The organism is Pseudoduganella sp. RAF19 (assembly GCF_052114165.1).
Lineage (GTDB): Bacteria > Pseudomonadota > Gammaproteobacteria > Burkholderiales > Burkholderiaceae_D > Rugamonas.
This window is the reverse complement of the sequence record NZ_JBFREF010000002.1, coordinates 1-111689: the sequence shown is the minus strand read 5'-3', so window position 1 is coordinate 111689 and position 111689 is coordinate 1. Positions and strand designations below refer to the sequence as shown.

109 protein-coding genes (1 of these 109 running past the window's edge) are annotated in these 111689 nt (G+C 63.2%); 48 read left to right on the top strand and 61 right to left on the bottom strand.

Annotation, left to right across the window (positions count from 1 at the left end; genetic code table 11):
- A protein-coding gene (locus tag AB4Z19_RS05170) for a putative quinol monooxygenase (protein ID WP_442026189.1) crosses the window boundary here: on the top strand, nt 1-4 show its 3' portion. The gene continues 290 nt to the left of window position 1, outside the view; 4 of the gene's 294 nt are visible here — the last part of the coding sequence; its start codon lies beyond the left edge, outside the window; it ends in the stop codon at nt 2-4.
- Between the two features lie 124 nt (nt 5-128).
- A complete protein-coding gene (locus AB4Z19_RS05165; protein WP_442026188.1) occupies nt 129-1823 on the top strand; it encodes a methyl-accepting chemotaxis protein in 1695 nt (564 codons plus the stop codon).
- Here the strand turns inward: AB4Z19_RS05165 and AB4Z19_RS05160 are convergent.
- The 4 genes from AB4Z19_RS05160 to AB4Z19_RS05145 all read right to left on the bottom strand — a co-directional run bounded on the left by AB4Z19_RS05160 (nt 1820) and on the right by AB4Z19_RS05145 (nt 4900).
- Nucleotides 1820-1933 carry a DUF2474 domain-containing protein gene (locus AB4Z19_RS05160; protein ID WP_442026187.1) on the bottom strand — a complete coding sequence of 38 codons (114 nt, stop codon included), beginning with the start codon at nt 1931-1933 and terminating at the stop codon, nt 1820-1822. The genes AB4Z19_RS05165 and AB4Z19_RS05160 overlap by 4 nt on opposite strands.
- On the bottom strand, nt 1933-2940 hold the full coding sequence (gene cydB / locus AB4Z19_RS05155) for a cytochrome d ubiquinol oxidase subunit II (RefSeq protein ID WP_442034533.1): 1008 nt from the start codon (nt 2938-2940) through the stop codon (nt 1933-1935). Before cydB ends, AB4Z19_RS05160 begins: the two co-directional genes overlap by 1 nt.
- Nucleotides 2941-2942: 2 nt before the next feature.
- A complete protein-coding gene (locus AB4Z19_RS05150) occupies nt 2943-4367 on the bottom strand; it encodes a cytochrome ubiquinol oxidase subunit I (RefSeq protein WP_442026185.1) in 1425 nt (474 codons plus the stop codon).
- Nucleotides 4368-4498: 131 nt separating this feature from the next.
- On the bottom strand, nt 4499-4900 hold the full coding sequence (locus tag AB4Z19_RS05145) for a DoxX family protein (RefSeq protein WP_442034531.1): 402 nt from the start codon (nt 4898-4900) through the stop codon (nt 4499-4501).
- A gap of 219 nt (nt 4901-5119) precedes the next feature.
- Here AB4Z19_RS05145 and AB4Z19_RS05140 point away from each other — a divergent pair, with 219 nt between their 5' ends.
- Together AB4Z19_RS05140 and AB4Z19_RS05135 are read left to right on the top strand one after the other, a co-directional pair.
- Nucleotides 5120-5920: an NF038132 family protein gene (locus tag AB4Z19_RS05140; RefSeq protein WP_442026184.1), complete on the top strand. Its 801-nt coding sequence runs from the start codon at nt 5120-5122 to the stop codon at nt 5918-5920.
- Nucleotides 5921-5970: 50 nt separating this feature from the next.
- Nucleotides 5971-6852 carry a DUF72 domain-containing protein gene (locus AB4Z19_RS05135; protein ID WP_442026183.1) on the top strand — a complete coding sequence of 294 codons (882 nt, stop codon included), beginning with the start codon at nt 5971-5973 and terminating at the stop codon, nt 6850-6852.
- Here AB4Z19_RS05135 and AB4Z19_RS05130 read toward each other — a convergent pair.
- Genes AB4Z19_RS05130 through AB4Z19_RS05110 form a run of 5 tightly spaced genes read right to left on the bottom strand, consistent with a single transcriptional unit; the run spans nt 6829 to nt 13229 of the window.
- Nucleotides 6829-8058 carry a voltage-gated chloride channel family protein gene (locus AB4Z19_RS05130; protein ID WP_442026182.1) on the bottom strand — a complete coding sequence of 410 codons (1230 nt, stop codon included), beginning with the start codon at nt 8056-8058 and terminating at the stop codon, nt 6829-6831. The genes AB4Z19_RS05135 and AB4Z19_RS05130 overlap by 24 nt on opposite strands.
- A gap of 39 nt (nt 8059-8097) precedes the next feature.
- A complete protein-coding gene (locus tag AB4Z19_RS05125; RefSeq protein ID WP_442026181.1) occupies nt 8098-9465 on the bottom strand; it encodes a multicopper oxidase family protein in 1368 nt (455 codons plus the stop codon).
- The gene (locus AB4Z19_RS05120; protein WP_442034530.1) at nt 9462-10814 is read right to left on the bottom strand and encodes a TolC family protein; all 1353 of its coding nucleotides are present in this window, start codon (nt 10812-10814) and stop codon (nt 9462-9464) included. Before AB4Z19_RS05120 ends, AB4Z19_RS05125 begins: the two co-directional genes overlap by 4 nt.
- A 53-nt stretch (nt 10815-10867) precedes the next feature.
- Complete coding sequence (locus tag AB4Z19_RS05115; RefSeq protein WP_442026179.1) at nt 10868-11278, bottom strand: hypothetical protein; 411 nt, start codon at nt 11276-11278, stop codon at nt 10868-10870.
- A gap of 25 nt (nt 11279-11303) precedes the next feature.
- A complete protein-coding gene (locus AB4Z19_RS05110; protein ID WP_442034528.1) occupies nt 11304-13229 on the bottom strand; it encodes a TonB-dependent receptor plug domain-containing protein in 1926 nt (641 codons plus the stop codon).
- Nucleotides 13230-13388: 159 nt separating this feature from the next.
- Here AB4Z19_RS05110 and AB4Z19_RS05105 point away from each other — a divergent pair, with 159 nt between their 5' ends.
- A complete protein-coding gene (locus AB4Z19_RS05105) occupies nt 13389-14240 on the top strand; it encodes an MBL fold metallo-hydrolase (protein WP_442028408.1) in 852 nt (283 codons plus the stop codon).
- Entirely contained in the window at nt 14240-15076 is an 837-nt protein-coding gene (locus AB4Z19_RS05100) for a polysaccharide deacetylase family protein (RefSeq protein ID WP_442028407.1), read from the top strand. Before AB4Z19_RS05105 ends, AB4Z19_RS05100 begins: the two co-directional genes overlap by 1 nt.
- A gap of 30 nt (nt 15077-15106) precedes the next feature.
- On the opposite strand, the gene AB4Z19_RS05095 is transcribed toward AB4Z19_RS05100, so the two are convergent.
- Nucleotides 15107-16543: a M20/M25/M40 family metallo-hydrolase gene (locus tag AB4Z19_RS05095; protein WP_442028405.1), complete on the bottom strand. Its 1437-nt coding sequence runs from the start codon at nt 16541-16543 to the stop codon at nt 15107-15109.
- Nucleotides 16544-16663: 120 nt separating this feature from the next.
- On the opposite strand from AB4Z19_RS05095, the gene AB4Z19_RS05090 reads away from it, so the two are divergent.
- From AB4Z19_RS05090 to AB4Z19_RS05055, 8 genes are all read left to right on the top strand, one after another.
- On the top strand, nt 16664-17197 hold the full coding sequence (locus AB4Z19_RS05090; RefSeq protein WP_442028403.1) for a GNAT family N-acetyltransferase: 534 nt from the start codon (nt 16664-16666) through the stop codon (nt 17195-17197).
- Nucleotides 17198-17329: 132 nt separating this feature from the next.
- Entirely contained in the window at nt 17330-17758 is a 429-nt protein-coding gene (locus AB4Z19_RS05085; protein WP_442024218.1) for a glycine zipper 2TM domain-containing protein, read from the top strand.
- 127 nt (nt 17759-17885) lie between these two features.
- Complete coding sequence (locus AB4Z19_RS05080; RefSeq protein ID WP_442024216.1) at nt 17886-20714, top strand: EAL domain-containing protein; 2829 nt, start codon at nt 17886-17888, stop codon at nt 20712-20714.
- Nucleotides 20715-20759: 45 nt separating this feature from the next.
- Nucleotides 20760-21884: a serine/threonine-protein kinase gene (locus AB4Z19_RS05075; RefSeq protein ID WP_442034526.1), complete on the top strand. Its 1125-nt coding sequence runs from the start codon at nt 20760-20762 to the stop codon at nt 21882-21884.
- Nucleotides 21881-24190 (top strand): FtsW/RodA/SpoVE family cell cycle protein, encoded by a 2310-nt coding sequence (locus AB4Z19_RS05070; protein WP_442034524.1) that lies wholly within the window; start codon nt 21881-21883, stop codon nt 24188-24190. The genes AB4Z19_RS05075 and AB4Z19_RS05070 overlap by 4 nt, the downstream gene beginning before the upstream one ends.
- Before the next feature lie 6 nt (nt 24191-24196).
- Nucleotides 24197-25936, top strand: coding sequence for a hypothetical protein (locus tag AB4Z19_RS05065; protein ID WP_442024210.1), 1740 nt, complete (start codon nt 24197-24199; stop codon nt 25934-25936).
- Between the two features lie 9 nt (nt 25937-25945).
- Nucleotides 25946-26428, top strand: a complete 483-nt coding sequence (locus AB4Z19_RS05060) for an SH3 domain-containing protein (RefSeq protein ID WP_442024208.1) — start codon at nt 25946-25948, stop codon at nt 26426-26428.
- A gap of 148 nt (nt 26429-26576) precedes the next feature.
- Nucleotides 26577-28076 carry an FHA domain-containing protein gene (locus tag AB4Z19_RS05055; protein WP_442024206.1) on the top strand — a complete coding sequence of 500 codons (1500 nt, stop codon included), beginning with the start codon at nt 26577-26579 and terminating at the stop codon, nt 28074-28076.
- On the opposite strand, the gene AB4Z19_RS05050 is transcribed toward AB4Z19_RS05055, so the two are convergent.
- From AB4Z19_RS05050 to AB4Z19_RS05010, 9 genes are all read right to left on the bottom strand, one after another.
- A complete protein-coding gene (locus tag AB4Z19_RS05050) occupies nt 28077-28961 on the bottom strand; it encodes a pirin family protein (RefSeq protein ID WP_442034523.1) in 885 nt (294 codons plus the stop codon).
- Nucleotides 28958-29365 (bottom strand): OsmC family protein, encoded by a 408-nt coding sequence (locus AB4Z19_RS05045; RefSeq protein WP_442024202.1) that lies wholly within the window; start codon nt 29363-29365, stop codon nt 28958-28960. Before AB4Z19_RS05045 ends, AB4Z19_RS05050 begins: the two co-directional genes overlap by 4 nt.
- 54 nt (nt 29366-29419) lie before the next feature.
- Entirely contained in the window at nt 29420-31705 is a 2286-nt protein-coding gene (locus tag AB4Z19_RS05040; RefSeq protein WP_442034521.1) for an SUMF1/EgtB/PvdO family nonheme iron enzyme, read from the bottom strand.
- Nucleotides 31706-31713: 8 nt separating this feature from the next.
- On the bottom strand, nt 31714-33957 hold the full coding sequence (locus AB4Z19_RS05035) for an SPFH domain-containing protein (protein WP_442034519.1): 2244 nt from the start codon (nt 33955-33957) through the stop codon (nt 31714-31716).
- 80 nt (nt 33958-34037) lie between these two features.
- Entirely contained in the window at nt 34038-35015 is a 978-nt protein-coding gene (locus AB4Z19_RS05030; RefSeq protein WP_442034517.1) for a hypothetical protein, read from the bottom strand.
- Nucleotides 35012-36496 carry a hypothetical protein gene (locus AB4Z19_RS05025; protein ID WP_442034515.1) on the bottom strand — a complete coding sequence of 495 codons (1485 nt, stop codon included), beginning with the start codon at nt 36494-36496 and terminating at the stop codon, nt 35012-35014. The genes AB4Z19_RS05030 and AB4Z19_RS05025 overlap by 4 nt, the downstream gene beginning before the upstream one ends.
- A gap of 4 nt (nt 36497-36500) precedes the next feature.
- Nucleotides 36501-37055, bottom strand: a complete 555-nt coding sequence (locus AB4Z19_RS05020; RefSeq protein WP_442024038.1) for a hypothetical protein — start codon at nt 37053-37055, stop codon at nt 36501-36503.
- A 2-nt stretch (nt 37056-37057) separates the two neighbouring features.
- Nucleotides 37058-38191, bottom strand: a complete 1134-nt coding sequence (locus AB4Z19_RS05015) for a hypothetical protein (protein WP_442024034.1) — start codon at nt 38189-38191, stop codon at nt 37058-37060.
- A gap of 111 nt (nt 38192-38302) precedes the next feature.
- Entirely contained in the window at nt 38303-41749 is a 3447-nt protein-coding gene (locus tag AB4Z19_RS05010) for a penicillin-binding transpeptidase domain-containing protein (RefSeq protein ID WP_442024032.1), read from the bottom strand.
- 206 nt (nt 41750-41955) lie between these two features.
- Here AB4Z19_RS05010 and AB4Z19_RS05005 point away from each other — a divergent pair, with 206 nt between their 5' ends.
- Together AB4Z19_RS05005 and AB4Z19_RS05000 are read left to right on the top strand one after the other, a co-directional pair.
- Entirely contained in the window at nt 41956-42195 is a 240-nt protein-coding gene (locus tag AB4Z19_RS05005) for a hypothetical protein (protein ID WP_442024028.1), read from the top strand.
- Nucleotides 42196-42330: 135 nt separating this feature from the next.
- A complete protein-coding gene (locus AB4Z19_RS05000; protein ID WP_442024026.1) occupies nt 42331-42882 on the top strand; it encodes a YXWGXW repeat-containing protein in 552 nt (183 codons plus the stop codon).
- Nucleotides 42883-42935: 53 nt separating this feature from the next.
- Here the strand turns inward: AB4Z19_RS05000 and AB4Z19_RS04995 are convergent, their stop codons facing one another.
- Nucleotides 42936-44831: an alpha/beta fold hydrolase gene (locus tag AB4Z19_RS04995; RefSeq protein ID WP_442024024.1), complete on the bottom strand. Its 1896-nt coding sequence runs from the start codon at nt 44829-44831 to the stop codon at nt 42936-42938.
- A gap of 66 nt (nt 44832-44897) precedes the next feature.
- Between AB4Z19_RS04995 and AB4Z19_RS04990 the strand changes: the two genes are divergently transcribed.
- Nucleotides 44898-45365 (top strand): ribonuclease HI family protein, encoded by a 468-nt coding sequence (locus AB4Z19_RS04990; RefSeq protein WP_442024022.1) that lies wholly within the window; start codon nt 44898-44900, stop codon nt 45363-45365.
- Here the strand turns inward: AB4Z19_RS04990 and AB4Z19_RS04985 are convergent.
- Both AB4Z19_RS04985 and AB4Z19_RS04980 read right to left on the bottom strand, forming a co-directional pair.
- Entirely contained in the window at nt 45362-46978 is a 1617-nt protein-coding gene (locus AB4Z19_RS04985; protein ID WP_442024020.1) for a methyl-accepting chemotaxis protein, read from the bottom strand. The two genes, AB4Z19_RS04990 and AB4Z19_RS04985, sit on opposite strands and share 4 nt — an antisense overlap.
- A gap of 8 nt (nt 46979-46986) precedes the next feature.
- On the bottom strand, nt 46987-47454 hold the full coding sequence (locus tag AB4Z19_RS04980; protein WP_442024018.1) for a chemotaxis protein CheW: 468 nt from the start codon (nt 47452-47454) through the stop codon (nt 46987-46989).
- Nucleotides 47455-47617: 163 nt separating this feature from the next.
- Between AB4Z19_RS04980 and AB4Z19_RS04975 the strand changes: the two genes are divergently transcribed.
- Genes AB4Z19_RS04975 through AB4Z19_RS04960 form a run of 4 tightly spaced genes read left to right on the top strand, consistent with a single transcriptional unit; the run spans nt 47618 to nt 51367 of the window.
- Nucleotides 47618-48265, top strand: a complete 648-nt coding sequence (locus tag AB4Z19_RS04975; RefSeq protein WP_442034513.1) for an HD domain-containing protein — start codon at nt 47618-47620, stop codon at nt 48263-48265.
- Entirely contained in the window at nt 48262-49506 is a 1245-nt protein-coding gene (locus tag AB4Z19_RS04970) for a TCR/Tet family MFS transporter (protein WP_442034511.1), read from the top strand. The genes AB4Z19_RS04975 and AB4Z19_RS04970 overlap by 4 nt, the downstream gene beginning before the upstream one ends.
- Nucleotides 49503-50321, top strand: a complete 819-nt coding sequence (locus tag AB4Z19_RS04965) for a substrate-binding periplasmic protein (protein ID WP_442034509.1) — start codon at nt 49503-49505, stop codon at nt 50319-50321. Before AB4Z19_RS04970 ends, AB4Z19_RS04965 begins: the two co-directional genes overlap by 4 nt.
- Before the next feature lie 11 nt (nt 50322-50332).
- Nucleotides 50333-51367 carry an EamA family transporter gene (locus AB4Z19_RS04960; RefSeq protein ID WP_442029109.1) on the top strand — a complete coding sequence of 345 codons (1035 nt, stop codon included), beginning with the start codon at nt 50333-50335 and terminating at the stop codon, nt 51365-51367.
- Here the strand turns inward: AB4Z19_RS04960 and AB4Z19_RS04955 are convergent.
- Nucleotides 51364-52032 carry an SDR family oxidoreductase gene (locus AB4Z19_RS04955; protein ID WP_442034507.1) on the bottom strand — a complete coding sequence of 223 codons (669 nt, stop codon included), beginning with the start codon at nt 52030-52032 and terminating at the stop codon, nt 51364-51366. The two genes, AB4Z19_RS04960 and AB4Z19_RS04955, sit on opposite strands and share 4 nt — an antisense overlap.
- A gap of 159 nt (nt 52033-52191) precedes the next feature.
- On the opposite strand from AB4Z19_RS04955, the gene AB4Z19_RS04950 reads away from it, so the two are divergent.
- Nucleotides 52192-53136, top strand: a complete 945-nt coding sequence (locus AB4Z19_RS04950) for an AraC family transcriptional regulator (protein ID WP_442027612.1) — start codon at nt 52192-52194, stop codon at nt 53134-53136.
- On the opposite strand, the gene AB4Z19_RS04945 is transcribed toward AB4Z19_RS04950, so the two are convergent.
- Entirely contained in the window at nt 53123-55030 is a 1908-nt protein-coding gene (locus AB4Z19_RS04945; RefSeq protein WP_442034505.1) for a CocE/NonD family hydrolase, read from the bottom strand. The genes AB4Z19_RS04950 and AB4Z19_RS04945 overlap by 14 nt on opposite strands.
- A 133-nt stretch (nt 55031-55163) precedes the next feature.
- Here AB4Z19_RS04945 and AB4Z19_RS04940 point away from each other — a divergent pair, with 133 nt between their 5' ends.
- The 4 genes from AB4Z19_RS04940 (at nt 55164) to AB4Z19_RS04925 (ending at nt 57800) form a co-directional block, all read left to right on the top strand.
- Nucleotides 55164-55532 carry a YXWGXW repeat-containing protein gene (locus AB4Z19_RS04940; RefSeq protein ID WP_442027610.1) on the top strand — a complete coding sequence of 123 codons (369 nt, stop codon included), beginning with the start codon at nt 55164-55166 and terminating at the stop codon, nt 55530-55532.
- A gap of 58 nt (nt 55533-55590) precedes the next feature.
- Nucleotides 55591-56286: a YjjG family noncanonical pyrimidine nucleotidase gene (locus AB4Z19_RS04935; RefSeq protein ID WP_442027608.1), complete on the top strand. Its 696-nt coding sequence runs from the start codon at nt 55591-55593 to the stop codon at nt 56284-56286.
- Between the two features lie 186 nt (nt 56287-56472).
- Entirely contained in the window at nt 56473-57495 is a 1023-nt protein-coding gene (gene trpS / locus AB4Z19_RS04930; RefSeq protein WP_442034503.1) for a tryptophan--tRNA ligase, read from the top strand.
- Entirely contained in the window at nt 57495-57800 is a 306-nt protein-coding gene (locus AB4Z19_RS04925; protein ID WP_442034501.1) for a DUF1294 domain-containing protein, read from the top strand. The genes trpS and AB4Z19_RS04925 overlap by 1 nt, the downstream gene beginning before the upstream one ends.
- Here the strand turns inward: AB4Z19_RS04925 and AB4Z19_RS04920 are convergent.
- Nucleotides 57789-59129, bottom strand: a complete 1341-nt coding sequence (locus AB4Z19_RS04920; protein ID WP_442028657.1) for an erythromycin esterase family protein — start codon at nt 59127-59129, stop codon at nt 57789-57791. The genes AB4Z19_RS04925 and AB4Z19_RS04920 overlap by 12 nt on opposite strands.
- 80 nt (nt 59130-59209) lie before the next feature.
- On the opposite strand from AB4Z19_RS04920, the gene AB4Z19_RS04915 reads away from it, so the two are divergent.
- Nucleotides 59210-60163 (top strand): DMT family transporter, encoded by a 954-nt coding sequence (locus AB4Z19_RS04915; RefSeq protein WP_442034499.1) that lies wholly within the window; start codon nt 59210-59212, stop codon nt 60161-60163.
- On the opposite strand, the gene AB4Z19_RS04910 is transcribed toward AB4Z19_RS04915, so the two are convergent.
- The 4 genes from AB4Z19_RS04910 to AB4Z19_RS04895 all read right to left on the bottom strand — a co-directional run bounded on the left by AB4Z19_RS04910 (nt 60150) and on the right by AB4Z19_RS04895 (nt 63167).
- Nucleotides 60150-60782, bottom strand: a complete 633-nt coding sequence (locus AB4Z19_RS04910) for an FMN-binding negative transcriptional regulator (RefSeq protein WP_442028653.1) — start codon at nt 60780-60782, stop codon at nt 60150-60152. The two genes, AB4Z19_RS04915 and AB4Z19_RS04910, sit on opposite strands and share 14 nt — an antisense overlap.
- Before the next feature lie 82 nt (nt 60783-60864).
- The gene (locus AB4Z19_RS04905) at nt 60865-61479 is read right to left on the bottom strand and encodes an LON peptidase substrate-binding domain-containing protein (RefSeq protein WP_442028652.1); all 615 of its coding nucleotides are present in this window, start codon (nt 61477-61479) and stop codon (nt 60865-60867) included.
- A 39-nt stretch (nt 61480-61518) separates the two neighbouring features.
- Nucleotides 61519-62793, bottom strand: a complete 1275-nt coding sequence (locus AB4Z19_RS04900; protein WP_442034497.1) for an amidohydrolase family protein — start codon at nt 62791-62793, stop codon at nt 61519-61521.
- A gap of 74 nt (nt 62794-62867) precedes the next feature.
- A complete protein-coding gene (locus AB4Z19_RS04895) occupies nt 62868-63167 on the bottom strand; it encodes an H-NS histone family protein (RefSeq protein ID WP_442025546.1) in 300 nt (99 codons plus the stop codon).
- A gap of 248 nt (nt 63168-63415) precedes the next feature.
- Here AB4Z19_RS04895 and AB4Z19_RS04890 point away from each other — a divergent pair, with 248 nt between their 5' ends.
- The 3 genes from AB4Z19_RS04890 to AB4Z19_RS04880 all read left to right on the top strand — a co-directional run bounded on the left by AB4Z19_RS04890 (nt 63416) and on the right by AB4Z19_RS04880 (nt 65153).
- Complete coding sequence (locus AB4Z19_RS04890) at nt 63416-63844, top strand: hypothetical protein (protein ID WP_442025547.1); 429 nt, start codon at nt 63416-63418, stop codon at nt 63842-63844.
- Between the two features lie 110 nt (nt 63845-63954).
- A complete protein-coding gene (gene asd, locus AB4Z19_RS04885) occupies nt 63955-64782 on the top strand; it encodes an archaetidylserine decarboxylase (protein WP_442025559.1) in 828 nt (275 codons plus the stop codon).
- Nucleotides 64783-64838: 56 nt separating this feature from the next.
- A complete protein-coding gene (locus tag AB4Z19_RS04880) occupies nt 64839-65153 on the top strand; it encodes a hypothetical protein (RefSeq protein ID WP_442025548.1) in 315 nt (104 codons plus the stop codon).
- Here AB4Z19_RS04880 and AB4Z19_RS04875 read toward each other — a convergent pair.
- On the bottom strand, nt 65143-66060 hold the full coding sequence (locus AB4Z19_RS04875) for a LysR family transcriptional regulator (RefSeq protein WP_442034495.1): 918 nt from the start codon (nt 66058-66060) through the stop codon (nt 65143-65145). The two genes, AB4Z19_RS04880 and AB4Z19_RS04875, sit on opposite strands and share 11 nt — an antisense overlap.
- A 114-nt stretch (nt 66061-66174) precedes the next feature.
- On the opposite strand from AB4Z19_RS04875, the gene AB4Z19_RS04870 reads away from it, so the two are divergent.
- The 3 genes from AB4Z19_RS04870 to AB4Z19_RS04860 all read left to right on the top strand — a co-directional run bounded on the left by AB4Z19_RS04870 (nt 66175) and on the right by AB4Z19_RS04860 (nt 68211).
- A complete protein-coding gene (locus tag AB4Z19_RS04870) occupies nt 66175-66777 on the top strand; it encodes an FMN-dependent NADH-azoreductase (protein ID WP_442025550.1) in 603 nt (200 codons plus the stop codon).
- Between the two features lie 23 nt (nt 66778-66800).
- Nucleotides 66801-67679, top strand: coding sequence for a pirin family protein (locus AB4Z19_RS04865; protein WP_442025551.1), 879 nt, complete (start codon nt 66801-66803; stop codon nt 67677-67679).
- Between the two features lie 61 nt (nt 67680-67740).
- Nucleotides 67741-68211, top strand: a complete 471-nt coding sequence (locus AB4Z19_RS04860) for a hypothetical protein (protein WP_442025552.1) — start codon at nt 67741-67743, stop codon at nt 68209-68211.
- Here AB4Z19_RS04860 and AB4Z19_RS04855 read toward each other — a convergent pair.
- Nucleotides 68192-68884, bottom strand: a complete 693-nt coding sequence (locus tag AB4Z19_RS04855) for a hypothetical protein (protein ID WP_442025553.1) — start codon at nt 68882-68884, stop codon at nt 68192-68194. The genes AB4Z19_RS04860 and AB4Z19_RS04855 overlap by 20 nt on opposite strands.
- A complete protein-coding gene (locus tag AB4Z19_RS04850) occupies nt 68829-70001 on the bottom strand; it encodes an acyltransferase family protein (RefSeq protein ID WP_442025554.1) in 1173 nt (390 codons plus the stop codon). Before AB4Z19_RS04850 ends, AB4Z19_RS04855 begins: the two co-directional genes overlap by 56 nt.
- 68 nt (nt 70002-70069) lie before the next feature.
- On the opposite strand from AB4Z19_RS04850, the gene AB4Z19_RS04845 reads away from it, so the two are divergent.
- Nucleotides 70070-71032: a succinylglutamate desuccinylase gene (locus AB4Z19_RS04845; protein ID WP_442025555.1), complete on the top strand. Its 963-nt coding sequence runs from the start codon at nt 70070-70072 to the stop codon at nt 71030-71032.
- Between the two features lie 67 nt (nt 71033-71099).
- On the opposite strand, the gene sugE is transcribed toward AB4Z19_RS04845, so the two are convergent.
- Nucleotides 71100-71423 carry a quaternary ammonium compound efflux SMR transporter SugE gene (gene sugE / locus AB4Z19_RS04840; RefSeq protein WP_442025556.1) on the bottom strand — a complete coding sequence of 108 codons (324 nt, stop codon included), beginning with the start codon at nt 71421-71423 and terminating at the stop codon, nt 71100-71102.
- Between the two features lie 126 nt (nt 71424-71549).
- On the opposite strand from sugE, the gene AB4Z19_RS04835 reads away from it, so the two are divergent.
- The 3 genes from AB4Z19_RS04835 to AB4Z19_RS04825 all read left to right on the top strand — a co-directional run bounded on the left by AB4Z19_RS04835 (nt 71550) and on the right by AB4Z19_RS04825 (nt 73363).
- Entirely contained in the window at nt 71550-71909 is a 360-nt protein-coding gene (locus AB4Z19_RS04835; protein ID WP_442025557.1) for a DUF1304 domain-containing protein, read from the top strand.
- Nucleotides 71910-71986: 77 nt separating this feature from the next.
- On the top strand, nt 71987-72292 hold the full coding sequence (locus AB4Z19_RS04830) for an ArsR/SmtB family transcription factor (RefSeq protein WP_442025558.1): 306 nt from the start codon (nt 71987-71989) through the stop codon (nt 72290-72292).
- 12 nt (nt 72293-72304) lie between these two features.
- Nucleotides 72305-73363 carry an alkene reductase gene (locus tag AB4Z19_RS04825; protein WP_442034493.1) on the top strand — a complete coding sequence of 353 codons (1059 nt, stop codon included), beginning with the start codon at nt 72305-72307 and terminating at the stop codon, nt 73361-73363.
- Between the two features lie 58 nt (nt 73364-73421).
- On the opposite strand, the gene AB4Z19_RS04820 is transcribed toward AB4Z19_RS04825, so the two are convergent.
- The 7 genes from AB4Z19_RS04820 to AB4Z19_RS04790 all read right to left on the bottom strand — a co-directional run bounded on the left by AB4Z19_RS04820 (nt 73422) and on the right by AB4Z19_RS04790 (nt 81151).
- Nucleotides 73422-74375, bottom strand: coding sequence for an MBL fold metallo-hydrolase (locus AB4Z19_RS04820; protein ID WP_442034491.1), 954 nt, complete (start codon nt 74373-74375; stop codon nt 73422-73424).
- A 79-nt stretch (nt 74376-74454) separates the two neighbouring features.
- Nucleotides 74455-75813 (bottom strand): acetate kinase, encoded by a 1359-nt coding sequence (locus tag AB4Z19_RS04815; RefSeq protein WP_442034489.1) that lies wholly within the window; start codon nt 75811-75813, stop codon nt 74455-74457.
- Between the two features lie 44 nt (nt 75814-75857).
- Nucleotides 75858-76355: a hypothetical protein gene (locus AB4Z19_RS04810; RefSeq protein ID WP_442025101.1), complete on the bottom strand. Its 498-nt coding sequence runs from the start codon at nt 76353-76355 to the stop codon at nt 75858-75860.
- A gap of 9 nt (nt 76356-76364) precedes the next feature.
- Nucleotides 76365-77066 carry a C39 family peptidase gene (locus AB4Z19_RS04805; protein ID WP_442025099.1) on the bottom strand — a complete coding sequence of 234 codons (702 nt, stop codon included), beginning with the start codon at nt 77064-77066 and terminating at the stop codon, nt 76365-76367.
- Nucleotides 77063-77509, bottom strand: coding sequence for a hypothetical protein (locus tag AB4Z19_RS04800; protein WP_442034487.1), 447 nt, complete (start codon nt 77507-77509; stop codon nt 77063-77065). Before AB4Z19_RS04800 ends, AB4Z19_RS04805 begins: the two co-directional genes overlap by 4 nt.
- Before the next feature lie 56 nt (nt 77510-77565).
- Entirely contained in the window at nt 77566-79482 is a 1917-nt protein-coding gene (locus AB4Z19_RS04795) for a hypothetical protein (RefSeq protein ID WP_442034486.1), read from the bottom strand.
- Between the two features lie 316 nt (nt 79483-79798).
- Complete coding sequence (locus tag AB4Z19_RS04790) at nt 79799-81151, bottom strand: sigma 54-interacting transcriptional regulator (RefSeq protein WP_442034484.1); 1353 nt, start codon at nt 81149-81151, stop codon at nt 79799-79801.
- 207 nt (nt 81152-81358) lie between these two features.
- Here AB4Z19_RS04790 and AB4Z19_RS04785 point away from each other — a divergent pair, with 207 nt between their 5' ends.
- Entirely contained in the window at nt 81359-81979 is a 621-nt protein-coding gene (locus AB4Z19_RS04785; protein ID WP_442034482.1) for a 1-acyl-sn-glycerol-3-phosphate acyltransferase, read from the top strand.
- A gap of 3 nt (nt 81980-81982) precedes the next feature.
- Here AB4Z19_RS04785 and ureB read toward each other — a convergent pair whose 3' ends face one another.
- The 15 genes from ureB to AB4Z19_RS04710 all read right to left on the bottom strand — a co-directional run bounded on the left by ureB (nt 81983) and on the right by AB4Z19_RS04710 (nt 95424).
- A complete protein-coding gene (gene ureB, locus AB4Z19_RS04780) occupies nt 81983-82267 on the bottom strand; it encodes an urease subunit beta (RefSeq protein WP_442025089.1) in 285 nt (94 codons plus the stop codon).
- Nucleotides 82268-82404: 137 nt separating this feature from the next.
- Complete coding sequence (locus AB4Z19_RS04775) at nt 82405-82596, bottom strand: hypothetical protein (RefSeq protein ID WP_442025087.1); 192 nt, start codon at nt 82594-82596, stop codon at nt 82405-82407.
- Nucleotides 82593-83225, bottom strand: coding sequence for an urease accessory protein UreG (gene ureG, locus AB4Z19_RS04770; RefSeq protein WP_442025085.1), 633 nt, complete (start codon nt 83223-83225; stop codon nt 82593-82595). The genes AB4Z19_RS04775 and ureG overlap by 4 nt, the downstream gene beginning before the upstream one ends.
- Before the next feature lie 4 nt (nt 83226-83229).
- Entirely contained in the window at nt 83230-83910 is a 681-nt protein-coding gene (locus AB4Z19_RS04765) for an urease accessory protein UreF (RefSeq protein ID WP_442025105.1), read from the bottom strand.
- The gene (gene ureE / locus AB4Z19_RS04760) at nt 83910-84416 is read right to left on the bottom strand and encodes an urease accessory protein UreE (protein WP_442034480.1); all 507 of its coding nucleotides are present in this window, start codon (nt 84414-84416) and stop codon (nt 83910-83912) included. The genes AB4Z19_RS04765 and ureE overlap by 1 nt, the downstream gene beginning before the upstream one ends.
- A 4-nt stretch (nt 84417-84420) precedes the next feature.
- Nucleotides 84421-86121, bottom strand: a complete 1701-nt coding sequence (gene ureC, locus AB4Z19_RS04755) for an urease subunit alpha (protein ID WP_442034478.1) — start codon at nt 86119-86121, stop codon at nt 84421-84423.
- Nucleotides 86122-86128: 7 nt separating this feature from the next.
- A complete protein-coding gene (locus AB4Z19_RS04750) occupies nt 86129-86440 on the bottom strand; it encodes an urease subunit beta (RefSeq protein ID WP_442028101.1) in 312 nt (103 codons plus the stop codon).
- A 21-nt stretch (nt 86441-86461) separates the two neighbouring features.
- Nucleotides 86462-86764, bottom strand: coding sequence for an urease subunit gamma (locus tag AB4Z19_RS04745; RefSeq protein ID WP_442028103.1), 303 nt, complete (start codon nt 86762-86764; stop codon nt 86462-86464).
- Between the two features lie 8 nt (nt 86765-86772).
- On the bottom strand, nt 86773-87444 hold the full coding sequence (locus AB4Z19_RS04740; RefSeq protein WP_442034476.1) for an urease accessory protein UreD: 672 nt from the start codon (nt 87442-87444) through the stop codon (nt 86773-86775).
- Between the two features lie 4 nt (nt 87445-87448).
- Entirely contained in the window at nt 87449-89194 is a 1746-nt protein-coding gene (locus AB4Z19_RS04735) for a DUF885 domain-containing protein (protein ID WP_442034474.1), read from the bottom strand.
- A gap of 23 nt (nt 89195-89217) precedes the next feature.
- On the bottom strand, nt 89218-91341 hold the full coding sequence (locus AB4Z19_RS04730) for an EAL domain-containing response regulator (protein WP_442034472.1): 2124 nt from the start codon (nt 91339-91341) through the stop codon (nt 89218-89220).
- Nucleotides 91342-91350: 9 nt separating this feature from the next.
- The gene (locus tag AB4Z19_RS04725) at nt 91351-92613 is read right to left on the bottom strand and encodes a sensor histidine kinase (RefSeq protein WP_442027683.1); all 1263 of its coding nucleotides are present in this window, start codon (nt 92611-92613) and stop codon (nt 91351-91353) included.
- A gap of 50 nt (nt 92614-92663) precedes the next feature.
- A complete protein-coding gene (locus tag AB4Z19_RS04720; RefSeq protein ID WP_442027685.1) occupies nt 92664-93185 on the bottom strand; it encodes a sugar O-acetyltransferase in 522 nt (173 codons plus the stop codon).
- Nucleotides 93175-94821, bottom strand: a complete 1647-nt coding sequence (locus tag AB4Z19_RS04715; protein ID WP_442034470.1) for a SulP family inorganic anion transporter — start codon at nt 94819-94821, stop codon at nt 93175-93177. The genes AB4Z19_RS04720 and AB4Z19_RS04715 overlap by 11 nt, the downstream gene beginning before the upstream one ends.
- Before the next feature lie 36 nt (nt 94822-94857).
- Complete coding sequence (locus AB4Z19_RS04710) at nt 94858-95424, bottom strand: TetR/AcrR family transcriptional regulator (protein WP_442034469.1); 567 nt, start codon at nt 95422-95424, stop codon at nt 94858-94860.
- A gap of 126 nt (nt 95425-95550) precedes the next feature.
- Here AB4Z19_RS04710 and AB4Z19_RS04705 point away from each other — a divergent pair, with 126 nt between their 5' ends.
- Complete coding sequence (locus AB4Z19_RS04705; RefSeq protein ID WP_442026990.1) at nt 95551-96684, top strand: thiolase family protein; 1134 nt, start codon at nt 95551-95553, stop codon at nt 96682-96684.
- 86 nt (nt 96685-96770) lie between these two features.
- On the opposite strand, the gene AB4Z19_RS04700 is transcribed toward AB4Z19_RS04705, so the two are convergent.
- On the bottom strand, nt 96771-98258 hold the full coding sequence (locus AB4Z19_RS04700; RefSeq protein ID WP_442026992.1) for a GGDEF domain-containing protein: 1488 nt from the start codon (nt 98256-98258) through the stop codon (nt 96771-96773).
- Between the two features lie 149 nt (nt 98259-98407).
- Between AB4Z19_RS04700 and AB4Z19_RS04695 the strand changes: the two genes are divergently transcribed.
- The gene (locus AB4Z19_RS04695; protein WP_442026994.1) at nt 98408-99388 is read left to right on the top strand and encodes an SDR family oxidoreductase; all 981 of its coding nucleotides are present in this window, start codon (nt 98408-98410) and stop codon (nt 99386-99388) included.
- A 10-nt stretch (nt 99389-99398) separates the two neighbouring features.
- Nucleotides 99399-100436 carry a non-homologous end joining protein Ku gene (ku, locus tag AB4Z19_RS04690; protein ID WP_442026995.1) on the top strand — a complete coding sequence of 346 codons (1038 nt, stop codon included), beginning with the start codon at nt 99399-99401 and terminating at the stop codon, nt 100434-100436.
- Nucleotides 100437-100499: 63 nt separating this feature from the next.
- On the opposite strand, the gene ligD is transcribed toward ku, so the two are convergent.
- Nucleotides 100500-103040: a DNA ligase D gene (ligD, locus tag AB4Z19_RS04685; RefSeq protein ID WP_442034467.1), complete on the bottom strand. Its 2541-nt coding sequence runs from the start codon at nt 103038-103040 to the stop codon at nt 100500-100502.
- Between the two features lie 201 nt (nt 103041-103241).
- Here ligD and AB4Z19_RS04680 point away from each other — a divergent pair, with 201 nt between their 5' ends.
- Both AB4Z19_RS04680 and AB4Z19_RS04675 read left to right on the top strand, forming a co-directional pair.
- Complete coding sequence (locus tag AB4Z19_RS04680; RefSeq protein WP_442029529.1) at nt 103242-103598, top strand: hypothetical protein; 357 nt, start codon at nt 103242-103244, stop codon at nt 103596-103598.
- 41 nt (nt 103599-103639) lie between these two features.
- A complete protein-coding gene (locus AB4Z19_RS04675) occupies nt 103640-103840 on the top strand; it encodes a hypothetical protein (protein WP_442034465.1) in 201 nt (66 codons plus the stop codon).
- A 42-nt stretch (nt 103841-103882) separates the two neighbouring features.
- On the opposite strand, the gene bla is transcribed toward AB4Z19_RS04675, so the two are convergent.
- Entirely contained in the window at nt 103883-104725 is an 843-nt protein-coding gene (bla, locus tag AB4Z19_RS04670) for a subclass B3 metallo-beta-lactamase (RefSeq protein WP_442034463.1), read from the bottom strand.
- A complete protein-coding gene (locus AB4Z19_RS04665; protein ID WP_442029035.1) occupies nt 104722-105390 on the bottom strand; it encodes a polyphenol oxidase family protein in 669 nt (222 codons plus the stop codon). Before AB4Z19_RS04665 ends, bla begins: the two co-directional genes overlap by 4 nt.
- A gap of 256 nt (nt 105391-105646) precedes the next feature.
- Between AB4Z19_RS04665 and AB4Z19_RS04660 the strand changes: the two genes are divergently transcribed.
- Complete coding sequence (locus AB4Z19_RS04660; protein ID WP_442029036.1) at nt 105647-106555, top strand: LysR family transcriptional regulator; 909 nt, start codon at nt 105647-105649, stop codon at nt 106553-106555.
- Nucleotide 106556: 1 nt separating this feature from the next.
- Here the strand turns inward: AB4Z19_RS04660 and AB4Z19_RS04655 are convergent, their stop codons facing one another.
- Both AB4Z19_RS04655 and AB4Z19_RS04650 read right to left on the bottom strand, forming a co-directional pair.
- A complete protein-coding gene (locus tag AB4Z19_RS04655; protein ID WP_442034461.1) occupies nt 106557-107498 on the bottom strand; it encodes a D-2-hydroxyacid dehydrogenase in 942 nt (313 codons plus the stop codon).
- A complete protein-coding gene (locus AB4Z19_RS04650; protein ID WP_442034459.1) occupies nt 107495-108448 on the bottom strand; it encodes a LysR substrate-binding domain-containing protein in 954 nt (317 codons plus the stop codon). Before AB4Z19_RS04650 ends, AB4Z19_RS04655 begins: the two co-directional genes overlap by 4 nt.
- Nucleotides 108449-108582: 134 nt before the next feature.
- Here AB4Z19_RS04650 and AB4Z19_RS04645 point away from each other — a divergent pair, with 134 nt between their 5' ends.
- The 4 genes from AB4Z19_RS04645 to AB4Z19_RS04630 form a co-directional block, all read left to right on the top strand.
- Nucleotides 108583-108789, top strand: coding sequence for a hypothetical protein (locus AB4Z19_RS04645; RefSeq protein ID WP_442029725.1), 207 nt, complete (start codon nt 108583-108585; stop codon nt 108787-108789).
- The gene (locus AB4Z19_RS04640; protein ID WP_442029723.1) at nt 108786-109655 is read left to right on the top strand and encodes an alpha/beta hydrolase; all 870 of its coding nucleotides are present in this window, start codon (nt 108786-108788) and stop codon (nt 109653-109655) included. Before AB4Z19_RS04645 ends, AB4Z19_RS04640 begins: the two co-directional genes overlap by 4 nt.
- A 193-nt stretch (nt 109656-109848) precedes the next feature.
- On the top strand, nt 109849-111096 hold the full coding sequence (locus AB4Z19_RS04635) for an efflux RND transporter periplasmic adaptor subunit (protein WP_442034457.1): 1248 nt from the start codon (nt 109849-109851) through the stop codon (nt 111094-111096).
- A gap of 6 nt (nt 111097-111102) precedes the next feature.
- Nucleotides 111103-111689, top strand: a 587-nt coding sequence (locus AB4Z19_RS04630) for an efflux RND transporter permease subunit (RefSeq protein ID WP_442034455.1), incomplete at its 3' end; no start/stop codon positions are given.

Genomic DNA, 111689 nt, shown 5'->3' with positions numbered 1-111689 from the left:
CTGACAAAAAAAGAAAACACCCGCGTGGCTCTGCCAGCGCGGGTGTGACATTTGGTGAATCTATTTCTACTTTTCGTCATCTAAGCTGGTTGAGCGGCATGACGCCGCGCCCAAGCGAGGAGGATGCGATGCAAGTATCCAATCTAAGAATTGGCACACGGCTTTACATGGGGTTTGGTGGCGTCGTCCTGCTGATGTTTGTGCTGCTGACGGTCGCCTACAACAACTTCTCCAGGCTAGGACAGGCCAATGGCATGAACATCCACACCTACGAGGTGCTGGAAGAAGTCAAAGGAATGCTGTTAAGCCTGGTGAATATCGAGACGGGCGAGCGCGGCTTTGCCCATACCGGCAACGATGCATCGCTGGAGCCCTTGCACAACGGCCGCAAGGAATTCCAGGCGCATTTCGACAGGACCCGGACACTTACCTCCGACAATCCACGCCAGCAGCAACGCTTGCAGCAGCTGGATGCGGCGCATCGCCAATGGCTGGAGACAGCGGTGAACCCGGTCATCGCACTGCGCCGCAACGTCACCAGCGGCAGCGCCACAATGGATAGCGTGGTCGACTTCGAAAAAGCTGGCAAAGGGAAGCTGGGGATGGACGCCATGCGCGTCATCCTGGCGGAAATGGACAAGGAAGAACGCGCCCTGCTCGGCCAGCGCGCCGAAGAAGCCGCGGCGATGAAAACGCGCACCGGTGGCGTCATCATGATCGGCGGCTTGCTGAACACGGTGCTCGCGGCCGCTCTGGCGATCTGGCTGACGCGGAACATCACCAATCCCCTGAACACGGCCGTAGAACTGGCCAAGCGCGTGGCCAAGGGCGACCTGACCGCCAGGGCCGACGCCAGATCCACCGATGAAACAGGCCAGCTGGTCGCGGCACTACGCGACATGACAGGCAACCTGTCGCGTATCGTGGCCCAGGTCCGCAACGGCACGGGCGCCATCGCGGCGGCATCGGATCAGATTGCATCCGGCAATATGGACTTATCCGAACGCACCGAACAGCAAGCCAGCTCGCTGGAAGAGACGGCATCGTCGATGGAAGAACTGACATCGACCGTTCAGCAGAACGCGGATCACGCCCGCCAGGCCAATCACCTCGCCACTTCCGCTTCCGAAGTGGCCCAGAAAGGCGGCGCCGTGGTGTCGGAGGTGGTACAGACCATGGGCTCGATCAACGAATGCTCACGCAAGATCGTGGACATCATCAGTGTGATCGATGGCATCGCCTTCCAGACCAATATCCTGGCGCTGAATGCGGCAGTGGAGGCCGCGCGCGCCGGCGAACAGGGACGCGGCTTCGCCGTGGTGGCCAACGAAGTGCGCACCCTGGCGCACCGCTCCGCCAATGCGGCCAGGGAAATCAAGGCACTGATCGGCGACTCGGTGGAGAAAGTCGAAATCGGCAGCAAGCTGGTGGACCAGGCTGGCGTGACGATGGCCGAGATGCTGGTGAGCGTCAAGCAGGTTTCGGAAATCATTGCCGAAATTGCGGATGCCAGCCAGGAGCAGCGCGACGGCATCGAGCAGGTCAACCAGGCCATTGTGCAGATGGATCAGACGACGCAGCAGAATTCCGCGCTGGTCGAAGAGGCCGCAGCGGCGGCCAGCGCGATGAAGGAGCAGGCCAGCGAGCTTGACCAGCTGGTGTCGACATTCCGACTGGACCCGTCGCTGACGGGCGGCGCCACCGCGCCACGCCGCGCCGCCAGCGTAAGCCAGCTGCCGTCCAAACGGCCCGCACCCAGGGCGGTCCCGATCATGCCGCCAGCTGCCCTGGCGAAAGCAGCCAACGACTGGGAAGAGTTCTAAGCGCTCAGCCCCGCAGCCCGCATGGCGAGCCGCATGAGGAACGCAACGACACCAAGGGCGGCGACGCTGGCCGCCCAGATCAGCACCATCCAGCCAAGGCGCTTCCACATCAGTGATACCCCTCGCCCAAGCGCACCTTGCCGCGGAAAACATAGTACGACCAGATGGTGTACATCAGGATGATCGGGATGATCAGCAGCGCGCCAATCAGCGCAAAGCCCTGGCTCTGGGTTGGCGCCGCCGCGGCCCAGATCGAAATATTCGGCGGCACGATGTTCGGCCACACGCTGATTCCCAGGCCGCTATAGCCGAGGAAGACCAGTGCCAGCGTGTAAAGGAAGGGGCTGACGTGATGGCGCCTTGCCACGGAGCGCCACAGCAGCAGCGCACTGGCCGCGACCAGCAGCGGCACCGGTGCGAACCACAGCATATTCGGGAAGCTGAACCAGCGCTCAGCGATGCGCGAGTCGATCAAAGGCGTCCAGATACTGATGATGGCGATGGCGGCCAGCAGGCCCCACACCAGCAAGCGCGTGATGCGGTAAGCATGGGCTTGCAGTTCGCCTTCTGTTTTCATGATCAGCCATGTGCTGCCTAACAGGCCATAGCCAACCAGCAGCCCCACACCGGTGAACAGGGAAAACGGCGATAGCCAGTCCATCGGACCGCCGGCAAAGCGTCCGTCAACGATATTGAAGCCCCGGATGTAGGCGCCAAGCGCCACGCCCTGCGCGAAGGTGGCGAGGGCCGAGCCGCCGATGAAGGCCTTGTCCCAGAAGTGGCGCTCATGTTCCAGTGCCTTGAAGCGGAACTCGAAGGCCACGCCGCGAAAAATCAGTCCGATCAGCATGAAGATCAGCGGCAGGTAGAGCGCACTCAGGATCACCGCGTAGGCCAGCGGGAATGCCGCCAGCAGGCCGGCGCCGCCCAGCACCAGCCAGGTTTCATTGCCGTCCCACACCGGCGCCACCGTGTTCATGATCACGTCACGCTCTTCCTTCTGCTTGAAGAAGGGGAACAGCAAGCCGATGCCGAGGTCGAAGCCGTCCATCACGATATACATCATGATGCCGAACAGGATGATGACGGCCCAGATGATTGACAAGTCAACGCCCATGATCACTCCCCGTCCGCATCATCACGATCCGACTTCTTCGCCACCGACAGCGGCCGCGCCGGTGTGCGCCCCTGCCCCGGTCCGCCCAGTTCTTCCATCTGGCCTTCGCTCATGACGGGACCCTTTCTGATCAGGCGCAGCAAATAGGCGATACCTGTTCCGAATACCGCAAAGTAGACCACCACGAACATGATCAGGGTCAGGGTCAGTTCCGGCGCGCCATGCGGCGATACCGCATCCGCCGTACGCATCACCTTATAAACTACCCACGGCTGGCGCCCTACTTCGGTGGTCATCCAGCCCGCCAGCAAGGCGACCAGGCCGGCCGGCCCCATGTACAGGGCAAAGTGCAGGAAGGGCCGGCTCGTCTCCATCCGGCCGCGCCAGCGCAGCCAGACGCTGATCACGCCCAGCAGAATCATCAGCAGTCCCAACCCCACCATCAGGCGGAAGGACCAGAACAGGATCGGCGAATTGGGGCGGTCTTCTTTGGGGAATTCCTTCAAACCGGCAAAGGTCCCGTTCAGGCTATGCGTGAGAATCAGGCTGCCCATGCGCGGGACTTCGATTTTCCATTTCGTCTCTTCGCGCTCCATATCGGGCATGCCGAATAGGATCAGGGGCACGCCTTCCTTGCCCTCGTTCTGCCAGTGCCCCTCCATTGCAGCGATCTTGGCGGGCTGGTGCTCCAGCGTGTTCAGACCGTGCATGTCCCCGATCACGGCCTGAATCGGCGCCACAATGACCAGCATCCACATCGCCATCGACAGCATTTTGCGGATCGCTGGATTGTCCTTCCTGTGCAGCAGCAACCAGCCTGCCGAACCGCCCACCATCAGCGCAGTGGCCAGGAAGGCCGCCACACTCATGTGCGCCAGCCGGTAGGGAAAGGAAGGATTGAAGATGACGGCCAGCCAGTCCACCGGCACCACGCGGCGGCCGATGATTTCGTAGCCTTGCGGCGTTTGCATCCAGCTGTTGGACGCCAGAATCCAGGTGGCGGAAATCAGCGTACCAAGGGCCACCATGCCCGTCGCCACAAAGTGCAAGGCCGGTCCCACGCGGTTCCAGCCGAACAGCATCACGCCAAGAAAGCCCGCCTCAAGGAAGAAGGCCGTCAGCACTTCGTAGGCCAGCAACGGCCCCGTGACGCCGCCGGCGAAGGCCGAAAAGCCGCTCCAGTTGGTGCCGAACTCGTAGGCCATCACCAGCCCGGACACCACGCCCATGCCGAAGTTGACGGCAAATATCTTCAGCCAGAAGTGATAGAGGTCGCGATAGAGTTCACGTCCCGTTTTCAGCCAGCACGCCTCCAGCACCAGCAGATAGCTGGCCAGGCCGATCGTAATCGCCGGGAAAATGATGTGAAAGGATATGGTGAATCCGAACTGGATTCTTGCCAGCTCAAGCGCGGTCAGGCCAAACATCTAGCTCTCCGAAAAGGTTGGAGGAACGACGATGATTCTACTCAGCCAATGCAGAAAGAAACAGGCGCAGTTCTTCGTCAAATGAGCATATCAGTTTCGCTCAAATCGATCTGAAGGATGCACATCGGCGGCTAGTTCCACTTGCCGCCGCTGCCACCAAGGCTATATCTGCCCGCGCCGAGCAGTGCGATGGTGATCGCCGACGCCAGGTACATGCCCTGCAGTTCCAGCGCCCAACCACCCTGCTTGCCGACTTCGAACAACTGGCCCATATGCACCAGGCCAATGGCGACCAGCATATTGATGGCAATAACCAGCGCCGCCGCGCGCGTCCACACGCCTGCCAGCACCAGCAGCGGCGCCACGACTTCGCCGATGTAGACCAGATAGCCAAACGCGGAGGGCAAGCCCGCCTTCGCCACCATCCCCGTGATCGGCCCCACCCCGCCCATGATTTTCGACACGCCGTGGAAGAGGATCAAAATCGCCAGCACAACCCGCAGAATGAGCTTGCCAGCATCAGTGGTATTCATGGTTTCTCCTTTTTCTTGTTCACACGCGCCTCCCCTTACTCTACGCTAGTTCTCACCCCAACAGCGCAAGGAGTGAAGAGGCCAGCTCAGCGATGAGCTATCAAAAGTGCGCGCACGATTGACGCAGCCTTTCGCTTTAAAACATACCTCGGCGGAGAATGTTTCAGCCTCACACGAGAGGCATTCACAGAGCGTTCACCAACACTTCGGGGTATAAACATGCACACAGGAATAAAAAGCATTGCACTCGGTACTGGATTGCTCGCATCGCTGTGCTTTACTGCGCACGCTCAGGCCGGCACTTTCGACGCTGGCATACCCGCAGGCTGGACCTGCGTCGGCACTTGCGGCGCATCAGGGGCGAACGGGGTCGTCCCACTCTCACCGGCCGGCGGCAGTAAATATGGCTGGGTTGCAACGACCGACAGCACAGCCGCGGTCGCGCTGCCCAATGTCGGCGGGGAAGGCGATGGAACGCTGGGCTCGACCTTGCGTTCAATCATTTTCTCCGCTACGGCAGGCACCGAACTGGACTTCCGCTTCAACTACACCACGTCCGACGGCGCAGGCTACGCCGACTATGCGTGGGCTCGCCTGCTGGACGGCAACAATAATGAAGTCGCCCTGCTCTTCACCGCGCGGACCAGCGAGAATGGCAACGCCGTCCCCGGCTTCGCCATGCCCGCCCCGATTGCCACGCTGACACCGGCAACGGTGACCATCGACGCCGGCAAGACCAACTGGTCACCGCTGGGCGATGATGCGGACAGCTGCTACGACGTCGGTTGCGGCACCACCGGCTGGGTCAAGTCGCAGTACACCATCGCCAATGCCGGCAACTACAAGCTGGAATTCGGCGTCACCAACTGGAACGACACCGACTACCAGTCCGGACTCGCGTTCGACGCCATCACGCTCGGCGGCGTGCCGCTGCCGGTACCGGAACCCGCCACCTACGCCATGCTGCTCGCCGGCATGACCATCCTCGGCAGCGTCGTCAAACGGCGCAAGCGCGACTAAGCGCCCGCCAGCCATGCGCCGCCTTCGGGCGGCCATGCCTATACTCGGGCATGGGCGACATCCGCATCGGCATCTCAGGCTGGCGCTACGCACCGTGGCGCGGCGTTTTCTATCCGGAAGATCTGGCACAGGCACGCGAACTGGAATTCGCTTCGCGCGTGCTGCCGACCATTGAAATCAACGGTTCCTTCTACGCCTTGCAGCGGCCCGCAAGCTACCAGTCCTGGTACGACGCGACACCGCCGGGCTTTGTCTTTGCGCACAAAGGCAATCGCTACATCACCCACATCCTGCGCCTGCGCTCACCGGAGAAGCCGCTCGCCAATGTCATGGCCTCAGGCGTGCTGCTGTTGCGCGAAAAGCTGGGTCCCTTCCTCTGGCAACTGCCGCCCAGTTTCAAATTCGATGCGGAAGTGATCGAGCAGTTTCTGCGTATGCTGCCGCACGACGCGCAAGCCGCGCTGGAGCTGGCACGCCGGCATGAGCCGCGCATGAATGGCCGCTCCGCGCTGGAGATCGACGGCAACCATCCCATGCGGCATGCGATGGAAATCCGCAACGAGAGCTTCAACGATCCCGCCTTCATCAAACTACTGCGTAAATACAAGGTGGCGCTGGTGGTTGCCGACACTGCGGGCAAATGGCCCGATTACGAAGACATCACAGCGGACTTCCTCTACATCCGCCTGCATGGCGAGAAGGAGCTGTACGCCAGCGGCTATACCGATGAAGCGCTGGACAGTTGGGCGCGTCGCATCGACGCATGGGCAGGCGGCTCTCAAATCGCGCAGGCACGCCTGATCGTAGATGGGCAGCCGCCCAAACGTGCCTCACGCGACGTCTACTGCTACTTCGACAATGACGTCAAAGTGCATGCGCCTTTCGACGCGCATGCACTGGCGGAACGCTTAAGCGCCACGGCGGGTTCGTAGCTGCTCCATACGCTGCGAACGGTAGATGCCAGTGTGGCCGGAGAACAGATACGCGACCACGCAGCCCAGCGCGGCAAACGGCCCGATCTCCGGGCCGAACAATTCGATCGCCATGACCGTCGATGCCAGCGGCGTATTGGCGGCGCCGGCAAAGACGGCGACGAAACCGATACCTGCCAGCGTTGCGAACGGCAGATGCAGCAGCGGCGCCAGCACATTGCCCAGCGTCGCGCCAATATAGAACAGCGGCGTCACTTCGCCGCCTTTGAAGCCAGTACCCAGCGAACCCACCGTGAACACGAACTTGCCGGCCCAGTCCCATACCGGCAGCGGATGCTGGAACGCTTCCACAATCACCGGAATGCCAAGGCCGATATAGCGTTGGCTGCCCATCGCCCACACCGCCAGGGCGACCAGCAAACCGCCAAGCACGGGACGCAGCGGCGCGTAGCTGATACTGCGCTTCACCAGCGCGGTCAGCGCATGTGTCGCCGTGGCGAACAAACGGCCGACAACGCCGAAGGCCATGCCTGCCACAATCACGGCCAGCACGCTCAGAACCGCCACCGGCGGCAATGCACCAACCGAGTAATGCGTGTGATGCACGCCCCAGGCCAGCGTGACCTGATCAGCCACGATGGCCGCGACCATGCAGGGAAAAATCGCGTCGTAGCGCATGCGTCCGACGACCAGCACTTCGAGTCCAAAGATCGCACCGGCCAGCGGCGTGCCGAACACCGATGCGAAACCGGCGCTGATACCCGCCATGAGCAGGATGCTGCGGTCTTCGGATCGCAGCCTGAACACGTGGGTTAACTGATCCGCCAGCGCGCCGCCCATCTGCACCGCCGTGCCTTCGCGGCCGACCGATGCGCCAAACAGATGCGAGATGACGGTGCTGACCAGCACCAGCGGCGCAAGCCGCAGCGGTATGACTTTTTTCGGGTCGTGGATTTCGTCGATCAGCAGGTTATTGCCCGCTTCAACGCTGCTGCCGACATGCAGATACACCCAGCCGACGATGAAGCCGGCAATGGGCAGCAGCCAGACGATCCAGGCATGGCGTTCGCGCCAGTCAGTGGCCAGGTCCAGCGCAACGAGGAATAAAGCGGATGCGCTGCCCGCAAGCGCGGCGACCAGTGCGGCAATCGCACACCACTTGCCAACATAAGGCAGCAGAGAGATTTGTTCGGGGTATTTTCTCATAGGCGGCAGCCAATATAGCATGGCCGCCGCCCCTGCGGATCAGTGATGGTGCTCGTGCGGCTTTCTCACTTCCAGTGGCGGCGCATCGGCCTGCGGCGCCGCTGCGCCTGGCGCTGACGGTGCCGGCGGCAGCTCACCGGTCCATTCGTAGGCAGTGGTGCCTTTCGGCGCCTGATACCAGCCCGGATCGCGGTAGTCGCCGCGCGGCTGCCCCTCCCTCACCTTCAACAGCGTGAACATGCCGCCCATATCGATGTCGCCATGCGGCCCCGTGCCCGTCATCATCGGCAGCGTATTCTCCGGAATCGGCATCTCCATGCCGTCCATCGAGCCGCCTTTATCGCCCATGGTCATATAGCCCGGCACCACCTTCATGATCTTCTCGGCCACGCCCTCATGGTCCACCCCGATCATATTCGGCACGTTGTGGCCCATGGCGTTCATGGTGTGGTGCGATTTGTGGCAATGGAAGGCCCAGTCGCCCGGATTGTCGGCGATGAACTCGATGGCGCGCATCTGGCCGACAGCGACATCGGTAGTGACTTCAGGATGACGCGCGGACGGCGGAATCCAGCCGCCATCGGTGCCAGTCACTTCGAAGCGATGGCCATGCAGATGGATCGGATGGTTGGTCATCGTCAGGTTGCCGGTGCGGATGCGGACGCGGTCGCCCTGCCGCACTACCATCGGATCGATGCCGGGGAAGGCGCGGCTGTTGAAGGTCCACAGATTGAAGTCCAGCATGGTGTTGGTCTTCGGCGCGGCGCTGCCGGGATCGATGTCGTAAGCGTTCAGCAGGAAGCAGAAGTCGCGGTCCACGGCGTGCTGGCGGTAGTCCTTCGGGTGCGTGACCCAGAAGCCCATCATGCCCATTGCCATCTGCACCATCTCGTCCGCGTGCGGGTGATACATGAAGGTACCCGCATGCCTGGCCACGAATTCGTAGACAAAGGTTTTGCCGGGCTGGATGCCGGGCTGGCTGACGCCCGTCACGCCATCCATGCCGCTCGGCAGAATCTGGCCATGCCAGTGGATGCTGGTGTGTTCGGGCAGCTTATTGGTGACGAAGATGCGTACGCGGTCCCCCTCCACCACTTCGATCGTCGGGCCGGGACTTTGTCCGTTGTAGCCCCACAGCTTGGCCGTCATGCCGGGGGCGATCTCGCGCAGCACGGGTTCGGCAACCAGGTGGAATTCCTTTACGCCGTCTTTCATGCGCCACGGCAGGCTCCAGCCGTTCAGCGTAACGACGGGGTTAAACGGACGGCCATTGGGTGGCGGTGGCGGTGGCGTGGTGGCGGCGCCGGACTGCACGGGCGCTTCAGGCAGGCTGGCGGCACCGGCGCGGCTGACGATGCCGGCGCCCAGCAGCGCTGCGCCTGCGAGGAAGGATCGACGGTCACTCATTGTTTTTTCCCTCCCAGGGCTGCGTCAAGATTGGTATCCGCGATCCAGAATTCCTGCAGCGCGGTGATGTAGTTGTTGGCGGCCGTGGCCTGTTCACGCGCTTCGGCCAGCAGTTCGAAGACGCTCATCAGCATGCCGTTGTAGCGCAGCAGCGTCTCCTGCGAAATCTGCTGGCGCAGCGGCATGACGTTGTCGCGGTACTGGCGTGCCAGTTCGTAAGACGTCTTGTAGTCTTCATAGCTTTCACGCGCTTCGCTGCGGGCGTTGCTGACAGTTTCAGCGAGCCGGTTCACGGACTGCATATACGTGGCTTCCGCGCGCGCAACTTTGGCACCGCGCCAGTCGAAGATCGGAATTTCCAGCGTCAGCTCGTAGCCGCGCGCGCCTGGCGTGCCGGTCGCGGTGTTGCGCACCGCACCCAGGTCCAGCACATTGATGAAGCGCGTGGTCTTATTCAGGCCCAGCGAGCGCGCAGTGTGCTCGACATCGAGCCTGGCGGCCTGGATGTCGAGGCGCTCGCTCAGGGCTTGCTGTTCCACGTCTTGCGGTGCGCGCGGTGCATCGGGCAGATCGGGCAGACGCTCGGCCAGTTTGAAGGGCGCGGCGCTCACACCCAGCATGCGTGCCAGCTTTTCACGGGCGGCGTTGGCACGCTTGCCGGCGCGGCGCACTTCGGCCAGTGCTTCCGCGCTGAAGGCCTGCTCGCGCGCTGCATCCAGCTTGCTCCAGTTGCCGGCTTTCTGCATGCGGACCGCCAGTTCGGCGCTGGCGCCAGCCGCCTCCTGCACCTGTTTAGCGGCGTCCAGGGCCTGGGCCGCGCCCACTGCCTCATAGTAAGCGCGCGCCGTCTCCTGCGCCACGTGCACGGCTTCGGCGCTGACCTGCAGCTTCACCTGCTCGAAACGCTGCGCTTCGATACGGCTGGCCAGCGGCAGCGTGATCAGGTTCAGCAGATTGAAGGTCAGCGTGCGCTCGATGCCGACTTCGCCGTCGCCGTGCGTGCGCTTGAAGTCGAAGTTCGGGTTTTGCAGGCGGCTAGCCTGCACCAGGTCCGCTTCGGCGATGCCGAGGTTCCAGTAAGTGGCCTGCAAGCCGCGGTTGTTCAGCAGCGCGATCTGCACTGCCGTTTGCGCAGACAGCGGTTCTGCGAGCATCTGACGCAGCTGTTCATCGAGCGCGCGGCGGTCTTCATCGCTGCGCAGCAGGCGGGTTTCTGCGCCGCTGCGCGTTTTCGTGTTCTGGGCGACGGTATTGAATCCGCCGTCGCCGGAAAAAGTGGCGCAGCCGCTTACCAGCAGGGCCACGGCAGCTGCGGCGGACGGCCGCAACCAGCGTTGGTGGTCGATCATACGATGTTTCCTCGAGATATGGACGAATGCCGGCCGCAATGGCCGGCCCAGGATCATGCGAGGGAATGGCGTGGCGGCCGTTCAGGCGTCGCCAGGTCGACGGTGGCGGGAGCCGCCACCTGATGAGGAATGAGTTTGGAAGTCAGACGCGGGCCGGATTGCGCCAGCGGCAGCGCTGGCGTCAGCGCCGCACCAACGCAGCAGGCGGACATGCCGCCGCAGTGATGCGCAGATGCGCGATCAATTTGCCCGGCATGGTCAGCATGTTGCGAGGCCCCATGTCCGGCGGCGAGCATCGCTGCGTGGTCGTGCCCTGAAGACGGGGCAGCCAGCTGCAAAGACTGCGGCATCGAAGTGGGCAGCGGCTGCGGTGCACACGGCAGCGCGCCTGCCATGGCCAGCCCCTGGAACGGGGTGGCCAGCAGCATCAGCGAGATAACGAAGACGCGCAGCGCAAATTTCATGACTGGCATCTTAACATGGCTTCGCTTAGAAGCGGCTTATCACATTGACATAATAGCCGCGCTCGACGCTGGTGCGGTAAGCGATCTCGGTGAACTCGCCGTGTTCCGGCCCGGCCAGATTGGTGCCGCCGACCGCCACTTCAATGCCAGGCTTGGGACGCCATGCCACGCGCACATCCAACGTGCGGTAGGACGGCACATCCGGTGTGGTCAGCTTGCCGACATGACGGAGCGTCACATCGACATCCAGGTCGTCACGCACCTGCAGCGAGGAACGCAGCAGAAGCGTATGGCGCGGATCGTGACCCTCCTTTTCCACCGATCCCACGTAATCGACCACGCCCGGCTTGAGCCAGAATTTCTGATGCAGTCCGGTCGCGCCGGCGCTCAGCCGCCAGTTCGATGTGGCCTGCCAGCTGGCCCAGGCTTCAACGCCGGAGGTGGCAGCCATCATGCCGTTGGCGAAAACGAGGGAGGTCATGCTGGGCGCCAGTTCGCCCGTGTGCAGCTTGTCGTAGAAAGCGCGGTAGACATTGACCGAGTAATTGAAGCGCTCCGCACTGCGCCGGTAGCCGATTTCATATACCCGCGCCACCTCGGATTCGAAACCGGGGCCACCATCCAGAATTCGCGGCGGCGCTGCCGGAATATAGACATCGCGATCCAGCCGCGCGGGCGCGCGCGCCGTACGCGAGACGGCCGCCCACAGCAGCTGGTCGCCGGCCAGCTTCCAGGCCAGACGTGCATTGGGCAGAAATTCGGTGCCGGTGTAGATATTGCGCTCGGCGCGCGCACCCAGCGTCAGCTTCAGGCTGTCCGTCAGCGCGATCACATCCTGCACATAAAGGCTGGTCCAGCGCAGGCGCTCGTCGGCAGGCAGGAAGGCAATGTAGATGCTGTTCTGCAGCCGGTCCTTGGCCGAGCGGTGCTCCACGCCCACCGACAATTCGTGGCGGCCGATGGGCGCCAGCGCGTACTGGGCCTGTACATCCCAGATGTCGAGCTTCTCGGCAAACGTAGGCGGCACGGTGCGCTGGACGTGGTCGTAGCTAAGCTGCGCACTGATGTTGCCGCCACCCGCCAACTGACGCTTCCAACTGCCCACCAGATTGGCCCCGTTCAGGCTCTCATCCTGCAGATCGAGATCGATTCCGCTGATGGAGATCGTGCCCGGCAGCGGCTGGCCTTTCAAAGCGCGGTAGATGTCGCCCTGCAGGGTCCACTGATCGCCGCCGCGCTCCCAATCGGCGCGGAAGCCGGCCTGCCGCTTGTGCCAGCCGTCGTCGATGCGTTCTCCGGCTGCGTTGTGCGTACCGTCGATGTGGAAGCCCATCACGTAGGCACGCCAGGCGCCCTGCTCCATCTTGCCGCCTGTGCGTGCGGTACCAAAGGAGCTGAGATTGCCGCCTGTGTAGGACAGCACGGTATCCTGCGTGTCTTCAGCCTTCTTGGTAATGATGTTGATGACGCCGTTCACGGCATTGGTGCCCCATTGCGCGCCACCCGGACCGCTGATGACTTCAATGCGTTCGACGAGGCCGAGCGGCAGATCCTGCGCATCCCAGAACACGCCCGAAAACAGTGGCGAATACACGGAGCGGCCATCGATCAGCACCAGCATCTTGTTGCCGTCGCTGTTGGCCTGGCCGCGCGCGCTCACGGTGTGTCCGCTGGCATTGGCCATCGCCACTTGCAGATTGGGCGCCAGCCGCAGCGCATCCACCAGCCGCGTTGCGCCGCTGCGCCTCAAATCGTCGGAAGTGATGATGAAGACCGCCGCCGGCGCATCGGCCAGCCTCTCCTCGCGGCGGGAAACGGAAATGATGCGTACATTGCTCAACTCTTCCAGCGACAAGCCAGCTAGATTGTCCTGGGCTGTTGCGGCGGGGGCCGAGGCTGCTCCCATGGTCGCCATTAGCGCGGCAATGCTTCGCAGAGAATGTCTTTGCATGCGTTCTCCTGATAGCCTCGTATAAAAAGAGTAGCACGAAGATCGCAGCACATCACGCACGGTCCAAAACGGGCACTAGCAACATAAAACGCATATGGCTAGCCCCTCATATCAGCTTTCTTTATAATGGCGCGGCCATTAAAAACCTATCAGCTTGATATGAAGCCTCAGATCCAGGGATTCTTTGACCCCGCCACCTCCACCATCAGCTATGTCGTTTATGAGCGCGACGGCGGTGAATGCGCCGTGATCGACTCGGTGATGGATTTCGACCACAAGTCCGGCCGCACCTCCACGGTATCGGCCGACCGCGTGATCGAGTTCGTCCGCGCCCACAACCTGAAGACCGAATGGCTGCTGGAGACCCACGCCCACGCCGACCACCTGTCCGCCGCGCCGTATTTGCAGGAAAAGATCGGTGGCCGCATCGGCATCGGCGCGGGCATCCGCACCGTGCAGCACGCGTTCTCGCATGTCTTCAACCGCAAGGATGGCGACCTGTCGCGTTTCGGCAGGCTGTTTGAAGCGGATGAGCAATTCAGCATCGGCGGGCTGACTGCGCGCGCCCTGCACGTGCCTGGCCACACGCCGGCCGACATGGCGTATCAGATCGGCGACGCGGTGTTTGTGGGCGATACGCTGTTCATGCCGGACGTAGGCACCGCGCGCTGTGACTTCCCGGGCGGCAGCGCGCACGATCTGTATCAATCGATTCGCCGGCTGCTGGCCATGCCGCCGGAAACGCGCCTGTTCATGTGCCACGACTATCCGCCGGCAGGCCGTGAGGCACGCTGGGAAGTGACCGTGGCCGAACAGCGCGCCACCAATATCCATGTGCGCGACGGCATCAGCGAAGACACCTTCGTCGACATGCGTACGAAGCGCGACGCGACCTTGTCCATGCCGGTGCTGATCCTGCCCGCGATTCAGGTCAACATCAGCGCCGGCCAGCTGCCGGAGGCTGAAGACAACGGCGTGCGCTATCTGAAAATTCCACTGAACGCGATGTGATGAAACATACGATGATCGGCGGGCTGCTTGCCGGCTTGTGCCTGCACGCGGCCAACGCCGCACCTGACAGCGCGCCTGAACGCACGCCCGAAGCGGCGATGGTGCACCACCAGCACCTCAAACGCCTGCACACCAGACTGGAAGTGGACCAGGCCGACCTGGAACGCAGCTGCCGCTACGAGTCCGAGATTTCGACTGCGCCGCCGCCCAACCGCGTGGTGCTGACCTTTGATGACGGCCCGGCGCCCGGCGCAACCGATCTGATTCTTGAAGTCCTGAAGAAGCACGGCATCACGGCCACCTTCTTCATGATCGGCGAGAAGGCCGCCAGATATCCCGAACTGGTGGCGCGCGTGCGCGCTGCCGGGCATCAGGTCATCGCGAACCACTCCTGGAACCACCCGAACTTCCACGACGTCAGCGCCGAGGCGCAGGCCGACGAAGTATTGAAAACGGAATCTCTGGTGGAAGGCAGCGATCCGAAATTATTCCGCTACCCATACGGGAATTCGACTTGCGAAACCAACGCGCTGGTGCACGCGCACGGCTACAAGATCGTCGGCTGGCACATCGATTCCTGCGACTGGGCCTATGACCACACCGGCACCATCGATGCCAAAGAAGCCCTGGCTTGCGGCGTTCCTGCCCAGTACCGCGCCGATTATGTCGGCCATGTGCTCGCCGCCGCGCGTGCGCGCAAGGGCGGCATCATTCTCATGCACGAGATCCATCCCAACACGCTGGCGCATCTCGACACCATCATCGGCCAGTTGCTGGCCGCAGGCTTCAGTTTTACTTCGGTAACCGACCCGCTGTTCGCACCTTCGCTGCGATAAAAAAGGCGGGCTCGCAGCCCGCCTTTCTTTTTACTTGAACTGCTCCGGCGCACGGCCGACGGGTTCGTCCGTGTTGGCCAGATACCAGGCCATGGTGGACAGCACCGCTACGTGGCGCTTCATATTCAGCGGGTCCACCTTGTCGAAGGTGTCCGCCGCAGTGTGGTGGTAGTTGAAGTAAGCGCTGGTGTCGACCAGTGGCTCGAAGCTTGGCACACCATCGGTTTCGATGGAATGCAGGTCACCCGAGCCAATCACATCGCGGCGCATGAAGACGCTGGCGCCGATCGGGTCCAGTGCCTTGCGCAGCGGGGCGAACTGCTTCTCATATTCCGGACGCACGCCGGCCAGAATACCGAAGGTGCGGCCTGCGCCGCCGTCGCTTTCGATCGCCGCAAACTGCTTGGCCATGGTCGCCTTGTTGGCGTCATGGTAGGCCTGGCCGCCACGGCCGCCGTTTTCTTCGTTCATCCAGGCGATCATACGGATGGTGCGATGCGGCTTCAGGCCCAGCTTGTGCAGGGTTTGCAGCACGCCCATGGCGCCGGTTACGCCGGTCGCATCGTCATTGGCGCCAGTGGCCAGATCCCAGGAATCCAGGTGGCCGGACACCACCACCACTTCATCTGCCTTGTCGGTGCCGGGAATGTCGGCGATGACGTTGAAGCTGTCCGCTTCCGGCAGCATTTGCGGGGTAAGAGTCAGGTGGATCCTGATCGGACCGCGCTTGCTCAGGCGCGCCATCAGCATCGAATCTTCCGCCGACACGGCAGCAGCCGGAATGCGATGCGCATCGGTCAGCGCGGTAAAGCCGGTGTGCGGCAGACGGTAATCGGCGCCGCCAACGGAGCGCACCAGCGCTGCCGCCGCGCCCAGTTCGGCCGCCATGCGCGGGCCGTTGGTGCGGTAGTTGGTGCCACGGCCATACGCCGGCCCCGCCAGACCCTTGTCGGCCATGCCCTGGTCGAACGCCACGTCGAACAGCACGATATTGCCCTTGATTTCAGCGGCGCGTGCTTTCATTTCGTCGAAGTCGTGCACCACAACCACGTTGGCAGTCATGCCGGCGGCAGGTGTTGCGCCCGAACCACCCAGCGCGGTCAGCACCACTTTCTGCGTGATGTTGGCAGGACGGCCTTTGTAGTCGACCAGTTCAGCCTTTTCTTCGCCACGCACCCAGTGCGGGACTTTTACCGGCTGCAGCGTCACTTTGGCGCCCATCTGGCGCATGACGCCGGCAACCTGCTCCACCGCAGCGGCGGCGCCGGCCGAGCCGGACAGGCGCGGGCCAACCAGGTCGGTCAGGTCTTCCAGACGCTGGTAGGCCCAGTCGTCCTGCATGGCGGCGTCGCGGATCTTGCCGAGGGTTTCTGCATCGTTGGGCGAAGCGGCGTAGGTATTGCCGATAAGGCCAGCGCCCAGCAGGCAGGTCGCCAGGGCGGTAAGGAGAGGCTTGCGAAGGTTCATTCGATGTCCTGAGAAGATGGTTAATGTTCGCTAGGAACATATAACAATAACGCATTTAACAATGTTGCGCAGTAACATATTGTTTTTGACCCGGCCCCAGGATTGTCCTACCATGGGTTTATGCTAAAAGGACAACTCTGCACGGTCCGCCATCTGCTGAACACGGATCTCAACACTTTTATCGCGCTGGTCAACGATCTGCCCTCGCGCGGCGAGTATTTTTCGCTGTTCTTCAAGTCGCCGGAAGCCATGCGGCGCGAATTCGCACAGAACGGCTTCGTCACCGAAGACAATGAACTCTTCGTGGTGGAAGACCAGATCACCCACCACATCATCGGCGTCATCACCCACTTCAAGACGCGCACGCCCAGCAGCCGCGAGATTGGCTATCGCCTGTTCGACCAGCACCTGTCCGGCATGGGCTACACCAGCGAGGCTCTCGGCCTGTTGTCCGATTACCTGTTCCGCATCAACCCCGTGCACCGCCTGGAAGTGCTGGCGGCGCCGGAAAATATCGGCTCGGTGCGGGTGGCGGAAAAATGCGGCTTCCGCGCCGAAGGCACGCTGCGCCAGGCTTTCTTCGTGAACGGGCATTATCAGGACGTTATCGTTCTCAGCCTGCTGCGCCCCGAATGGGAGCGGCAGCACCTCTAAAAGTGTGACATTTCCTTCCTTGATTGTAAGAATCTGTATTAGTCATGGAGTGCTTGCTTTCCCTTCGCTATAGTGAATACCAATGAGAGACCCAAGGGCCATTCCGGTCCTGGCAAGGAAAGGGGAAATACCATGTTCACTAAACGTTTCGCTGGGCTGGTGCTGATGGGCGCGGCCCTTACCGCATCGACCGCTGCCTTCGCAGCCGGCGATCGTGATTTCAACACCGCTGCCGGCGCTGTGATTGGCGCGGCGATCGGTGGCCACAACGGTGGCACCGGTGGCGCAGTGGTAGGCGGCCTGGTCGGCGCAGCAGTGGGCAACGCCGTCAGCGGCGGCGGCCACGGCTATCGTCGCGGCGGCGGTTATGTAGAGACCCGCGTGTACTCGCAGCCAGCTCCGGTGTACTACGAGCCGGCCCCGGTCTACTACGAGCCGGCTCCTGTGTATGTGCGCCCTGCCCCAGTGTATGTGGAACCCCGCGTGATCGTGCGTGACCGTTACTACGCTCCCGCACCCGTCTATTACTACGGCGGCCATCACCACCACCGCGGCTGGTAATATAGTTTGCCCACCGTATACGCCCGGCCACGCGCCGGGCTTTTTTTTGGTCTACAATTCCCCCAAAAATGTAAAATTTGTTAAATAACTAGCTTGCTGATAGCTGCGCGCAGGCTCTGGGGGATTGATGCGCATTTCGACCAAGCTCACGTCCGTGATCGTGGCGGTCTTTGTGATCGCCGGTACTATCGGTGTGCTGGGCCTTTCGCGCCTGCGCACGCTGGCCCACGAATCCGTCGAATCCGAAGCGGCCAATGTGGCGACCGCCATCGCGACCATGGCCGCTTACGACCCGGCCCATGCCTCTTACCAGGACATCCTCAGTTTCATCTCCGCGCGCGAAGAGCGCGACCTGGAAATCTACGATCGCAACCTGATCAACATTGCGGATGTCGACAAGGAGGACGTCGGCAAACCCATCGAAGCGGGAGCGCGCCGCGATACCGTCACGCGCACCCTGCAAGACGGCGAACCGCGCACCATGACCGAGGCCAGTTCGCCGCACACGCCAGAAATTCGCCAGATTGTTGTGCCGATCTACGACAACAATCAACGCATCATCGCAGCACTGGCCTATGAGTATTCGCCGCTGTACCGGCAACTCGAAGCGGAAGCCGCGCAGGCGCTGGGCGTTGTGGCGGGCGTGGCGGCCATTGGTATCTTGCTGGCCATCGCCAGTGCGCTTTACATGGCGCGCATCATTTCGCGTCCCGTGCAGCAGCTGAGCGCCGCGGCGCTGCGCTTGTCGCAGGGTGAACGCAATGTGACGGTGAACCTTCAAGCGCACGACGAGATCGGCGAGCTGGCACGCAGCTTCAACACCATGAGCAAGGCGCTGCAGGCATCCGAGGCGGATCTGCATTTGCGCGAACGGGCCATGGAGTCCAGCTTCAACGCCATCATGATTGCCAGCCTGGCCAAGCCGGGCTTCCCCATCGAATACGTGAACCAGGCATTCGCGCGCATCACCGGCTATTCGGCGGAGGAAATCACGGGCCAGGGCCTCAACTTTCTCGTCGGCGAGGACAATCACCAGCCGGCCTTCCTCGACATTCGCCTGGCCCTGCGCGACCGGCGCGAAGGCCACGCCGTGCTGCGCAGCTACCGCAAGGACGGCACGCCGTTCTGGAACGAAGTCTATGTGGCGCCGGTGCGCAATGATGCCGGTCCGCCGGAGCACTTTATCGCCATCTTCAACGACATCACCGAAGCCCGTAACGATGCCGACCAGCTGGCCCACCAGTCACAATACGATGCGCTGACCGGACTTGCCAACCGCAGCCTGCTGGTGGACCGCCTGAAACAGGCCATCGTCAACAATCAGCGCCGCCAGGGCCTGACCGTGCTGGCCTTTATCGATCTGGATGATTTCAAACTGGTGAACGATAACCTCGGCCACCAGCAAGGCGACGAGCTGCTGAAGATCGTCGCCACACGCCTGCAAGCCAGCATGCGCGCCGGCGACACCGTGGCGCGCATGAGCGGCGACAAATTCATCCTGCTGATGAACGGCCAATGCCGTGAAGGCGAATTGTCGCTGGAAGCGCACGTCACGGAGCTGGTGCGGCGGGTACTGGACAATATCGTGCAGCCGGTGGCGCTGGCCGGCCAGGACATGCGCATCAGTTGCAGCATCGGCCTGGCCAGTCATCCTCAGGACGGCCAGGACGCCGAAACCCTGCTCAAGAATGCCGAAGCGGCCATGTACGGCGCCAAGGAACAAGGTCGCAACGGCTTCCAGTTCTTCACGGCCGAGTTGCAGGAACGTGCGCGCAGCCAGCTGCAGCTGGGCGCCAGCTTGCGCCAGGCGCTGGAGCGCAACGAGTTCGAACTGCACTACCAGCCGCAGGTCAGTCTGCGCAGCGGCAAGGTGGTCGGCATTGAAGCGCTGCTGCGCTGGCGCCATCCGCAGCAGGGTCTGATTGGGCCGGGACACTTTATCGCCTATGCCGAAGAGAGCGGGCTGATTATTCCGATCGGCGAATGGGTGCTGCAGCAAGCCTGCATCCAGAACAAGTCCTGGCAGGACGAGGGCTTGCCCGCTTTACCGGTGGCGGTCAACGTCTCGCCGCGCCAGTTCGCGCAGCAGGATCTGGAGGCGGCCGTGCGCCGCGCACTGGACAAGTCGGGCCTCGCTGCGCGCTATCTGGAGCTGGAGCTGACCGAGAGCCTGTCGATGGCCGATCCCGAACGCAGCGTGCCGCTGATGGAGAGCATGAAAGCCATCGGCGTCGAAATTTCCATCGACGATTTCGGCACCGGCTATTCGAACATGAGCTATCTGAAGCGCTTCCCGATCGACCGCCTCAAACTGGATATCTCCTTCGTGCGCGATATCACGACCGATCCGGGCAGCCTGGCGATTTCGGACGCCATCATCACCATGTCGCATAGCCTGCACCTGCAAGTGGTGGCGGAAGGCGTGGAAACCGAAGGCCAGCTGGCCCTGCTGGCGGCGCGTGGCTGCGATATCGTCCAGGGCTATTACTTCAGCAAGCCTTTGCCCGCGGAAGACCTGGCGCAGCTGCTGCGCGACGGGAAATGCCTGCCCGCCGGCGAAGAAGGCCGTCCGTCAGTTCTCATCCTCGACGACGACTCGCACTTGCTGGCCTACTTTGAACTATTGCTGACCGCCGAAGGCTATACCGTCTGGCCTACCGAAAGTCCCGATCGCGCTTTCGATCTGCTGGCGCGGCACAGGATCGCGGTGGTGCTGTGCGACCAGCGCATGCCCGAGATGAGCGGCGTCGATTTCCTCAGCCGCGTGCGCCGCATGTATCCGGACACGGTGCGCGTCATGCTCAGCGCCTACGACGATTTCAACGCCACGCGCCAGGCCATCAATATGGGCGCTGTCTACAAATTTGTCGAAAAGCCCGTGCAACCGGATGACCTGCGCGAAGTGGTGGACGAGGCTTACGCCCGCTTCATGGAAGCGCGCTACCAGGAGGCTTGAGCCGCTTTCCCCTGCCCTCCGCTACATCAGTGCGGAGGGCAAGGCATGGACATCATTACACTGGAATTGGGGCACTACCAGCTGCGCGAGCAGATCGCCGGCTCCGCGTATGGCGTGATCTGGCGCGCGACGGGGCCGCATGGCACGGGCGATGTCGCCCTCAAGCTGGTCAACCAGGGGCAGATGTCGCGCGCCCTGCCGGCGCAGCGCGAACGCTGGATCGCCAGCGCACGCTCGGAGATCGCCTTCCTGCAGTCGCTGGAGCCCTGGGACGAGCGCCACATCGTACGCCTGCTCGATAGCGGCTGGCACGAAGGCCTGCCCGTTCTGGCGCTTGAACTGCTGGACGGCGATCTGGCGCGCTATATGTCCGAGCACAAGTCTTTGCCGTTTGCGCAAGTGCTGGAGTGGATCTGCCAGCTCAATCAGGCCTTGGCCAAGGTTCACCAGTACGGCTGGCGCTATCTCGACCTCAAGCCCGCCAATGTTCTGGTTGATGCCCGCCTCGGCGCCGTCAAGCTGGCCGATTTCGGCACCAATCGCCGCCTGGACGCGCTGCACGCCCACACGTATTCCGGCACCGCCAACTGGCAGGCGCCGGAGCAGTTTTTCCCGGCGCCGGGCGGCGGTTACGCAACCGACGTCCAGAGCGATTATTTTGCACTGGGCGCGCTGTTCTACTATCTGGTCAGCGGCGGCACCGCACTGTCCTACTGCACGGCGTGCGGACAGGCCTATCGCGAGCAGCTGGCCGATGGCGCGCAGTCTCTGCTCGCCACACACGGCGGCATCCCACAAACGCTGCAAGCTGACGAAGAAGCCCGCTTCATCCACGGCCTTCCGCCGCGCGCGGCCGATCCCRCGCTGACGCTGCTGCGCGCGCTGCTCGCGCCCATTCCCGCCGAACGCCCGCGCCACGCGCTGCAAATCAGCCGCCAGCTCGCCACATTGCGCGCCGCCCTCGCCGATACTTCGGTATCCGCTCCAGCGGCGCCGGGGGCTGGCGCGCGCGCACGCTCAGCCCACACCGGCGACGCGCCGCACGTCCCAGCCGCAGCGCTTCCGCATCTCACCGCAATCAGCCGGGACGCAAGCCTATGCTCCTCCGCGTCCGCCCCGGCACTGCGCCACTTCGGCCGTCCTTCTGACGGCTGGCGGGTGAGCGCATGAGCCGCGCACGCTCCTTTCTGCTGGCAGCATTGGCCGCGTTGTGCGCATTGCAGGTCTTCGCCCTGCTGCGCACGCCGTCCGCCTGGCTGCCGCAGGAAATCGCCATTCACCTGTCGCCCGGCGAATCGATCGTACTCGGACGCCGCGAGCTGGCCGCGCCACAAGCCGATAACGCGCACATCGAACTCTCGCGTACTTCCCACGGCGACTGGCAATTGCGCTCCCTCTCCACTGGCCGCGCGCCGCTGCTGCAAAGCGACGACCACGACGAAAGCCTCGCCACTGTGCCGGTAGCCAGCCTGCCCGCCTTCCGCATCGGGACTGCTACGTTCGCGCTGACGGCGTCCGACAGCCAGCAAGCCGAATTCCTGCTCGGCGATCAACGCTGGCACTACGACGGCGCCACCCTTTACCGCAACGGCGCCGCCCAGTCATCCTGCCCCGACGCACACTGGACCTCGCGTGCCGTCGCGCTGTGGAACCGCACGGTGCCACGGGCGCTGACCATCGCCCGCCCCTTGCAATTCGGTGGTAATCTCTACTGCGGCAACCGCCTCGGCATCCCCGGCCTGGCGCCTGACAGCGCGGCCATGTCGCGCGCCAACGGCCAGCTGCGCCTGACCGATACCGCGCGCGCCCCGCGCCCGCTCGATGGCGTCCAAACCATCGCCCTCGGCCAGACCCGCTTCACCGTCCACATCGCCCGCGACGCGCTGCTGCTCACGCCCACCCGCCGCGTCGCCCTCTTCGCCACTGCCGACGCCAGGCTACCGCCGCAAGTGTCGTGGACCTGGCAGCAGCACAACCTCTGGCACGCCTGCAGCACCATTGCATCAACCTCCGCCCTCACCGCCTCCGCCATCGCCACGCTGGCCCTCGCTGCACTGGCTCTCGCCGCCTTTGCCATCCGTGTCCCCCGCTTCGCCCGCCCGCGCACGGTTCACAACGACCGCCACAGGACCGCCGCCGCGCGCATTGCGACGGTGATCGCCGCCGTGGCACTGTTCGCGGCCGGGCTCTCCGCGCTGATCGCACAGCGCACCGGCCATCCGCCCGCCATCGCGGCGTCGTTGCTGATTGCCATGCTCTCCCTGTCGCTCTGGATAGCCATTCCCAGCCGCTTGACGCTGGCCACATCCTGCGCCCTGCTGCTCCTGGCAGCCGGCCTCCTCGCACAACTGGAACTCGGCCTCGGCGCGCCGGACACGTCCTGGCTGCGCTACTACCAGAAAACCACTGCGCTGCTGGCCATCGGCTCCGCGGCCGCCGCGCTGTGGCGCCAACTGCCGGCGCGCGCCATCTCGCAGCGCGCCATCGAATACCTGCTGCTCTGCTACGCCACCATCGCGCTGATCGCCCTGGCCGCCCAGGTGCTGTGGGGCGATGAAACCGGCGTGTTCGACCTTCAGCCAGTCGAACTGGCCAAACTCGCGCTGACCGCGCTGACCGCACACTGCCTTGCACTGCGCCTGGGCTGGCGCGAACAGTCCGACAACAGAACCCTGGCCGCGCGCTGGCTGCGCCTGATTGCACCTGCAATGCTCTTCTTCGCGCTGCTGGCCTTCGCCCTGGTGCAAGTGGACGACTACTCGCCGCTGGTGCTGCTGATGCTCTGGACCGGCGTCACCGCCCTCGCCTACGGCCTCGCCGCGCGCAACTGGCGCCTGAGCGCTGCGCTGGCAGCGGTTGCAATCGCGGGCATCGCAGCAGTCGTCATGCTGCGCGACGGCGGCACCGAAGGCCTGGCACGGCTGCCGTCCGCCTTCTACGCCGACCGCTTCCAGGTCTGGCTCGATCCAGCCCACCACCCGCACACCGGCCAGCAACTGCTGCAAGGCGCCAGCGCCATCGCCGAAGGTGGACTCGCCGGCACGGACAGCATGTTCGGCCTGCGCGCCCTCGGCCAGCATGTCGGCAGTGTCACCGCCATCCCCGAGGTGCAGGACGATTTCGCGCCATCCTTCTTCCTGAACCGCCACGGCCTTTTGTCGGCGCTGCTGCTATGGTGCCTGCAAGCCGGCTTCCTGGCCGGCCTGCTGCTGATTGCCGTGCGGGCTGCCCGATCGGCCAGCGCAGCGCGCAACTTCCGCCACGCCTGGAGCGCGCGCTTCCGCTGTTTCGCCTTGTGCGGCGGGGCTGCTTTTGTGTTCGGACATTTCCTGCTGTCGTGGGGAACCAATCTGTCGATTTTCCCGGTGATGGGGCAGCCGATGAGTTTTCTGTCGGCCGGGGGCAGCCATCTGCTGTTTTTCCTGCTCCCCCTGCTAGCGTTCAGTGCCGTCAGCGCGCAATCTTTAGAGGAGTGATGCATCATGCCGATCTACGTCCAACACGAGACACTGGACCGTATTCCGGACGTCTTCAATGCCGAAGCCATCTGGCAGGCGCCGGGTTTTTCCTTGTTTTCGCGCCGTCCCTTGCTGCGCGATCTGCTGGAGCGCTCGCCACGCGAGCAGCGTGGCCGTGCCGCCACCCGCTGCTTTTCCCACATCACCCTGCGCCTGCCGCAGGAAGACGTGGATGACGATTACCACCTGACCCGCGGCAACCGCGCACGCGAGCTGGCTGAAACGCTGGCGGCCCTGCACCAGAAGGACTTCGGCGATCTGCTGGGCAGTGACCAGGTGCGCTATGGCGTGGCTGGCGCCGACGATCTGGCACCGGGAGAGATCCAGGTGTGCTTCGGTCATGCGGTCTATCTGCCTGCTGCTGACGAAAAGGCGCTCTTCAACGTAAGCGCATCACGCGACAGCGCGGTGTGGAAGCCGGTATGCGCCGTGTACCCGAATCAGCGTCTGGCGCTGATCGGCGGTGCGGAAGGCGCCGCCAGTGTAATCGCACCGGGATGGCCGTTTGCCGGCGAGGGCGCGATTTTGCTGGTCAATGACGGGCCGGATAGCGAACCGGTGGTGCAGATGCGGCCCAAGGACGCTTTCGATTGCCAGTTCGATGCGAGCCTCGGCGCGTACGCGATTCGCGCGAAGCACGGAACCGGCGAGCGCCTGCTGCTCAAGATCACTCGCGCGCTTGGCGCACCGCGTCCTGCGCCGCGCCCAGTGTCCACGTCCGGCATCAGCGCGCATGCAGCCAGCGCAGGTGGCGCACGGTTCAGTGCAGACCAGCCGGGAGCATCGTGCAGTACGACGTCCGGCAATCCCGGCGGCGTACCCGCCACGGCAGGGCATCGCGGAGCACTGCGCGGCGCCATGTCCGATAGTGCCGCCGTGCCGCAGCAGGCGGCGAAATCCGGCGCAGGGCCTCGGCCCGCCGTCTGGCAGTCGCGCGCCAGCGCGCCTGTGCCATCCGCGCCATCCGCGCCGCCTGCATACGCCGACGAGTTGACCGCCGTGCCGGTGCCGGCACCTGCGATGCGTCCGCGCATCGGCGAGAGCGACGCGACCTTCGCACCGGGCGCGCTGCAGCGCATGAGCCTTGTCGCGCTGGCCCTGCCACGCTTAAGCCGCTACCGCAGCACAGGCGCCATCGCGCTGGAGATCCCGTTCACATCGGCACTCACCATCGCGCGCACCGCCGGTGCCGAGCGGGCCATCACCTTCGTTGCGACCGAGGACGACGAGCTGTACGCCGTCACCCCGGCAGGCCGCGAACGCATTACCGCTCCCGCGAGTTTCACGCCAACCGGCTCGCGCGCCTTGCGCCTGCAAACGGCGCCGCAGGCGATGGCGGAACGCTACAGCTACCTGCTTTCGTTGGCAGAAGCGTGCAGCCAGCCGCTGATCCCCGGCGCGCGCGCGACGTTCGGCCGAGGCATTGCTCCCACCGCTGCGCTGCGCCCGCTCGACGCGGCCTGGATGCTGGCCAGCACGACAGCCGGCTCGAGCCCCGACCGCATCGGCCTCTCGCGCAATGCCTTCACTTTCGAAGCTGCCGCGGGCGCGCTGTCGGTAAGCCGCTTGTCATCCACACAAGCCCTGTACCACCTGGACGACAAGCTGCAGTTCGTCGCCGCGATAAGCGATGACAAACCGTACACAATCCCCCCGGGCCATCACATCGTGGCGGGCCACTACGTGCTGCGTTTCGACGCCTGAGCCGTGACCATGATCATAACAACTTACCAACTGGCGGCGTATGGCGCGGCACTGGCGATGACGCTGGTGCTGGCGTCCTATCTCACGCCGAAAACCTGGTGGCGCCGCCCGACCGCGCGCGGACTGGTCATCCTGGCCGCAGGCACCTGGGGCATTGGCGCCCTGCTGCTGCACGTCTTCGCCACGCCAGTCGCCGCCAACGACCTGGCCAGCGCCACGCCGGTCAAGCTGCGCGCCACGGCTATGCGGACGGCGGCACCGGCGGATGTCTATCTCGCCACCGCCGGCCAGCCCTTCCGCGTCCACCGTGACCTGAACCTGCGTGCCGACGCCAGCACCAGCGCCGAGCGCCTGGTCGTAGTCCCAGCCGGAGCCCTGGTTACGCCGACCGGCGAACGGCGCGGCGACTGGTGGCAAATCCGCGCCGAAACCGACGGCCGGACACATACCGGATGGGCCAGCAGCCTGTGGCTCCGGCGTACAAATGAGTGACATAAAAATACACTTTTATTATCAAAACGTTGCGTATTTGATGCACCGAGAATAGAGAGGGAAAAAGGGTCCTGATCGGACCACAGCCGGGTTGCCAAGGCTGGGGTAAAGCGCGTAAAGTCTCGCTTATCTTCCGCGCCGCAATCCAATGAACAAGTGTAGTCATCCCGATCATCCGCATTGCACCTTCTGGGTCATGCCAGGGGAAAGCACGTGCACGGGCGGCCACAGTCAACCTGTCGCCGACCCGGCGCCAAACAGCTTCGACATGCTGAACGCCATGCGCAATGCCCGCACTGGTCCGCAACCGACGGCGCAGGCAGGTTATGGCACGGGCGTTCGCGTCCGTCCGCAGCTGCACATCAGCGGCTTCGATCCACGCGCGGCCGGCGGCCGCCAGACGCTGAAGATGGAACTGCGCGGCATGCCGCAGGACTGCGCGCCTCAGCTGGCGATCAAACTTCAATCCGAACTGATTCCGAACGGCGTGGTGCGCCAGCAGTGCGTACGCTCGGTCGACGGCGACTGGCGTCCATTGTTTGTCGAATTTTCATCGCGCGGCATGGAGCACGGCCAGTACCAGATCAATGCCGAGATCCTGAGCCAGGACGCGGGCCAGCCAGCGCGCAAATGGGAATGCACTTTTGTCATCCTGGTGCCACGCGCGGACGCCACGCTCACTGAAATCCACCGCATCTTCCTCAGCACCCACAAGAATGTGCGGGTGATGGCGGACGACGCCTCCATCGCGCGCGTGTCGGCGCAAGGCGGCGACAGCATGGACATCGATGTCACCGCGCGCAACGCGGGCATCGCCCACCTCGACCTGGGCGCGCCGCAGGGCAAGGTGGACCTCGGCTTCTCCACCATCGCGTGGGACGAGGATCTGATCGAAATCGAACTGCCGCGCACCGGCCCGACCCACCCGCACCCGAGCCGCGCTGCAAGCTTCATCAACGCTGCACCGGAAGCCGGCATGCACCGCCACGTGCGCATGTTCGCGGCCGAAGAATGCGTGCTTGGCCGATTCGAGCTGGTTGATCCGGAATCGGACGTGCTGCTCACCCACTACACACCGGATGGGCAGGACACCGCAGGCCTGACGCGCCGCCTGTCCGGCCGCCACGCCGTGATCCGCCGCGGTGCGCAAGGTTTTGAAATCGAAGACGTATCGCGCTATGGCCTGCTGCTGGACGGCGTCTGGCCGGGCAAGCACAAGCCGGTGACGCTGCGCCTCGGCATGAAGATCGAACTGAGCGCCAGCATCAAGGGCATCGTCGTGCTGACCGTGTCCGCCATCATGCCGCATGGCGTGGTCCTGCACCGCGTCGACGAAGGCGCGCGCGCCGAGTGCTTCGTGATCCTGCAGCCGGACACGCATCCCGGCTACCCGATCCCGCGCTTTGCCGCATCGCCTGCCGCTGCCGGGATGCCACTGCTGATGCATCACAACGGCGGCTTCTGGCATCTGGATCAATTGACCGGTAAGGAAACCGCACTGGCGCCAACACCGGTGCAAGAAAAACTGAGCCGCATCCCGCAGCACACCCGCTTCGCCAGCGAGCCTTATCCGGAATGCTGGATCATCCGCACCGGCGCACAAGACCTGCACAGCACCGTCGCCGCGCAGGCCGCATTTACCGCCTGATTACTGCGCCGAAGGCTTCTTCGGCGGCAGCGGAATGAATTCCGTCTCGCCGGGCACTTTCTCGAAACGCTGCGCTTCCCAATCCTCGGCTGCCTTCAGCAGACGCTCCTTGCTGGACGACACGAAGTTCCAGAACAGGTAGCGGTGACCGTCCAGCGGTTCGCCGCCGATAATCATGAATTGCGCGTCGTCCGAAGCCTGCACGCGCTGCGAAGTCGTGGTGTCCAGCAGCGCCATGGTGTGCAGCGCCACCGGCTGGCCATCGACTTCGATCGCGCCACTGATCGGGAAGATCGCCGCTTCCGGCGGCAGGCCCGTCAGGGCCAGCTGCTGGCCCGCGCGCAGCTTTACGTCCAGGTAGAGGGTCTGGCTATAGGTTTGCACCGGCGAGGTCATACCAAAGGCAGAGCCGATCAGTACGCGCACTTCCGCGCCATCGATGGTCTGCGACGGAATCGCGTCGGCGGGTGTGTGGCAGAAGCCAGGCGCGTCCTCTTCATGCGCCTGCGGCAGCGCGGCCCACAGCTGCAGGCCGTGGTTGCGGTATTGCGTGCCCTTCAGGTCTTTGGGGGCGCGCTCGGAGTGCACGATGCCGCGCCCCGCCGTCATCCAGTTGATGGCGCCCGGTTCGATGCGCTGCACGGAGCCGACGCTGTCGCGGTGCTCCATCGCGCCTTCGAACAGATAGGTCACGGTGGCCAGGCCAATATGCGGGTGTGGGCGCACGTCGAAATCCGCGTCCGGCGGCACATCGACGGGCCCGAAGTGGTCGAAGAAGATAAAGGGGCCAACAGCCTGCTTGATGGCGGCGGGCAGGAAGCGGCGCACCATGAAGCCGCCGCCCAGGTCCTTCTCATGGCCTTTGATGATATGAGCGATATTCATTCGGATTGCCCCAGCAGAGTAGTGATTTCAGTGGTTACGGCCGTCATCAGCTTGTGCACGGGGCACTTCTGGGCGACAGCCAGCAATTCTTCGCGCTGCTCGCCGGTCAGCGGGCCGCTCAGCTGCAGGGTCGCGGTCAGGCGGTACACGCCCTTGCGTTCTTCGCTGTCGTCGCGCTCCGTGGTTACCTGCACATCTTCGACCGGAATGTTCTTGCGCTTCGCATACCAGACCACGGTCAGGGCCTTGCAGGCGCTGATAGCGGCGTCATACAGATCGTGAGGATTGGGACCGGCATCGCTGCCGCCTTCAGGCAGTGTGCCGTCCACGGAGACGATGTGATTGCGCACATGAAGAACGTGGCGCATGGGGAGCGACTGGTCGCGAACTACTTTAACGGTCATGATGATTCCTGCATGTTAAAAAGGACATACAGCAATGTACACCTTTGCAGAAAGTCATGCCAGATTTCGCACCACCCTGAAGCCCACCACGTCATTGGCCAGCACCGCCGAATAGCCATTGCGCAGGCCCGAACGCAGATAGCGCGGCTGATAAAGCCAGGCGCCGCCGCGCAGGATGCGGCGCGCGGCGTCGCCGCCCTGCTCCCACGCGCTGCCGTCGGCCGGCGCGCCTTCGTAGTTCTCGTGCACCGCGTCCTGCGTCCATTCCCATACATTGCCGTGCATGTCGAACAGTCCCCAGGGGTTGGGCTGGAAGGTGCCGACCGCCGTCGTGCCGCCTCTGAATTCGCCGCGCACACTATTGTGGTATGTGAAGTTGCCGTCGTAGTTGGCGTGCTCGGTGCTGATTTCGTCGCCGAAGCTGAAGGCCGTGTGCGTGCCTGCGCGGCAGGCGTATTCCCATTCCGCTTCGGTTGGCAGACGGTAGGCCTGGCCCGTTTTTTCGGATAGCCACTGCAGGTAAAGCTGCGTATCGTTCCAACTCACGCAAACCACAGGATGTTCGTCGGTCTGTTTGAAGCCGGGGTCGGCCCAGTTTTCGTCGAGCTTCGATTCCCAGTCCGTGGCGCGCACGAACTGCCGCCATTCTCGCACCGTGACGGGATAGCGTCCCAGCGCGAATGGCCGCTCGATGCCGACCCAGTGTGCAGGCAGCTCCTTGTCCAGCCAGGTCTTTTGCGAGCCGGCCTTCAGCGCAACCGAATGCTCAAAGGCGGTGGAACCCATCTGGAAGCGGCCGGTCGGAATCAGCACCAGATCCGGCCCAGCGCCGGTGCCGTCCTGGAAGCGGTCGCGCAGCACGCCGCTGGCATCGGCTACCGGGCTGCTGGACGTCATGGCCGCCAGCTCCGCCGCCTTGCGCGCCGCCTCTTCCTTGCGGTGACGATCCTGTTCAAGGCGATAGGCCGCTTCCGCCTTCAACTGCGCCAACTTGCGATGGCGCTCTTCCTCCTCCTGGCGCGCTTTCAGGGCATCGGCCTCACGCCGGGCGATGAGTTGCTGGCGCAGTTTCTCCTTGCGCTGCCGCGCTTCTTCCTCCGCTTGCAGGCGGCGCTGTTTTTCCAGCTCGCGCCTGATCTGCTCCTGCTTTGCCTTCTCCACCGCGGCCGCCTGCGCCTGCACTTTGCGCTGTTCGGCCAGCGCGAGCTGACGCTGCACTTCTTCCTGCCGTTGACGTTCAGCTTCTTCCTTGCGCTGGCGTTCAGCCTCGCGCGCCTGTTCCTGCTCTTGCGCCAGCCGCGCCTTCTCTTCCGCGGCGCGCACTGCCAGTTCCTCTTCACTGGGACCGGCAGCGCCGCCCAGCGCATCCAGCAGCGCCGTCACACTGGCGGGACGTTCCTTCGGATTCAACGCGAAGCCGCGCTGCAGCACTTGCCACTGCAGTTCATTGAGCGCATCCGGTTTCTTTGGCTGCACGCCGGCGGCACGCTGCTCGCCAAACGGCATGACGCCTTCCAGCATCTGGTAAATCATGACGGCCACCGCGTACACGTCCAGCTGCGGACGCGGGTTGCCCTGGTTGGTGCCCGCTTCCGGCGCCCGATAACCCGCCGTGCCGGCGTTCGGCGTTTGCAGGCCCAGGGTGCTGCCGGTGTTGCGGGCGCGCGAGGCGATGCCGAAGTCCAGCAGCTTGATCTCGCCTTCTTTGGTCAGGAATACATTGCCTGGCTTGAGGTCGCGGTGCACCAGCTTGTGCTTATCCCAGGCATATTGCAGCGCATCGGCGACGGGGTGCAGCAGGCGCTGCACTTCTTCCTCTGTGGCCTTGCCGTGCTCCGCCAGCCAGGCGTCGAGATCCTGGCCTTCCAGGCACTCCATGATGATGAAGTAGCTGGAGGTCGCCGGGTCCTGCGCCCATTCGTAGACGCGCACGATATTGTCATGCGCCAGGCGGCGTGCCGACGTCGCCTCTTCGATCAGCAGCTTGGCGTGGGCCGGACTCTGCGTCAGCTGCGGCGGCAGGATCTTCAGCGCCACCAGTTCGCTGTGGCCCAGTTCCGCATGCGTGGCGAGGTCGGTGGCCTGCCACACCTGGCCCATGCCGCCCATGCCGATCAGGCGCTCCAGCCGGTAGCGGCGGTTTTGCGGGCCAATTTCCTGCCCCGTCATCAGGCCCAGCTCCGTGCCCTGACGCTGCTGCGCGGGCGAAGCGGAACCTCCCGGAGGCGCATATTCGGCATCCAGGATAGCGTTCTTGCGGCGGTCGAACTCTTGCTGGCTTAGCAGGCCGTCCTCATGGAGGGCGCGCAGTTCGCGAATCTTATCTCGTGCTGTCTGCATTCTTTCCTTTACTGCTGCAGCGGCGCACCGCACTCAGGACAGAACCGCGCCTCCGCACCGACCACGTGTCCGTTGGCGCAGCGCCGTGGCTGTGGCGCCGCCGGCGCGGCCGCATGGTGATGGTGCACGGCGCTGCCGGTATGCTGCTTCAGCAGGTCAATCTGGTGCTGGCGTTCCTTGTCGCCTTGCGCGTCGCGATAGGCGCGCTCGTCCTGTACCTGCTGCTGCGCCATGCGCAGTGCTTCCGCTGGCGTGATGCTGTTTTCCGCAGCGACTACGCCAGCCAGCGCTTGCAGCTGTTCGGGCGTCATCGTGGCCTGCGACTGCATGCGCATCAACTGGGCCAGCGCTTCCGCGTTTGGCGTGGCGGCCAGGGCGATCTTGGCGGTGTCGCTCATGCGGCCGATGGCCTCCAGGCGGTCGATGTCGATCCGCGCCAGTTCGGCGGCATGATTCTGCTGGGCGATCATGCTCTCGTATTCCACTTTCCAGCGGTTGAAGCGCTCTTCGCGTTCCATCTCCAGCTTCTTCAGCGATTGCTGCCACTGCGCTTCCTGGTCGCGCAGCTTGAGTACCAGCCGCTGCTCTTCGACCTGCACCTGGTCCAGCGCGGCCTGATGCGCCAGGCCTTGCGCTTGCTTTTGATGCATGCCGTCGGCTTCGATGGTGCGCAGCAGCTTTTCGTACTGGGCGATGGATTCGGCATTGGCGCCGGCGCGCTTCAGTTCTTCCAGCTTAGCGTTGATCTCGGCGACATGCACGTGGGCCGTCGCGTCCTTCGCCTCCTCGCCGCGCGCGAGCTCGCGCTTGCGGGCCAGATGCTGCTCTTCTTCCCATTCCTGCACGCGCTCCGCCTCGCGCTGGCGGGCGGCATTGGCCAGCGCCACACCCTGGAAGCGCGCACGGTGATGTTCGGCTTCGATTTCCTGTTCGCGCTGTTTGGCGTCCGTTTCAGCTTTGCGCAGCAGATTGATCTGGGTACGGCGGTAAGATTCGTCTTCAATCGACAGCGCTTGCTGCATGCGGTTCTGAATCTGCTGCACGTGCAATTGATGCGAGAAGCGCTGGCGCGCCAATGCGCGTTCCTCCATCGCCGCCTGCTGCGCCATTTCCAGCTCGGTGCGCATCTTGATCTGGGCCAGGTGGCGCACGTGATCCCATTCAGCGGCTTCGCCGGTCTGCAGTGATTTCTTTTTCGCCAGCTCGTGTTCCAGCTCGGTCAACGTGGCGCCGGCACCGCGCTCAAAAGCTTGCTTGCGTGTTTTCGATTCGATGATGCGGCCATACAGGTCGATTTCGCGGGCACGGATGGCCTGGATACGTTCCGCTTCCTGCAGCGCCAGTTCGGCCTTTTCAACGTTTGCGTCCTGACGCAGTTCGGCGCGGCGGAAGTCGCTGCGCATCTTCTGCTCTTCGCGCCAGATGGCTTGCCATTCTTCCTCGTCGTACAGCTGGTCCAGCTGTTTCACGTGTTCGAGCTGGATGTGGCGCTCGTCCGCCACCAGCCACAGGCTGCCGAGGCGTTCCCGGTTGTTATCGAACTTGTCGTGGCGTAGAGCCAGCGTGTCGACCTGCACGGCAGCCAGTCCGAATTCAGCAAGACGCTGCTTCAGCGAGGCTTGCAGGCGTTCGTTCAGCTGTTCACGCAGCGTGTGATTGGAGGCCATATCGCGCATCGAACGGCCGCCAATGAACTCCGCCGCGATCTGGCGCACCGATGGCGCCAGCAACTCGTGCAGTTGCAGCGTGGTGACGGTGCCCGGCACGGTCATGAAGTGCTGCGCAAAGGCGGCCACGTTTTCGACCTTGATGCCGACGGTGAAGCGCGCAGAAACCTTCAGGAATTCCGACGTATGCAGATCGCTGTAGCTGAATTCAACCGGCAGCGGCGTGGTGCGCGTGATCAGGATTTCGGCGTGCTGGTCGCGCAGCAGATTATTCAGGCGGTAGAAGAAGCCTTCCAGTTCGTATTCGCCCTGCGGCACTTCGGTCGCCTTGTCGCCTTGCAGGATGTAAGCGCGGGTGGTGGCTGGCACGCGCAAAGTCTTGGTGAAAATGCCGGACAGCTGGCGCACGCCAAAATACACCGCCAACTCGTCGTTCGCCGGAATCCAGCGGTTCTCGTGCAAGACCGGTTCGCTGCGCGGCGCGCCCAGCGTCAGGCCGCACTGATTGCAGTAGCCGGACGCGTCGCCGTTGCGGTGTCCGCATCGCGGGCACTTCACGCCGCCAAAACCAAACATCTTGAACATGTGAGACTCCTTTTTTCACCAATCACATGGGCTGCCTTCCCGATTTTATCAGGGGCACCCGCTATCGTCTTGCGCACGATTCAGATCAGCCCAATCCGTTCGACGCAGGCCAGCGTGGCGCCTTTTGCGCGCAGGGCCGGCTGGTAGTCCACGCCCAGTTCGTCCTGCCAGGCCTTAGGCAGCAGGACGCGGTCGCCGGGGGCGGCTTGTTTCAATATCAACTCCGTTTTCGGCTGGCGGCCTTCCACGGCTTCCACCCGGCCGGCGTGCCAGGCTGTCGAGCTGCCGGTCGCGATCAGCCGGCCGCGCGGGATGAATTCACGGCCACGCGCGAGGCGGTCAGCCATCACCAGCGCGAGCTGGTAGGAATCCCCCTGGAAGCGCGGCTGGGCAAAGCGCACCACGGTTTTCCAGCGGTTCTGGGCTTTGCCGTCGAAGTGCCGCGCTGCCGACAGTACCTGGCGCACGGCCGCTTGCGCAGTCAGGTCGAGGCCTGGTGCGGCGATCGTGTCTTCTTCCTCTGTCGTAGCGTCGTCCAGCGGGCTGACGCTAACTTCGACCCAGCTTAATGCATCGTTGATGCCGCCGCTGTGCAGCGGGAACCAGGCGCGCGCTGTCGACACGGCCGCTGACGGGTCGGCGTGCCCCGTCAACGCCCCCAGATGGGTTAAGCCATCCGCGCCGCTGACCTGGCCGAGGTGCCAGTGGTCGGACCAGCCCATCGCTGTGACTTGCGCGCTGTCGGGTTGCCAGACACCGCGCACCATGCGGTCGGCCAGCACGGCGGCCAGCTCCCAGTTGCGCTCATCAGCAGCTGGTGCGAGGTCGAGGCTAAGCACCACCTGCTCGCGGCTGTCGTGGCGCGCTTCGGTCAGACGGGCCAGTCGCACGACGTTTTGCATGGCTTCGCTCAGCTGCGGCGCGCCGGGCACCACGCACTTGACCTCTGCGCGGTTGGCGCGCGGGCGGCGCGTGGCCGTGATGGTGGCGACGCGGCCATCGGCCAGCACGGTGCGGCACTCGGCGGTGGGCGGACGCGGGGGCGTAAGCATGCTCATTTTCGCGCTCCCAGGGTTGGCTCGCGGCGCTCGATCTCTTCTCCTCCGGCCGGCGGCGGCACCGCGCGGCGGTTGGCCAGCGCAAATTCGAGGTTGGCGACCAGCCGGTCGGCTTCATCGTATAGCTGCGCTATCTCGTCTGCTCGCGCGAGCTTCATGCTGGCCAGCAGCGCCCAGGCATCGTCCAGTGCGCCGACGGCGGCCGCGGCATGTCCGGCACGTTGCGCCTGCTGCTCGCGCGGCAGCGCACGACCCGGCGTTGCCCATGCCAGCGATGGCATTGTGTTTACATCCAGCGCGGCCAGCGCGAACCGCTGCAGCAGCTCCTGCTGCACTGCGAAGCCACCTTCAGGAGGCGCGAGCATCCGCATTGCGGCCGACAGCGCCGGCAGTTCCAGGAACAGCCGGCGCAGGGCGTAAGCATCGCGTTCCGCCGGCGCGGCTTCATTAGCGCCACCGTGCGCCTGCTCCCTCGGCATCCCCTCGCCGCCCGGCGCGAAGTCAAATTGTAGCTCCATTGGTCGCGCACCGAGGGACGCTTGCGGAACCGGAGCCCCCGCGGTAGTCGTATCCGCCGCGTGCCCGCCAACCGCCGTAGCAGCATCCAGCGCAGCGCCCAGCCGTGCCGCTGAGGCGGTCGCAGGAGTGGGAGCGTACGGCGTGGCGGCGCTCAGCGCGGCTTCAGACGACGCGGCGGCGGATCGTTCGGTGGCCGACGGTGCTAGCGCGCCTGGCTTGGTGGCAGTTGGCGCAGCTCGCGACGGCGCAGCGTCCGATGGTGCCACATGGGTGGTCGAAGGCGTGGGAGCGGGCGGCGTGGCAGCGGGAAGCGCGACCGGATCGGCGCCCTGTCGCGCTGGCGGCGCGAGGGTGGCGCGGCGGGTGCGGAGGGTGGCGGCGAGGTCGGATGCCGGGTGGAGGTCGATGGGGTAGCAGTCTTCGACCGTCACGCCGAACCGGGTGTAGAGCAGTTCGTTCAGGCCGGCGCGGAAACCGTGCCATTCTTCGATGGATGTGCACGGCGGCAGATCCAGCAGCCCTTCACTAAGCGCCCCCTGCACCGCCGACTGCGCGGCAAACGCGAAATCGGATACGGACAGCGACGATGGCCCGCCAGCCAATTCGCTGGCCAGGAACAGATCGAAGCGCTGCTGCGCCATGCGTGGATCGCCCGCGTCAACCAGAAACTCCAGCCGCAATCCTGTTTCCGGCGCCGCAGAAAACGGCACAATGGCCAACACATAAGGCCCCGGATGAAAACACCAGGCCACCTCGCCATCGGACAAGCTCACGCGCGGCGTGCCGAAAGCGCCAACCCGGCGCGTCTGCCCAGAAGCTGCCACGATCACGGCGGTGCATGCCTCCGGCACCACGGCGCCATCGTCCAGGCGCAATGCGAGCAGCTCCCCGCCCAGCCGCTGCAAATCGGCGGAGGCGGAAGAGGCTTTGCCTCGTCCTCGCAAGCGCTTGAACAGTCCCATGACTTTATTGGCCGAGCGGCTCGATGGAGAACGCCGCGCCGCGCTGCTGGAAGTGCGCGGACGGCGCTTCCGCAAACGGCCAGGCACGTTCACACTCGCCGTCCGCATCGAGGCGCCCTTGCAGCACCACAGCGCCCTGCCCGTCCAGCACACGCAGCAAAGGACGCTCGCGCATCACATCCGCCGCAAACGGCGCCGACGCCTCCAGCTTCAGAATCACCTGCCAGCCATCGCCCTCAGCCAGAAAATGCAGGCTCCAGCAGCCATCATCAGTGCCCAGGCTATCCAACGCCGTGGCCGAAGCAGCAGCACGCAACATGCCGCGGCTGCCGCGCCAGGCGCTGACCATGGCAGCAGCCCGGCGGCGCTCCAGCGCCAGGTGACGGAAGCGTTTCAGCGTCAGCGGCGACGCATTCAACGCCGCCAATTGCGCGGCGTCAAGCGGACGGCTGCCGTCCAACGCCGCCAGCAGCACACTATCCGCCAGCGCCAGGCGGTCGTCCGGCGCCTCGCGGGCCAGCAGCAGACGCTCCTGCAATTTGCGTTCCGGCGTGGTCATATTCAATTACCTCTCCCGTACAACCTGTCTATCGTTTCATTGCGCCGCTTGCGCAGCGTGGGCACGGACATGCCGCCCATGACCGCCAGTTGCTGCATGGTCGGCAGCTCGCCGGTGGCCGGATCGCGCCAATCGTCCGGATAACTGTCGTCATCTGGACCGAGCAGCTTCTGGAACACGGCCAGGCGCACTGGCAGCGGTTCGTCCTGCAAAGCAGCCAATGCCTCTGTCTTTTCAGGATAGCTGGGGGACGGAGAAAGCTCCGGTTCGGCCTCCGATTCCGCGACCACCCGCCAATAATCCTCCAGCCAGGCCGTGGCGTCTTCCGAATCCTGCTGCCAGTCGCCATCCTGATTCGACGACAGCTCTTCATAATCGCCGATTTCCCTGAGCATTTCAGCAATCTTGTCAGGACTGTTCTTCAGGCTCGCGAAGCGTTTGGACTTGGTATGCAGCGGTCCCGGCGAGCCGGCAAACTGCTCCAGGGACTCGCTCCAGCGGATGATCCACTCCGCGCGGCAGCCGCTGATGGAAGTCATCTGGCGCACCTCAATTGGATGGCCTGCCAGCTCGCGTCCCAGAATCGCCCCAACCTGAGCGCCATTGCGCTCCCAGTTCGCGAACAGGGCCTCGATATCGCGATATGCCGTATCCAGCATGCGGTAGGTGTAGATCCTGTTGGGCGAGCAATCGCGGCCCGTGGCAGCCTGGTAATTGTCGGAATCGACCTTGTCGCGCAGGACGGCAAACATATCGTTCACCTTCTTGCGCAGGATGCCGTCGCCTGCCTCGTTGGCCCAGAATGCGCCAAGACGCCCATGTTCGGCCACGATGGCTGCCATGAAGGCATTCCAGAACGAGGGCTGCGCCTGCAGTTCGAACAGCAGGGCCAATGCCAGTTCGGCCACACTGTCGCCATAGCTGTTGCCGGACGCCTCGCCGCGCGAACGGCGCGCTACCTGGCGCAAGCCTTGCGCCATCGCATCCGTGTACCAATCGAGCAGCTTGGCGTGACGGGAGCCGTCGAGCATCTGGTGCAGATCGCACTGCCGGAACACGTCCAGCGAGCTGGCTCCCAGCAGCTTGCGCACGTGTTCCCAGCCGTGTTCCTGATAGCGGGTTCCTGGCAGCCGCATACTTTCCTGTTGATGAAATTGCACGCCGGGCCAGCGGATATCGCGCGGCTGCCGACGCATGTGCGCGTATCTTGTCACGTCCGGCGCTGACGCATTCTCAGCTGGACAGGCCTATTTCCCCTTCTTTTCATCGTTCTGCCCAGCCATTGCGGACAGCATGGCCGCGATGATGGGCGCCGCATGCTCGCCGCCGCTGGCTTGCGAATGGCTGATGAAGGCCGCGAAGGCCAGCCGGTGCGGCTGATTCGGCAGAGTGTTCGGCTCCAGCCAGCCGGTGAACCAGACCGTGGCCTCCTTGTCGCTGACAGGTGCGGTGCCGGTTTTGCCGTACAGGCCACGGCGGATTTGCGCCATCGGCGGGCCGCCGAACGCACCGGCGCCGGTGCCGATGTCCACGACGCCTTTCATGCCAGCGCGGATGCGGTCCAGGCGCACGCCGAGCGGCTGGCCATCGATGTCCGCCGCCTGTTTGCCGTCAAGCGCCAGCAGCAGGCGTGGTGTGACGGTGCGGCCGCTGCCGATGGCGGCGGAGGCCAGCGCCATTTGCAGCGGCGTCGCCTGCATGCGCAGGCCGATGGACATTTGCCGGAGCTCGTGGCGGCTGTGGATGGGGTCAATACGCGCTGGCGTGGCTTGCAGGGCGTCGTAGGCGGTCCAGGCAAAGTCCTTGGGCAGCAGGTCGCCATCGAGATGCATCGGCTGTTCGAAGCCGAGCTGGCGGGCTGCCGCGAGGATGGGACGGGCTGCATCGAGTGCGCCTGCTTCCAGTGGCTGCATGTCTGGGATGCCGCCGTCTGCACGTCCGAGAAGGCTGCGGTCACTCAGTTCGCCGGACCAGGCGAACCAGGTGTTGATGCTGTAGGTCAGGGCTTGCTGCACGCCGAGGCGGCCTTCCTGCGCGCGGCGGTCGACGTTCTGCTCGTGGTAGTTGGTAATGTGGGCCTGGTGCGGCGTCATCGGATAAATCGCGGCGCCTGTGCGGAAGGCGAAGCCGCGCACGTCGGCCATGGCGTTGATGGCGTTCAGCGGCAGGCCGCCCAACAGCGCGTTCAGTTGCGGGTCGTTTTGCGCGGCGCGTTCCAGGCCAAGTGCACTGATGATCTTGAAAGTCGAACCGGGGCTGTTGTTGGCGCCTCCGTCATGCTGCAGCGCCGGCAGCCGCAGTGGACTGCGCGCGGGGTTGCTGCGGTCGAAGTCACGCGCCTCCTGCCAGTTTTCCGGGCCAAGTTGCGGTTCGCCGCTGCCGGCGGCGGCAAGGATGTCACCGTTTTCTGCGTCGAGAAGGACGAAGCCAGCATGACGGCCGGCGGGCGGGATAGTGCTGTTGTGGCATTGTTTGCCGTCCCAGCGGCCCTGGCGCTGGCCCTGGCATTCCAGGATGGCTTGCGCGGTGGCCTGCAGTTGCAGATCAACGGTGAGCCGTCCGCTGCTGGATGCGCCGACAGCGGCACGCGCCAGCACGCCTGCAACGCTGGACGCCTGATCGGGGCTGATGCCAAGCATGGTCGCCAGGCCGGCTTCGCGCGCAGCGGGCAGTGGTGCGCTGTCGCCCCACAGCGGTGCGCCATTGCGGTCTTCAATGCGCACCGCAGCTGCGCTCACGCCGCGCGCGGCCAGCGCTGACGGGCTGCGGCTCAGTGCATGCCACTGCAGTTTTCCATTCGTTACCCGCAGGTGACGGTATTGCTGGTCGCCTGGCTGGGCAGCGGACGAAATGTCCAGCGGCGCGGCGCGCAAGGCTATTTGCGCGGTGCCTGGGTTGGGGCGCAATGTGAGGTGCTGCACGTCGGTGGACGCGCGGCAGGCGCGGCCCGTACACGCGTCCACGCTCGTCACGCGCGCACCGGCGACGCCGCCTTGCATGTGGCCGGCCAGCAGCAGGTCGATTGTCTCGCTGCCGCTGGCCGGTTGCGGCAGCGTGATGGTCAAAGTCGAGACACCAGCGCCAAGTCCTGCCGCACGCGTCCACGGCGCCCAGCCGACAGGCATGTCGGCAAACAGCCGCGCCGCCGACGCAGGCATTGCCGTCGAGGTCCCCGCCGCGCCGCCATCAACGCCGACGCCAATGCCGCGCGCACCGCCGCCAGTCGCGCCAACGCCAATCGGGCCGCCACCAATCAGGCCCGCACTGGTCGCGGAGTCCAACGCAATGACGCTCCAGCGTCGCGCGCTTGTTGCGCGTGTTGCGCTCGCGGTCGCGGTCGCGGCAGCATCCGAAGCGGCGGTGGCCGGGGCTGACGCAGCAGGTGGTGCGGCGCGGAGGCGCCAGGCGAAGAGGCGGCGTTCGCTGTTGAAGATGTCGATTTGCTGGCGGACGTAGGCGCCGTCGGCTTGCTGGTACAGGCGCTTCATCAGCGCGCGCGTGGATGGATCGTCACGCACACTCTCCCAGCCGGTCAGGCTCGCGGCACGGGTGTCGGGCGGCGCGGCGAGCCATTGCAGCAGATCGCGCGGTGCGGCTTCCGCCATGCCGTCAGAAGAGAGCCGCACCAGGCCATGTTCCTGCAGCGATTTGAAAAGCGTTTCGTCCTCCAGGGCAGTTGGCGCGGCGGACGGAATCACGTAGCGGCCGGGTGGCAGGCGTACGCTGGACGCACTCTGCGCGGCAAAGGCCACGACCAGCGCGCGGCCGTCATCCTGCCCGCGTTCGTATAGCTGCACCACCAGCTCACCGGCTTGCGGACAGCCAGCGGCCGCGCGTCGCTCGATGCGGATGGCGCCATCGGCCCAGGCCAGCCAGCCTTGACGCTGCAGCGTGCTGTCGGCACTGGCGCCCTGCTCCACTTTGCCAGCCGTGGCGTCGCTGACCCAGCGCGCTGGAATGTCTTCATTTTTCCAGCTGACGTGCAGCGGAACGTCCGGTGAAGCGCTACCACTCAACTGAATCGCCGGCATACGGCGACCGTCGCGCACGAGCATGACGTTGCGCGGGGCTGCGGATTCGTTGCGTGATGCCATCCAGCGCTCAACATCACTGAAATGCTGGCCCAGATGCAGTGGCATCAGGCGGCCATCGCTCCGCAGCTGTGTGCAGAGGTCGACGCGTACGGCGGGAGCTGCTTGCATGCCGCTTGCGATCAGCACTGCGCCATTTGCGTGCGCGTCGAGCGTGACGCCGGGCGCGCTGGGCACGTCGAAAGTCGCACCGGGTAGCACGGACTGCAGCGCGTCGGTAGCCTGGCGCTCGGCTTGCGAGACGGGAGTGGCCGCTGCGGCGGCGGTCAGGTTGCGGGCGTGTACCGCGATCAGCACGGCGCCGCCCAGCATCAGCGCGGCACAGCCGATTGGCAGCATGCAGCTGCGGATCGATGGCTCGGGCAGCCAGTGCGCCATGCCGGAGCGTTGGACACCAGCGCCAGTGCGAGCCGCGACGGAGGTGTCTGCACCAGGCGAGGTATCTGAGCGCGCGTTTGCACCCACGTCTGCGCGCACACCGGCGGACGCGGCGCGGACGTCCGGGCGCGGACGCCGCTGGCCTGCGCGCAGGTTGCGCCGACGGCGCGCGTCGCGACGCCAGGACGCGAGCGCCTGCGCCATCTCTGCCAATGATCGAGCCATCGTTCCCCCGGAAGTGTTCTTTGCACAGCCATAGCCGGGGGAAGGAGAAAGCGCTGAGCATCCGGCGCCGGTTTTCTGCATTTTGCGCCGCAAAATCCGCCGTTCGTCGCAGGCTCGTGGCGACGCGAGGGGTGCTTGGATACAGTGAGCACATGGACAGAACACAAACCCGTCCAGCCCCAGCAAAACCGAAAGAGGAACACGAAATGAAAGTCCTGCGTAACTTTGAAGCCCTGTTCATCGCCACCCTGGGCCTGGCTTGCGCCGCTAACTATGCTGTCGACAGTGTCGCAACGCACAAAGCTGAACCAAGCCGCGTCGCCACAGCCGCTGCGCCGTATGCCGCCAGCGCTGGTATGCAAGTGGTTGTTGTCAGCGCCAAGCGCATGAGCGCCGCCGAGAAAGCCGCTTCGCTGGCCGTTGAGCAAAAAAACGCCAAGATCTGAGAATGTAAGTATGTGCGTCAGCGCACACCGAAGTGTTAGCAGATTTCGGCATTTGTAAAAAACTGAATCAGGCTTACCTCCGTTATAGCTGGCTTGCTATAGTGAATTCAAAGCTTCACTAAACGGAGATAAACCATGATCAAATCTAAACTCATCGCTGCAGCCGCACTCACCTTGGGAATGGCTGCAATTGCACCGACCCAGGCGCTGGCCCAAGTGGGCGTTTCGCTTGTGATTGGCGACGCTCCACCTCCACCACGCTTTGAAAGCGTACCGCCTTTGCGCGCAGGGTACGTGTGGGCGCCGGGCTACTGGAATTGGGACGGCTACCGCCACGTGTGGGTCGGTGGCCACTGGATGCCGGAACGCCGCGGCTACCGCTATCACCCGGCAGAATGGGTGCGAGTGGATAACGGCTGGCGCCTGCAGCAAGGCGGCTGGAATACTTACTACGAGTCGCCGCGCTATGTAGAGGCACCTCGCTATGTTGAGGCGCCACGTTATTACGAGCAGCCGCGCTATTACCGTGATGGCCGCTATCACGACCGTGACCATGACGGCATCCCGGATCGCCGCGACCACGACCGCGACAACGACGGTATCCCGAACCGTTACGACCGTGACCGCGACGGCGACGGCGTACCAAACCGCTACGACCGCCGGCCGGATAATCCTTATCGCCACTAAAATTGGCGGATCGTTGATCCGCCCTACGAGGCCACCTTGCGGTGGCCTTTTTTTTACGGCTTGGCTTTCAGGTATTTGTCGAGGAATTCGACCATCTTTGCATTCGCCACCGCCTGGTTCTTCTTTTTGCTGAAGCCGTGGCCTTCGTCATCGAACACCACGTACTCAACCGGCACGCCGTTCTTTTTCACGGCGTCCACGATCTCGTCGCTTTCCGGTTTGATCACGCGTGGGTCGTTCTTGCCCTGGATGACCATCAGCGGACGGCGAATTTCGGAAGCGTGGAACAACGGCGAAGTCGCGGTCAGGAATTCCTTGTCTTTGACCGGATCACCGATTTCTTCGTACAGGGCCTTGCGCTGCGATTCCCAGTATGGCGGGATCGATTCCAGCGTACGAATCCAGTTGCTGACGCCGAAGATGTCCACGCCCACTTTGAACGTCTCAGGACGGAAGGCCAGCGCTGACAATGTCATATAGCCGCCGTAGCTGCCACCCATGATGCCAATGCGGTCCGCGTCGACATAGTTTTGCATCGCCAGCCAGGTTTTCGCTTCGACACAATCCCACAGCGGCTCACGGCCGTGCTTATGGTCGTCCGCCATGTGGAAGCTCTTGCCATAGCCGCTGCTGCCGCGGTTATTGATGCCCAGGACCGCATAGCCATTGTTGACGATGTACTGAATCAGGGCGCTGTAGCCGCGGCGCGTCTGGCCGCCCGGGCCACCGTGCACGAAGACCACCGCCGGCACCTTGCTGGCCGCAGAAGCGCCCTTCGGCTTGTAGTAAATCGACGGGATCACCATGCCGTCGAAGGACTTGAAGCGTACCACTTCCGCCTCAACCAAGTCTTCCGGATTGATTTCCTTGTTCAGACTTTCGGTCAGCTTGCGGCTCTGCTTCGTCTTCAGATCGTAGACATACAGATTGTTCGGCGAACGGTCACCGTTGACGTAGAAGGCCATCAGATTGCCGCTTTCGGAAAACACGACGCCACGGATTTCGCCGCCCGGAGCCTTCGGCAGCGCAACCAGTTTCTCGTCCTTGCCTTCCACGATGCGCAGCACGGTGCTGCCGTCCTGGTTCACCGAGCTGACACGGTAGCGGCCATTACGTGAGAAGCCCGTACCGGCCATATCCCAGTTGGCCTTCTCATGTTCGGCGACGGCGCCGGTAGCGAGATCGTAGGTACGGATGCTGGTAAATTCGCCGCCGGCGTTAGACAGGAAGTACAGCTTCTTCGACTCAGGATCGAAAGTCTCTGCGTCATAGGTGGCCGGTTCGGTGTGCTGCGTGATCAGCTTTTTCTCTTTCGTGACCAGGTTGTACAGGTAGATATCGCTGTCGGACGTGGTATTCGGCTTGTTCAAAGCCAGCCATTTCTCGTCGCGGCTGATTTCGGAAGGCGTGATGCCGTCCTCGTTCTTGTAGATCATCTCGCGCGAGTAGTCTTTGGCGTTGTAGCGGTACAAGTCGAAGTATTTCGGATCGCGTTCGTTGGTCAGCACGAAGAAAGACTTGCCGTCCGTGCTCCAGCCGCGGAACATGGCTTTCAGCTTGTCGCCCGGCGTCAGATCCTTCTCACTGCCATCGAGCTCGCGCACGAACAGGTGGTTCTGCTCATTGCCGCCCTGATCGCGCGTAAACAGAATCCGGTTATCCGTGCGGAAGAAGCCGACCGCGAAGGTGCTGTCCACCGTCGATCTGGTCAGCGCGACCGGCGTGCCGCCAGCGACGGGGATGGCGTAGGCATTGAAGATGCCGCTTTCATTGCTGGTGAAGAGGATCTGCTTTTCATCGGGGCTGAAGGAAGCACCATTGATGGAGGTGGTGGCCATGAACTGCTCGATCGTGTACTTCTTCGGCGTCTTTGGTGCGGCAGCAGCATGTGCACCGCCAAGCGACAGGGCAAGCACGGCGAGGCCGGCTGCGCGGAGGATCAATGCCATTGGTGGGATCTCCTGTTAGAATTTTTGGGAAATACAGCGCAACCAGTGTTGCAAAATCAGCTATACATGTCAACGAATCAGGAAAAAGCCCGCGCCGAAAAGCTCGCGCGGCAGAAAGTGCCCGCTTCCGCCGCCGCATGGCACGCGTGGTTTGACGGGTCAGCCAATCCCAATCCAGGCCGCATCGGCATAGGCGCCCTGCTGGAAGGTCCGCAAGGCGAGCGCATTGAAATCAGCCGCCAGGCCGGCCACGGCAGCAGCGGCGATGCCGAATATCTGGCGCTGATCGCGCTATTGGAAAAAGCGGTGGAACTGGAACTGGCCGAACTGCTGGTGTACGGCGACAGCCAGGTCGTGGTGCACGATGTGCTGCTGGCGCAAGGTTCGGGAGCGAAGGTTTTGGCGCACCACCGCGAGCGGGTGGGCGATTTGATGGCGCGGCTGGCACAGGTGAATGTGCGCTGGGTGCCACGCCACCGGAATGGCGAGGCGGATCGCCTGTCGCAGCAGGCGTCCGCCAGTAGTGCTGCTTAGCGGCGGCCCAGGCGCAGTGCCGGGCGCGCTGCGGCGCGACGGGCCTGCGATGCGGCGCCAGCTTCTTGGCCCACATTGAATACACTGACCACTTGCGCCAGGCTGGTACACTGCTGGCGCATCGAGTCCGCCGCCGCGGCCGATTCCTCCACCAGCGCCGCGTTCTGCTGCGTCACGGTGTCCATCTGGCCGATGGCTTTGTACACTTCATCGATGCCCACGCTTTGCTCCGCGCTGGCGGCGGTGATTTCGCTGATGATGTCCGTCACGCGCTGCACGCTGGCGACGATTTCTTCCATCGTGCTGCCTGCCTCGCCAACCAGCTTGCTGCCCTGATTGACCTTGTCGACCGAATCGTTGATCAGTTCCTTGATCTCCTTGGCCGCCCCGGCGGAACGCTGCGCCAGGTTGCGCACTTCGGAGGCCACCACCGCGAAACCGCGGCCCTGCTCACCCGCCCGCGCCGCTTCAACGGCAGCGTTCAGGGCCAGGATATTGGTCTGGAAGGCGATACTGTCGATCACGGAAATGATGTCCACGATGCGGCGCGAAGATTCGTTGATCGACTCCATGGTGCCGACCACTTCCGACACCACACTGCCGCCCTTCACTGCCACCGACGCCGCGGCATCCGCCAGCTGATTGGCCTGGCGGGCATTGTCGGCGTTGTTCTTCACGGTCGACGTCAATTCTTCCATCGACGAGGCGGTTTCTTCCAGCGAAGCCGCCTGCTGCTCGGTACGCGAGCTCAGGTCCTGGTTGCCCGCCGCGATCTCGATCGACGAGGTGCCGATCGAATCGGTGCCATTGCGTACTTCCAGCACGATGTTCAGCAGCGCCTGGTTCATATCCTTCAGCGCCAGCAGCAGCTGGCCAGTTTCATCCTTGCCGCTGACCTCAATCTGCGTGGTCAGGTCGCCAGCCGCCACACGGCGCGCGGCGTCCACAGCTTTTTGCAAAGGCTGGGTGATGCCGGTGGTGAGCAGCCATGCGCAGGTCGCGCCAAAGACCAGCACCAGCACGGCCAGAATCATCATCCTCGTGCGCCCGGTGGCGGCCGCATCGGCAATGTGATGCGCGATATTGTCGATTTTCCCGCGCTGCATTTTCAGCAGATCCTGAATCAGGGCCTGATAGGCGGCAGCGCCGGGTTTGTAGCCTTTCTCGAAAACGTCGTTGGCCTGCTCCAGCTCACCGGCCGCCTTCAGCTTGGCCACCTGGTCGCGTGTGGACAGGTAGACTTTGCGCTGCTCCATGATTTTTTCGAACAGCGCTTTCTCGTCGTCTTCGTCGATCAGGTCAACGATTTTCTTTTGCAGCTCGGCCGATGCGGCGGTGGATATCTTGCCTTCCTCCGCAAAATAAGCGGCCAGGCTTGGATCGCTGCTGCGCGCGATCGCGGTGGTACGACGGATAGCGCTATCTATCTTGCTATACCAATCGGAAATCATGCGTTCCTTGGCCAGCGGGGTTTCCATCATGTCGTGCGTGGCGTCGGCCACTTGTTGCAGGCGCCAGATGCCGATGGCAGTAATCAGCATGGCAAACGCCAGAATCACGGCAAACCCTAGCGCCAGGCGCTTGCCGATGCTGATGTTGTTCAAGGCTCGCATGTCGTACCTTATGCCGCCAGTTTCTCGATCAGGCCCATTTCGGTGCTGGACATCAGCTTGTCGATATCCACCAGGATCAGCATACGGTCATCCAGCGTGCCAAGGCCGGTGATGTATTCCGTGTTCATCGAACCGCCGATTTCCGGTGCTGGCTTGATCTGCTCAGGTTCGAGGATGGTCACGTCCGACACTGCATCCACCACCATGCCAACCACGCGGCTGCCGATGTTCAGGATGATCACGACGGTGAACGGGCCGTATTCCGGCTGGCCGAGATTGAAGCGGATACGCATATCCACGATCGGCACGATCAGGCCGCGCAGGTTGATCACGCCTTTAACGAAATCAGGCGCGTTGGCGATGCGGGTTGGGGTTTCGTAGTTGCGGATCTCGCTGACTTTCTGGATGTCGATGCCATATTCTTCTTGGCCCAGGGTGAATGCGAGGTATTCGGCGGGTTGAGTGCTCGTGGACATAATGGAAAGGAAACTACATTTGTGAAGGGAGTCTTCCAATGTTACCTCAGGCCAACTTAATAGGCACGAACTTTTTGCTGTAGAGCAATAGTTAAACTTGCCAGATATACAGCGGGCGCGGCTCATGCCACAATTGAGTGGTTGAACTGGAAGAACTGATTACATGGATACTTTGCTGAGCAGCTGGCAGCCGCGCCTCCTCGCGCTGGCCGCCGCCGCAGCGGGCGACGACGGCGCCCATGACACAAATCACCTGCACCGAGTGTGGCGCAATGCCAACCAACTGCTGGCCGACCATCCCGAAGCGGACCAGCTTGTTGTTTTGGCGGCCTGCTATCTGCACGATCTGGTCAACTTGCCGAAAAATCATCCGGAACGCCATCTCGCTTCGCGCCAGGCGGCCGAACTGGCGCGGCGTGAACTGGCGGCGCAGGGCTTCCCGGCCGGAAAACTGGACGCGGTGGCCCACGCCATCGAAACCCACAGCTTTTCCGCCAATCTGACGCCGCACACCATCGAGGCGCAAATCGTGCAGGATGCCGACCGGCTGGACGCACTGGGCGCCGTCGGCCTTGCGCGCATGTTCTATACGGCGGGACGCATGGGCTGTGGCCTGGCGCACCCGGACGATCCCCTGGCGCTGAACCGTGCCCGCGACGACAAGGCCTATTCGCTCGACCACATCGAGGTCAAGCTGGCCACCCTGCCCGGCACCATGCAGACCACGGCCGGGCGCCGTCTGGGCGAATCGCGCCTGCAAAACCTCTATGACTTCCGCGACAGCTTCGTAGCAGAATGGGCAGCTCAATGAAAGACGACCGTATCGAATCCATCCCTCCCGCAGCTGCATCGACCGGCAATCTGAATTTCGTCCTGGTCTGCATCTTCATCGACATGCTGGGCATCGGCCTGATCGTGCCGGTGCTGCCCATCCTGGTCGGTGAATTCGTCCACAGCCGCGAACAGCAGACACTGTGGTACGGCATCATGGGCGCCACCTTCGGGCTGATGCAGTTCATCTTCATGCCGATGCTGGGCGCGATCAGCGACCGCGTGGGACGCCGTCCCGTGCTGCTGTATTCGATGGCAGGCATGGGCATCAACTTCCTGACCACGGCCTGGGCGCCTAACCTGGCCTGCATGTTCATCGGCCGCTTTGTGGGCGGCATGTCCTCCGCCAGCATGTCGGTGGCGTCGGCTTATGCGTCCGACATTTCGACGCATGACAACCGCGCCAAGAGCTTCGGCAAGATCGGCGCCGCCTTCGGCCTGGGCTTCATTGCCGGTCCGATGCTGGGCGGCCTGCTGGGCGACGTGAACCTGCACCTGCCTTTCTATGTGGCGGCCGGACTGTCTTTCGCCAACTTCATCTACGGCTACTTCTTCGTGCCGGAATCGCTGCCGGAAGCGCAGCGCGGCCCGTTCCGCCTGACGCGCGTGAATCCTTTCGCGGCGCTGGCCAAGCTGGCTGGCCGCAAGGACATCCGCGGTCTGCTGATTACCTTTACCCTCGTCACCAGCGCGCAGATGATGCTGCAATCGACCTGGGTGCTGTACACGAACTTCCGCTTCAACTGGACGCCGACACAAAACGGTATCGCGCTGTTCTGCGTGGGGCTGTCGGCGGCGGTGGTGCAGGCAGGCCTGCTTGGTGTGCTGATCAAGCGCTTCGGAGAAGTGAAGCTGTCGCTGCTGGGGCTTGGCTCCGGCTGCATCACCTATCTGCTGTATGGCCTGGCCACGCATGGCTGGATGATGTACGTCTTCATCCTGTGTAATCTGCTGTCGTTTGCGGCCGGTCCTGCGCTGCAGGGCATCGTGTCCAAGGCCACGTCGCCTACCGAACAGGGCGAGCTGATGGGATCTTTGCAGTCGATCAGCAGCGCGGCGATCGTCGTCATGCCGCTGGTCGGCAGCACCATCCTCGGCGCGGTAAGCCATTTGCCGCCTAGCGACTGGCGAATTGGCAGTTCCTTCTTCGTATGCGCTATCATGCAAGGTATAGCAATCGTGGTAGCACGCCGCTACTTCCGCAGCCATACCTTAAAGTGAAAAAACGCTCGTTCGTTCAATATCTGGCTTTTGCAGCGGCCCTGCTGGCCGCTCCGGCAGCCTTCGCGGGCTGCTCGCGCGAAATCGTTGTGCCGGTCAGCTCGGTCGGCGTCAGTGTCATTGCAGGCAGCGACGGCACGGTCACCGGCATCTATCCCGATTTGCTGCGCAGCCTTGGCACGAAGGCGGGCTGCCATTTCGTTTTCACTACCGTTCCCCGCGCCCGCCAGGAGCTGATGTTCGCCACCGGTAAAGCGGACCTGCTGGTGACGGCCATGCGTACGCCGGCGCGCGACGTGAACGGCATCTTCGTGCCGATGATCGGCCACCGCGCAACGCTGATTTCCGTCCAGAGCGACCGCCCTCCCATCACCAGCGGACAGGATCTGCTGGAGCGCCGCGATCTGCGCGTGGCGGTCGTGCGCGGTTATGACTACGGCGAGGCTTATCAGTCGCTGGTACGCGAGTTGAGCAAGCAGGGGCGCCTGTTCACCGAAGTCGATCCGGCGGCCGTGGCGCGGCTGCTGCATCTTGGCGCAGTGGACGTCACCATCATGGGGCCGACCATTCTGGCGGGCTCCATCGATCGCGAGCCACGCGTGGCTGGCTTGATCGACAAGCTGCGCATGGAACCCATTCCCGAACTGCCCTGGGGCCATACCGGCATTTACGTTTCGCGCCACTCGCTCAAGCCTGCGGACCAGGAGGCGCTGCTTGAACTGCTGGAGAAGGCAGCCAAGTCGGGCGTGGTCATGGAGAGCTTCCAGCGTTATCACCGTCCGGAGATTCTGGCGGAAAGCGTGCGGCCACGCTGATGCCGGGGCATGTGGTTGCCGTCGTCCTGTTTGCGGCACTGCTGCATGCGGGATGGAATGCGCTGGTCAAGGCAGGCAGGGAGCCATTTCTGACCAGTGTGCTAGTGGCTTCGGGCGGGGCGCTGATTTCTGCAGTGCTGCTGCCGTTCTTGCCCTCGCCGGCGCCTGCCAGCTGGCCATTTGTCGCGGCGTCCACCGGTATTCATTTCTTCTACTACGGCTTTCTCGCCGCCGCTTACCGGCACGGCGACATGAGCCACACCTATCCGTTAATGCGCGGCAGCGCGCCACTGCTGGTGGCTATTGCCAGCATTCCGCTGCTCGGCGAACGCCTCAGCGCCCAGCAATACGCCGCCGTCGCCACCATTTGCGCCGGCATCCTCGGGCTGTGGTTCACCGCCCCACGCAACGCACAATCCCGAGCCGGCGACAAACCGCCTGCCGTGCGCCCTGTGGCCGCGAGCGCCGCGCCATCGCATGCCACGCCCGCAGCCGCGGTCCACGCAGCACACGCGGCGTATTCGACAGGCGAAGCGCATGCGGCGCAATTGGCGCCTTCGACGGGCGAAGCGCCGGAGCCCGCTGACGCGTCTGGCCCGGCCGGCGCGTCGGGTCCGCGGCCTCGTGGGCGGGCGACGGTGTTTGCTTTGCTGAACGCGCTGGCAATTGCGGCGTACACGCTGGTGGATGGCATTGGCGTGCGCAGGTCGGGCGCGCCGGCTGCGTACACGATGTGGCTGTTCGTGCTGAGCGCCAGCGGACTGCTGATCCGGACGCTGCTGCGCCGTCCGCGCGAACTCACGGGCTACGCCAGACAATACGGGCGCGTCGCCACACTGGGCGGCGTCGGCACGCTGGCCGCGTATGGCCTCGTGCTGTGGGCCATGACCGCCGCACCCGTGGCCGCCGTCGCCGCGCTAAGAGAAACGTCCATCCTGTTCGCCGCCGCCATTGCCGCCCTCTTCCTGCGCGAAAAGATCGGCAGGCGGCGGGGCGCGGCCATCGCCATCATTGCGGCAGGCGCCGCGCTGATGCGCTTCGCTTAGTAAGGACTGGCCGTCGAGCGCACCACGATCTCGCTCACATCGATGTCCGAAGGCTGGTTGATCGCAAACGCGATGGTGCGCGCGATTGCATCCGGACTCGCGTCACCCGGCCCCGCCTCCGACTGGCACGGCGACACAATGGTCACGCGGATATCGCCGCCCACCTCGCGCCGCAAACCTTCCGAAATCGCCGCCAGCGCGTACTTGGTGGCCGAATACACGCTGGCGGTCGGACCAACCGGCGTCAAAGCCGCCAGGTTGATGATCTGTCCCGAGCGCGCCACCTGCATCAGCGGCAGCACCGCGGCGATGCCATTCAGCGCGCCGCGCAGATTCACGTCGATCATGCGGTCCCACTCGCGGATCTTCATCGCATCGAGCCGCGACAGCGCCATCACTTCGGCGTTATTCACCAGCACGTCGATACGCTCATAGCGGCGGTGGGCAGCCAGCACGAAAGTCTGGAAATCGTCCGCATCGGTGACATCGAGGACCTGCACATCCACCTCGGCGCCCTGCGCGCGCAGCTCCTCCGCCAGCGGCGCCACGCATTGCTCATGGCATGCGCCCAGCACCAGCTGATGTCCGGCCTTGGCCAGCTTGCGCGCTGTCGCCGCGCCTACGCTGGTCGACGCGCTGCTGATCAGGATTACTTTCGAATTCATGCTGCCCTCCCGCTAAGATTTCCAACCCCATGCAGTGTAGGCCGCAGCGCAGCAATCTTCATGTCAGAAACTATTTGATCCTTGCCTAATCCTCTTCCAGCGTACAAAACCCGGCAATTTAAGCGCAAAATGACTGCCTGAATCTATAAGGAAGCAGAAATGGAAGATGCAGCAACAGCGTTGCGCCGCGCGCGCATGGTGCAGCTGGTAGAACAGCTGACGCCGAATGAAGGCATGAATCAGCATCCGGCCATGCCGGGCGTGCGCTTCGTGCGCGCCAGCACGCCGGTGGCCCGCCATCCGGTCATGGTGGAGCCGTCGATCGGTATTCTGGTCCAGGGCCGCAAACGCGGCTATCTAGCCGACAGTTCGTTCTTTTATGATGCGCAGCAGTTCCTGGTCCTGGCTCTGCCGCTGCCGTTTGAAGTCGAGACGGAAGCCAGCGCCGCCGAGCCGCTGCTGGGTATGAACATCCCCGTCGATTTGCAGACCACGGCGGAAGTGGCGATGGCGCTGGACGAAGCCAATGTGCCGATCGCCGCCGCGCCGCAAGGCATCGTGGCTTCGCCCATGGACGACAAGATGTCGAACGCCGTGCTGCGCTTCCTGGAAGCGATGGCCTCGCCGGTCGAAGCGCGCCTGCTCGGCCCCGGCATCGTGCGCGAGATCATTTATCACGTGCTGACCAGCCGTCTCGGCGGCTCGCTGCGCGCCGCGCTGACCCATCACAGCCAGTTCGGCAAGATTGGCAAGGCACTACGCCGCATCCACGTGGACTTCAACCAGCCGATCGACGTCGCCCAGCTGGCCGACGAAGCCGGCATGAGCATGGCCGCCTTCCACGCCAGCTTCAAGGCCGTGACGATGACCTCGCCGATCCAGTATCTGAAGACGACCCGCCTGCACAAGGCGCGCCTGCTGATGGCCCAGAATGGCCTGAGCGCAGCCGCTGCGTCCAGCCGCGTGGGCTATGAAAGCAGCTCGCAGTTCAGCCGCGAATTCAAGCGCTTCTTCGGCCGCACCCCGGTCGAGGAAGCGCGCGAGATGCGCGCCCTCCTCGGCCAGCCCACAGAGCCGGAAGCGGCCTACGTCACTTACCAGTAGTGCTCACCACGGGCAGCTCGATGGCGCTGCTGTGGACACCGCCGTGATACACGCGCTGCGTGGCCTTTTTGTAGTCGCCTGGCTTGGCGTAGAAGATGTTCGGCACATAGCTCTGCGGATTGCGGTCGTAGAGCGGGAACCAGGACGACTGGATCTGCACCATCACACGGTGCCCCGGCAGCACCACGTGGCTGATCGGCGGCAGCGCAAAGCTGTACTGTTCCACCTTGTTGGCCGGGATCGCGGCCGGCTTTTCGAAGCTGTCGCGGTAGCGGCCACGCAGAATGTCCATCGACAGCGGCAACTGGTAGCCGCCCAGTTCCGGCTGTGACGGCACTTCATCCGGATATACATCGATCACCTTCACCACCCAGTCGGCATCCGTGCCACTGGTCGAGGCGAACAGCTTCACCTGTGGCGCGCCGGACAGCACCAGCGGCGCCTTCAGCGGCTCGCTGACATAGCTCAGCACATCCGGGCGGTCCGCGACAAAGCGCTGGTCATGCACCAGCCATGGGCGCCACACATTCGCATCCCCCATGCGCACAGGGCGTGGCACGAACGGCACCGGCTTGGCGGGATCGGCCACATACTCATCGTAAGCCTCGCCCTTTGGCGCATCGAAGGCCAGTTTGAAGTCGCCCTGAAGGTAAGCCATCTTTGGCGCGGACTCGCAGCCTTTTTCGCACGACAGCGGCCACTTGGCCAGACGCTGCCAGTGATTGGTCCCGCTCTGATACACCAGCACGGGAGGCGTATCAGCCACGGGGGCGCCATCCTTCAGGTACTGGTCGAGGAAAGGCTGCATGATGTCGCGGCGGAATTCGAGCGCGGTGTCCCCGGTGAACTTGATCGGCCCGAGGTTGTAGCCGTCGTAATTGACGCCGCTATGGCGCCATGGGCCGACCACCAGGTAATTCAGCTTGTTGGTGCTGTCCTGTTTTTCCAGCTCGGCATAGGTCTTGTAGGTGCCGTAGATATCTTCCTGGTCCCACTGGCCCACCACGTGCATGGTCGGCACACTGATCTTGCGCTTGCCAAGGATGCGGTCCAGCGCCTGCTCCTGCCAGTAGCTGTCGTAAGCCGGATGCTCGAACAGCTTCTTCGTGAAATTCAGCTGATCCAGGCCAAATCGGTGAGCGTAGCTGGCAACCGAACCTTCGCGCAGTGCGCCTTCGTAATCGTCGTACACGCCGGTCGGCAGCGGTTCGCCGCGGCCGCGTGCCGTGGTCTGGCTCGCGATATAGTCCAGCGTCGGCAGGCGGAAAGCGCCGTTGTGGAACCAGTCGTCGCCGCGCCAGCCATCGACCATGGCGCTCATCGGCACCGCCACTTTCAGCGCCGGATGCGGATCAGTCAATGCCATCAGCACGGTAAAGCCTTCGTACGAGGAGCCGATCATGCCGACTTTGCCGTTCGATTCGGGCACGTTCTTCACCAGCCAGTCGATGGTGTCCCATGCGTCCGTGCCATGATCGATCTTGCTATCGTTGAGCGGGCCGCGCACCGGGCGGGTCATCACATAATCGCCTTCCGAGCCGTACTTGCCGCGGATGTCCTGGAACACGCGGATATAGCCCTCACCCACCAGCACTTCGTCGCCTTGCGCCAGAATGGACTCCATACGCGAGCTGTGGTTGCGCTGAGCGCGGCCGGACGCGTTGTACGGTGTGCGGGTCAGCATGATCGGTGCATGCCTGGCGCCCTTCGGAATCACGATCACGGTATGCAGCTTGACCCCGTCGCGCATGGGGATCATGACATCGCGCTTGATGTAATCGTTGGCGGAGTCCGGCGCTTCAAAGGATGGGCCAATATCGGGCGCCATCGGCGGCGTCGTCTGGGCAAAGGCGGAAGAGATCAGAAGGGACAGCAGAGCAATCGGGGCGCGCATGAGTTTCTCCAGACCGGCAAAAAAAACAATATTACTTGAAAAGCCATTCCCTGCGGTAAGAGAGTGAGCGCACAGACCAGTCAGCCGTATGGAGGCAATATGGAAGCCACTACTCTGTTGAGGAGGAATAATCATGAAGAAACTACTGCTCGCCGCCATGGCGGCTGCTTCCCTGGGCTCGGCTGCCCTTCCGCTGGCTGCCAGCGCAGACGTTCTGGTGGTGCGTACCGCCCCGCCGCCGATGCGCGATGAAGTGGTGCCGGCCGCCCGCGAAGGCTACGTCTGGACGCCGGGCTACTGGCGTTATAACGGCCATCGCTATGTGTGGACGCACGGTAAATACGTCCGCGAGCGCCATGGCTATTACTGGCGCGAACCGGCATGGAAGGAAAACAATGGCCGCTGGGAATTCACCCGTGGCAACTGGGCGCGCGGCGACCGTGACCGCGACGGCGTGCCGAACCGCTACGACGATCACCCCAACGATCCAACGCGCCGCTAAACGCAAATCCGGACCGGATGCTATGATGCCCGGTCCGGATCTGCCTTAGTGACGCAAAATGAAGCACACCCTGTTCCTGTTTGATCTCGACGACACGCTGCTGGACTTCAAGACTTCCGAAAAGCGCTCGTTCGAGCGCACCTTGCGGGACATGGGCCTCGCCGGAGATATCGCCGATATCTTCGACGACTACCAGGTCATCAATACGGAGCTGTGGCGCGCCTTCGAGCAGGGCCGCGTTTCCAAGGACATCGTCAAGGTGGAGCGCTTCCGCCGGACTTTCCTCGCCCATCAGTTAGACCTCGACCCCGAACTGGCCAGCCACCGCTACCTGGAATCCTTGCCGGAAACCGTGGTGCTGTGCGACGGCGCCATGCAGGTTTGCGAGCAGCTGGCGGCCATTGGCGAAGTGGGCATCATCACCAATGGGGTGGAAGCCATCCAGTCGCGCCGCATTAATAATTCCGGCCTTGGCGCGCATATCTCCTTTGTCGCCACCTCGGAAGCCTGCGGCTACGCCAAGCCGGACAGCCGCTTTTTCGAATACACCACGCAGCGCGCCAAATCCTTCAGTAAGGACAGCACCGTAATCATCGGCGACCGCCTGGACGCCGACATCCTCGGCGGTAACCAGTTCGGCATCGAAAGCTGCTGGTACAACCCCGGCCGCCACGCGAATGACTCGTCCGCCAAACCAACTTACGAGATCGACAGCCTGCATCAGCTCATGGCTTCGCTGGGCGCCTCGGCTTGACAGGCTGCCGCCAAACTGTGATTATTGCGGGATGAAAATTATCCAGTCACATCGCTCGACTCTGAATTGGTGGCGCCGCTGACATAGCGCGGCCACTGAAAAGTGATGTGATTTTTATATCAACGCCGCCTATCCTGAGGTGGCGTTTTTCATGGCGCAAGGATAGGGGCAAGCAGAAGGAACCCTATGAGCCAGCCAGCAACCTCCGCCTCTCCTGCCGTGATCCTGACCGGCGACCGTCCTACCGGTCCGCTGCACCTCGGCCATTTCGTCGGCAGCTTGCGCAACCGCGTGGCTTATCAGCATGAATACAAGCAGTTCATCATGCTGGCCGACTCCCAGGCGCTGACCGACAATATGGACGACACCAACAAGGTGCACCGCAATGTGGTCGAAGTGGCGCTGGACTATCTGGCTTGCGGCATCGATCCGGCCAAGTCGACCATTCTGATCCAGTCGCAAATTCCGGAACTGGCTGAGCTGACCTTCTATTACCTCAACCTGGTGACCGTGGCGCGCCTGGAGCGCAACCCGACCGTGAAGCAGGAAATCGTGCTGCGCGGCTTCGAGCGCGATATTCCGGCCGGCTTCCTGACCTACCCGGCTTCGCAGGCAGCGGATATCTCGGCCTTCAAAGCCTCCATCGTGCCGGTCGGCGAAGACCAGATCCCGATGATCGAGCAGACCAACGAGATCGTGCGCAAGTTCAACCGCCTGGCGAATAAAGAGATTCTGGTCGAGTGCAAGGCGGTGGTGCCGGACGTGGGCCGCCTGCCAGGCATCGACGGCAAGGCCAAGATGTCCAAGTCGCTGGGCAATGTGATCAATCTGGGCGCGTCGGCGGCCGAGATCACTGCGGCAGTGAAAATGGTTTATACCGATCCGCTGCACCTGAAAGTTTCCGATCCGGGCCACCTGGAAGGCAACGTGGCCTTCATCTATCTGGACGCGTTCGATACCGAGAAGGCATCCCTGCAGGAGATGAAGGACCATTACGTGCGCGGCGGCCTGGGCGACAGCGTGGTCAAGAAACGCCTGGAAGCCGTGCTGCAGGACATGCTGGCTCCGATCCGCGCCCGCCGCGAAGAACTGGCCAAGGACAAGGGCTACATCATGCAGGTGCTGAAAGAAGGCACCATGCGCGCACGCGAAGTCGCGGCGCAGACTTGCGATGAAGTGAAAGCGGCGCTGGGCCTGAGCTACTTCTGATGCCGTCCGTGCCCGCGCTCGATGGCGCCACGCTCTGGCTTGGCGTCATTGCGCTGTATGCCGCCACCAGCCTGCTGTGCTTTATCGCCTACGGACTGGATAAGCGTGCGGCCGAGCGCGGCGCGCAACGCACGCCGGAGCGCACCTTGCTGCTACTCGGACTCGCCGGCGGCTGGCCGGGCGGGCTGGTGGCGCAGCAGGTGTTCCGCCACAAGACCGTCAAGGGATCGTTCCTCGCCTGGTACTGGGCCAGCGTGGCGCTGAACCTCGCTGCCCTGCTGTCGCTGGCGTCGTTACAGGCCTGAGGGATAAGTCTCCGGCGCCTCCTCGTGTTTCCACAAGGCCGAGCGTTCCAGCGGCCGCAATGCCGTGCTGCGGTCCACGTGAATGATTGCGTCGAACTGCTTCGCCGCATCGGCGTAGAAGTAATGGCTCATGCGCTCCGTATCGGGCCGGTAAATCACCCCGATCGCCCGCTCCAGAAACTTATCGCCCAAGCGCGATAGCCGGCTGCCGCCGCCGCGCAGGGGCAGCAGAAACTGTTCGACGCCCGCCTCGTGCAGCACATGCTCCACGCTATCGCGGCGCGAAGGCACGATGTGCTTCAGCTCCGCCGGTCCATCCCAATCCGTGGCCGCCGTCACCGTCCCCGTATGCGTGGTAAAGCCCAGCAGGAAGATGTCCTCTGGACGATAACGCTCGCGCACCAATTGGCCCAGATTCAGCTGCCCATGCTTGCCCATCTCCGTGTGCCGCGCATCGCCAAGGTGCGAGTTATGCGCCCACACCACCACGCGCGCAGGCCGGCCCGTACGCTGGCCGATGTGCTCGCGCAAAGCCTGCAGCGTTTCGGCCATATGCGAGTCGCGCACATTCCAGGACTCGTCGCGCCCGCGAAACATGGAGCGGTAATACACCTCGGCATTGCGCGTAACGCGTGCATCCTGCTGGGCGTAGAACAGTTCATCCGGCACCGTGCCGCCGCGTTCTTCCAGATGGCTGGCGGCCTTGCGCGTCATTTCCATCAGCTGGCGCACCACCTCTTCCTCGCAGTCGGGACGCATGCCGAAGGACGTCGCGTAGCCGTAGCGCTGCGGGTCTTCGGCGAAATGGTCGATGCAGGAATAGCGCTTGCGGGCACGCGCTGCCGCTTCCGGATCGGCCTTATCCAGATAAGCGATCACGGCATGCATCGATTGCTGGAGGCTGTAGAGATCCAGTCCGTAAAAGCCGACACGCCGCGCGGCACTGGCCACATGGGTATTGTGCTGGCGCAGCCAGTTAATCAAATCCTCGACCTCGTGATTGCGCCACATCCATTGCGGAAAGCGTTTGAAGCCGGACAGCGCCTGCTCCGCCGTCATATCGTCGCCGCCGTGCTGCACGAAGCGGCTGACGCGCAAGGCGTCCGGCCAGTCGGCTTCCACGGCGATGGCATCGAAGCCCTTTTCAACGATCAGCCGCTTGCTGATTTCGGCGCGCAGCCGGTAAAACTCGCGCGTGCCGTGCGTCGCTTCGCCCAGCAGCACAATCGATGCGCTGCCGATATAGTCGAGCAAATAAGCGAAGTCCTCGTCCGTGTCCAGTGGCCGCGCCTCGTTGCGCAGCGCATCGCTGATTGCCTGGTCCATCATGCACCTCCCGGAAATCATCGTCATCAGGCACGATAGCGCAAGCTGTGAGAAACTGTCGCAGGTTTAATTGGGGAAATTGCATGTGGAACGGTGTGCTGTGCGGCCTGCTGGCGGGCGCGATGTGGGGAATGGTGTTCATTGTGCCGGAGCTGCTGTCGGCGTTCACGCCACTCGAAATGGCCGTGGGCCGCTACACCGCGTATGGCGCCATCGCCTTCGGCCTGATGCTGCCGAAGCTGCGCAATCTCCTGGGACGGCTTGAGCACAGCGACTACATGGCGCTGCTGCGCCATGCGCTGACCGGCAATATCGTTTATTACATGCTGCTCGCGCTGGGAGTGAAGTTCGCCGGCGTGGCGCCGACCTCGCTGATCATTGGGGTGCTGCCGATTTCCGTGACGCTGATGGGCCGCAATGACCATGGCGCGGTGTCGCTGCGCCAGCTGGCTTTGCCGTTGCTGGTGGTCGGCGCCGGCATTGCATGCATTAATGTGGACGTGTTCCAGCATGCGTCGGCCACTGGCCAGCCAATGCTGAAGACCTTGATCGGCGTGGTGTGCGCGACAGGCGCTCTGCTCTCGTGGAGCTGGTACACGCTGGACAACGCGCGCTACCTGAAGCGCAATCCGCATTACTCCAGCGCGGAATGGTCGGCGCTGTATGGCCTCTCCACTGGTTTGATTGCCGCCGTTATCGGCGGCATTGCCTTCGCCATTTTCCATGGCGACGTGACTGGCGCTGCAGGCGCGGCGTCGGGCCGCGACTGGACGCTGTTCTGGATCTGCAATTCCCTGCTCGCACTGGGCGCGTCGGTGATCGGCAACCAGCTGTGGAATATCGCCAGCCGCCGCGTGCCGGTCACGCTGTCCGGCCAGCTGATTCTGTTCGAGACGCTGTTCGCGCTGCTGTACGGCTTTATCTACAAGCAGCAGTTCCCGCGCCCATTGGAGATCGCAGCGATCGTGCTGCTGATTGCAGGCGTGCTGTGGTCCGTCCATGTGCACGCCCAGGAAGAACAGCTCAGCCCTGCGTAATGCGCTCGGCCACCAGGGCCGCCATTTCATCCGATTCGCGCGTGCGCAGACCTGCTGCAATATTGGCGCGGTCGGCCATGTCGCGGTTCTGGCTTACCTTCCATTTGCCCGTCAATTGCGATACCGGCAGCTCGATGCCGACAATGGCGCGCATCATGGTGGCGATGTAATCGGGTGGCGCATCGCCGACGGACCAGGGCTCGGGCATGGTGCCTTCGTGCGCGTCCGTGAGATCGTCCAGCAGGCGGCGCAGCCAGGCCGCATCTTCCACCGCGTGTGCCGTGCCGCGCGCCTGCACCATGGCGTAATTCCAGGTCGGCACGGCCTTGCCGGTGGTGCGCTTGGTTTCGTACCAGTTTGGGCTGATGTAGGCTTCGGGGCCCTGGAACACCACCAGCACCGGCGCTCCATCGGCCAGCGCCTTCCACACAGGATTGGCGCGCGCCACGTGAGCCCGCAGTGTGCCGTGTTCACCTTCGCCCGGGTAAAGCAGGAAGGGAATCAGGTCGGCGGTCGGGCCATCGGCGGTTTGCACGATCAGCGTGGCCAGCGGGAAGGCTTGAATCAGGCTGTGTTTGACCTCGGTGCGGTCTTCGGCAAAGGCGGGTGGCAAATACATGGGCGGATCTCCTTTGCGCCAGTGTATCCGCGGCCGGGTTTCGCCGACAGGGCCAGCGGAGCGCTGCACGATGGGGCCAGCCTCAGTTCAGCAGGCCATGCTCGGTCAACATATCGTGCACCAGTTCCAGCCGCAGGACGGGGTTCTCCTGCCCCAGCAGCAGCTGCTTCTGCGGCAGCGTCAGGCGCAGCAACTCGCACCAGCGATTGGCGACCCAGCCCGAATCGTCAAGCCGATACGGTGGACGCATGGGCATCTGCGCGGACGGCACGCCGCGCTCCTGCAACGAACGGATCAGAGAACCAAGCATATCGGCCACTTCCTGCTGGTCGGCCGGAATCGGCATGCCCAGGTCGGGCGGTATGTCGGTGACTTCGGCCATCCACAGGCCGTGTTTCAACACTTCGGCCGTGGTGATGTGGAAGCGCCGCATGCCCATGCAGCCAACGTGCATCAGGCCCGGCATCGGTGCGGACCATTCGTCGATGCGCGCCATGGTGCCAACGGCGCTCAGTGTTTCGTGGCTGCCGGGTTTGCGCACTTCCTCGCCCTGCACCAGCGCCACCACGCCGAATTGCTCGCCATGTTCAATGCAGCGCTTGACCATATCGAGGTAGCGCACCTCGAAGATTTGCAGGGGCAGATAGCCGTCCGGGTAAAGGACGGTATTCAGCGGAAATAAAGGAATCGCGGCCATATCCCATCATCGCACGAATCGGGCATGGCCGCCGCGCCACTACGGCCTGCGGTAGACCGTGCCGCCCTTCATCACGAAGGCAACCTTGTACAGCGTGGTGATATCGGCCGTCGGATCGCCCTCCACTGCCACCAGATCCGCCATATAACCCGGCTTGACCTGGCCCAGCGACGATGCGCGATCCAGCACCGCCGCGTTGACCATGGTGGCGGCATGCAGCACATCGACCGGGCTCATACCCAGCTTGACCATCCATTCGGCCTCGCGCGCGCTGGTGCCGTGCGCGAACACGCCGACATCGCTGCCGAGGCCAATCGTCACACCCAGCTTGCGCGCCAGCTGGAAGGCATGCGCGGCAGCCTGCATGGACGGCGTGGGTGCAGCGCCGCGGGTGTACTTCTGGAAGTATTCGCTGGTCGCTTCCGGCGCAGTCAGGGTTGGGAAATAGGCCACCTTGCGTTCGGCCATCAGCTTGAACGTGGCTTCGGAACCTGCGTAGCCATGCTCGATGGTGTCGACGCCGGCCAGTACCGAGCGGCGCATGCCTTCGTCGGTGCTGGCGTGGGATGCGACCTTGCGCCCGGATTCGTGCGCCGTCTTCACCAGGGCGTTCAGTTCTTCCTGGCTGAAGGTGGCGTGCGAGCTGTTGTCAGGGCCGGTGCGGTAATCGGCATAGACCTTGATCCAGTCGGCGCCATGGGCGGATTGCTCGCGCACCGCTTTCACCACTTCGTCCACGCCGGTCGCTTCCTGGGCGCCGCCCGGAAGATCCATGTCGGGACGATAAGCCTTCACGTTCGGCCCATAGCTGCTGCTGGCCACGATGGCGCGCGTGGCGACAAACAGGCGCGGCCCCGGAATCACACCGTCTTCGATGGCGCGCTTGATCGCCACGTCGGCATACATCGCGCCTTCCGTGCCGAGGTCGCGCAGGGTCGTGAATCCTGACTGCAGCTGGGCATTAGCGTGGCGGCCAGCCAACAGAACGCGGTATTCGACCGGCTCTTTGAGCACCTGGTCATCCCAGCTGGATTCGTTATATGGATGGAGCAGAACGTGCGAATGCAAGTCCATCAGGCCGGGAATAAGAGTCTTGCCCGGCAATTGAATGCGCTCGGCATCGGCGGGCGCAGTGATATTAGGGCCGACGGCCTGGATTTTTCCATCCGCGACCAATACCGACCAGCCGGAATGGGATTGGCCTTCGCCAGTCCAGACTTTATCCGGCGTCAGCAGAACGGGACGCCCACTAGCTGCCTGTGCGGAAGCGCACAACAGCATTATTGCCGCGGTGACGGCGCGAGAAAGAAGCATAGCCATATTTAAGGAGAATACGGCGGAGATAATCCGGTGAACGACCGGACTATTATTCCGCCGTCGCAGCCTTATTAGGCTTCTTTAATCAGGAAGTCTTCCTTCTTCTTGCCTTCCAGCCATTTCGGCGCACGGCCACGGCCGGTCCAGCTTTGACCGCTGGCTGGATCACGATATTTCATCGGCACCGGAGCGCGTGGCTTTACCGGCTTGCCGCTCTTGGCCGCCGGGCCCAGATCGGCAATGGTCAGATTATATTCGCGCATGATGGCCAGAATCTGATCTTTGGCCTTGCCGATTTCGGTCTTGCGCGCGTTTTCCGCGAGATTTTGCAGTTCGGCGATCTTCGCCTGGTATTCCTGATAAGTCGTCATCTCTCTATCCTAAGTTGGAAAAAACAGGGTGTGACAATGTGTGAGATTTCATTGTCGCCAATGTACCATAGTTTTCGGTAATTATTCCAGTTAATTTAACAACATTAATAAAAGCCTGCCACACGGTTGAACGCAACTTCATTTAAGTGGCCAGCTTTAATAAGGGTATTAATTATTGACATTGCTCTGCCACAGGCGCAGCCTCGTCTGGTCGGCATGTGCCGGCGTCCAAAACAGGGAGGCTCACAATGAAAACGATCGCCGCAATTGTTCTGGGGTTAGCAGTCTGCACCACCGCTGTTGCGCAGGAAAAGCGCATTTATAAAGAAGGGACCGTGACTTCCGTCTCCTTCATCCGCACCAAACCTGGCCACTTCGACGACTACATGAAGTTTTTACTGGGTCCGTATAAGGCCGTGATGGAAGCGCAGAAAAAGGCCGGACTGGTCGTGGATCACCGCATCTACGCAGCGAATCCGAAGAATCCGCACGAACCGGACGTGATCCTGACAGTCACTTATGCCAATATGGCGGCACTGGACCGAAGCGATGAAGCCGATGCTGTCTCGTCCAAAGTCGCCGGTAGTTTCGAAGCGCAGGATAAAGCGTATGCCGATCGGGAGGCCATTCGCGAAGTGCTGGGAAGTGAATTGATCCGCGAGCTGCATGCCCGCTAAAGCATTACCCGGGTTGCCGGGATAGCACTATTTCCGGCGCCCGGGCACACGGCTATAATGCGCTATTCAACCTTGAATGGAATGCCATCACCGTGTCCCGTCTCGCCGTACTGCCTCAATACCTGCTGCCAAAAGGCGCCCTGACCAATTTCGCGGGCCGCGTGGCCGGCGCCAAAGGCGGCGCCATGACGACGCGCCTGATCCGCTGGTTCGTGGGCAAGTACGATGTGAACATGGACGAGGCGGCCAATCCGGACATCGCCAGCTATCACAGTTTCAACGAATTCTTCACCCGCGCGCTGAAGCCGGGCGCACGTCCGCTGGCCCAGGCTGATTTCATTTGCCCGGTGGATGGCCGCATCTCGCAGTTCGGCGATATCGAGGACGACCAGATTTTCCAGGCCAAGGGACACAAGTTCACCACCACCGCGCTGGTGGGCGGCGACAAGACCCTGGCCGACCAGTTCCGCCATGGCCACTTCGCCAATCTGTATCTGAGCCCGCGCGATTACCACCGCATTCATATGCCTTGCGATGGCAAGCTGACGCGCATGATCTACGTTCCGGGCGAGCTGTTCTCCGTGAATCCGACCACGGCACGCGGCATTCCTGGGCTGTTCGCGCGCAATGAGCGCGTGGTGTGCGTGTTCGATACGGCCAACGGTCCCTTCGTGATGACGCTGGTCGGCGCGACCATTGTCGGCAGCATGGCGACCGTGTGGCACGGCGTGGTCAACCCGCCGCGCCAGCCGTCGATCTGCGAATGGACTTATGCGGACAAGGACATCGTCCTGAAAAAAGGCGAAGAACTCGGCCGCTTCCTGCTCGGCTCCACCGTCGTGATGCTGTTCCCTGCCAACACCATGCGCTTCAACACAGACTGGCAACCCGCCGGCCCAGTCCGCCTCGGCGAGGCAATGGCCAACCTGAAGGCCTGAGCTACATCAAGCCGCGCCTTCGCACGCGGCGTATACTGGTAGTTCGGAGGCCGCCAATGACTGCCGTTGACAAAGAATACGTTGACGCGAAGTTTGATTCGCTGAAGCAGTATATCGATACGCGCGTGGCGCATGGCGTGCAAGAGCTCAAGACTGAACTGCATCAGACGATCGCCCAGACCGTCAAATGGTCCGCGGCGATCGCGGCTTCGACGTTAATGATTTTCGTCACCGTCGTGGTCTTTCTGATGAACAACGCGGTGCCGCGCCCGCTGCCAGTGCAGCAAGCTGCACCCGCGCCGGCGCCGGCAGCAGTGGCCGCGCCGATAGTGCCGCAGCCAATCGTCATTGTCATTCCGCTTAAATCTTAGCGCTGCCTTCGGTGGCGTTGAAATTCTCTTCGAGCATATCCAGGAACACGCGCGTCTTGGCCGGCATCAGGCGGCGGCCGGGGAAGACGGCCCAGCCTGTGCTTTCGGGGAAGCTCCAGTCCGGCAAGATGCGGACCAGCTCGCCTTTTTTCACGTGCGGCGCAGCGAATTCTTCGGTGCAGGTGGCGACGCCCAGGCCGGCCGTGGCCAGTTTGGTCAACAGTTCAGGCGAGTTGGCGCGGGTCTTGATCGGCACATCGCGCTCCCACGTCGTCTTGCCGCGTGAGAGCTTCCAGCGGGCCAAACCGTTGACCGCGCGCGGCAAGCTGAGCAGGTCGTGGCGGAACAGGTCGTCTGGATGCTCGGGCAAGCCGTGCAAGCCGGTGTAGTGCGGCGAGGCGAACAAGCCCCAAGTGCTGAGCACGACGCGGCGGGCGGCCAGCGAGGCATCGTCCGGCAGTGCGCCCATGCGGATGGCCACGTCGAAGCCTTCCGCCACCAAATCCACGCGGCGCGGCGACAAATCCAGATCGATGGAAATCGCCGGGTACTTCTTCAGAAAATCGGGCAGCAGACGGATCAGGTGCGAATTGGCAAAGTCGGCGGGCATGGACACCCGCAGCAGCCCATTCGGCGCCTGCTGGCGGTGCTGGGCCAGTGCGCCAGCCGCTTCCGTTTCCTCCGCCACCTTGCGCGCGTGCTCCAGCAGACTTCCACCGAACTCGGTCAGCACCAGCTTGCGCGTGGTCCGCTGCAGCAGGCGCTCGCCCAGCCGGGCTTCCAGCAGCGTCAGACGGCGCGACACGGTTGATTTCGGCAGTTGCAGGCGCTCGGCGGCCTGCGACAGGCTACCGCATTCGACAATTCGGGCGAACAGCAGCAGGTCGCCAGGGTCCAATTCAGTCATGATTGTTCCGTCAGTGGATAAATCATATCCATTTTAACGGCTTCCGAACCAAATTTGGAATTGCTAAAGTATCTCCATCGACGCAGCATTCAACCCAATACAAGGAGCCTTACCATGAACATCCTGCAAATCAACTCCAGCGCACGTAGCCAAGGTGCAGAATCCACCCGTATCGCCGACGCCATCGTCGCCAAACTGGTGAGCCGCCACAGCAACGCACAAGTGACCCGCCGCGACCTGGCATCTGATCCGCACCCGGTGCTGGACGAAGCCGCTCTGGGCGCCCTGTTCACCCCGGCCGACAAACGTACTCCTGAGCAAGCCGCCCGCGTGGCGCTGGACGACGCTCTGATCGCCCAAGTGCAGGCCGCTGACGTGGTGGTGATCGGCGCCCCGACCTACAACTTCGGCATCACCGTGCAACTGAAGTCCTGGTTCGACGCCATCGCCCGTGCCGGCGTGACCTTCAAATACGGTCCAACCGGCCCAGTCGGCCTGCTGACCGGTAAAAAGGTGTACGTTGCCCTGTCCCGTGGCGGCCTGCACAAAGATTCGCCGACCGACACCCAGCTCATGCACCTCAGCATGTTCCTGAAGTTCGTGGGCCTGGATGAAGATCTGCAGTACGTGTTCTCGGAAGGCCATGGCATGGGCCCTGAAATGGTCGCCAAGGCGCAAGCAGCAGCCAACGACCAGATTGCAGCAATCGTTGCTTAATTAATCAAAAAAGGAGAATGGTTATGGGTATCACTAGCGAAAAAATCGGATCGGCCCGCGGCGTGGAACGCATCATCCACGGCCAGGCCGTGATGGATGGCGCAGGCGTGAAGATCAATCGCGTCCTGACCCAGCCGCTCCAGCGCCGCCTCGACCCGTTCCTGATGCTGGACAATTTCGGTTCGGATGAAGCCAACGACTACATCGCCGGCTTCCCCGACCACCCGCACCGCGGTTTCGAGACGGTCACTTATATGCTGACCGGCCGCATGCGCCACCGCGACAGCGCCGGTAATGAAGGCCTGTTGACCAACGGCGGTGTGCAATGGATGACCGCAGGCCGTGGCGTGATCCACTCCGAAATGCCGGAACAGGAAGCCGGTTTGATGGAAGGCTTCCAGCTGTGGCTGAACCTTCCGGCCAAGGACAAGATGCGCAAGCCCTGGTACAAGGACTTCGGCGCCGAAGAGATTCCCGTCTTCGATACCGAAGCGGGCGCCAAGGTACGTGTGATCGCTGGCCGCAGCCATGGCGTGGAAGGCGCCGTGCAGCGCGAGGTCACCGAGCCGCTGTACATCGACGTGGAACTGCCGGCGGGCGCAAGCATCAGCCAGCTTATCCCGGCGGGCCATAACGCCTTTATCTACACCTATCGCGGTGAAGTGAAGGTGGGCGACAAGGCAGTCCCGGCGCGCAGCATGGCGATCCTGGCCAATACGGCAGGCGCCGACGGCGTGACCGTCACGGCGGGCGAAGCGAGCCGCTTCATCCTCCTGGCCGGCAAGCCGCTGAATGAGCCGATCGTGCAGTACGGCCCATTTGTGATGAACTCGCAGGAAGAGATCTTCCAGGCCGTGAATGATTTCCGCGCCGGGAAACTTGGCGAGGAAGCGCACGCGTAATGTTCAACGCAGCACCTGAGGCCCGGACAGGCCTCAGGGCTGTTTCCGCTACAATGCGGAGATGAGCAACCCACTCCTCACCTGGCTGACAAAGCTGAGCCACATGCTCGGCCTGAGCACCGCCGAATCCTTCCCATCCGGCCACGCCTACGCGCGCACCCGCTGGGACAAGGCTTACTTCGATATCGCTTCCGACGTCAAGCCGGATGACATCGAACGCCGCATCTGCGAAGCCATCGCCAACACTCCGCTCGTTTTCGCGCACATCACGAATCCCACGCCTGGCATGCAGCGTGTGCTGTTTGGCCTGATCGAACAGCGCCTGCGTTTGAACCACGAACGCGAAGCCGGCCAGCTGGCGGTGCTGCTGATCAAAGCCTACGAGAGCCGCGACATCCAGGAAGCCTCGTCCGGCCTGCGCGCGGCCATCGCATCGACTGAAGGATTGGAACTACCAACGCGCGTGCGCGCCCTGCTCGCCTTCCTGGCCGATATGCAGTCGCCGTTTGGCGTCATCGAGATGCGGGGCTAGGCCGGTAACTCAGGTTCTCGCGATAACGCAGCAACTCAAGGCGCACGCTGCGCACCATGCTCGCCGCCAGCGCCGCCTCCGGCATTTCAGCCGCCGCTGCAAAACTCGCAGCGGGACGCATCAGCACGTAGCGCGGCGCTTCGCCGCCGATCTGCAATCGATACCAGGTAAAGCGCGCCGCCTTATCGGCCTTGCTCCGCTGCGCCGCCAGCAGGCGTTCGAAGGCGACCTCTTCGCCGGGCGCGATCTGATAAGTGCTCAAGGCGAGGAACGGTGATGTATCGGGCAGTGGTGCGCCGGCGCTGGCGTTATCGAGACGCTTGTAGATACCATGGCTGAGGAAGTCGGCATGCGGCGTGACGTTGACGGCGTTGTCCGCCTGGTCGGCGGCTGGCTGCACGGCGGCGTCGAAGTCGGCCATCGCGTGGCCGAAGGTGCCGTCCATGAACAAGCCGAGGCGGTCGCCGAGCACGAAGGACCAGCCGTACCAGGTCCAGCTGTCTTCAGCTTTCTTATGCCAGCCCAGGTGGCGCTCGTAGCCCGCCTCGAACTCGGCGCCCTGCCCCGGCTTGGGCTGGATCACCACCATGCGCGCATACGGGCCTGCCTGTTGGGCATTAGCCAGCGGCGACAGCGCCATCGCGGCGGTCGCCGCGATCATCCACTTCCTCATGCTTGCTCCTCGCGTAGTTTGTCGGTACAAAACGCTCACGCAGTTTCATGAACGGCGTTTCGACGACAATGTACAGCAAGAAGCCAACAATTGCAGAAGCGGCAAGCAGGATTGCAATGCCGCGTGGTTCGTCCGGTCCGATGTCGTAATTCCAGGCCAGGATGTGGGCGAGCACGATGCACAACTGCTTGTGCGTCAGGTAGATGGCATAGGACCAGATGGCGATCGAACCTGCGCCCGGAATGCGCGTACGCGCCAGCAGGCCGCCGGGACTCATGCCCGCAACGAGCAGCGTGCTGAAGGCAAGTCCCAGCAGCGGATAGCCAAACACCGTCATGCCGAAGCCGTAGTGGTCGCGGATGAACAGCGCAAAGGCCAACGCCGTCAGCAGCGCGCCTGCCGCCAACGTCCAGTTGCCGCGCGAAGTCAGGCGCGTCCAGGCCGACGGATGGAAGTTCTTCAACAACGCCAGCGCCACGCCGAACAGCAGCTCATCGAAGCGGCACAGCGTGGAATAATAAATCAGCGTGTAGAACGCCGAGGTGCCGCGCGAACCGAGGTCGAGTCCCGGATGCCAGATCGATGCCCGCCACGCCATCGCGGCCAGCAGCGCGCCAATCAGGGCGCTCCAGCCCCAGAGCAGCGAGCGGCGCAGCAGCGCAATGCCCAGCGCCGCGGCTGGCAGCACCATGTAGAACTGTTCTTCCACGCACAGCGACCAGGCGTGCGAGAACAGCGTGCCGGGGATCAGGTTGAAGTTCAGCGTGAAGGTCCAATACTTCCACCACGGCGCAGGATGCGAATCGCCGGCCCATAAAGGCCAGAAGGCGTACAGCGCCAGCACGACATAATAGTTCGGCAGCGTGCGCAGCAAACGGCGCAGGTAAAAGCGTCCCAGCGAGAAGCCGCCGTTGCGCAGTCCCGCGAAAATCAGGTTACCGATCAGGTAGCCGGACAGCGCAAAAAACAGGTCCACGCCAGCCCACCCCACCTCGCTCGCCCAGCCAAAAGTGGCGTCGTGGGTGACGAAGGTCATGTAGTGATTGCAGAACACGAGCGCGATGGCAGCGGCGCGCAGCGTATCGAGGCCGTGGATGCGGGTTGAAGATTGGTTCATGCGCGCATTGTACCTGCGCTAGAATACCGGGCACTGTATTTACCACGCACCCGAACCAGAGGAAGAGCATGACCGTAGCGAGCGAACTGCATTTCAAATCTGTTAATTACACCGGCCAGGGCAAGGGCCGCCGCCTGATCGTCACCGGCGCCGTGCACGGCAACGAAACGGCCGGCACCAAGGGCATCCTGCGCGTGATGGAGCAGCTGGACAAAGGCGAGCTGAAAATCCTGAATGGCAGCGTGACCTTCGTGCCGATCACCAATCCACTGGCGTATGCAAAAGGCGAACGCTCCGGCGAGCGCAATCTGAACCGCAATCTGTTCCCGAACGAGAATCCGCAAGATTTTGAAGACCGCATCGCGAACTGGCTGTGCCCCCTGCTCGGCCAGCACGAAATCCTGCTCGACCTGCACTCCTTCAACGCACAAAGCCAGCCTTTCGTGATGGTCGGTCCGCGCAATAACGACGGCGATCTGCAACCCTTCAAGCACGAAGCGGAAGAGCGTGCGATGGCGCGCATCCTCGGCGTAAAGCGTTTCGTTGACGGCTGGCTGGCGACTTACGGCGCCGGGGTGAAGCGCCGCCTGCGCAATGACAGCGAACTGGAAACCGTCATCAAGTACGGCGTCGGCACCACTGAATTCATGCGCAGCACGGGCGGCATGGCGCTGACGCTGGAATGCGGCCAGCACGCCGATCCGCATGCGCCGGATGTCGCCTACCGCGCCATCATGAATGTGCTGGCCCACTTCGGCCTGATCGACGCGCCGAAGCCGCAACCGGTGCCGGTCGAGGAAATGGAATATCTGAGCATGGTGGAAGTACACGACAAGCTGCACGCGGACGATAAATTCAGCCGCGTATGGTCCAGCTTCGATCGCCTTAAGCAAGGCGACGAAATCGGCGTCCGCGCCGACGGCACGGTCGCTACCGCACCATTCGACGCCTACATGCTGTTCCCGGATGTGAACGCGAAAGCCAACGCCGAGTGGTATTACCTGGCCAAGGTCAGCGACAACTTTAATTGATGCATGGCGGATCGATGATCCGCCCTACGCAATTGTCGCCGTCTATTCTGCGCAGCGGTAGGGCGGGTCATTGACCCGCCGAGAGCAGCTTCAGTCCCAGAATACCGGCCACGATCAGCGCGATGCACAGCAGACGCGCTGCGCTGGCCGGTTCATTCAGCATCATGATGCCGTAGATAACCGTGCCCACGGTGCCGATGCCGGTCCACACGGCGTAAGCGGTGCCCAGCGGCAGGTGGCGCAAGGCCAGTCCCAGCAAGCCGACACTGCCCGCCATGGCGGTCAGCGTGAGCGCGCTCGGCACGAGTCTGGTGAATCCAGCGGTATATTTGAGCCCCACAGCCCAGGCAACTTCCAGCAGGCCAGCGAGGAAAAGGACGATCCAATGCATGATCTTCTCCCAAGTCATGACAGGGTCGTCCCTGCCCGGCTCCTTTGACGAAGGCGGGGTCGTCCCCGCAGGAGAAAGAGCCGGCAGTATATCATTGCGGAAAATTTCTTTCAGAGAGGAGACCCAATGGTATTGCTGGCCCAGATCGTTACCGCCATCGTTCTGCTGATTCATGTCTACATTGTTCTTTTGGAAACCGTGCTTTTCCCTACCCGGGGACGCCGCGTGTTCGGCTTGTCCGCCGAGAAGGCCGAGATCGTGAAACCGGCCATGTCCAATCAGGGCTGCTACAACGGTTTCCTGGTTGCCGCGCTGGCCGTCGGCTTCCTTCATCCCAACCCGGCGGTTGCCCACGCCTTCACCGTGTTCGGCCTTATTTGCGTGGCGGTGGCCGGCGTCTGGGGCGGCGTGACCGTAAACAAGCGCATTTTGGCCGTCCAGACGGCCCCCGCCGTCCTTGCGCTGATCCTGAATTTTGTGCTTTAAGCAGGCCTTGAAAGAATATCGTAGAATCCCGATATACGAATCGGAATCCTACGATTTACGTATCGAAGAAAACCGAAATGACCCAAGAACTCGACATTGACGCCGTCCACAAGGCCCTGGCCAACCCGGTCCGGCGTGAAATCCTGTGCTGGCTGAAACAGCCGGGTGCTTACTTCACCGAGCAGATACACCCGCTTTCCATGGGGGTGTGCGCTGGGCTGATCGAAAGCAAAACGGGATTGTCGCAGTCCACGGTGTCTGGCCATCTCTCCATCCTGCAAAAAGCGGGACTGGTGACGGTGCAGCGCATGGGTCAGTGGAACTTCTATAAACGTAACGAGGAAACGTATCAGCAGTTTCTCGATCACATGAAGGCTTTTTAAAGGAACACAACAATGACTACGCTCTTTGACCCGATCACCATTGGCGCCCTCTCCCTGAAAAACCGCGTCGTCATGGCGCCGCTGACCCGCTCGCGCGCCGTTGGCGAAGGCCGCGTACCGAACGCGCTGATGGCCGAGTATTACGCCCAGCGTGCGTCTGCCGGCCTGATCATCAGCGAAGCGACATCGGTGACCGCACAGGGTGTGGGCTATGAAAACACGCCGGGCATCTGGTCCGACGAACAGGTGGCCGGCTGGAAGCTGGTGACTGAAGCCGTGCACGCCAAGGGCGGCAAGATCGTGCTGCAGCTGTGGCACGTCGGCCGTATCTCCGACACCAGCCTGCTGAACGGCGACGCGCCCGTGGCGCCGAGCGCGATTGCAGCGAACGGCAATGTGAGCCTGCTGCGCCCTGCGCGTCCATACCCTACCCCACGCGCGCTGGACACCAGCGAGCTGGCTGGCATCGTCGCCGCTTACCGCAAAGGTGCCGAGAACGCGAAGAAAGCCGGCTTCGACGGTGTGGAAATCCACGGCGCCAACGGTTATCTGCTGGATCAGTTCCTGCAAGACTCCACCAACAAGCGTAACGACCAATACGGCGGCTCGATCGAAAACCGCGCCCGCCTGATGCTGGAAGTGACCGATGCCGTGATTTCGGTGTGGGGCGCCGGCCTGGTCGGCATGCACTTGGCGCCGCGCCGCGATGCGCACGATATGGGCGACTCCACGCCGGCTGAAACCTTCGGCTACGTGGCACGTGAACTGGGCAAGCGCAAGATCGCCTTCATCGCGGCACGCGAAGCGGTGGGCGACGATTCCCTTGGCCCGCTGCTGAAGAAAGAGTTCGGCGGTGTCTACATCGTCAACGAGAAATTCACCGCAGAGAGCGCGCAGAATGCGCTGGCGGAAGGCCGCGCTGACGCCATCGCCTGGGGCAAGGATTACATCGCCAATCCGGACCTGGTGCGCCGCCTGCAAACCGGCGCCTCGCTGAACGCGCAGCGTCCGGAATTGTTCTACGGTGGCGGCCCCGAAGGCTACGTCGACTATCCGGCACTGGAGGCTTAACCCTCACCGTGGGGTCAGACCCAAGGGTCTGACCCCACGGTGTGACCCCATTTAGGGGCTAGCGCGGGATGCTGTAGGTCACGGGGTAAAACTCATACCCCTTGCCATGCGCTCGGATGTGGCCCAGTGCCGGGAACGGCAGGTGGGCCGCGCCGAACAGATAGCCTTGCTTGGCCGCTTCGGCAAAGGCGGCCTGGCGCTGCGCCAGCGCTGCCTTGTTGTCGGTGTCGAAGGCAATCGTTACGGTCGGATCTTCGAACTGCACTTCGGCGCTGTGCAGCAAATCGCCCATCAGCACCAGCTTCTGGCCTTTACTCTCCACCACATAAGTCGTGTGACCCGGCGTGTGGCCGTAGCTGGACGAGGCGCGTACGCCCGGCACCAGCTGGGTGCTGCCTTCAAACGGCTTGAACTTGCCGGCGCTCGCGTACGCCGCGACGGAATCCATCGCGCCCTGGAAGAAGCCTTTCGCATCCGCCGGCGCCTTCTCCTGCTCCTGTTTGCTCAGCCAGTAATCGGCATCGCGCTTGTCGACGCGCACCACGGCGTTCGGGAAAGCCGGTTTGTTCAGCGCGCCTAAACCGCCCACGTGGTCAGGGTGCAAGTGGGTGATGTAAATCTCGTCGATCTGTTCCGGCTGGTAGCCGGCAGCTCTCAGATTGTTCACCAGCTTGCCCAGGTTCGGACCGAACAGGCCGCCTGCGCCGGTGTCGACCAGCACCAGCTTGCTGCCGGTGTTGATCAGGAAACCGTTGAAGGACATTTCGTATGGCAGCTTCACGAAATGCTCGGCATACGCTTTCTCGGTCTTGCCGGGTTTATTGTGCAGCAGCTTGTCCATCGGCATTTCATTGGTGCCGTCGTTCAGCACGGTGACTTCGAAATCGCCCAGCGTGGTGCGATAGAAACCGGGGGACTGGGACTTGGCCAGAGGCGCTGCAGCAAAGGCAGCGCCGGATGCGAGCGCGGCGGCGAGCGCCACCGCGGCGGAGATACGGGTGCGTTGAGTCATGAATTCCCTTTTACTCAATATTGTTGGAATCATTACGATAGCGCAATTCCGGCGGCTCTGCAGGAGGCCGCCGGAAAGCTCAGAAGGACATCGGCAGGCGCACCGACAAGGTCACGTCCGGTGTATCGCGCGTCAGACCCGCGCCGACGGTCACGTTGAGCGTGCGCTTTTCATTGAGGCGATACGAGAAGCCCATCAGCAGCGTACCCAGCTGGGTGCGCACCGAGCCCGGCACGGCGACGCCGTTCTGTTTGGTGCGTGCGATCGACTGGTGATCGTAGCCGAGGCTGAGCGACGCTTTATCGTTCAGCGCAAGGCCCATGCCGAAGTTGAAGCCGACCACGGCGCCCGGCTTGACCGTCCCCAGCGGCTCCATCGCTCCGCTCAGCACCTGGCGTTCCACGTTGTCACGCTTGATGTTGTACAGATAGCTCACGCTGCCGAAGAAGACTGCTGGATCGGACGGGAACAGCCAGGTCAGGCTGGGCTGAATGGCCCAGAAGCCGGAGCCGGTCGGCAGGTCCAGCGGCAGGCCGGTGCCCGACGCATTGTCGCCCACGCAGCGCACCTGGCAATCCGTCACCACTTCAAACGGGTCCTTGCCGGTGCGGGTCTTCACACGCAAGCCGGCAACGTAATAGGAGCTGTCGGGACCGCCATCATTGATCTGGTGGCGCACCGCCACTTCAACGTCGCCAATGCCCTTGCCGCTGGTCTGGAACACGTTCTCGACCGCGGTACCGGTGAACAGTTCGCGGCTCACGGTCGAATCGGAACGGTAGGTATAGGGCAGACGCACCTCGACTTCCGTGCGGTTGGTCAAGCCATAGCGCCCGGCCAGCGTGACGGTGTTGGTATTGCGCTTCAGCTCGCGCACGTCGACCAGGCCGATCAGCAGTGCCGGAATGATGGTGTAGCCGACCAGGGCCACGCGGTTGCTGGACGAATAGCCGAACTGGTAACTGGGCTCAAGCACGTAGTGGCCGCGCGGTGTCAGCACGCCGGGCGCCTCGAACAAAGGCGCCACCGCCGGTGGACGGCTGTCGCGCTCGGGCGCCTTGCCGACGGGGTCGTTGCGCTGGTCGCCGCCGCCTTGTGCGCCTTGTGCACCTTGTGCTGCCGTGCGCCGGTCGTCGGCGGGCTGGGCCGGCTGGCTGGGCGCCGGCGCCGCTTGTGCCTGCCCTCCCGCCTGCCCGCTGCCGGTGCCGCGTGCCTGCTCCAGCTGGCTCGGCGCCACGGGATTTTTCAGCCGCTTCAAGTCTTCCTGCAGGGATTGCAGCATGGCCTTCTGTTCGGCCAGCTGCTTCTTCAGCGTCTCCAGTTCGGCCGCCATGGCGGCGTTGCTGCGATTATCCTGCGGTAGTTGCGCCATGGCGGCGCTGCACATCAAGAGTGTGACGCCGGCTGAGCCGGCGCGCAAGGTACGGACAAGCTGCATGCTTCCCCCTTTTCTAGAGACGACGTCGACAGATGCTGCCGTGCTCAGCGCGGGCCAACCACATTGGCCAATGCCTGGCGCAGCGTTGCTTCCAGATTCATACTCTTCAGCGCAGCCAGCGTATTGACCGTTGCATTGATGGTGGTCTGACTGCGTATCAGTTGATCATTGACGCTGTTCTGGATCAGGAGGGCCGACATCAACTGAGGCATCGCATCGGCGGAGAAGCTGTTGCCCGGTCCGTTCTGGACCAACTGGAAGGGCTGCAGCGCCTCGCGTGCGATCTGGGCCTCGGCGCTGCTCATGCGCGCCATGTCGGCGATATTGAATTGGGTGGTGGAAACCACGTTGCCGTTAATGGATACCAGGCGCTCAATGCCCAGCGAGACGACCAGCCCATTGCCGGTGTCGAAGCCGCCGCGGACCGCTTCCAGCTCGCTGTCGGGCACAGGCGTGCCCCAGTCCGGGCTCGCTTCATCGGCATCGGCCGGAAGCACCGCAAGACTGCACAGCAAGGCAAGCATCCAGCGGGAATTGCGCATGGCTCGCTCCTAGAATTCGCCGGCGCCGTTCTTCGGCACCGTCACTCTTGCCAGCCCTTCGCGGTCCACCGCATCGCCCAGGAAGGCACGCGGTGCCACCTTCCACTCGGCCACTTCATTGAAGTGCGGCTTGCCGTTGTCGGGGCCACTGCGTTTATGGATCACAAACAGCAGGTGATTTGGCCAGATGGCCTCAAAGGATTTGCGCCCCACGGCGCGTGTTCCGCCAGACGGATCGCCCAGCAGCACGCGGTCGGACTCGACGCCCTTGACCACTACGAAATGATGGTAACCCTTCTCAACTATCAACACAATGGCCGGGAATTTGGCCTGGACCAGCTTATCGAGCGGCAGTTCAAAGCCGTCCGCCGTGAAACCGTGGTTGCCGAGGAACCGCTTCATATCCAGCAAGGAGAAACCCTCGCGCCGGATCTTGGCCTGATCGCCGGTGACATACATTTCCTGAAACGCTTGTTGCTCGGTGACAGGAAAGTCATAGTGGTAAGTCAGCAACGTTGCTACCGCTGCCGAGCCGCAGCTGAAGTCGTACTGCTGCCGCACCGTGGTGCGGAAGCGCGCTTCCTTCATGCTGGTCACGTGGACAAAATACGGAACACCGCCGACGCTGGCCAGTTCGGCTGCCAAGGGGGCAGCAGCCGGCGCGGCCAGCGCCAGGGTGAGGCACAACCAGCGTAGCGTAGGCATGTTCATTGGATTTGCACGTTAACGATGGTGGCGTTCTGAATCAGCACATTGGAGCCGGAATTCTGGATCACGGTCGGCAGGCCACTCGCATTCACAAACGAGCCACCAGTGATCACATTGTTGCCGGTTACCACGTTGACCGCGCTGTTGTCGGTCACCGTGCCGCTCAGTTTCATATCGCTCCAGGGCGTATCGGTGYCGCCACGCATGCGCGACAGCTTTTCCTCCCCGAGCGGCGTGCCGAACACGCCGCTTGATCCCTGCCCGGCGCCGAGCGGCACCGGGACCGGGGCCGGGCTGCGTTCGCCCGGATTGGACGTCCCCACACTTGCGACAGCAACTGCCGGAGGCGTTTCCCTCGCAGGGCTGACCTGCGCCTGTTGCGCCACACATGGCAGACACAACAGCCAGGCCAGCATCCCGCCTGTCTTCGCGGACCAGGTATGCATGACATTCTCCTGTCCTGAGAAGTGCGCCCCCCCAGCGGCGCCCCACCGCTTTGCGCTTAGTGCTGGCCGACCGTCAGGTTGGCCTGAACATTGACGCTCTGCTGAATCAGGGAAGAGAAGCCATTGTTCTGGCTCACCACCGTGATGCCTGCGGCGCCGCCGGCGACCGTAGTCATCGTGTTGGACATATTGAACTCGCCAGCGCTCACGCTGTTGGTACCGCCAGCACCGCCCGAGCCGCCGTTTCCAACACCACCGGTAGCCGTGCCTGCCGTGTTGGTGCCGCCTGCGCCGCCTGCACCGCCAGCGCCCGCTGCACCGGCACCGCCGGAGCCGCCCGTGTTGCTGCCGCCTGCGCCTGCTGCACCGCCGGTGTTGCTGCCGCCTGCGCCGCCGGAGCCGCCGGTGCCTGCCGTAGCATTACCGTTGGTGGCTGCGCCGCCAGCTGCTGCGCCCGAAGCCGAGCTGCCGCCTGCACCGCCGTTGCCGGCCATGTTGGACGCTGCACCGCTGCTGCCGCCGCCTGCACCTGCACCACCAGCGCCACCGGTGCCGCCTGTGCTGCTGCCATTGCCGCCGCCGGCACCTGCACCGCCTGCACCGCTGGCTGCGCCTGCACCTGCGCCACCAGTATTCGATGCCATGGCGCCTGCGCCTGCCGTGCCGCCAGTGCCTGCTGCACCTGCACCGCCAGCACCGCTGGTGTTGGCGCCGCCGGCTGCGCCTGCGCCGCCTGCGGTCGATGCCGAAGAACCAGCGCCGCCGGCGCCAGTTGTTGCGGTACCGCCTGCTGCGCCAGCACCACCGTTGGTGGTCGCCATTGCACCTGCGCCGCCAGTGCCGGCATTGCCGCCGGTACCGCCGCCGCCGCCGGCGCCCGAAGTGGCTGCGCCACCGGTGCTGGCATTACCGCTGGACGAAGCGGCGCCAGCCGTGCTGGTGCCGCCGCCGCCACCGGCACGCGAATTGCCGCCGTCAGCGCTCTGGGTCGAACCGGCATTGCCGCCACCGACCGAGCCGGTGCTGCCGGCATCGCCGCCGCTGCCTGCGCGGGCCGCATTGCCGCCGTCGCCGCCAATGGCACGTGCAGCGTTGCCGCCCGAGCCGCCGGATGCGCCGGTTGCAGCGCCAGTGCCGCCGCCGTCGCCGCCAATAGCGCGTGCAGCATTGCCGCCGTCACCGCCCGATGCGCCGGCTGCACGGCCGCTGTTGCCGCCATAGCCGCCATTCACGGCGCCATTGCTGCCGCCGTCGCCACCGATGGCGCGGCCGGTATTGCCACCGCCGCCGCCGGTTGCGTCGCCGGTAGAGCCGCCTGCGCCGCCAGCACCGCCGGTGCTGCCGCCGACACGGCCGGCGTTGCCGCCTGCGCCGCCAGAGCCGCCTGCGCCGCCGTCACCGGTGCGGGCGCCACGGGCATTGCCGCCGTCGCCGCCATTGGCACCGCGGGCATTGCCGCTGCTGGCGCTGCCGCCATTGGCGTCGCCCACATTGGCATCGCCGCCGCTTGCGCCGCGGCCGCCATTGGCATTGCCGGTGTTGCCGCCGGAGCCGCCGTTAGCGCCGCTTGCACGGGCACCGTTGCCGCCATCGCCGCCATAGCCTTCGGCGCCGTTGCCGCCGCGAGCGCCGCTGGCATTGCCGCCAGTCGCATCACCGCCGATACCGCCACGTGCTGCGCCGCCGTTGGCGTTGCCGTTGTTGGTAGCGATATTGCCGATGTTGCCGATCGAGTTGCCGCTGACAGTACCGGTCAGTGTGCTGGTCGCGGTGGCGGAGGAAGTGTTGAACGAGCTCGTCATGTTCGAGGTCGCAGTCCCGCCATTGTTGGCGGCTGCAGCAGCATCAGACGTGGCGCGTGCATTGCCAGTGCTGTTGTTGTTGTCGTTCGCGTTGTTCGTGTTGTTGCTGTTCCTGCTCTGACTCGTGGACGAGGTATTGTTATTCCCCGACTGATCTGTGGATTGCGCCATCGCTCCTAGACTGAACATCAATCCAATTGCTGTCGCCAGTATGCTTTTATTCATTTTGTGCCTCACCAAAAAGTAGTTTTTGAACGTTCGGCCACCCGGGCTAAGCCCAGGCAGAGGCAATTACGCAAACTTGGTGCCAGCACTGATGAAAGCCGCGAAGCGCTTGAGTTTAAAGGCTTTTTCGCGGCAGGACTGTTGAGCAATAGAGCCTAGCTTTATGGAAGGGTCACAGCGGTGTGACAGGGTTTGCGGCAGATCGGGTATTTGTCCTGCAAGCCACCCCATGCGACGCTTGTCACATGGGTGTGACGCCGTCTCATCCGGCATGCATAAAACGCCGCGATGGAGGTTCGATACCGTGCTTGGCCATCAGACGGTACAAGGTCATGCGTGACACACCGAGCTCGCGCGCCACCATGGTCATGCTCTTGCCTTCGCATAGGTGAGCTTGCAGCGCGGCCCGCTCGGCCTGGATGCGCACGCCATCCAGCGCATCGTTCAGCACGTCCGGCGTGGCGTCCTCAAGGCCCAGATCGCACGGCTGTATCATGTGCCCCTCCGCCATCACCAGCGCGCGCCGCACGCGGTTGACCAGCTCGCGCACATTGCCCGGCCAGTCGTGCGCGCACATCGCCTCCAGCGCGCGCGTGCTGAAGCCCTTCACGCCCGGCGCCCGCTCGGCCGCAAAGGCGTTGAAGTAGTATTCGGCCAGTGCCACCACATCGCCATCGCGCTCGCGCAGCGCCGGCACATCCAGCGGCAGCACGTTCAGGCGGTAGAACAGGTCTTCGCGGAAGCGGCCCTCGTCCACCGCATGCAGCAGCTTCACGTGCGATGCCGCGATCACGCGCACGTCAACCGTGATCTGGCGCGTACCACCGACGCGGCAGATGGTGTGCTCCTGCAGGAAGCGCAGCAGATTCGATTGCATATCCAGCGGCAGGTCGCCGATCTCATCAAGGAAGATGGTGCCGCCCGCGGCCGATTCGATCAGGCCGCATTTGTCGCGCGCCGCACCGGTAAAGGCGCCCTTCTCGTAGCCGAATAATTCCGACTGAATCAGGCTGGCCGGCATGGCGCCGCAATTGATCGGCACGAAAGGCGCGGCGGCGCGGCTGGAATGGTCATGCACGGCGCGCGCCACCAGTTCCTTGCCGGTCCCGCTTTCGCCCCAGATCAGCACTGGCGCTTCCACCTGCGACACCTTGACGATCTGCTGCCGCAAGCGGGTGATGGCGGGACTATTGCCCGTCAGGCGCATGCCATTCGGCCGGCTGCCGGGAATGGCGGGACTCTGCAGTACCGCCAGGCCGAGCGCGTGACCCAGCGTACAGCGCAGGCGCAGGCCGTCCAGTGGCAGGGTGTGGTAATCGAAGCAGTAATCGTGCACCAGCTGGCGGAAGTGCCCCGCCTCCAGTGCCGATGGGTGGAACAGCGCCACCCACTTTACCCACCAGTGTTCGCGCAGGAAGCGATCGAGTGTCTCCAAGGGACAGTTGCTGGCGTCAAGCAGCAGCACGCCCACCAGATACCGGTGCAGGCGCAATACTTCTCCCGCCTCTTTCAGGCCGGAGGCTTTCCCAACATCCCAGTCCTTCAGTACCGCCCCAATCGCGTCTCTCGCTCCGTGGCCAGGCAAGGCCACACATAAGAGTCGCTTATCTGTCATCTTCTCTACACCATGTTCGCCCGATTCCAGACCGCTGAACGGCCTGGTGTTCTTGTGTTTTATGCTTCACATGTTGCAAGGCTGGTCGCCCCTGGTCTTGCTGGACGGCGCACACACGGATAGAATGCGACGTTTTTTTCAGCAAGTCTGTTTCAATTTTTATATTACTTACGGTAGCAGCCCCTGCGCTTTTAGCACGAGGACAATATGAACCAATATAGGCTACAGCCAGACAATCTGCCAAGCTGGCGGCAGCGCACTTCTCTGCGGGTGTTGAATTTCTTCGGCTGGCAGATGTTATACAGCCCGCTGCCGGGGCCGCGCGGGATTGCCGTGGTGTACCCACACACCTCGAACTGGGACTTCATGGTGGGCGTGTTCGCCAAGTGGACCACCGACCTGCCCTTCCGCTGGCTGGCGAAGGATTCGCTGTTCCGCATCCCGCTGCTGGGCAAATGGTTTTATGCGCTGGGCGGCCAGCCGGTCGACCGCAGCGCGCCGCAAGGCATGATCAGCGCGCAGGCCGAGCGCATGCACAAGGAACCGTGGTACTGGCTGGCGATTACGCCGGAAGGCACGCGCGGCTACCGCCCGCACTGGAAGAGCGGCTTCTACCATCTGGCGCTCGCGGCCAAGGTGCCGCTGCTGCTGGTGTATCTCGACTATCCGAACAAGACGATCGGCGTGGTCGATCATCTCGACCTGACCGGCGATCAGGAACAGGACATGGCCGCAATCCGCGCCATCTACGACGGCCATCTGGGCAAGCATCCGGAACTGGCGGCGCCCATCGTTCTGAGCGAGCGCCGCGAAACGCCGCGCGCCTGAACGCTACTTGCGCGGTCCGCCGCGCGCGCTGAATCCCCACACTTCGCGGTCACTGTCGAGCTTGACCAGTGCGACGGTGCGCTGCTGGCGCGGTTCGAATCGCACGGCGGTGCCGGGCGCGATATCGAGCCGCATGCCATACGCCTTCCACCGCTCGAAATACAGGGCGGAATCCACTTCGAAAAAATGAAAGTGCGAGCCGACCTGGATAGGCCGGTTGCCGCGGTTCTCCACCGTGACGCTGACCGTTGTGGGGCCAGCGTCCGGCTGCTTGCTGTCGATTGTCATAGGGATACAGTGTAATCGCATATGCCCCTACTTTTGCAAGTGGCGTGCCATCGGAATACGGCACGAACATCCGGCGCTGGCCGCCATCCGCGCCATTTACGACGGCCACCTGAACAAGCGTCAGGAGCTGGCGGCGCCTATTCTTCCCGGCGGCCGCCGCGACTCAGCCAACGCTTAAGCACTTTCGCGCCTCCCGCTACCAGGAACAGGCCGGCCAGCAGCAGGCCGGCCGTGAACCCCGAGGCCACATCTTCCAGATGACCCGGATGGGCCAGGGCCGGCGCCGACACCAGTGCCGCCAGCAAGGCAACTGCATTCGTCCTTTTCATGCTTCCTCCAGTTGTGATGAGCCAAGCAGGCCCTGTTCGCGAATAAACTCGATCACCTGCGCTACGCCTTCGCCGCTGCGAAGATTGGTAAACAAGAAGGGACGCTCGCCCCGCTGCCGCTTCGCATCGTTCGCCATCACCTCAAGGTTGGCGCCCACATGCGGAGCAAGGTCGGTCTTGTTGATGATCAGCAGGTCGGAGCGCGTGATGCCGGGTCCGCCCTTGCGCGGAATCTTTTCGCCGCCCGCCACATCGATCACGTAAATCGTCAGGTCCGACAGTTCAGGGCTGAAGGTGGCCGCCAGATTGTCGCCGCCGGATTCGACCAGGATCAGGTCCAGCGCAGGGAAATCGGCCTGCAGGCGCGCGATCGCTTCAAGATTGATCGAGGCGTCTTCGCGGATCGCCGTGTGCGGACAGCCGCCCGTCTCCACGCCCATCAGCCGCTCCGGCGGCAGTGCTTCTGCACGCAGCAGTATTTCCATGTCCTCGCGGGTGTAGATGTCGTTAGTGATGACGGCCATGTCGTAGTGCTCGCGCATGCCTTTGCACAGCTGCTCGCACAAGGCGGTCTTGCCCGATCCGACCGGACCGCCGATGCCAACGCGCAGGGGATTCGATGTATTCATGGTTTCAGGACCTGTAAAGGCGGCCATGCTGGACTTCGTGCTGCATCGACAGCAGCGACAGACCCGGCGCCCAGTTGGACAATTCATCATCGGCCAGCGTCTGCGCACGCTGCACCGCGGCCTCGATATCGCTGCGCAGTGCGAGCAGGATCTTCTGTCCCGCCACCTGCCCCAGCGGCACGGATTTGACGCACACCAGCACCTGGTTCTCGGCCCACGAGAACAGCATGGCCAGCAAGGCCTCTTCGTGCGGAATGCCCAGTGCAGCCACGGCGCAGGCATACGCGGCCGGCAGCGGCACGTCGTCGCTGGCGCGCAGCATTGCCAGTGCGCCCTCGTCGACGATGCCCAGTTCCTCGACCAGCTTGCGCAGCGAATAACCCATCTGCACGCTCTCGGCGCGGAATTCGCTGGTATCGCGCGCAGCCATAGCGCGCTCGGTCAGTTCCAGCACCAGCTGGGCATCGCGCTGCGTGTAGGCTTGCATGAGACGCCAGCACAGCGGTGCATCCCACAGCGCGATCACGTCGGCGAGTTGCATGGCAATCCAGGCCTGCGCACCGGGGGCATCACGCACCTCGCCCTGTTCGATGGCCGCCTCCAGTCCCTGCGAATAGCTGTAGCCACCAATCGGCAGCGCGGGACTGGCGAACTGCAGCAGGTGCAGCAGCTGGGCGGCGCCGATCATGACGGGTCTCCCGGCCGGTGGATCTTCTGCCGCAGCGGCACCGGCGCCAGCGGGTGACCGTGGTCATGGCCGTGATGATGGCCACCGCCGTAAGCGCCGGCTTCCGGCTCGAACGGTGCCTGCTCCGCTTCAACCGCCGCGCCAAGGCCGATCAGCATTTCTTTGAGCACCGCGTCGGCACGGATGCGCAGAAAACCATCGCCCAATTGCGCCTGCGTGTGGCGATTCCCCAGATGGAAGGCGCAGCGCAGCAGCGTGTGGGCATCGCGGCAGGTCACCCGGTAGGTGGCTTCGGGTGCAGCCACAATCTGCACCACGCGCTTGTCCTCCCCCGTCAGCAGATCGCCATCGCGCAGCACCGTGCCGCGCACCGTGAACACGCCCACCGTTTCGCCACTATCAAGGGTCGCGCGCAGGCGGCATTTCTCGCGCAGTTCGTATGGCAGGACAAGGCGCGCGTCGATGCGCGCGGCGCCGGAAATTTTGGTGTGCAGAGTCAGCATGGCGTCAGAACAGGAAATAGCGCTGGGCCAGCGGCAGTACATCGGCGGGCTGGCAGGTCAGCAGGCGGCCGTCGGCGCGCACTTCATAGGTTTCGGGATCGACTTCCATGAGCGGCGTGGCGCCGTTATGGATCATGTCGTGCTTGCGCAGGGTGCGCATGCCGCGTACGGCCATCACCGGCTTTTGCAGCTTGAGCTGCTCGCCGATGCCGGCATCGAAAGCGGCCTGCGATACGAAGGTCAGCGATTTTTTCAGGCCGCCGCCAAAGGCGCCGAACATCATCCGGTAATGCACCGGCTGCGGCGTCGGGATGGACGCATTGGGATCGCCCATCTGCGCCGCGGCAATCATGCCTCCCTTCACAATCATCGATGGTTTGGCGCCGAAGAAGGCAGGCTTCCACAGCACGATATCGGCCAGCTTGCCCACTTCGATCGAGCCGACGATATGCGAAACGCCATGCGTGATGGCCGGGTTGATGGTGTACTTGGCCACGTAGCGCTTGACGCGGAAGTTGTCGTTGCGCTCCGAATCTTCGGCCAGTGCGCCGCGCTGGATCTTCATCTTGTGCGCGGTCTGCCAGGTGCGCAGGATCACTTCGCCCACACGCCCCATGGCCTGCGAGTCGGACGACATCATCGAGATTGCGCCGATATCGTGCAGGATGTCTTCGGCGGCGATGGTTTCGCGGCGAATGCGCGACTCCGCAAAAGCCACGTCCTCGGCAATCGCCGCATCCAGATGATGGCAGACCATCAGCATGTCCAGGTGTTCGTCCAGCGTATTCACGGTGTAAGGCCGGGTCGGATTGGTGGACGATGGCAGCACATTGGACTGGCCGACGGCTGCAATGATGTCCGGTGCATGGCCGCCGCCCGCGCCTTCGGTATGGAAGGTGTGGATGGTGCGGTCCTTGAACGCGGCAATCGTTGTTTCGAGAAAGCCGCCTTCGTTCAGCGTATCGCTGTGCAGCGCGACCTGGATATCCATGGCATCGGCCACGGAAAGGCAGTTGTCGATGGCGGCCGGCGTGCTGCCCCAGTCTTCGTGCAGCTTGAGGCCGATGGCGCCCGCCCTCACCTGCTCCTCCAGCGGCAGCGGACGGCTGACATTGCCCTTGCCCAGAAAGCCCAGGTTCATCGGGAATGCATCCGCCGCCTGCAGCATGGAATGGATGTGCCACGGACCCGGCGTACAGGTGGTGGCTGCGGTCCCCACTGCGGGACCGGTACCGCCGCCGATCATGGTAGTGACGCCGCTCATCAAGGCCTCTTCGATCTGCTGCGGGCAGATGAAGTGAATATGGCTGTCGATGCCGCCGGCCGTGACGATCATGCCTTCGCCGGCAATGATCTCGGTGGCGCCGCCAATGGCCATGGTCACGCCGGGCTGGATGTCCGGATTGCCGGCCTTGCCGATGGCCGCGATCAGCCCGTTTTTCAGGCCAATGTCGGCTTTCACGATGCCCCAATGATCCAGGATCACGGCATTGGTGATCACGGTATCCATCACCTCCGCATGGGCGCGCTGCGATTGCCCCATGCCGTCGCGGATCACCTTGCCGCCGCCGAACTTCACTTCCTCGCCAGGGATGGCAAAGTCTTTCTCGACTTCGATGAACAGTTCCGTATCGGCCAGGCGGATGCGGTCCCCGGTGGTGGGACCGTACATCTCGGCGTAGGCGCGGCGCGTGATGGATGCCATGGGTGGCCTACTCCTTCAGTTTGCCCTGCACCTGGGCGCTGAATCCCCACACCTCGCGGTCGCCATCGAGCTTGACCAGTTCGACGGTGCGCTTCTGGCCGGGTTCGAAGCGTACGGCGGTGCCGGCCGCAATATTCAGCCGCATGCCGTACGCTTTCCAGCGTTCGAAATACAGCGCCGAGTTCACTTCAAAGAAATGGAAATGGGAGCCGACCTGGATGGGGCGGTCACCACGATTTTCCACCGTCACGCTGACCGTTGTGCGGCCAGCATTGAGGCTGATGTCGCCGGGCTCAAGTTTGTATTCGCCGGGAGTCATGATGCATTCCATGTTGATTTATCAGGGGATGGGTTGATGGACGGTCACCAGCTTGCTGCCGTCCGGAAAAGTGGCTTCGACCTGGATGTCGGGAATCATGTCGGCGATGCCGTCCATCACATCGTCACGGGTCAGGATGCGCGTGCCCTCGGCCATCAGTTCGGCCACGCTCTTGCCGTCGCGCGCACCTTCCATGATGGCGGCGCTGATCAGCGCGACGGCTTCGGGATAGTTCAGTTTCAGGCCGCGTGCGCGGCGCCGCTCCGCCAGCAGGGCGGCGGTGAAAATCAGGAGTTTGTCCTTCTCGCGGGGTGTCAGGTCCATGGGCTTTCCTATGTATGCCAGCTGCGCAGCGGCGTGGCGGCGCGCTGCATCACATGCGGACGCAGCACGCGCCAGGCATCCAGCATCAGGGCACGCGCCGCTTCGCTGTCGTCGCCGATATGGCGTACCACCAGCAGGTTCCTGAGCAGGGAGGCGCCGAAATGCGGCCCGCCGATGGCGCGTACTTCCTGAAGGGCGCTGATGGACAGCGACGCGCCGACCGCCAGCATCGTTGCGCACACGGACTGGCCACGCAGGCCGAAACGGCTGCGCAATGCCTCGGGCGTGATGACGCCCTGCTCCCACCAGAGCAGCTTGCCGCCGCGCCGGATGCGGCAGCGCTGCGCCACGCGGCCGGAGCGGAAGCGCTCGCCTGATGCGCGGCGCCCCAGGCAAATAATGTCGCAGCCTATATAGCTGGCGTCCGCATTCAGCTCGACGTCGTGCTCCAGTTCGGCGATGGTTTCGTCGTAGAAGATGGCTTCCTGCGGCAGCCATTCGATGGCGGCGCGGCCGGCTGCGTGCAGACTGACCTGCTGGCGCGAGACCTTGCCGTTGGCGCGATACCACTTGGCGGCGCCCGGCGTGGTCAGCACGGCATGGGTGCCGGCCGCAGCCTGCACCGCAATGTCGAGATGGTCGGGGGGCGGCGCACCACACTGGTGCGCCGCCCCCGGCAAAATTTCACTCTTTCGGGTATGGACTCTTGCCGCCGTCAGCAATGAAGGCATCGATGCGTGCCTGCAAAACCGGCAGCGGCACCGAGCCCAGTTCCAGCACGGTGTCGTGGAAAGCGCGGATATCGAACTTGTCGCCCAGCGCGGCTTCCGCTTTCTTGCGCGCATCGATGATGGCCATCTCGCCCAGGTAGTAGGACAGCGCCTGGCCCGGCCACGAAATATAGCGGTCCACTTCCGTTTCCACTTCATGCGCGGACAGTGCCGTATTGTCGAGCAGGTACTTCTGCGCCTGCTCGCGCGTCCAGCCCTTGGCGTGGATGCCGGTGTCGACCACCAGACGCGATGCGCGCCATGCCTGATAGCTCAGCATGCCGAACACTTCATACGGCGTGTCGTACATGCCCATCTCGCTGCCCAGGCGTTCCGAGTACAGCGCCCAGCCTTCGCCAAAGGCGGAGATGTAGGCATTGCGGAATGGCGGTCGGCCCTTCTGCTCCAGCGCGATCGGCATCTGGAATGCGTGGCCCGGCGCCGACTCATGCAGGGTCAGTGCTGGAAGGCTGTACAGCGCGCGCGCCGGCAGATTGTAGGTGTTGACCAGGTAGACGCCGGGACCGCCGCGGCCCGAGGTGTAGTAAGGCGCCTGCTCCGGCGGCACCGGAATGATGCCGAAGCGGCTGCGCGGCAGGCGGCCGAAATACTGGCTCACTTTGCCGTCGAATTTTTTCGCGATCCAGGCCGCGCGCATCAGCAGCTCTTCCGGCGTCTTGGCGTAGAACTGCGGATCGCTGCGCAGGAATTGCAGGAAGGCCGGCAGATCGCCTTTGAAGTCCACCTGCTTCATCACCTGCAGCATCTCGCCGCGGATCTTGGCCATTTCATCGAGGCCGATCTGGTGGATCTGGTCCGCGCTCAGATTGGTGGTGGTGAACTCGACGATCTTCGAGTGGTAGTAAGCCTTCCCGTCCGGCAGGCTTTCGGCGGCCAGTGCTTCGCGTGCATGCGGCACGTATTCCTCGCGCATGAATTTCAGCAGCTTGAGGTGAGCCGGGATCACGGATTCATTGATGGCCTTCAGCGCCGCTTCGCGCAGCCTGGCCTGTTCCGCGGCCGGAATGGTGGCCGGCATCTGCTTGAACGGTGCGAAGAACACCACCTCTTCCGGCTTGGCTTCGGTGACGGAGGTCAGCGAGCCATCGCGGCCTTGCAGCGTCACCTTGGGCGGCGTGAAACCGCGCTTCAGGCCCGTGCGCATATTGGCCACCTCTTCATCGAAGTAGCGCGGCATGTCGTTCAGCTGCACGATGTAATTGCGGTAGTCCTCCAGCGTACGGAAGGACTTGCGCGCTTCGCCTGCGATGTTCGACCAGAACGAGGAATCCGCGTTCAGCGGCATTTCGTATTCGTGGAAACGCTGGTTCTCCAGCAGGGCCGCAATCTGCGCGCGATACACCGCGTAGTTGATGCGTTCCGGCGCCGACAGCTGCGTTGCCTTGACCATATCGAGCTGCTTCAGAATGCCTTCCCAGTATTGCTGGCGTTTCAGCTGAACGGCCGGATCGACCTGCGGCAGGAAGGGACGCACGCCGTGCTGGTCGTCCTCATCATCTTCCATGCGCTGCTGCAGGCGCCATTGCCATTCGGCTTTGTAAATGCTGGTGAATTTCTGATCTGCCGCGTTGGTGGCAGCGGCGTAGGCGGGGTTGGATGCGGCGTAGGCGATGGCAATTGCGGCACACAGCTTTTTCATTGGTCTCCCTGTTCTGGTCTTGATTACAGATTCGGCAGTGTACGCTTTTCCCGTAATAAAGTGGTGAATTCCTCGGCCGGCATCGGGCGCCCATAGAAGTAGCCCTGCATCTCGTCGCAGCCGTGGGTCTTCAGGAAGGCCGCCTGCTCGCGGGTCTCCACGCCCTCCGCAATCACGCGCATGCCCAGGTTGTGCGCCAGCGAGACGACGGACAGCGCAATCGCCGCATCACCGGCCTTGGTGGTCACGTCGTCCACAAAGGATTTATCGAGCTTGAGCACGTCGATGGGCAGCCGCCGCAGGTAAGCCAGGGAAGAATAGCCTGTGCCGAAATCGTCAAGCGAAATGTGGATGCCCAGCTGTTTCAGCCGCTGCAGGGCCGACGCTGCCTTGTGCGGATCGCCCATCACCGTGCCTTCCGTGATCTCGATGCCGAGACAGGATGGCGGCAGCTCGTGGCGCCGCAGCGCGGCCTGCACCATGCGCACGGTGCTCTCTTCATCGAACTGCACGGCGGACAGGTTGACCGCAACCTTAAGGCAGCCATCGCCCGCGTCCTGCCATTTACGGACCTGGGCGCAGACCGTATCCAGCACCCATTCGCCGATCGGGCCAATCAGGCCGTACTGCTCCGCCAGCGGGATGAAACGCGCCGGCGGCACGGCGCGCAACACCGGATTGGTCCAGCGCAGCAGGGCTTCCGCCCCGCGCAGCTCGCCCGTGAACAGGCAGCATTGCGGCTGGTAATGCACGGTGAATTCGTTCCGCGCCAGCGCGCCGCGCAGTTGATCGGCAATGGCGAGGCGGGCATGGATTTCCGCATCCATGCTCTCTTCGTAGAAAGCGTAGCTGCCGCGCGCCGTTTCCTTGGCGCGCACCATGGCCGTGTCGCCATGCCGCACCAGCTCTTCCAGCTGGCCGCCATCGGCCGGCGCGACCGCGATGCCGATGCTGGCGGTCAGCGCAATATGGCGTCCCTCCACCGTCACGCCGTGCTGCAGGCCGCTGTGCAGTTGCTGGACCAGGGAAAGCGCTGTGCTGAATTGCGCATCGTCCAGCAGGATCAACAGGAACTCGTCGCCGCCCAGGCGCGCGGCGGTGGCGCCCTCGCCGGCCGATTGCGCCAGCAGCCGCGCCACGCCTTGCAGCACCTTGTCGCCCAAAGGACGGCCATGCGAATCATTGATGTTCTTGAACCAGTCGAGGTCCAGGCACATCACCACCACGCGCTGCTGCGGCGCGCGCTTGGCCAGCATCTGCTCGAAGCGCTGGCGCGCCATCAGGCGGTTCGGCAGGCCGGTGAGCGGGTCGTGATAGGACAGATAATCGATCATGTTCTGCCCTGCCTTGCGCTCGGTGATATCGGTCAGCACCAGCACGTAATTCTGGCGCCAGCCCGTGTCATCGCGTGCCAGCGACATGCTGAGCAAGCCGGGGCAGCGCTCGCCGTTCTTGCGCCGCGCCACCACCTCGCCCGACCACTGGCCCGTCGCCTTCAGCGATTCCGCCACCGCTTCCACCTGTGCGCTGTAGCTGTTATCGGCCTGCAGATCGCTCACCATCCAGCCGCGCACTTCTTCCTCCGTGTAGCCCAGGCTGCGCGTGAAGGCGGGATTGGTGTGCAGGATGAAGCCGTCGGCATCGGTGATGATGATGCCGTCCAGGGTGTTCTCGAAAGCCATGGCGGCCAGCTGTAAATCGGCGGTGCGCTCGGCCACGCGCAGCTCCAGCTCTGCGCGTTCCTCGGCCAGGGTGCGCTGCACGCGCGCCAGGCGCAGGTGCGTATTGCAGCGGGCCAGCACTTCCTCCGGCTGGAAGGGCTTGGAGATGAAGTCCACCGCGCCCAGTTTGAAGCCCTGCAGGCGTTCCGCCGTATCGCTTTCGGCGGACAGGAAGATCACGGGAATGGCGGCATGCGCCGGATCGGCCTTCAGGCGGCGGCACACTTCAAAGCCATCCAGCCCCGGCATGCGTACGTCGAGCAGGATCAGTTCCGGCGGCCGTGTTTGCACCGTCCACAAAGCCAGCTCGCCGTTTGGCGCCTGCCGCACTTCATGGCCGGCGCCACCCAGCACCTCGCTCAGCAAACGCAGGGACGCCGGATTATCTTCAACGACGAGGATTTCTCCTTTTTCCGGCTCACTCACAACGTCACCTCAAAATGCCAGCAGATCCGGTGCCTTGACGGGCAAGCGCATGCGGAAGCGTGTTTGTCCGGGCGCGCTGTCCACCGTGATGGCGCCGCCCAGCACATTGGTGACCAGGCTGTGCACGATGTGCAGGCCAAGTCCTCCCATCCCCGTCCCCATGCGGGTGGTGAAGAAGGGATCGAATACCCGCGCCAGGTCGTCGGCCGGGATGCCGCAGCCGTTGTCGCTGAAGTCGAGCAATACGTGGCCGCCGTCAGGCATGGCACGCACCGTGATGCTGCCGCCCTTGCCGCCAAACGCATGCAGCTCCGCGTTGCGGGTGAGCTGCATCAGGATTTGCGTCAGCGCGCGCGGATAGCTGTCCAGGTGCAGGCCGTCCGGCAGTTCCAGCACCAGGCGAATACCTGCCGCGGTCAGCGCGGGCTTCAGCGCCATCAGGGTTTCTTCGGTGCGTGCACGCAGGGTGAATTGCGCGCGGCGCTCGCTGGCCTGGTCCACCGCAACTTGTTTGAAGCCGTCGATCAGGTCGGCCGACTTGCGCAGATTACGCAGCAGCAGTTCCGCCGCCTGTCCCGTCTCGCCGCAGAATTCGACCAGTTCGGAACGGCGCACGCCCTCTTCCACCTTGCGGTTGAAGGCGCGCGCGCGGTCTTCCAGCGTGCTGGCGATCAGCACGCTATTGCCGATCGGCGTATTCAATTCATGGGCGATGCCCGCCACCAGTGCGCCCAGCGCTGCCATGCGTTCCGTGCGCGCCATCTCGGCGCGCGCCGAGTTCAGTTCGGCCAGGGCCTGCTTCAGCTGGTGATTGGCGGAGGCCAGTTCTTTCTGCGTGCGCGACAGGTGCATGTGCGCGCGGGTACGGGCCAGCACTTCTTCCGCGTGATAGGGTTTGCCGATGAAGTCCACCGCGCCGGCCTGGAAGCCCTGCACCTTGTGCTCCATATCGTGCTGGGCGGAGAGCAGGATGACGGGAACAGCGCACAGCACGGGATCGGCCTTCAGGCGGCGGCACACTTCGATGCCGTCGATACCGGGCATGTTCACGTCCAGCAGCACCAGCTCGGGCGCGCGGGTTTGCGCGCTCCACAGCGCCAGCTCGCCATCGGGCGCCTGGCGCACCGCATAGCCCGCGCTTTCCAGCAGCTCGCTCAGCAGGCGGAGCGAGGCCGGCGTGTCTTCCACCACCATGACTTCGCCGGGCGGCAGCGTGCCGTCCTGCGGTCCGCAAAGCCCATTATCGCTATCAAGTTGCTGCGTTCTGATCATCCGAAGATGATACCTAAATTGCAACGCTCTGCAACCATTTGTTAGCTACTTCAGCAGGATTTGACGACCTTACAGGGATTGCCGACGGCGATACTGTTGGGCGGGACATCCTTGCTGACCACACTGCCCGCGCCGATGGTGCAGTTATCACCGATGGTTACCCCCGGCAGCACGGTCACGTTGGCGCCGATCCAGACGTTATTGCCGATGGTGATGGGCAGCGAATATTCCAGCCCTTTGCGCCGCATGCCGGGATCGGTGGCGTGGCTGGCGGCCGACAGCACGGTATTCGGGCCGAACATGACATCGTCGCCGATCGTCACCAGCGCGCAGTCCAGGATCACCAGATTGTGGTTGGCAAAGCAGTTTTTGCCGATCTTGAGGTTGTAGCCGAAGTCGCAGAAAAACGGCGGTTCGAAGTAGGCGTCGGTCGGCGCACCGAACAAGCGTTCCAGTATTGCGGCGCGTTCCTCCGGCGCGGCACGGTTGTGTTCCGCGCAGATGGCCTTGGCCTGCAGATGCGCGGGCCAGATGGACGGATCGCGCGGTTTGTATTCGATCTTATTTTTCATGATGCGCGCCTTGCAGATGATCGCAGGCGATGGCGGTACTCAGGAAGATCCGCCCGTTCAGTGTAGGCAGCAGCTCGCTGTGCCGCAAGCGGTCCATGACCGGGCCTTTTACTTCGGCCAGGTGCAGGCCGATATCGCGCCTTTTCAGGCTGAGATTCAGCTCGCCCAGCGCGAACAGCGCCGTGGTGTCGATCGAGCTGACGGCGGACATCACCAGCACCAGGTTGCGCGTGCCTGGATGGCTGCGCAACTCATCTTCAATGCGCTCGCTCACCGCTTCCACATTGCCGAAGAAGAGATTGGCGTCCACGCGCAGCATCAGCATGTCGGCCAGCGTCTCGGCGGAAAAGCGCTCCACGTTGCGGAAATGCTCGGTGCCCGGAATACGGCCCAGCACCGCGATATGCGGACGGCTGGCACGCCAGATCAGGGTGCCCATGGACAGCGCCACGCCAATCATCACGCCCGCTTCCACGCCAAACGCCAGCACGCCGGCGCCGGTCGCAACCCAGGCCAGCGCATCGCCCCGGTCGTAGCGCCAGGAGGTGCGCAAGGTGTCGAGTTCCAGCATCCCCAGCACGGCGACAATAATGGTCGCGGCCAGGACGGGCAGCGGCAGCAGCGCCAGCCAGCCGGTCGGCGCGATCAGGGCCAGCGCCAGCAGTGCCGCGGTGACCACGCTGGCCAGCGGCGTTTGCGCCCCCGCCGCGAAATTGACCGCGGTGCGCGACATCGATCCCGTCACCGGAAACGCACCGGACACCATGCTCGCCACATTCGCAGCACCCAGGCCGATCAGCTCATAATTGCTGACCAGTTTCTCGTTGCGCTTCAATGCCAGCGCCTGCGCGGCCGACATCGAAATCAGGAACACGACAAAGCCAATCAGCAGCCCCGGTTGCAGCAGCACGCGCCAGTGTGCGGGCGAGGTGGCCAGATTCAGCTGCGGCAGGCCGGACGGCACGGCCCCGGTGGTCTTCACGCCCATCGCTTCCAGTCCCAGCAGCGGCACCAGGGCAGTACCCAGCAAGACCACGAACATCGGCGCCAGCCGTGCCGCGATATCGGCGCTGGACGGTTTCATGCCGCACAGGCGCAGCAGCGGCGCCAGATGGCTGCGCGCCACCACCAGCAGCGCCAGCGCGCCGACGCCCAGCGCGGCGCTCGGCAGGTGGAAATGGGGGAAGTCCGCGCCCAGCAGCGGCTTGACCTGGCCCAGTGCGATCACAATGGCCGAGCCGACGGTAAAGCCGCTCATCACCGGACGGGAAAAGAAATTGGCGAGAAAGCCCATGCGCAACAAGCCGCACAGCAGCAGCACCAGGCCAGCGATCAGGGCCAGCTGCCCGGCCAGGACCTGATACAAGCCCGAGCCGGCCGGCGCCAGCGGCGAGATCACGGCCGCCGTCATCAGGGACACGATGGCCATCGGTCCCACGGACTGCGTCATGCTGGTGCCGAACACCGCGTACATGATGGGAGGAAGAATGCTGGCGTAGATGCCGGTCACCGGCGGCAGTCCCGCCACCAGGGCATACGCCATGCCCTGCGGGATCATCATCATGGCGACAACAATCCCGGCGCTGATATCACCGGGCAGCTTGTCGCCGCTGTACTTCCTCAACCATTGCAGCATTCATCATCCGAAAGAACTAGACAAGGCGCAACATTATCACGCCTTCTCCAGCTGCGCGACTACTGCCTCCAGCACTTCTTTCGATAGTTTAGGATCGTCGACGGCGCGCGACAGTACCAGGCCTCCGATCAGGGCCGCGTAGGCCGCGATCGATTGCCGCATCTGCTCTTCCGGCGAGCCTTCCAGCGTGTCGGCCAGCATGCGCAGCTGAACCCGCGCACCTTCCGTGAAGGCATGGCGCACCTGGTCGCCCGCGCGCGCCACATCCGGACCCAGCGAGGCCACGGCACAGCCAATGCCGGGATTATCGCGGTGGGCGGTAGTCATATAGGCCCGCGCCAATGCCGACAGCGGCTCGCCTGCCCCCTTGGCAAGAATCTTCTGCCATTTGGCTACCGAGCCTTCCATCGCCTTGCCGCATGCCTCCGCCAGCAAGTCCTCCTTCGACTCGAAATGGCCGTAGAAGCCGCCATGCGTCAGCCCTGCGCCCTTCATCAGGTCGGCCACGCCGATGCCTTCGTAACCCTTCTCCCTGAATAATTTTGATGCCACTTCAACAATACGTTCGCGGTTTAAGGCCGCCTGCTCCCGACTCACTCTCATGATCTCACCTTGACTTTAATAATTATGATCGTAATATATACTGAAATTGATGACGCTCGTAATTTAAACATTTTAGCGGGGATCGCAGCGAATGCAAGACCGCCGGCCCGCAGTAAAGGAGAAACGATGAAAGCCGTAATCAGCGCCTACGCGCGCTCCCCCTTCCATTTCGCCCGCAAAGGCAAGCTGGCCGAAACCCGTCCCGACGATATCGCGGCCCAGGTAGTCAAAGGCCTGATCCAGCGCACCGGCATCGAGCCGCGCTTGCTGGATGACGTGATCCTCGGCTGCGCCTATCCCGAATCCTCGCAGGGCAATAACCTGGCGCGCGTGGTGTCGCTGCTGGCAGGCTTTCCGTTTGAAGTACCGGGCATGACCGTGAACCGCTTCTGTGGCTCGTCGATGTCGGCGATCCATATCGCCGCCGCGCAGATTGAAGCGGGCCTGGGCGAAGCCTATCTGTGCGTGGGCGTCGAGTCCATGACCTTCGTGCCGCAGGGTGGCTTTAACTTCTCGCCCAACCCGGAACTGTACGAGAACTCCGATACCTATATCAGCATGGGCGAAACCGCCGAGAATGTGGCGCGCGAATACAAGGTGGCGCGTGCCGACCAGGAAATGCTGGCCTACCACTCGCACCGCAAGGCTGCCGCCTCGCGCGAAGCGGGTCTGCTGAAAGATGAGATCGTGCCCGTGGTCGCGGCCAATGGCGACACCATTTCCGAAGACGGCTGCATCCGCCCGGCCACCACGCCCGAAGCGCTGGCGGGGCTGAAGCCGGCCTTCCGCGATGATGGCGTGGTCACGGCCGGAACGTCCTCGCCGCTGACCGATGGCGCCTCCGCGGTGCTGGTGACCAGCGAGGCATTCGCCCGCAAACACGGTCTGAAGCCGAGCGCCCGCATTATCGGCATGGCTTCCGCTGGCGTCGATCCTGCCTTCATGGGTATGGGTCCCGTTCCTGCCACGCGCAAGGCGCTGGCCCAGGCGGGCATTAGTGTGCAGGACTTGTCGGTGGCGGAAGTGAACGAAGCCTTTGCTTCGCAGGCACTGGCCAGCATCCGCGAACTCGGACTCGATCCGGAAATCCTGAACATCGATGGCGGCGGCATGGCGATCGGCCACCCGCTGGGCGCGACCGGTGCGCGCATCACCGGCAAGGCCGCGTCCCTGCTGCAGCGCACGGGCGGCCGTTATGCACTGGCCACCCAATGCGTGGGCGGCGGCCAGGGCGTCGCCACCGTGCTCGAAAAGATGTAAGAACATCCTCCCGGGGTGTAGCGACCGGTTGGGAGACCGATCGTGCTTGGGCGGCGGTCCGCTTGAACGGACTTGCCGCTCTTTTTTTATTGCGCCATCGCCAGCTCGACGCAATTGCGGCCCGCGCGCTTGGCGCGGTGCAGTGCGTCGCTCAGGCGCCTCAGCGCATCCGCCCCGCCCTCGTCGGGCGCCAGCTGCGCCACGCCGAGGCTGATGGTCACCGTGTCGCAGCCCGGCAGCTCGGTATCGGCGATGGTTTCGCGCAGCTTTTCCGCCAGCTTCAGCGCATCGATGGCCGAAGTGTGGGTCGCGATGATGAGGAATTCTTCGCCGCGCATTCGCGCCAGCGTGTCCGAATTGCGCAGACGGCTCTGCACGGTGTCGGCCACCACACGCAAGGCCTGGTCGCCGATCGGGTAGCCGTAGATGTCGTTCACGGAACGGAAATTGTCGATGTCGAAGGCGATCAACGCCAGCGGCAGGCTGTAGCGGCGGGCGCGGCGCACTTCCGCATCCAGGGTGCGCTCGCCTTCGCGGCGGTTGACGGCGCCGGTCAGCGCGTCGACGGTAGCGATTTCGGTCAGGGTGCCGGCCAGCGCATCGTTCTGCTGGCGCAGTTCGCTCATCGCCAGGCCGAAGCTGATGAACTGGGCCAGGCTGTTAAAGCAGGAGAAGTGCTCGCGCGAGAATTGCATGTGGCGGTCGAACATCATGCACACCGACCCCAGAATCGGCCCGCCCGGTTCGCTGCGCAACGGCATCGCCAGCACCATGCGCACATGATGGTCGTGCAGCGCCATGGCCAGTTCCGGCTCGCCCGACTTTTCCGGCGCATCCAGCAGCACCAGCTCACCTGAGCTGACGGCCAGCAGCGGCGGGAACACATCGCGCAACGAGGACTCCAGCAGGCGTTCGCGGCCTTGCAGCAGCTGGGCCAGGTCCAGATTATTGCGCTCTTCCTCGGCCACCAGTTCCAGATTGCCGCGCTCCTTCATTTGCAGCAGCGCCGCGTGGCACACACCGGGGAAGCTGCACAGCGAAGCGCAAATGCGGGTCGCCATCAGCGGCAGCTCGTCCAGGCGGCTCATGGCGCGCTGCAGGCTGCGCTGGATGGCCAACAGATCGCGCAACTCCTCCTCCTTGTCGAGCAGGGCTTGCTGGGCGGCGGCTTGCGGGTCCAGCGGTGGACGCAGCATGGCGTCGACCACCTCGCGCAGCTCGCCCTTGAGAATAGGGCTGATCCGGTATTGCAGGGGGCCGCAGGCCATCAGTTCCGGAATCCATACCGTGCTGCCGTAGGGGCAGATCACCAGCACCGGTTCGCCGTCGCGGGCGCGTACCAGGCTGCTGAGCGCGGCCAGGCTGGCGGCGCTGCTGGTATCGTAGCCGCGCAGATCAAGCACCAGCAGGTCGATGCGGTGCTCTTCCAGCGTGTCCTGGGCGATGCCGGCGTCGTCCACCATGAACAGGCGGCCAAAGCTTTCGGCACAAGCGGCCTGGAATTCGGCGCGCCGCTCGTCCGCCGGATTAAGAAACAGGCCGGCTGGGGCCCGGCGGCCTTCGGTTTCAGACATGGCGTTCCCCGCAATAACTGTTATTAAAATTCTATCTCATTAGTGTGCCATAAATTCAACTATTGCAACATTCTTTTTATGTGAGGACGCGCACGGTTCACAACGCTCTCAGCGCCAATACTGGTCTTTCCTCATTGGGAGTTACAGCAATGGCACAGTCAGAAAACAAGGCCGACGCGGGCAGCATGCAGCGCGAAATCCAGCAACAGCAGGACCAGCGCGACAGCGGCCAGCCGCCGAAAGAAAACAAGCAGCCCGCGCAAACAGGCACCCACGATTTCCCCGGTACGCCGCTGCCGGACCAGCACCTGGCCAAGCCGGGTCTGGAACATGAAATGGAACTGAAGCCGCAGTTCATGGCGCCCGATTACTGCGGCAGCGGCAAGCTGCATGGCATGGCCGCCATCATCACCGGTGGCGATTCCGGCATCGGCCGCGCGGTAGCCGTGCTGTATGCGCGCGAAGGCGCGGACGTGGCCCTGGTCTATCTCAGCGACGAGCAGGCAGATGCGGTCGAGACCAAACGCTGCGTCGAAGCCGAAGGCCAGCGCTGCATTCTGATTCCCGGCGATGTGCGCGACCCGCAGTTCTGCTATCACGCGGTGGACGAAACCATTCAGGCTTTCGGCAAGCTCGATGTGCTGGTCAATAACGCGGCCTATCAGGAACACGCGGCGAAGCTGGAAGATATTTCGGAAGAGCGCTTCGATCTGACCATGAAGACCAATATCTACGGCTACTTCCACATGGCGAAGGCCGCTCTGCCGCATATGAAGAAAGGCGCGTCCATTATTAATACCGGTTCGGTGGTCGGACTGAAAGGCTCGCCCAAGCTGCTCGACTATTCGATTACCAAGGGCGCCATTCACGCCTTCACCATGTCGCTGGCGGCGAATGTGCTGGAACAGGGCATCCGTGTGAATGCCGTGGCGCCGGGACCGGTGTGGACGCCGCTGAATCCCTCCGATGCGCCGCCGGAAAAGGTGAAGAAATTCGGCGAAGGCACGTCGATGCACCGCCCGGCCCAGCCGGAGGAGCTGTCGCCGGCCTATGTGTTTCTGGCCGCGCCCAGCTGCGCGAGCTATATTACAGGTATCGTGCTGCCGGTGACCGGCAGCGTGGGCGAATAAGGAGGCTGCCATGGCACGCTCGCTCTGGAAAGGCGCCATCAGCTTTGGGCTGGTGCATATCCCGGTCGAGCTGCACACGGCCATTCAGAACCATGACCTCGACCTGACGATGCTTGATAAGCGCGATTTCTCGCCGATCGGCTTCCGCCGCTATAACAAGGGCACGGGCAAGGAAGTCACCTGGGACAATATCGTCAAAGGCTACGAATACATGGACGGCGAATATGTCGTGCTGTCCGATGAGGACCTGCGCCAGGCCAATCCCAAGGCCACGCAGACCATCGATATCCTGGCCTTTGTCGATGCGGATTCCGTACCACTGACTTTCTACGAAACGCCCTACTATCTTTCTCCGGGCCGCGGCGGCGATAAAGTCTACGCCCTGCTGCGCGAAACGCTGAAGAAGGCGGCCAAGGTGGCGGTGGCCACGGTGGTGATCCGCACCAAGCAGCATCTGTGCGCCCTGGTCGCGGTGGGCAACGGCATCATCATGAATACTTTGCGCTATGCGACCGAGATCCGCAGTCCGGAAGACCTGAAGCTGCCGGGCAGCGCCAAGGCGTCCGGCATCACGGATAAGGAATTGCAGATGGCGCTGTCGCTGGTCGAGGGCATGAGCGATGAGTGGAATCCCAAGGATTACCACGATACCTATCGTGAAGACGTGCTCAAACTGGTCGATAAAAAAGTGAAGGCCGGGCAGACCAAGACCATCACTCAGCCATCGAAAGAGGAAGCCGCACCGAAAGCCTCGAATGTGGTGGACCTTGTTGCGCTGCTGAAGCAAAGCCTCGGCGGGGCGAAGCCGTCCAGGCAGCGCAAGGGCGGCGCAGACACCGAATCCGAGGAGACCGAGGAAGTCGCGGAGGAGGAAGAAGCCGAACCGGCGAAACCGCGCCGCAGTACAACCGCTCGCAATGGCAGCTCGCGCACGGCGTCCGGCCGCAGCACGACCTCGGCGCGCAAGACCAGCACCACGCACGCGGCCACCAAAGCCGCCGCCAAACGCGCCGCGACCAAGACGCCAGCGCGCCGCAAGGCCGCCTAGAACCCACGGCAGAAAGCAGGTGGCTGCCACGGCGTGGCAGCCACCAGGTTCACGCCTTGGGTTTTAAACGATACCCAGCTTTTTCATGGCGGCCGTGATACTGACGGCGCTCCTGGTGTAATCCGCCCAAGGCGCATTGCCCTTATCCAGGCGCGTGTGAACCGTCTGCACCGTCCAGTGATCGCCGCCGTGCAGCTTATCCAGCTCACTCCACTCCACCGGCACCGAGATGCCCAGCCCCGGCCGCGTGCGCGCGGACCAGGCGGTGATGGTGGTCGCGCCGCGTCCATTGCGCAGATAGTCGATGTAGATTTTGCCGACGCGGTTTTTTGGCCCGCTCTTGAAGGCGAAACGGTCCGGCAAGGTGCGCGCCATGTGCTCGACGATCTCCTTGCTGAAGGCTTTGACCGTGTCCCAGTCGTAGTAAGGCTTGATCGGCACGAACAGGTGCAGGCCTTTGCCGCCGCTGGTTTTCAGGAAGGCCGGCAGCCCAAGTTCATCAAGGAAGGCACGCACCAGCTGGGCCGCTTCCTGGATCTGCGACCATTCAACGCCCTGGCCGGGGTCGAGGTCGAACACGATGCGGTTCGGCTTTTCGTAGTTCTTGCCGAAAGCGTTCTGGGTGTGGAATTCCACCACATTCCACTGGGCGGCGGACAGCAGACCCTCCGCAGTCGCGATGTCCAGCATCGGCGGATGATCGGGGTCGAGCTCCTGCGGGAACTGCTTCACGCCAGGCAGCTTGCCGACTTCCGAATGCTTCTGGAAAAACAGCTCGCCCGCAACGCCGGACGGCGCACGCACCATCGCGACCGGCCTGCCCTTCAAGTGCTCCAGCATCAGGGCACTGACCAGCGCATAGTAGCGGATCAGGCCAAGCTTGGTGGTGCCGCTGACCGGATCGATCACGCGATCGGGATTGGTGACCTTGAGCGATGCAGGCAGGCGGCTGGCGAGCGTCGGCGCGCCCGCCGTCGCGGCGGGAGCTTCGGCTGCTGCAGGCTTGGCGGCGCGGCGTCCGCGCGCCGGGGACTCGGTCGTGTCTTCGACGTGTTCCGGCTTCTCGCGGCCCACGGCGGCTGCCTTCTTGTCTTCGCGCAGGCCCTGGAACACGGCGTGCCGCACAGAGCCGCTGCGCGTCCATTCGCTGAAGCTGATTTCAGCGACCAGACTCGGTTTCACCCAATGCGACTTTCTGGCGATCGCGCGCGTGGACGCAAATGGACTGGTGCCGGTATCAAGCTTCTTCAAGCGCGAGATCAGGTCGCGCAAGGTCTTCTCGTTGAAGCCACTACCCACATTGCCCGCATAATGCAGCTCGCCATCCTTGCCGTACACACCCAGCAGCAGCGAGCCGATGCCGGTGCGCGCGCCTTGCGGATCGGTGTATCCGCCAATGACGAATTCCTGCCGCAGCCCGCATTTCAGCTTGATCCAGTCGCCCGACCGGCGCGAGGTGTAAGTCGAATCACGCCGTTTGCCGATCACGCCTTCGAGGCCCATCTTGCAGGCTGCGGCAACGATTTCCTGCGGCGTGGCGCTCAGCTCCGCGCTGTAGCGCACCATGCTTTTTTCCGGCAATTTGCCAAGCGCCTGCGCCAGCAGTTCGCGGCGCTGGGCCAATGGCACCTGGCGCAAATCGTAGCCATCGAGGAAAGGCGCGTCGAACAGGAAGTACACGATATTGTTCACGCGCTTGCCGTCGAAGGCTTGCTGCAGCAGACCGAAATCGGGACGGCCCGTCTCGTCATGAACCACGATTTCGCCGTCGTACCAGCCATCCGGCAGCTTCATTTTCGCCAGCGCAGCGCGCAGCGGTTCGAGTTTGGCGGTCCAGTCGTTGCCGTTGCGCGTGATGAGGGCAATGTCCTTGCCTTCAATGCGGGCCAGGATGCGGTAGCCATCGTATTTGACTTCGAAGATCCATTCCTTCGGATTGGACGGCGGTTCATCGACTAGCGTCGCCAGTTCGGGCGCCAGCTCTTTCGGCATGCGCGCCTTTTTGGCGATCTCGGACAGCTCGGCCGACGCCGCTTCAGCCGCTGCACCATCCGGCATCGGCAGCGACTTCACGCTGTCCGGCAATTCATCGACGACGCTGAATTCGGATGCAGGACGCACGTATTCGTCCTTCTCTTTGATGAGCAGCCACGGCTCCTGCTTCTCGCCTTTACCTTTCATGCGCACCAGCGCCCAGCGCCCGTGCATCTTGTGGCCACGCAGTTCGAATTTCAGATTCCCCGCGCGGTACCCTTTGCGGGGATCTTCCAGCGGGTGCCAGGTGCCCTTGTCCCAGATGATCACCTTGCCCGCGCCGTACTGCTTTTCGGGGATGGTGCCTTCGAACTCGTTGTAGGAAATCGGATGATCCTCGACATGCACCGCCATGCGCTTGTCATGCGTGTCGTAGCTGGGACCTTTCGGCACCGCCCAGCTTTTCATGCTGCCATCGAGTTCAAGACGAAAGTCGTAATGCAAGCGCGTGGCCCAGTGCTTCTGGATCACGAAGACACGGTTGTCCCCGCCCTCCTTGCCGCCTTCGGCCGGTTCGGGCGTGATGCTGAAGTTGCGCTTGGCTTTGTAAGTCTTGAGTGCGTCTTTCATTCCGCCACCCTAGCGTGTCCCGTTACGCCGCACAGTACGACAGCTAACAATTGTAAGGATTTCCGCCAGTTGTAACCATGTGTAATAGCCGTCAACTAGTCGTTTTCAGGGGACGTTTTTGGCTCAAGTGACACGACAAACAGTGCACTTCGGAAAAAACCCGAAACGTTTGACACGATATTTTCAACGAGGAGCTGTACCATGAAAAAGACCATCGCTACCCTGATCGTAGGCCTGTTCGCTACCGCCGCTTTCGCACAGACTCCGGCTCCGGCCGCAGCTCCAGCAACGCCTGCCGCCGCAGCCAAGGCTGAAGCGAAAGACATGAAGCAGGAAGCCAAAGAACACAAGCACGCTGCCAAAGCGGCTGCAAAAGATGCGAAGGAAGCCAAGGCTGATGCCAAGGAAGCCAAGGCCGACGCAAAAGAAGCAAAAGCTGACGCCAAAGAAGCCAAGGCTGATGCTAAAGTAGCGAAAGCCGACGCAAAAGTCGCCAAGGCCGAGGTGAAGACCGAAGCCAAAGCTGAGTCGAAGGAAGCCGCTCCGGCCAAGAAGTAAGCAGTACCGCAGTTCGTTCAACCACTAGAGGAAAACTGACCATGAAAAAGACTATCGCTGTTCTGATCGCAGGCCTGTTCGCAACTGCCGCTTTCGCACAAACTCCTGCTCCAGCTGCACCAGCCGACAAGCCAATGGCATCGGCTGACCAGCCAGCACCGAAGCAAGTGAAGAAGCACAAAAAGCACAAGGCAGCTCACAAAGATGCCAAAGCTGCTGATACCACCGCAGCCGCCAAGTAATCCGGCAGCGTATAAAAAAGCCCGCAATCGCGGGCTTTTTCTTTATTTGCGTTCGCTTTCCAGGCGCTTCGCCAGCCTGTCGCTGGACGCTTCCGCCAGCTTGCGGCAGGAAGTGCCGTCACCGTAGGCTGCCACGCCCTCTTTCTCGGCGCGTGCATGGCGCTCAAAAATATCGCTGAATTCCGGGTGCGCGGTAATCAGCACGTCACATGGCAGTGCGCCAATTTTCCTGATGCTGCTTTCCAGGCTGCTGACCACTTCAGGATGCGCGGTGAACTTGTAGCTGTCGGACGAAACCGCAGTCAGGCTGTCGGCGTAAACGAAGTTCTTGCATACGCCTTTGTCGCACACCTTCCAGCTCCAGCTGGAACCTCCCGGCGTGTGGCCCGGCGTCAGATGCGCGGTGACGGCCAGCGCGCCAACTTTCACCACTTCGCCTTCTTTCACCGCATGCGCATTCGCGACCGGTTCGAAGTCGTTGATGGTGCCGAATTGCGGATCTTCCGGCGCGGTCGTGCCGCTGCTCAGGGCTTTGGCGCCCTCGGCACCGGTCAGCACTTTCGCACCGCTCAGCTTTTGCAGGTGGGAGATGCCGCCCGAGTGGTCGTAATGTGCATGCGAATTCAGGATGACTTTCACGTCCTTCATCTTGAAGCCCAGCGTCTTCACGTTATCGGCGATGACTTTGCCGCCTTCTCCCGTAGCGCCGTCGATCAGGACATGGCCTTTCGGCGAAGTAATCAGCACGGCGCTGATGCCTTCCGTGCCCACATAATAGGTATTACCGTAAATCTGGAAAGGCTGGTGCGGCGCACTCCATTCAGGCGCGCCAGCCATGGCCGACGCGGACAGCGCGGCCAGGATCATTGCTGCGAGAGCTTTCAAGTTGTCTCCTTGTGGGTGATATAAAGGCCGGCGTGCTGCTGCGAGTTGCGGTCGCCCCGCCGGTAACTGCGGAAGGTCGTTCCGCCTTGCTTGTCCCGGCCGCAGCAGGTGCAGCCGCCGACGTGTTCTATGTGCGTCACGCCCGCCTGCCGCAACTGATGCTCGGCGACGGCGCGCAGATCGAGGTGGCGATGGGTGGGCAGTACGGCTTCACGCGGCATACCGGCAAAACGCCGCGCGAAATCAGCCGCCAGTTCTTCGCTGATTTCATAGCATGGCGCGCAGATGGTTGGACCAATGACGGCAACCCAGTCCTCGCCGCCGTGCAGCGTATCCAGCACCGAAGGGATGATGCCGTCGTAAAGTCCGCGCCATCCGGCATGGACGGCTGCTACTTTGCCGCCATCGCGGCGCGCCAGCAGCAGCGGCACGCAATCAGCCGTGATCACGCTGACCGGGATGCCCGGCTGGCTGGTATAGAAAGCGTCGGCGTGGCCGACTTCCTGCCGCGGCGTGGTGATGTGCGCAGCGTGGATGCCATGCACCTGTTTCTTGATGGGGCGCAGGTCCCACAAGCTCTGCAGCGCTTGCGGCACCAGCTCATCCGCTCGGCCGAAGCCGTAACGGACTCCGGGAATCCCGTCCAACAACGCACTAGAAATCAACAGCCACTCCGACCACGTTTGCCAAAGCGGCAATCATAGCCTAGAAGTGGATCAGCCCGCCCAGGATTTTGAACAGTTGGCGCCAGAACGCACGCTTGAATTCGCCCTTGGTGGCGACCGGGTTGCAGCGGACATCGTTTGTGAAAGCAGTGAGCATTTCGATTCCTCCTTTGCAAGTGAGTATCCATTTTGCATTGTTTCGCCATTGGGATAAATACGTATAATTGAATTGAGTATCCCGAAAATGGAGCAATCGATGGACGTACTGAACTATATGCGGCTGTTTGTGGAAGTCGCCCGCCACAAAAGCTTCCGCGGCGCGGCCGAAGTGCTGGACATGCCGAATTCCACCCTGTCCCGCAATATCGCCGAGCTGGAAAAGGCGATCGGACTGAAACTGCTGAACCGCTCCACGCGCCGGGTCGAACTGACCGAAGCCGGTGAGACTTATTTCAAGCGCTGCGAGTGCATCGTGGAAGAAGCCCTGAGCGCGCACGAGGCCTTGCTGGATCTGGCCGAGCGGCCGATGGGCTTGTTGCGCGTGTCGCTGACATCCAGTTTTGCGGTCGGCTATCTGGCGCCCATCATGCCGGAATTCGCCCGCGACTACCCCATGATCAAGTTCGACTTCGACGTATCAACGCATATGGTGGATTTGCAGTCGGAGCCCTATGACCTGGCCATCCGCCTTGGCCCGGCGCCGACCACGCCGTCGCGCCTGATCGTGCGCCAGATTGCGGCCCTGCCGCGCTATATGTACGCCTCGCCCGACTATCTGCGCCGCTCGCCGCCGCTGAATCACGCCAACGATCTGGCCAGGCACGTACTGTGCGGCCGCTCGACGCATGCACGCTCGCCCGACATCTGGCGCACCATGCGCCGCGGCGGCGAAACGGTGCAGGTGGAGGCGGAAGCGCGCTACGGCACCAACAACGCTGCGGTTGCCTTGTCGCTGGCGGCGGCAGGCCTGTGCATCACGGCAGTCGATCCGCAAATGGCCAGCCTCGAAGTACAAACCGGCCGCCTGCAACGTGTGCTGCCCGATTGGGAAATGGACCCGGTGCTGGTGCACGCAGTGACGGACACCCGCCAGCTCCCCGCACGCAGCCGCCTGTTCATCGACTTCCTGAAAAAGCGCCTCGGCCAGCCGCTTCTCAGCCTTTGAATCAGACCAGATTGGCCGGTGCGCCGCGCACGAAGGCTTCGATGTTGTCGATCAGTTGATCGGCCAGGCCTTGCATGGCCTGGCCGCTGGCCCAGGCGGAGTGCGGGGTGAGGATGAAGTTGGGCAGGTTCAGATGCAGCAGCGGGTTGTCCGGCACTGGCGGTTCCTTGGACAGCACGTCGAAGCCGGCGCCGGCGATCACGCCGCCGCGCAGCGCATCGGCCAGCGCTGCTTCGTCAACCAGGCCGCCGCGCGCCGTGTTGATCAGGATGGCGCCTGGCTTCATGCGCGCCAGTTCGGCGGCGCCGATGATGTTGCGGGTGGCGTCGGTCAAGGGCGCGTGCAGGCTCAGGACGTCGGACGTTTCCACCAGTTCGTCCCAGCTCACATTATGTTCGCCCTCGACCGGCGTGCGTGTGTGCACGACGACCTCCATGCCAAAGGCGCGGGCCAGGTGTGCGACTTGCTTGCCTAAAGCGCCGTAACCAAACAGGCCAAGCCGGCTGCCGTGCAGGTCGCGGATTGGATGGTGGAACAGACAGAAGCGGTCCGCCTTTTCCCACAGGCCCGCTTCGATGTCGGCGCGATAGGCCAGCAACTGGCGGCGCAGCGCAAGCATCAGGGCGAAGGTGTGTTCGGGCACGGTCGCATGGGCATAGCCGCGGATATTCGACACCAGGATGCCGCGCTCACGCGCTGCCGCCAGGTCCACGTTATCGGTGCCGGTCGCGGAAACGGCAATCATCTTCAGCTCCGGCAGCTGCGCGATCGTGTCGGCGCGCACCGGGACTTTATTGGTAATCGCGATGGTGGTGCCGCGCAGGCGCTCGGCAACTTGCGCCGCGCTGGTGGAGGGATACTCTTCCCATTCATGGGCAAACGAAGGACGGCGAATGTCCGCGATGATGCTGTCGCGGTCCAGGAAGACGATGCGGTGGGTCATACGATTGCCTCTAACGATACGGGTTGCGGCGCGGCCAATGGGCGCAGGCGCATGGCAGGATGGGCGGCAAACAGGTCGGCCACCCACTCCACGAACACGCGCACTTTGGCGGACAGGTGGCGATTCTGCGGATAGACCACATGGATAGGAATCGAGTCCGTGCTCCAGTCGGTCAGCACCGGCACCAGCGCGCCGCTTTCGATATGCGGACGTGCCTGGAAGTCAGCCATCAGCAGCACACCCAGTCCGGCCAGGCCAGCCTGCACATAGGAATTCGAGTCATTCAGCGCGATCGCGCCCGGCAGGGGCAGCTCGATGCGTTCGCCGCTGCGGTTGAAGTCCCACGGGAAGATCCTGCCGGTCTTGGACGAGAAATAGTTCACGCAGCGGTGGCGTTCCAGTTCATTGGGGTGTCTGGGCATGCCATAGCGCTCCAGATAGGACGGGGCGGCGCAGGCAATAAAGCTCAGGATGCCGACGCGGCGGGCAATCAGGCTGGAATTGGCCAGCACGCCGGCGCGAATGGCGCAATCGACGCCCTCTTCCACCAGGTCGACCAGACGGTCGCTACTGCCCAGTTCCAGCGAGATGTCGGGATAGCGTTCGAAGAAATCCGGCAGCGCGGGCACCACGATATCGCCGGACAGGCCGGTCGGCGCGTCTACCCGCAGCCGTCCGCTGGGCGACAGGCGGGTGCGGGAGATGGACTCTTCCGCATCCTTGACGTCCGCCAGGATGCGCAGGCAGCGTTCATAATAGGCAGCACCGTCGGCCGTGACAGTCACCTGGCGCGTGGTACGGTGCAGCAGCTTGACGGCCAGCGCCTGTTCCAGTGAGGCAACTAATGTCGACACCGTGGCCTTCGGCAATTGCAGCGCCTCGGCCGCGCGCGTAAAGCCGCCGCCGTCGACCACCTGGACGAACACTTCCATCGCTTGCAGTTTATTCATTCGGACACCCTATTGTTCGAGATTCTGAACAATCAATTCGTCATTGCTCTCTTTATCATATTCTAGTGGAAGTTTATGATTCTCGTACTGCAGCAAAAAAGTGAACGCTGCGGTAACCAGGAAAGGAGTTGATCATGGGATTCAGGGATGGATTTTTTGCTTTGGTAGCCATTGCGCTCAGCGCGCTCGCGCTGGCCGGCATGGTCTATACCGACGAGTATTCGAGCGCTGCGCGAGCTGAAGCCCGCGGCGTGGCGGCACTCACCCATGTGGTGCTGAGCGACGCCAGCGCGCCTGACCTCGCACTGACGGCGTCCGCGCCGGAGGCGGTACAGCAATGACCGCCATGCAGCAGACCGCGCCGGAGTTCGCGCCCGACCTGAAGATCCGCGATATTGAAGTGCGCGGCGCCCAGGGTCCGCTGGCAGCCCGCCTGTATATGGCGGGCGCAGCGACCGCCAAGCGCGAGACGCTGATCGTGTTCTTCCACGGCGGCGGCTTCGTCGAGGGCGATCTGGAGGAAGCCGATGCTTTCCTGCGCCATCTGGTCAGCTGCAATACCGGCCATGTGATCCTGGCCTCGAACTATACCCTTGCTACCGTGAGCCCTTTCCCGGCCGCGGTGGAAGACGCCCACGCCGTGCTGCTGTGGGCCAAGAAGAACAAGACCAAACTGAACTGGACTGGCAAGCGCATGCTGACTGCCGGCATCGAGGCCGGCGCCAATCTGGCCGCCGTCACGACCCTGATGTCGCGCGACCGCGGCGGCCCTCCGCTGGCGGGCCAGATTCTGATTATGCCGATGCTGGACCCCGGCCTGTCCACCGGCTCCATGCGCGAGATGCCCAATTGTGCCGCCAAGGCCCAGGTGGCTGAGACGTGCGCTGCAGCCTACCGCGGTTACCTCCCCAATGCTGCCGACCGTACCCACCCGTACGCGTCGCCCCTTCAGTCGAGCCGGCTGAAGAACCTGCCTCCGGCCCTGATTCTGTCCGCCGAGGATGACCCATTACGTGACGAAGCTGAACAATACGGCGCCAAACTGATCTCTTGCGGTATCAAGACGACGGTGCGGCGGATGCCTGCGGCGCCCCTGCAAGACCAGGAAGCCCGCAACGAGTGTGCCTGCAAGGTGTTCGCCCTGCAGGAAATGGCCGGCTTTATCAATGGCCTCGATGGGATGGAGAACCCACCGGCTAAAGTTTAACAGCCTATAAATATACATAAACGTTTACATATTGTCGGGCCGGCAGTATATTTGTAAACGATCTAGTTTCCAAAAAGAAGTTCCATAAAAAAATGTGCCTGTCAGGCACAGGGGGCCGCTTTTTCCTTGCGTTTTGGTGTGACGCGCGCCGCCGCCATCTCTATTAGTTATTTTCATACAAAGGGGTTAATAAATGAAAAGCACGAAACAACTAACAACTTTGGCGCGACCGCTGGTCGCCGCCCTCGCCGTCGGCGGGCTGGCTGCGGCCATCCTCGCTGGCTGCGACTCGGCGAACAGCAAGCCTGCTGAAGCCCCGGCAGCCGGCGGTCCTCCGATCTCCGCCGCCGTGGTGGTGCAGAAGCCTGTCATCGAGACCCAGGAATTTTCCGGCCGCCTGGAAGCCATCGACCGTGTCGAGATCCGTCCACGCGTCTCCGGTTTTATCACCGCCGTGAACTTCAAGCCGGGCAGCGAAGTGAAGAAAGGCGATGTGCTGTTCGTGATCGATCCACGTCCGTTCAAAGCGGAAGCCGACCGCGCCGAAGCCGCTGCCAACTCGGCACGCGCCAAGGCTGATCTGGCCCGCGTTGAACTGGCCCGCGCTGAAAAACTGCTGGCCGATAAAGCCATCGCCCAGCGCGAGTTCGACGAACGTGCATCCGCGCAGAAGGAACTGGACGCATCGGCCCGCGCCGCTGCTGCTGCTTCCGAAGCGGCCAAGCTGAATCTGACCTACACCAATGTGGTGTCGCCTATCGATGGCCGCGTGTCGAAAGCCGAGATTACCCTGGGTAACCTGGTGGACCAGAACGCCGTGCTGACTTCCGTTGTATCGCTGGACCGCATCTACGCCAGCTTCGACGGTGATGAAGCCACCTATCTGCGCGTCGGCGCCCTTGCCCAGCGCGGCAAGCCAGCCACCGTGAAGATCGGCCTGGCCAACGAAGAAGGCTTCCCGCATGAAGGCAAGCTGGAATTCGTCGACAACCAGCTCGACACCCGTACCGGCTCCGTGCGCATGCGCGCCACGCTGGAGAACAAGGACCGCGCCCTGGCGCCAGGCCTGTTCGCCCGCGTATCGCTGGGCGGCAGCGAAGCGAAAACCGATTCGCTGCTGATCAACGAGCGCGCCGTGAACACCGACCAGGACCGCAAGTTCGTGTTCGTGGTCAGTGCCGACAGCAAGGCTGAATACCGTCCTGTGAAGCTGGGTCCGGTCATCGACGGCTTGCGCCTGGTGCGCGATGGCCTGAAGCCGGGCGAAAAGATTATCGTCAATGGCCTGCAGCGCGTGCGCCCTGGTGCGCCGGTGACTGCACAAACCGTGGCGATGGATTTCGATCCGGATGCGGCTCCTGCGCAGGAAAAGAAACCAGAACAAAAGAAAGACGCCAAAGTCGCCGCATCGGACGGCAAAGCTGGCACTTCTAAGGAATAAGAACCAATGAACTTTTCACGCTTCTTTGTCGATAAGCCGATTTTCGCGGCGGTCTTATCGATCCTGATTTTCGTGGCGGGGCTGATTGCCATCTTCAATCTCCCGATCTCGGAATACCCGGACGTGGTGCCGCCATCCGTGGTGGTGCGCGCACAGTACCCGGGCGCGAACCCGAAGATTATTGCTGAAACAGTGGCTGCGCCGCTGGAAGAGCAGATCAACGGTGTTGAGAACATGCTGTACATGTCCTCGCAAAACACCTCGGACGGCGCCCTGGCGCTGACCGTGACCTTCAAGATCGGCACCAACGTGGAGCAAGCCGAGACGCAGGTGCAGAACCGCGTCCAGCGCGCGCTGCCACGCCTACCGGAGGAAGTGCGCCAGATCGGCGTGACGACCGTGAAGTCGTCGCCCAACCTGACCATGGTGGTCCACCTGCAATCGCCGAATGGCCGCTACAGCGACCTGTATCTGCGTAACTATGCGGTGCTGAACATCAAGGACCAGCTGGCCCGCTTGCCTGGCATGGGCGAAGTGCAGCTGTTCGGCTCCGGCGACTACGCCATGCGTATCTGGCTCGACCCGCAGAAAGT

Bases quoted from the DNA above. Each gene is read 5' to 3' on its own strand.
- AB4Z19_RS05165 (WP_442026188.1), top strand. From the start codon at position 129: ATGCAAGTATCCAATCTAAGAATTGGCACACGGCTTTACATGGGGTTT.
- AB4Z19_RS05160 (WP_442026187.1), bottom strand. From the start codon at position 1,933: ATGTGGAAGCGCCTTGGCTGGATGGTGCTGATCTGGGCGGCCAGCGTC.
- cydB (WP_442034533.1), bottom strand. From the start codon at position 2,940: ATGGGCGTTGACTTGTCAATCATCTGGGCCGTCATCATCCTGTTCGGC.
- AB4Z19_RS05150 (WP_442026185.1), bottom strand. From the start codon at position 4,367: ATGTTTGGCCTGACCGCGCTTGAGCTGGCAAGAATCCAGTTCGGATTC.
- AB4Z19_RS05145 (WP_442034531.1), bottom strand. From the start codon at position 4,900: ATGAATACCACTGATGCTGGCAAGCTCATTCTGCGGGTTGTGCTGGCG.
- AB4Z19_RS05140 (WP_442026184.1), top strand. From the start codon at position 5,120: ATGCACACAGGAATAAAAAGCATTGCACTCGGTACTGGATTGCTCGCA.
- AB4Z19_RS05135 (WP_442026183.1), top strand. From the start codon at position 5,971: ATGGGCGACATCCGCATCGGCATCTCAGGCTGGCGCTACGCACCGTGG.
- AB4Z19_RS05130 (WP_442026182.1), bottom strand. From the start codon at position 8,058: ATGAGAAAATACCCCGAACAAATCTCTCTGCTGCCTTATGTTGGCAAG.
- AB4Z19_RS05125 (WP_442026181.1), bottom strand. From the start codon at position 9,465: ATGAGTGACCGTCGATCCTTCCTCGCAGGCGCAGCGCTGCTGGGCGCC.
- AB4Z19_RS05120 (WP_442034530.1), bottom strand. From the start codon at position 10,814: ATGATCGACCACCAACGCTGGTTGCGGCCGTCCGCCGCAGCTGCCGTG.
- AB4Z19_RS05115 (WP_442026179.1), bottom strand. From the start codon at position 11,278: ATGAAATTTGCGCTGCGCGTCTTCGTTATCTCGCTGATGCTGCTGGCC.
- AB4Z19_RS05110 (WP_442034528.1), bottom strand. From the start codon at position 13,229: ATGCAAAGACATTCTCTGCGAAGCATTGCCGCGCTAATGGCGACCATG.
- AB4Z19_RS05105 (WP_442028408.1), top strand. From the start codon at position 13,389: ATGAAGCCTCAGATCCAGGGATTCTTTGACCCCGCCACCTCCACCATC.
- AB4Z19_RS05100 (WP_442028407.1), top strand. From the start codon at position 14,240: ATGAAACATACGATGATCGGCGGGCTGCTTGCCGGCTTGTGCCTGCAC.
- AB4Z19_RS05095 (WP_442028405.1), bottom strand. From the start codon at position 16,543: ATGAACCTTCGCAAGCCTCTCCTTACCGCCCTGGCGACCTGCCTGCTG.
- AB4Z19_RS05090 (WP_442028403.1), top strand. From the start codon at position 16,664: ATGCTAAAAGGACAACTCTGCACGGTCCGCCATCTGCTGAACACGGAT.
- AB4Z19_RS05085 (WP_442024218.1), top strand. From the start codon at position 17,330: ATGTTCACTAAACGTTTCGCTGGGCTGGTGCTGATGGGCGCGGCCCTT.
- AB4Z19_RS05080 (WP_442024216.1), top strand. From the start codon at position 17,886: ATGCGCATTTCGACCAAGCTCACGTCCGTGATCGTGGCGGTCTTTGTG.
- AB4Z19_RS05070 (WP_442034524.1), top strand. From the start codon at position 21,881: ATGAGCCGCGCACGCTCCTTTCTGCTGGCAGCATTGGCCGCGTTGTGC.
- AB4Z19_RS05065 (WP_442024210.1), top strand. From the start codon at position 24,197: ATGCCGATCTACGTCCAACACGAGACACTGGACCGTATTCCGGACGTC.
- AB4Z19_RS05060 (WP_442024208.1), top strand. From the start codon at position 25,946: ATGATCATAACAACTTACCAACTGGCGGCGTATGGCGCGGCACTGGCG.
- AB4Z19_RS05055 (WP_442024206.1), top strand. From the start codon at position 26,577: ATGAACAAGTGTAGTCATCCCGATCATCCGCATTGCACCTTCTGGGTC.
- AB4Z19_RS05050 (WP_442034523.1), bottom strand. From the start codon at position 28,961: ATGAATATCGCTCATATCATCAAAGGCCATGAGAAGGACCTGGGCGGC.
- AB4Z19_RS05045 (WP_442024202.1), bottom strand. From the start codon at position 29,365: ATGACCGTTAAAGTAGTTCGCGACCAGTCGCTCCCCATGCGCCACGTT.
- AB4Z19_RS05040 (WP_442034521.1), bottom strand. From the start codon at position 31,705: ATGCAGACAGCACGAGATAAGATTCGCGAACTGCGCGCCCTCCATGAG.
- AB4Z19_RS05035 (WP_442034519.1), bottom strand. From the start codon at position 33,957: ATGTTCAAGATGTTTGGTTTTGGCGGCGTGAAGTGCCCGCGATGCGGA.
- AB4Z19_RS05030 (WP_442034517.1), bottom strand. From the start codon at position 35,015: ATGAGCATGCTTACGCCCCCGCGTCCGCCCACCGCCGAGTGCCGCACC.
- AB4Z19_RS05025 (WP_442034515.1), bottom strand. From the start codon at position 36,496: ATGGGACTGTTCAAGCGCTTGCGAGGACGAGGCAAAGCCTCTTCCGCC.
- AB4Z19_RS05020 (WP_442024038.1), bottom strand. From the start codon at position 37,055: ATGACCACGCCGGAACGCAAATTGCAGGAGCGTCTGCTGCTGGCCCGC.
- AB4Z19_RS05015 (WP_442024034.1), bottom strand. From the start codon at position 38,191: ATGCGGCTGCCAGGAACCCGCTATCAGGAACACGGCTGGGAACACGTG.
- AB4Z19_RS05010 (WP_442024032.1), bottom strand. From the start codon at position 41,749: ATGGCTCGATCATTGGCAGAGATGGCGCAGGCGCTCGCGTCCTGGCGT.
- AB4Z19_RS05005 (WP_442024028.1), top strand. From the start codon at position 41,956: ATGAAAGTCCTGCGTAACTTTGAAGCCCTGTTCATCGCCACCCTGGGC.
- AB4Z19_RS05000 (WP_442024026.1), top strand. From the start codon at position 42,331: ATGATCAAATCTAAACTCATCGCTGCAGCCGCACTCACCTTGGGAATG.
- AB4Z19_RS04995 (WP_442024024.1), bottom strand. From the start codon at position 44,831: ATGGCATTGATCCTCCGCGCAGCCGGCCTCGCCGTGCTTGCCCTGTCG.
- AB4Z19_RS04990 (WP_442024022.1), top strand. From the start codon at position 44,898: ATGTCAACGAATCAGGAAAAAGCCCGCGCCGAAAAGCTCGCGCGGCAG.
- AB4Z19_RS04985 (WP_442024020.1), bottom strand. From the start codon at position 46,978: ATGCGAGCCTTGAACAACATCAGCATCGGCAAGCGCCTGGCGCTAGGG.
- AB4Z19_RS04980 (WP_442024018.1), bottom strand. From the start codon at position 47,454: ATGTCCACGAGCACTCAACCCGCCGAATACCTCGCATTCACCCTGGGC.
- AB4Z19_RS04975 (WP_442034513.1), top strand. From the start codon at position 47,618: ATGGATACTTTGCTGAGCAGCTGGCAGCCGCGCCTCCTCGCGCTGGCC.
- AB4Z19_RS04970 (WP_442034511.1), top strand. From the start codon at position 48,262: ATGAAAGACGACCGTATCGAATCCATCCCTCCCGCAGCTGCATCGACC.
- AB4Z19_RS04955 (WP_442034507.1), bottom strand. From the start codon at position 52,032: ATGAATTCGAAAGTAATCCTGATCAGCAGCGCGTCGACCAGCGTAGGC.
- AB4Z19_RS04950 (WP_442027612.1), top strand. From the start codon at position 52,192: ATGGAAGATGCAGCAACAGCGTTGCGCCGCGCGCGCATGGTGCAGCTG.
- AB4Z19_RS04945 (WP_442034505.1), bottom strand. From the start codon at position 55,030: ATGCGCGCCCCGATTGCTCTGCTGTCCCTTCTGATCTCTTCCGCCTTT.
- AB4Z19_RS04940 (WP_442027610.1), top strand. From the start codon at position 55,164: ATGAAGAAACTACTGCTCGCCGCCATGGCGGCTGCTTCCCTGGGCTCG.
- AB4Z19_RS04935 (WP_442027608.1), top strand. From the start codon at position 55,591: ATGAAGCACACCCTGTTCCTGTTTGATCTCGACGACACGCTGCTGGAC.
- trpS (WP_442034503.1), top strand. From the start codon at position 56,473: ATGAGCCAGCCAGCAACCTCCGCCTCTCCTGCCGTGATCCTGACCGGC.
- AB4Z19_RS04925 (WP_442034501.1), top strand. From the start codon at position 57,495: ATGCCGTCCGTGCCCGCGCTCGATGGCGCCACGCTCTGGCTTGGCGTC.
- AB4Z19_RS04920 (WP_442028657.1), bottom strand. From the start codon at position 59,129: ATGATGGACCAGGCAATCAGCGATGCGCTGCGCAACGAGGCGCGGCCA.
- AB4Z19_RS04915 (WP_442034499.1), top strand. From the start codon at position 59,210: ATGTGGAACGGTGTGCTGTGCGGCCTGCTGGCGGGCGCGATGTGGGGA.
- AB4Z19_RS04910 (WP_442028653.1), bottom strand. From the start codon at position 60,782: ATGTATTTGCCACCCGCCTTTGCCGAAGACCGCACCGAGGTCAAACAC.
- AB4Z19_RS04905 (WP_442028652.1), bottom strand. From the start codon at position 61,479: ATGGCCGCGATTCCTTTATTTCCGCTGAATACCGTCCTTTACCCGGAC.
- AB4Z19_RS04900 (WP_442034497.1), bottom strand. From the start codon at position 62,793: ATGCTTCTTTCTCGCGCCGTCACCGCGGCAATAATGCTGTTGTGCGCT.
- AB4Z19_RS04895 (WP_442025546.1), bottom strand. From the start codon at position 63,167: ATGACGACTTATCAGGAATACCAGGCGAAGATCGCCGAACTGCAAAAT.
- AB4Z19_RS04890 (WP_442025547.1), top strand. From the start codon at position 63,416: ATGAAAACGATCGCCGCAATTGTTCTGGGGTTAGCAGTCTGCACCACC.
- AB4Z19_RS04880 (WP_442025548.1), top strand. From the start codon at position 64,839: ATGACTGCCGTTGACAAAGAATACGTTGACGCGAAGTTTGATTCGCTG.
- AB4Z19_RS04875 (WP_442034495.1), bottom strand. From the start codon at position 66,060: ATGACTGAATTGGACCCTGGCGACCTGCTGCTGTTCGCCCGAATTGTC.
- AB4Z19_RS04870 (WP_442025550.1), top strand. From the start codon at position 66,175: ATGAACATCCTGCAAATCAACTCCAGCGCACGTAGCCAAGGTGCAGAA.
- AB4Z19_RS04865 (WP_442025551.1), top strand. From the start codon at position 66,801: ATGGGTATCACTAGCGAAAAAATCGGATCGGCCCGCGGCGTGGAACGC.
- AB4Z19_RS04860 (WP_442025552.1), top strand. From the start codon at position 67,741: ATGAGCAACCCACTCCTCACCTGGCTGACAAAGCTGAGCCACATGCTC.
- AB4Z19_RS04855 (WP_442025553.1), bottom strand. From the start codon at position 68,884: ATGAGGAAGTGGATGATCGCGGCGACCGCCGCGATGGCGCTGTCGCCG.
- AB4Z19_RS04850 (WP_442025554.1), bottom strand. From the start codon at position 70,001: ATGAACCAATCTTCAACCCGCATCCACGGCCTCGATACGCTGCGCGCC.
- AB4Z19_RS04845 (WP_442025555.1), top strand. From the start codon at position 70,070: ATGACCGTAGCGAGCGAACTGCATTTCAAATCTGTTAATTACACCGGC.
- sugE (WP_442025556.1), bottom strand. From the start codon at position 71,423: ATGCATTGGATCGTCCTTTTCCTCGCTGGCCTGCTGGAAGTTGCCTGG.
- AB4Z19_RS04835 (WP_442025557.1), top strand. From the start codon at position 71,550: ATGGTATTGCTGGCCCAGATCGTTACCGCCATCGTTCTGCTGATTCAT.
- AB4Z19_RS04830 (WP_442025558.1), top strand. From the start codon at position 71,987: ATGACCCAAGAACTCGACATTGACGCCGTCCACAAGGCCCTGGCCAAC.
- AB4Z19_RS04825 (WP_442034493.1), top strand. From the start codon at position 72,305: ATGACTACGCTCTTTGACCCGATCACCATTGGCGCCCTCTCCCTGAAA.
- AB4Z19_RS04820 (WP_442034491.1), bottom strand. From the start codon at position 74,375: ATGACTCAACGCACCCGTATCTCCGCCGCGGTGGCGCTCGCCGCCGCG.
- AB4Z19_RS04815 (WP_442034489.1), bottom strand. From the start codon at position 75,813: ATGCAGCTTGTCCGTACCTTGCGCGCCGGCTCAGCCGGCGTCACACTC.
- AB4Z19_RS04810 (WP_442025101.1), bottom strand. From the start codon at position 76,355: ATGCGCAATTCCCGCTGGATGCTTGCCTTGCTGTGCAGTCTTGCGGTG.
- AB4Z19_RS04805 (WP_442025099.1), bottom strand. From the start codon at position 77,066: ATGAACATGCCTACGCTACGCTGGTTGTGCCTCACCCTGGCGCTGGCC.
- AB4Z19_RS04795 (WP_442034486.1), bottom strand. From the start codon at position 79,482: ATGGCGCAATCCACAGATCAGTCGGGGAATAACAATACCTCGTCCACG.
- AB4Z19_RS04790 (WP_442034484.1), bottom strand. From the start codon at position 81,151: ATGACAGATAAGCGACTCTTATGTGTGGCCTTGCCTGGCCACGGAGCG.
- AB4Z19_RS04785 (WP_442034482.1), top strand. From the start codon at position 81,359: ATGAACCAATATAGGCTACAGCCAGACAATCTGCCAAGCTGGCGGCAG.
- ureB (WP_442025089.1), bottom strand. From the start codon at position 82,267: ATGACAATCGACAGCAAGCAGCCGGACGCTGGCCCCACAACGGTCAGC.
- AB4Z19_RS04775 (WP_442025087.1), bottom strand. From the start codon at position 82,596: ATGAAAAGGACGAATGCAGTTGCCTTGCTGGCGGCACTGGTGTCGGCG.
- ureG (WP_442025085.1), bottom strand. From the start codon at position 83,225: ATGAATACATCGAATCCCCTGCGCGTTGGCATCGGCGGTCCGGTCGGA.
- ureE (WP_442034480.1), bottom strand. From the start codon at position 84,416: ATGCTGACTCTGCACACCAAAATTTCCGGCGCCGCGCGCATCGACGCG.
- ureC (WP_442034478.1), bottom strand. From the start codon at position 86,121: ATGGCATCCATCACGCGCCGCGCCTACGCCGAGATGTACGGTCCCACC.
- AB4Z19_RS04750 (WP_442028101.1), bottom strand. From the start codon at position 86,440: ATGACTCCCGGCGAATACAAACTTGAGCCCGGCGACATCAGCCTCAAT.
- AB4Z19_RS04745 (WP_442028103.1), bottom strand. From the start codon at position 86,764: ATGGACCTGACACCCCGCGAGAAGGACAAACTCCTGATTTTCACCGCC.
- AB4Z19_RS04735 (WP_442034474.1), bottom strand. From the start codon at position 89,194: ATGAAAAAGCTGTGTGCCGCAATTGCCATCGCCTACGCCGCATCCAAC.
- AB4Z19_RS04725 (WP_442027683.1), bottom strand. From the start codon at position 92,613: ATGATCAGAACGCAGCAACTTGATAGCGATAATGGGCTTTGCGGACCG.
- AB4Z19_RS04720 (WP_442027685.1), bottom strand. From the start codon at position 93,185: ATGAAAAATAAGATCGAATACAAACCGCGCGATCCGTCCATCTGGCCC.
- AB4Z19_RS04715 (WP_442034470.1), bottom strand. From the start codon at position 94,821: ATGCTGCAATGGTTGAGGAAGTACAGCGGCGACAAGCTGCCCGGTGAT.
- AB4Z19_RS04710 (WP_442034469.1), bottom strand. From the start codon at position 95,424: ATGAGAGTGAGTCGGGAGCAGGCGGCCTTAAACCGCGAACGTATTGTT.
- AB4Z19_RS04705 (WP_442026990.1), top strand. From the start codon at position 95,551: ATGAAAGCCGTAATCAGCGCCTACGCGCGCTCCCCCTTCCATTTCGCC.
- AB4Z19_RS04700 (WP_442026992.1), bottom strand. From the start codon at position 98,258: ATGTCTGAAACCGAAGGCCGCCGGGCCCCAGCCGGCCTGTTTCTTAAT.
- AB4Z19_RS04695 (WP_442026994.1), top strand. From the start codon at position 98,408: ATGGCACAGTCAGAAAACAAGGCCGACGCGGGCAGCATGCAGCGCGAA.
- ku (WP_442026995.1), top strand. From the start codon at position 99,399: ATGGCACGCTCGCTCTGGAAAGGCGCCATCAGCTTTGGGCTGGTGCAT.
- ligD (WP_442034467.1), bottom strand. From the start codon at position 103,040: ATGAAAGACGCACTCAAGACTTACAAAGCCAAGCGCAACTTCAGCATC.
- AB4Z19_RS04680 (WP_442029529.1), top strand. From the start codon at position 103,242: ATGAAAAAGACCATCGCTACCCTGATCGTAGGCCTGTTCGCTACCGCC.
- AB4Z19_RS04675 (WP_442034465.1), top strand. From the start codon at position 103,640: ATGAAAAAGACTATCGCTGTTCTGATCGCAGGCCTGTTCGCAACTGCC.
- AB4Z19_RS04660 (WP_442029036.1), top strand. From the start codon at position 105,647: ATGGACGTACTGAACTATATGCGGCTGTTTGTGGAAGTCGCCCGCCAC.
- AB4Z19_RS04655 (WP_442034461.1), bottom strand. From the start codon at position 107,498: ATGACCCACCGCATCGTCTTCCTGGACCGCGACAGCATCATCGCGGAC.
- AB4Z19_RS04650 (WP_442034459.1), bottom strand. From the start codon at position 108,448: ATGAATAAACTGCAAGCGATGGAAGTGTTCGTCCAGGTGGTCGACGGC.
- AB4Z19_RS04645 (WP_442029725.1), top strand. From the start codon at position 108,583: ATGGGATTCAGGGATGGATTTTTTGCTTTGGTAGCCATTGCGCTCAGC.
- AB4Z19_RS04640 (WP_442029723.1), top strand. From the start codon at position 108,786: ATGACCGCCATGCAGCAGACCGCGCCGGAGTTCGCGCCCGACCTGAAG.
- AB4Z19_RS04635 (WP_442034457.1), top strand. From the start codon at position 109,849: ATGAAAAGCACGAAACAACTAACAACTTTGGCGCGACCGCTGGTCGCC.